This window comes from Albidovulum inexpectatum (assembly GCF_002927635.1).
GTDB classification, from domain to species: Bacteria; Pseudomonadota; Alphaproteobacteria; order Rhodobacterales; family Rhodobacteraceae; genus Albidovulum; species Albidovulum inexpectatum.
The window spans coordinates 56263-170061 of sequence record NZ_PRDS01000002.1; the positions used below are offsets into that span (position 1 = coordinate 56263).

The window sequence follows — 113799 nt, forward strand, 5'->3', positions numbered from 1 at the left end:
TGACCGATCAGCGATAGCCGACGGTCGTGATCTTGCCGTCCTTGAATTCGTATTCGCGATACGAACCTGCCGCCTCGCCCGGTCCGATCAGCTCGACCGCCGAGGCGCCGACATAGTCGATGTCCTGACCGGCGGCCAGAAGCTCCAGCGCCTTGCCCAGCTCGCCCGGATAGATCGGCTCGCCCGGAGCGTTGGCGACGTCCATCACCTTGTCCTTGAAGTCCTTCGATTCGGTCGAACCGGCGGCCTGCATGGCCAGCATGATCAGCGCGGCGGCGTCATAGCTCTCGGGCGCGTAAGAGGCGGTGCCGTCCAGGCCATTCGCCGCGGCGAGTTCCAGGAAGGTCGATCCGCCGGGGCTGTCGGTGCCCGGAACCGTGCCGAACGAGCCATCCAGCATCGAGCCGAACTTCTCTTCCAGCACGGTGCCATACATGCCGTCGGGCAGAACGAAGGTCGAGAAGGCGCCGGTGTCCAGCGCGGCCTGGATGATGCCCGAGCCACCCTGATCGACATAACCCGCAACGATCAGCGCGTCACCGCCGGCCGATGCCAGCGCGCCGATCTCGGCCGAATAGTCGGCCTTGCCGTCCTCGTGGGCGGCGGAAATCGTGACCGTCCCGCCCATGGCTTCGACAGCCGCGGCGATCGCGTCGGCCAGGCCCTTGCCGTAGTCGTTGTTGGTGTACGAGATCGCGACCGAGTTGATGCCACGATCCTTCAGCACCTCGGCGATGATTTCGCCCTGACGGGCATCCGAAGGCGCGGTGCGGAAGAACAGCCCGTCATCTTCGACCGTGGTCAGGCCCGGCGAAGTTGCCGAGGGCGAGATCATGACGATGCCGTTCGGCTTGGCGACGTTGGCAAGGATCGCCCCCGTCACGCCCGAGCAGTCGGCGCCCATGATCGCCTTGACGCCATCGGTCGTGATCAGCCGTTCGGCGGCAGCCTGCGCGGCGGCAGCGTCGATGCAGGTCGAGTCGGCGCGCACCGGCGTGACGGTCGATCCGCCCATGAACTTGCCGGAATCGTTGACTTCCTTGATGGCAAGTTCCGCGCCCGCGGCCATCGCCGGCGTGATGGATTCCAGCGGGCCGGTGAAGCCCAGGATGATGCCGATCTTCACGTCCTCGGCCATGCCGGCACCGGCGCTCAGCGCGATCAGCGCGGTTGCGGTCAGCAGCTTTTTCATTCGTTGTTCTCCCTTGTTGGAACAATTGCGGCTGGCACGTTAGAGCGCGGCCGCGGAAAAGAAAAGTGTCAAGCGCTGCACACGTGTCCTAGACCGAAAGGCGGGGGTTGGGGGTTCCCGAACCTTGCGTGCCACGTTCGCGATAGGGGGTCGTCTGGTAATGCGCCCGATAGCATTTCGAGAAATGCGAGGGCGAGGCAAAGCCGCAGGCCAATGCGACATTGATGACGCTCATGTCCGTCTGCATCAGCAGGTTGCGCGCCTTCTGCAGGCGAAGCTCCATGTAATATCGCTTCGGGCTGCGGTTCAGGTAGCGCCGAAACAGGCGTTCCAGCTGGCGAGTGGACATGCCCACGCGCTCGGCCAGATCGGCGGGGCTGATCGGGTCCTCGATATTCTGCTCCATCATCTTGATGACCTGGGCCAGCTTCGGGTGCCGCACCCCGATTCGGGTGGGAATCGACAGCCGCTGGGTGTCCTGGTCGGTCCGGATCGAGGAATAGATCAGCTGATCGGCAACGGTATTGGCGACATCTTCACCGTGATCGCGGGCGATGATCTTCAGCATCATGTCGATCGAGGCTGTCCCGCCGGCCGTTGTCATGCGGTTGCCATCGATCACGAAGACGGATTTCGACAAGATCACATCGGGAAATTCCTCGGCAAAGCTGTCCTGGTTTTCCCAATGGATCGTGGCGCGTTTGCCGTCCAGAAGCCCGGCTTTGGCAAGCGTGTAGCCGGCCGTGCAAAGACCGCCGATCGTGACACCCCGCCGCGCCTCGCGACGCAGCCAGTTCAGGACAGCCTTGGTCGTGGCGCGCTGAACATCGACCCCGCCGCATACCAGGACGGTGTCGTCGCGCTCAAGCTCGTCCAGCCCCATGTCCAGCCGGAATGCCGCGCCATTGGAGCATTTGACCTCTTCGCCCCCTTCGCCGGCGAGTTTCCAGACATATGCCTGCCGGCCCAGCACCCGGTTTGCCAGGCGCAGGGGTTCGATCGCGCAGGCAAATGACAGCATCGTGAATTGGTCGAGAAGAAGGAAGACGAAGCGCCGCGAACCCGCTTCGCGTTCGGTGCTTCGGTCGGTCGAGGACAAGCCGGCCATTGCCGTTCTACCCTGTGCAGCGTGTTATTCTTGCCGGCGCATCGCGGGAATGAACCGCGTGCAAGTGCCCGGTGCGACATTGTGACGTCGCCTACGGCACTCAACACGAAATCGATGCCCCCCGCAAGCGGCGGAAAATGCTGTCGATACGGTTTGCAACCATGCGCAAGGCTGGCTTATAACCGCGCCGTTAACGTTATCGGCGAAGGCAAGGAGATAGATATGCAGAAGGGCTGGACGAAATCCGGTTGGCGCGAGAAGCCTCGGGTGCAGATGCCCGACTATCCCGACCTCGACGCCGTGCGCGCGGTCGAGGCACGGCTGGCGCAGTTGCCGCCGCTGGTCTTTGCCGGTGAGACGCGCAAGCTCAAGCGCGCCCTGGGCGAGGTGGCCGAGGGTCGCGCCTTCCTGCTGCAGGGCGGGGATTGCGCCGAAAGCTTCTCGGAATTCTCGGCGGACAATATCCGCGACACCTTCAAGGTGCTTCTGCAGATGGCGGTCGTCCTGACCTGGGGTGCCAAGCTGCCGGTCGTCAAGATCGGCCGCATGGCCGGACAATTCGCCAAGCCGCGTTCGGCGCCGACCGAAGTGGTCAACGGCGTCGAGCTTCCCAGCTATCGCGGTGACATCATCAACGGGTTCGAGCCCACACCCGAAGCGCGCGTGCCCGATCCGAACAGGATGCTGCAGGCCTATACCCAGGCCGCTGCCACGCTGAACCTGCTGCGGGCATTTTCGACCGGCGGTTTCGCCGACATGCACCGGGTCCAGAGCTGGATCTCGGGCTTCACGGCGGAAGACGAGGCCAAACGCTATCGCGAGATCGCCGAGCGTATCGAGGATGCGCTGGACTTCATGGCGGCGGCCGGAGTGACCTCGGACACGGTCCATGCGCTTCAGACGGTCGATTTCTACACCAGCCACGAGGCCCTTCTGCTGGAATACGAAGAGGCGCTGTGCCGAATCGATTCGACCAGCGGTTTGCCCGTGGCGGGCTCGGGGCACATGATCTGGATCGGCGACCGGACCCGCCAGCCCGATGGCGCGCATGTCGAATTCTGCCGGGGCGTGCAGAACCCGATCGGCCTGAAATGCGGCCCCTCGCTGACCACCGATGACCTGAAGGTTCTGATCGAGAAACTGAACCCCGAGAACGAACCGGGTCGGCTGACGCTGATCGCGCGTTTTGGCGCGGGCAAGGTCGGCGATCACCTGCCGCGATTGATCCGCGCCGTGCAGGAGATGGGCGCCAAGGTCGTCTGGACCTGCGACCCGATGCACGGGAACACGATCAAATCGTCCAGCGGCTACAAGACCCGGCCATTCGAATCGGTCCTGCGCGAGGTGCGCGAGTTCTTCGACATCCACAAGGCCGAAGGCTCGATCCCCGGCGGCGTGCATTTCGAGATGACCGGCAAGGACGTGACCGAATGCACCGGCGGCGTGCGCGCCGTGACCGAGGAGGATCTCTCGGACCGGTATCACACCGCCTGCGACCCGCGCCTGAATGCCAGCCAGGCGCTGGAACTGGCCTTCCTTGTCGCCGAGGAGCTGCGGGACCGTCGGCAGATGCAAAAGGCGGCGGGCCTGTAAGGCACCGCCGCCGTCACTCGCTACCAACTACAACTCTGCGGGCGGCCACCTTGGCCGCCCGAATTCCTTTCAATCGCGCGACACGATCAGGCGCAGATGACCGCGCCGCCGGATGGATTGGTCGTGTTTCCTGCCTTCGAACGCCGCGGGCGGCTCGGCAAAACCCACCTGTCTTGGGGGTTCGGAAACTTCGGGCAAGTCATAGATCCCTTGCCGAGGCACCGCGGGAATTGCGCCGGAAATGGCGACCAGGTCCTGAGCCACGATCCCGAACCGACGCGGCGGACGGCCGATCGGTCCGTCCGTGACCAAGGCCCCCAGAACCCATTCGATCGTGCCCTGACTGCCGCGCAATGGCAGCAGGATCATTCGGGCCATCAATTCCGCAACAGAGGGTCCGCCTGGAGAGACAAGCCGCAACTCTGCCGTCGCGGGACCAGCCACGACAGCGCGCAGCACTGCGGCGCAATCATTGCGAAAGGCAGGATCGAAGATCGCATCGGCCTTCATGCCCCGCACGTCCATGCCCATCAGGTCGCGCACAAGACCGCCCGCGCGCCGGAAACGCGCCTGATCGACGGTCTTGCAATCCACGATGAACGCATGGTCCTGCGCCTGGCCCAGGCCGCGCGCTTCGATCGTGCTGCGCAGGGGCGCGGCGTGCCCGTCACGGCACGATTGCCACAGGTTGCGCAGCTCCTCCAGATTGGTGAATTCCGGTGTCACGATCGTCTCGATGCCTTGGCCATGCTTGCTTGGCCGGTGGGTCCGGATGTCTGGTCCAGCGCGATTGACGCCTTTCCGCGTCATCCTGAGCCCCGGTGCGTTGTTAAAGGTGCAACGGTTTGTTAACCCTGCCGGTCAGATCCTTACCGAAACGTTAATACAAGATCTCGCACTCGCGCAAAGGGATAATTAATTGATGGTTAATCAGCAGCAGGACGTTTTGTCGCGCAAGCCGGGCCTGCATTCCATGACGGGCTTTGCCACGCGCAGTGGCGCGGACCAGGGACATGAGTGGGTCTGGGAAATCCGGTCGGTGAATGGCAAGGCGCTGGACCTTCGCTTGCGGCTGCCCGATTGGATCGAGGGGCTCGAACCCGCCGCGCGCGCGATCGTGGCGCGGCGCGTGGCGCGTGGCTCGGTCACGCTCAGCCTGAAGATCGCCCGCCAGCCCGGCGCCGCGACCCTTCGGATCAATCCCGATGCGCTGAAGGCCGTGCTGGACGCGCTGCGCGTGGTTCGTGACGAGGCGCGCGCGGCAGGGGTGGAAACGGCGCCCGTCGACCCGGTTTCGGTCCTCTCGATGCGCGGTGTTGCCGAGGAATCCGCCGAAGACATCGACACGGCGCCGTTGCGCAATGCGTTGCTGGCCGATCTTGAACCCCTGCTGGAAGACTTCCTGCATGCCCGCGCGCAAGAGGGTTCACGGCTTCAGGAAGCCATCGCCTTGCGCCTGGACCAGATCGAGGCATTGATTGCCGAGGCCCGAATTGCCGTGGAAAATCGACGCGAGGATCAGGCACGATCGCTGGGAGACAATCTGGCGCGCGTGATGGCCGGCGCGGCCGATGCCGACCCGGGCCGCGTGGCGCAGGAACTGGCACTTCTGGTCGTCAAATCCGATGTCAGCGAAGAGCTGGACCGCCTGCAGGCGCATGTTGCCGCCGCGCGCGCCCTGTTGTCCGAAGACGGACCTGTGGGACGCAAGTTCGACTTTCTGATGCAGGAATTCATGCGCGAGGCGAACACGTTGTGTTCCAAGGCAGGGCATGCCGAGCTGACCCGGATCGGGCTTGACCTGAAGACCGTGATCGATCAGATGCGGGAGCAGGTTCAGAACGTGGAATGATCATGCAGCGTACGGGTTTGCTCATCATCCTGTCCTCGCCTTCGGGCGCGGGGAAATCCACGTTGGCAAGGCGGTTGATGGCGTGGGACCCGACGATGAAGTTCTCGGTCTCCGCAACCACGCGCCCGCCGCGTCCGGGTGAGGTGGACGGGCGGGAATACTTCTTCCGCTCGCGCGAGGAATTTCTCGCCATGGTCAGGGCCGGCGAGATGCTGGAACATGCCGAAGTCTTCGGCAATCTTTATGGAACACCCAAGGCGCCCGTCGAAGAGGCCATGCGCGAGGGTCGCGACACGCTGTTCGACATCGACTGGCAGGGCGGCCAGCAGATCCGCAACTCGGTACTGGGCAAGAATGTCGTTTCGATCTTCATCCTGCCGCCGTCGATCGCCGAGCTGGAACGGCGCTTGCGTACGCGCGGACAGGACCCCGAAGAGGTCATCCAGGCCCGGATGGCCAAGTCCGAGGCGGAAATCAGCCATTGGGCGGAATATGATTATGTCCTGATCAACGACGATCTGGACCGGACCGAGGACGACCTGAAAACCATCATCCGGGCCGAGAGGATGCGTCGCGAACGCCTTCCGGGGCTTTCGGAATTCGTGCGATCGCTGAACAAGGAGTTCGAAAGCCGATGATCTGGGAACTGGATGGAATCGCACCCGAAGTCGACGAAACGGTATGGATCGCCCACGACGCCAACGTGATCGGGCGCGTGGTCCTGAAGGCCGGGGCCAGCGTCTGGTTCGGTTCGACCCTGCGCGGCGACAATGAGCCCATCACGGTGGGTGAGGTCACCAACATCCAGGAAAACTGCGTTCTTCATACCGACATGGGATTCCCCCTGACGATCGGTCCCCGTTGCACGATCGGTCACAAGGCCATGCTGCATGGCTGCACGATTGGCGCGGGCAGCCTGATCGGCATGGGCGCCACCGTGCTGAACGGCGCGCGAATCGGCAACGGATGCCTGATCGGGGCGGGTGCCCTGATCACCGAAGGCAAGGAAATTCCCGATGGCAGCCTGGTCATGGGTGCCCCCGGACGCATCGTTCGCGAGCTGGACGAAGCCGCCCGCGCGGCCATCTTGCAATCGGCCGCGCATTATCGCGCCAATGCCGACCGCTTCCGCAAGGGCTTGCGGGCGATCTAGGCTGCCGCAAGGAGCGGCAGGGTCACAAGCTGAACCGTAAGCTCGGGCAGGGCAGTGGTCAGCTCTTCGCGGACGATTTCCGGGTTTGGCAGAGGAGGCGTCAGCACGGCCAGGGTGCCGCGATAGCCAATCTCGGCAAGGAACGCGCCCAGCTCGCAGATGTCAAGAACGGGTCCGAACAGGGGCGCGACAACCATGTCGGGGCGGGTATCGGCGATCGTTCGGGCGCTCAATTCCGCGGCATGCGCTTGCAGGACTTGCGTCCCGTTCTGGCGCCTGAGCCGCGCCAAGACGGATGGGGGCACGTCGCAGGCGATCACCCGGCTTTCGGTATCCGCGACGGTGTGATCCATCTTCGCGATCGCGCCCTGGGTCTGAATCTCTGCCATCCGTTGCCCCCTCGATTCATGCAAACGTCACGTCTAGACGCTTGGAATGGCGAAATGAAGGCAGCAATTGCAATCTGCCCATGGCGCGCCCAGTCTGCGCGCGCCGGGACCTGCTGGAGGGACGAATGCGGATCGAGGAAATTGGCCAGATCATGCATGCGGTGCCGACCGCGTTGCTGCTGATCGACCAGGAAGAGCGTGTGCGCGCGGCCAACGAAGCCGCCGATCGCCTGTTGGGAAATGTCAATGTCGGCCGGCGCGTTTCGGCCACGATCCGGCATCCCGAATTCCTGGGGGCCGTCGAATCCTGTCTTCGGGAAGGCACGCGCCAAACCCGGCGTATCGTCCGGACCGAAGGCTGGCACGACACGCATCTGGCCGTGACGATCACCGCGCTGGACCTGACGGGCGAGCGGCTGGCGATGGCGGCCTTCGAGGATGTCACGCCGCTGGAACAGGCGGGCGCGATGCGGCGCGATTTCGTGGCCAATGTCAGTCATGAATTGCGCACGCCATTGACGGCCCTGATCGGCTTCATCGAAACCCTGCGGGGACCCGCGCGCGACGATGCGGCCGCAAGGGACCGCTTTCTGGCGGTCATGGAACGCGAAGCGGGCCGGATGATCCGGCTGGTGGGCGATCTTCTGTCCCTCAGCCGGGTCGAGTCGATGGAACGCAGCCGTCCGTCCAGCCGTGTCGATCTGATTCCGATCCTTCGCACCGTCGTCTCTGCCCAGTCCGAACTGGCGCAATCGGCACAGGTGACGATCCGCGCAGATCTGCCCGACGGGTCCGTCTGGGTTGTCGGCGATGCCGACCAGCTGACGCAGGTGTTTCACAACCTGGTCGAGAATGCGGTCAAATATGGAGGCTCCGGCGGCGAGGTTCGCATCGAAATCGGGCGGATCGAACGCGATCCCATATTGCGCGGTCCGGCAATCTCGGTCAGCGTCAGCGACCGCGGCGAAGGGATCGACCCCATCCACATCCCAAGGCTGACCGAGCGATTCTATCGCGTGGATACCCATCGCAGCCGCGAGAAGGGCGGCACGGGGCTGGGTCTTGCGATCGTCAAGCATATCGTGAACCGCCACCGGGGACGCCTGCGGATCGACAGCGCCCCGGGCAAGGGAAGCCGTTTCACCGTGATCCTGCCCGAACAGATGGTCTGATCTGGCCGCCGGCCGCGATTTCGCGGCGTGGCAGCAGATGGGTGATGCCCGTTCCGCCCGCCCGCGCCAGTTCCGGATCCAGTGACATCGGCACGTATTCGCCGCGACGCCAAAGGACGCTCAGATCATCGTAATGTGGCGACAAAGGGTGCCCGGACTGGCCAGTCGAGATGATGAAAACCGATGAATCGGGGTCCGCGAAGTCATAAACGCCACGATAGCCGGCCCCGTTGACGTTCAGGAACGGGTCTGCGCCCATCCCGGCCGTGCGCCCCATGTTCAACGTAAAGTCGCCGCCGCTGGTCGATTGCCGGATATTGACGAACCAGCCCAGCACGGGGATGCGCCCAAGTACCAGGTGGTCGTGCGCGGCCTCGTGCACATCGCCCCAGCGCCAGCTTTCCAGGTTGCGCCCAAAGCGCTCGGTCAGCTGCAACAATGCCTCGTCCAGCGCCACGCGGGCAATTTCGGTGCAAGTCTCGACCCGGGAAGAGCGAATGACATCGCACCAATGCCCTGCGCCGTCGATGTCGCGATAGACGCGTTCTATGAACAGTGGCTCGACATGGGTAAAGGCCGAGGCGAGCGGGCCCAGCTCGTCCCGGATCAGCCGGTCCTGAAGAACCCGCATCCAGGCGGCATAGATCAGCGGCTCGGGAAGGTGCTCGTTCATCTCGCCATCCCATTCGGCCAGCAGCTCCAGCGCGCGTTGCCGCATCCGTTCGGGTGTGCCTTCGGGGGCGGGTTCACCCGTGAACCACAGATCGGCCGCAACCAGCGGCAAAAGCGTGCGCGCCGCGGGCGAAACGGTATCCAGCTGGGCCGCGATGAAGCTTTCACGGGTGTGGACCTCGCGTTCCTGAAGCAGGCGGGTCAGGCGCTGGATCCGCTGGCTGTCGCCCCAGGTGAAGCTGACGTGATTGGGAAAGGGGCGGTCGACGACCTTGTTGTTGGTATTGGCGACGATGCCGCCCGTCGGATCGACAAAGCGGGGGTTCGACGCGAACGGCAATACCCCGCGCCAGCGATTTTCCGGCATCCAGCCCAACGCGGGCAATCTGCCCTGGCCGCGCATCTGCGGGTTGCGATCGGGCAGAGCGCCGAACATGACCAGCGCGACCCGCTCTTGATCGGCCATGGTGACATTGACGATCGGGGCAACGTGATCCTTGCCGGCCGCGATTGCCTCGTCGATGCTGCCGGCCTGCATCAGCCGCATGGCGGCGCTCATCGACGGGTCATGCGGGGTCAGCGCGGTCCAGCTGAGGCTGGCGACATGATCCGGCGGCGTCACGGCGGCAAGCCCAAGAAGACTGCCCGGAAGGATGGGGCCATTGTCCGACCATTGCAGCGATAGGGTTACCGGCCGCGCATCCTTGATCTGCAGGATGGATTTGCGGGTTTCGAACGGTTTCCACCCCTCGGGCGAGCGGTAGCGGCCCGGGTCTGCGGGGTCGAGCTCTTCCAGCAGGATGTCCTGATCGTCCGCCCAGGCCGCACCGATGCCCCAGCCAAACCGGGAATTGCGCCCGGCAATGACGATCGGCATACCGGGAATCGTCGCCCCGATGACACCGCCGGACTCAAGCTCGATGCGGGCAAGGTAGAACAGCGAAGGCGCGGCAAAATCGACATGCGGGTCATTCGCCAGCAAGGCCCCGCCCGCAGCCGAGCGGGACGGGGCAGCGGCCCAGGCATTCGAGGCGCCCGCATTCCACGTTCCGGGCATAGGCGCCAGGGGATCCTCGTCCCCCGCGACCGCCGCATATGTCCGGGGGACGCCCGGCACCAGACTGGCATAGGGCGGCAGGCTGGCAACGCCGGGTCCGGGAATGTCGGGCATCAGATCGCGCGCCCAGTCCGGGGACAGCAACGACAGCCGCGCGCGCAGCACGTCGCTGCGCGCCTGTGCGGTGCTTCGGAAGGCGATGAGCTTCAGGATGGCCAGCGAGTCGGCCGGCTGCCAGAAAGCGATCTCGTTCGAGAACAGGAAGAACTCGGGCGCTCCGCGGCCGCGCGCCTCGGCATTCACGGTTTCGATCCACGCATTCACGCCGCGCGCATAGGCCCGCAATGCGGCCTTGGTCTTGTCGTCTTGCGCGTCAAGGGACTGCGCCGCAAGCCGGTACAGATCCAGCCTGCGCATCAGTTCGTCGCTTTCGACCGTTCGCTGGCCGAAGACCTCGCTGAGCCGTCCCTGGACGGTGCGGCGCAGCATCGTCATCTGCCACAGCCGATCCTGGGCATGGGCAAATCCCAGGCCAAAGAACACGTCCTCGTCGCTTTGGCCAAAGATATGCGGCACGTTCGCGGTGTCGCGCACGATCTCGACCGGGGCCGAGATACCATCGATCGTGATGGTTTCGTTGTAGTCTGGCAGCGAACGCGCGGCGAAATACCATGCAAGGGTCAACGCCGCCGCGCCGAGCACGACAATGCCAACGAAGATGCGCAAAAGCCAGCGAAAGACGGTCTGCATTGTCGGGCGCGGTGTCTCGGTCGGGCGTGGTCGGTTGTGCTGCCAGGCAGCTGGCGAAATGGCGGTCATGAATCTGGCGCATTGGGTTCGAACCACTGTCAGGTTGACCGTCTGCGCTGACAGGGTAACTAGGACAGATCGCGTGGCTTCGCAATGATCGAGGGAGGATACGATGGCGAAAGTGGCATTCCTGGGCCTGGGGGTCATGGGCTTTCCCATGGCTGGCCATCTGGCCGCCAAGGGGCATGATGTGACGGTCTATAACCGCACCGAGGCAAAGGCCCGCGCCTGGGTGGAGCGCCATGGCGGCGCATATGCCGCGACGCCGGCCGAAGCGGCCCGCGGGGCCGATTTCGTCATGGCCTGCGTGGGAAATGATTACGACCTGCGCGCCGTCTGCCTGGGCGATCATGGCGCGTTTTCGGGCATGGAGAAGGGCGCGATCTTTGTCGATCACACGACGGTTTCGGCCAGGGTCACGCGCGAGCTGGCCGAAATCGCGCATGCACGCGGTCTGGGCTATGTCGATGCGCCGGTGTCCGGCGGCCAGGCGGGGGCCGAAGGCGGGGTGCTATCGGTCATGTGCGGCGGCGACGAGCAAAGCTATGCGCGGGCAGAGCCGGTCATCGCCGCCTATGCCAGGATCTGCCGCCGGCTTGGGGATGTCGGATCGGGCCAGATGGCGAAGATGGTGAACCAGATCTGCATCGCCGGGCTTGTGCAGGCGCTGTCCGAAGGGCTGCATTTTGCCGAAAAGGCGGGGCTTGATATCGAACGGCTGGTCGAGGTCATCAGCCAGGGCGCGGCCGGATCATGGCAAATGGTCAACCGTCACAAGACCATGGCCGAAGGGAAGTTCGATTTCGGCTTTGCCGTGGACTGGATGCGCAAGGATCTGGACATCTGTCTGCGCACGGGGGACGAGCTGGGCGTAAGCCTGCCCGTGACGGCGCTGGTCGATCAATTCTACAAGGATGTCCAGTCGATGGGCGGCGGGCGCTGGGACACGTCCAGCCTGATCGCGCGGCTGCGCAAGTTCGATTGATGCAAGTCGGGCGGGGGATCCCCGCCCGCAGCATTGTCAGGGAATGATCCGGGTGTATTTCGTTCCGGTCAGGCGCGCGCCCGCGATGAAACCCGCCTGGCCATAGACCAGCGCGATGATCGGCGCCGAGGCCGTGGCCGTATCAAGCCCCAGCGAGCCGCCCTGATCGGGCAGGGCATAGGCGATGTTGGCACCAGCAACCCAACCCGGCGACGCGCGGAATTCCGCAAGCGCCTCGGGCGTCATGAAGAACAGGGCATGGGCGTATTGCTGCGCGCCAAGCTGAAGACCGACACTGGCCTGGGTTGCCGAATAATAGTCAACCGTGACGTCATTGATCCGCAGCGCGCCCTGGCCGTATCCGCCGCCAAAGGTCAGCAGACCGGCCTCGGTCACAAGCGGCATGTAGAGCACGCCCACGGCCTTTTCCATCAGTTCGCGCGTGCCCGGATAGGTATTCAGCAGATAGTCGCGCGCGGCGTCCACCCGTGCATCCAGTCGCGCAGCCCCCTGGCTGCCAAGGCCATTGGCGCAGGCAGACACTCCAAGAAGAGCCGCCCCACAGATCATCGCTTTGCGTCGGGAAATTCCGCTCATCTCACTGCTCCGTTTTTGCCGGTTCGGTTTCCGCCCGTACCGATCTTGCCCCTTACCAATATGGCACGGCGCCCATGCTGTCACCATCGCAGATCCGCAAGCGCGCCGTTCAGGCCCTTTCGGCCAGAATACGCGCAACGCGTGGCGCGAAATAGGTCAGGATGCCGTCGCACCCTGCGCGCCGGAAGGCCAGAAGGCTTTCCAGAATGACCTCATCGCGCAGCCAGCCATTCGCGATGGCGCCCGAAATCATCGCGTATTCGCCCGACACCTGGTAGGCGAATGTCGGAACGCCGAAGGCCTCTTTCACCGCGCGGCAGATATCCAGATACGGCATGCCCGGCTTGACCATGACCATGTCGGCGCCTTCGTCGATATCGCGCGCGACCAGGCGCAGGGCCTCGTCCCGATTGGCCGGGTCCATCTGATAGGTCTTCTTGTCGCCAACCAGCCGACCCGATGCGCCGACGGCATCGCGGAACGGACCATAGAAGGCGCTGGCATATTTGGCGGCATAGCTGAGGATCGCAACGTCCTGATGGCCGGCCGATTCAAGCGCGCGACGGATGGCCCCGATCCGTCCATCCATCATGTCGGACGGGCCAAGGATGTCGGCCCCTGACTCGGCTTGCGCCAAGGCCATGCGGACCAGCGCCTCGACCGTTTCGTCGTTCAGGATGACGCCGTCGCGCACCAACCCGTCGTGGCCGTTGGCATTATAGGGGTCAAGCGCGATATCCGTCATCACGGCGATATCGGGCACCTCGGCCTTGATCGCGCGGATCGTCCGGTTGATCAGGTTGTCGGGGTTCCAGGCCTCCTCGCAACCCTCGGTGCGCAGCGCCGGATCGGTATAGGGAAACAGGCACAGGGCAGGGATGCCCAGTTCGGCAGCTTCGGCCGCAGCGCGCACCGCGCCGTCGATCGTGACGCGCGTCACGCCGGGCATCGACGCCACCGGAGCGTCCGCGCCGGGCACATCCGTCACGAAGATCGGCCAGATCAGGTCGTTCACGCCAAGGCGCGTTTCCGCAATCAGATCGCGCAGCGCGGCGGTACGGCGGGTCCTGCGCGGTCGGGACAGCGGGAAGGGCGCATAGGCGCGGGGAATGCGAGTCATCTTCATGCTCCGTCCGTTCCTGCCCCGATCAAGCCACGGGGCCTGCAACGACGCGTTACATGGATCGGACGTCATCTCAAGGGTGGAATCGCCCTGCGCTCGCGGATAGCATCGCGCCAGATCGGAACGCACAAGGCAGGCGGAGCGCACGTGGACCTGAAAACGCAGATCTTCGATCTGATCGATCTTCGATCGTTTTCGAACCTTTGGTACTGGATCGCGCTGGCGGTGACATGGTCCACGACGTCGCACTGGATCCTTGGGGTTCCATTCGACATGGTCGTGCGCGCGCGGCGGCTGGGCGGGCAGGCCACCCAGGATCTCGAGACACTGGTTCGCATCCATATCGGGCGGATCACCTATATCGTGGATGAGGCCGGAACGCTGCTTTCGGCAATGATCGGCTTCATCCTCAGCGTGCTGGCCACCACGGGTTTCGTCTATGGGGCCGAGTTTTCCCAGGCCGTCTTCCTGATCGCGGCGCCGCTGACGATCGTTGCCGTCATCAGCGTGCGTGCCGCGCGCGCGATCCAGGCGCGGGGCTTGCGCGGCGAAGGCCTGATGCGACACCTTTCCGTCCTGCGGCTGGGCATCCAGATCATCGGCATGATCTCGATCTTCATCACGGCCTTCTGGGGCATGTTGCAGAACTACAATGTCTCGATCCTGCCCGGTTGACACCGCCGCAGGGCGCGCTAGGTCAGCCCGATGATCGCCAAGAACCATATTGTCCTGTCCGGCGCGCCCGAGGGCCTGGATGGCCGCCTTCTGGCGCGCGAGCTTGAACGCGGAGCACCCGTCATCCACGTGGCCCGCGATGACAAGCGCATGGAGGCGATGCGCGCCGCGCTGGCCTTCTTTGCGCCAGAAGCCGTCGTGCTGACCTTCCCGGCCTGGGATTGTCAGCCCTATGACCGCGTTTCCCCCGCGACCGAGATCTCGGCCGCGCGGATGGCGACGCTGGCAACGCTGGCGCGGGGGCTGAAGGGTCCCTTTGTCCTGCTGACCACGCTGAATGCCGCGGCCCAGCGCATTCCCGCGCGCGACGTCGTGGCGCAATCCAGTTTCGTCGCGCGCGTCGGAACCCGGATCGACGAGGCCGCGCTGCGCGATTTCCTGGTGCGCATGGGCTTCAGCCAGAGCCCGACCGTGACGGAACCGGGCGATTATGCGATCCGCGGCGGCATCATCGACATCTTTCCGCCGGGACAGGCCAATCCGGTGCGGCTGGACCTTTTCGGCGATGTCCTGGATGGGGCGCGGCGCTTCGATCCCGAAACACAGCGCACAACCGAACGGCTGGACCGGGTCGAACTTGCGCCCGTCTCCGAGGTCATCCTGGACGAGGCCGCGATCACGCGATTCCGCCAGAACTATCGCATCGAATTCGGCGCCGCGGGCAGCGACGACCCGATGTACGAGGCCGTCAGCGCGGGCCGCAAGCATCAGGGGATGGAACATTGGCTACCGTTCTTTCACGAACGGCTCGAGACGATCTTCGACTATGTGCCCGACGCCTCGATCATGCTGGATGACGAGGTCGAGGCCCGCCGGCTTGCGCGGTGGGAGACGATCGCCGATCAGTACGACGTCCGGCGCGAGGCCATGAGCCGTCGCGATCGGGTGGACAGCGTCTACAAGCCCTGTCCGCCCCAGCTTCTGTATCTGGACGATGCCGCGTGGACGCAGGCCCTGGCCCAACGCAGGACGATCCACCTTTCCGTCCTGCCGCGCCCCACGGGGCCGGGCGTTCTGGACGCGGGCGGGCGGATCGGGCGTGACTTTGCACCCGAGCGGCAGATGGAAAACGTCAACCTCTTCGCGGCGCTTGCGGGGCATGTGAAGGCAAGGCGGGCGCAGGGGCAGGTGGTCATCGCCTCGTGGTCCGAAGGCGCGCGCGAACGTCTGAAGGGGCTGCTGGAGGATGAGGGCGTCGTTGGCGCGACCCCTGTCGACGACATCCGCGCCGTGCCGCAGGGCAAGGGCGGGCTGTATCTGGCGGTCTGGCCGCTGGAACGGGGTTTCGAGACGGATGGGCTGACGGTCATCTCGGAACAGGATGTCCTGGGTGAACGCCTGGTGCGCCGGGGCCGCAAGCGCAAGCGGGCCGAGAATTTCCTGACCGAGGCCCAGTCCTTGTCCCCCGGCGACCTTGTCGTCCATGTCGAACATGGCGTCGGCCGGTATCTGGGGCTGGAAACCATCACGGCCGCCGGCGCTCCGCACGATTGTGTGGCGCTGGAATATGCCGGTGGCGACCGTCTGTATCTGCCGGTCGAGAATATCGAGCTGCTCAGCCGCTATGGCCACGAGGAAGGCTTGCTGGACAAGTTGGGCGGTGGCGCCTGGCAGGCCAGGAAGGCGCGGCTGAAGCAGCGGCTGCGCGAGGTCGCCGACCGGCTGATCCGCATCGCCGCCGAACGGTTGCTGCGCAAGGCGCCCGTGCTGGAGGTCCCGCACCACGAATATGACGCCTTTGCCGCGCGCTTTCCCTATGAGGAAACCGAGGACCAGCTGAACGCCATCGATGACGTTCTGAACGATCTGGCCGCCGGCAGGCCGATGGACCGTCTGGTCGTGGGCGATGTCGGCTTTGGCAAGACCGAGGTGGCGATGCGCGCGGCCTTTGTCGCGGCCAGCGCGGGGGTTCAGGTCGCGGTGATCGCGCCGACGACACTGCTGGCGCGCCAGCATTACAAGACCTTCGCAGAACGCTTCCGGGGAACGCCGATCACGGTCCGGCCGCTGTCGCGTTTTGTTTCCCAACGCGAGGCACAGGCGACGCGGCAGGGGCTGGCGGACGGGACGGTCGATATCGTCATCGGCACCCATGCCGTGCTGTCCAGACAGGTCAAGTTCCGCAATCTCGGCCTGCTGATCATCGACGAGGAACAGCATTTCGGTGTCGCTCACAAGGAACGGCTGAAGGAAATGCGCTCGGAGATCCATGTCCTGACCCTGACGGCAACGCCCATTCCACGGACGCTGCAATTGTCCCTGACGGGGGTCCGGGATCTGTCGATCATCGGAACGCCCCCGGTGGATCGCCTGGCAATCCGCACCTATGTCAGCGAGTTTGACGCCGTGACGATCCGCGAGGCCCTCTTGCGCGAGCGCTATCGCGGCGGGCAGTCCTTCTATGTCGTTCCGCGGGTGTCGGACCTGGCCGAGATCGAGGAATTCCTGCAGACCCATGTGCCCGAGGTCAGCTATGTCGTTGCGCATGGCCAGATGGCCGCGGGGGAACTCGACGACCGCATGAATGCCTTCTATGACGGCAAGTATGACGTGTTGCTGGCCACGACGATCGTCGAAAGCGGGCTGGATATTCCGACCGCGAACACGATGATCGTGCATAGGGCCGACATGTTCGGCCTTGCGCAGCTTTATCAGATCAGGGGGCGTGTCGGCCGGTCGAAGGTGCGGGCCTATTGCTATCTGACCACGCGCCCGCGCATACCGCTGACGCCCGGCGCGCAGAAGCGGCTGCGGGCCCTGGTTGCGCTGGACAGTCTGGGGGCGGGCTTCACGCTGGCCAGTCAGGATCTGGATCTCCGGGGCGCCGGCAACATCCTGGGCGAAGAGCAATCCGGCCATATCAACGAGGTGGGCTACGAGCTCTACCAGCAGATGCTGGAAGAGACGATCGCCCGGATCAGGGCGGGCGACATCGACGCGCCGATCGAGGATGACGGCCAATGGTCGCCGCAGATCAATCTTGGCGTGGCGGTGATGATTCCCGAAAGCTACGTCCCTGATCTGGATGTGCGGCTGGGTCTCTATCGCCGCCTGTCCGGCCTGACCGCGAAGGTCGAGCTGGAAGGCTTTGCCGCCGAGCTGATCGACCGTTTTGGCCCCTTGCCGAAAGAGGTCAACACGCTGCTTCTGGTCATGCGGATCAAGGCGATGTGCCGCAAGGCCCATATCCGGCGACTGGATGCCGGGCCCAAGGGCGCGACGATCCAGTTCCACATGGACCGCTTCCCGAACCCCGCCGGGCTGGTCGAGTTCCTTCAGGCGCAGAACGGCCTTGCGCGCATCAAGGACAATCGACTGATCGTGCGCCGCGACTGGAAGAAGGATTCCGACAAGATCAAGGGCGCCTATGCGATCGCGCGCGACCTTGCCGAAAAGGTCCGCGAAGCCGACCGCGCTCCGAAGAAGGCGGCCAAGACCACCTGACCGGCGACCGCCCCCGCGCTCAGGCGGGGCGGTCAGGGACGAACGCCATCAGGATTCGTGCAAGCGCCGTGCAGATGAACACGCCGGCCATCATGGGAACGGGCGTGCCATTGAAGGCCAGCCCGATCGGAATGGCCACCACGACCGACATCACCGTCGCCATGGCCGCGACCAGCGACGCCGCCATGCCCGCGATATGGCCCATCGGCTCCATCGCAAGGGCGTTCAGGTTGCCGATCGTCAGTCCGATCATGAAAAAGACGCTGACCGTCCAGTAAAGATACAGCCAGAAGGCAATGGACTGCGGCACAAGGCCCAGAGCGAAAAGCGCCATAACAAGCGCCGAGTTGACGGCCTGGAAAGCGAACATGCCCGAAGCCAGCCTGCGCATGCCCAGATGCGGCACAAGACGACCGTTCACGATGCTGCCGGTGCCTGCCAGAAGGGCGATCAGCGCGAACCACTTCGGAAAGGACTCGGCCCGGCCGAAGGTCTGGTCGAAGACCTGCTGGGTCGAGGACAGAGTCGCAAAGAGGCATCCGAAGGCCAGGGTCTGGGCCGCCGTGACCGTGACGACAAGCCTGTTCGTCAACACTTCGCGCGCCGCTTCCAGCAGGGGCGCGAGACGCAGCGACCGGCGGCGTTCGGGGGGAAGGGTCTCGGGCTGCCGGATCGTGAACCACGTCATGCTGATCACCGCGAACAGGATGAACGCGATGAAGATTGCCCGCCAGCCGGAATGTGAAATGATCCACGAGCCCGCCAGCGGGGCAACCGCGGGCACGAGCGAAAAGATGGTCATGACGAACGAGACAAGCCTTGCCATCTCGCGTCCGGAATAGAGATCGCGCACCAGCGCGATGCCTGCGATGCGCGGCCCCGCCACGCCTAGACCCTGCAGCAGTCGGGCGGCCAGCATCAGCTCCAGTGTCGGTGCCGTCCATGCCAGCGCCGCGCCAATGCAATACAGCCCCGCGCCGCCCAGGATCACGGTCCGTCGGCCAATGCTGTCGGACAAGGGGCCGGTCACGAAGGTTCCGATCCCCATGCCCAGTACGAAGAAGGTAATGATCAGCTGGGCGCGGTTCGGCGCATCGGGGCTCAGCTCGGCTGCGATGCTGGGCATTGCCGGCAGCATCGCGTCGATGGAAAAGGCCGTCAACGCGAAGATCATCGCAAGCATGGCGACAAATTCGGCGACGGGCAGTCGGGAGGGCCGGGGCTCTGCGGCGGATAGCGTCATTGCAGGTCTCCATCGCTGGCCGCGCCGGACCCGTCCGCGATCTGGCGGTTGATCTCTTCGATGATCTGACTCCAGGTTTCGGTCGGCTGCGCGCCCTGCAGGACATGGGTGTTGTCAATGATGAAGGTCGGAACGCCGCGAACCCCACGCGCCCGCGCATGGGCATCGCGGGCGCGGATCTCGGCGACGTCGGCATCGCTGTCGAGCAGCCGGCGGACGAGGTCGCGTTCCATGCCGATGCTTTCGGCGATGTCGCACAGCACCGCCCGGTCCCCGATGTCACGCCCCTCGTGCCACATCGCGCGGAAGAGCGACGAAACGGCGGCGGCCTGGCGGCCCTCGATCCCGGCCCAATGGATCAGCCGGTGGGCGTCAAGCGTATTGGGCTGCCGCTTGACGCGGTCGAGATTCAGTTCGACGCCGGCGGTTTCGGCGTACTGGATCAGCGGCATGTAGGCGCGCACCGCGCCTTCCTTGCCCCCGAACTTGGTTTCCAGATATTCGCGCCGATCCATGCCGCCCGCGGGCATGTCGGGGTTCAGCTGGAACGGATGCCATTCGATCGCGAAGGGATGGTCGGGATGGGCCTCGAGAGCCCGGTCAAGGAATACCTTGCCAAGATAGCACCAGGGACAGGCGACGTCGGAGATTATGTCAAGCTTGATCAAGGGACTGCCTTCCATTCTTCGCGCAAGGTTCGACGGCTGACCTTGCCATTCGGGGTGGTGGGTATCGTGTCGCGCCGGATCAGGATCCGGGGCTGCTTGAAGGGAGCGAGCATTTCCGCCGCATGGGCCTTCAGCGCGTCCTCGCTGGCCGATCCGCTGTAGAACAGGCCGATGACCGTAGTATCGTGCGCAACGGACAGTTCGACCGCGGCGCAGGCCGTGACCTCGGGGTCGGACGCGAAGGCGGCTTCGATCTCTTCGGGCGCGATGCGGAAGCCCCCCGCGGTGATCATGTCATCGGCGCGGCCAAGCACGGTGATTGCGCCATCCTCGGCCATGATCGCGGTGTCGCCGGTCGGGAACCAGTCCTGATCCACGGGATCAATGCCATCCGTGGTTGCGCGGCCAAGAAACAGCCCGGGGTCAGCGCGGTGCACGGCAAGAAGGCCCGGGACGCCGCGCGTGACAGGCGCACCGTCCTCGCCAAGGACCGCGACATGCCGCCCGTTCTGGGCATATCCGGTGGCTCCATCCGGGGCAGGGCGGGACGGAGAGGATGAAATGAAGGTCGAGCATTCTGAAAGCCCCATCGCCTCGTGCAATTCGGTGCCCGTCGTTAGCCGCCATGCCTGGCGCAGATCCGGGCTCAGCCGCTCTCCGGCCGACAGGGCATGCCGCAGACGCGGCAGGCGCAAATCGGGATTCAGTCTCAGCAATCGCCTGTAAACCCCCGGAACCGAAGCAAGGATCGTCGCGTCGAAACGGCGGGCAAGAAGCGCGAGGGTCTCGATCCCGACGCCGTGGGCCGGTATCAGGGCGCAGGCTCCCACGGTCCATGGATCGATCAGCCCGACACCCAGCGTGTAGGTCCAGTTCAGCGCGCCCGAATGCAGAACCCGATCGCCCGGCTGGATGTCATGCCATCCGCCAAACATGGTCTGGCGGGCCCAGACGGCGCGATGGGCATGCGCGACGGCCTGCGGTTGCCCCGACGTGCCGGAAGTGAAGACGATATAGGCCAACCGGTTCGGATCACCCATCTGCCAGTCTGCCGGGGGCAGCGTCTCGTAGCCAAGAACCCGGTCCGAGGGCAGGACGGGGCAGGGCAGGCTGTCGGGCATCGCAAGGGCCTTGTCCGCCACGATGAGCGCGGGGCCGATCGTGTCGATCAGGCGTTGGAATTCCGCCGCTGTCAGCGCCGCGGCCGTCGGAACGGGCACAAGACCCGCCGCGATCGCCCCAAGAAATGCCAAGGGGAACGCCACGCCGTTCCCAAGCCTGAGAACGACACGGTCACCCGGTCGAAGGCCGCATTGCAAAAGACCATGACCCACGCCGCGCACGGCTTGAACCAGACGGCCATAGCTCCATCGTTCCGCGCCGGTCGGGCGCAGGATTTGAAGCGCGATGCGGTCGGGCATTTCCGCCCCACGTTCCAGCACATGCCGCGCGAGATTGAAGCTGGCAGGTGGCGGTGGAAGGGGATGATGATCGGTCACCGAAAGCATGGCCATTCGCTACGCCTGTCTGCCGGGCGTTGCAAGCGCGGGCAGAATATCGTTTATGCAGGGTGCACTCTGCCGAGATGAACAGATGAGCGATATCGAGCAGGCCGGAATCATCAGTATCGCCCGCGCATCCGGCGCCGGAGCCGAGCGCGCAGAGCCATTGAACCTGGGCGAGCGCGTGCGACAGCTGCGCAAGGAGCGGGGCTGGACACTGGAACAGGCCGCGCGCGAGGCAGGGCTGGCGCGATCGACCCTGTCAAAGATCGAAAACGGCCAGATGTCGCCGACCTATGACGCGCTGAAGAAGCTGGCACAGGGATTGTCGATCAGCGTGCCGCAATTGTTCACGCCGCCGTCGAAGATGCAGGTATCGGGACGCATGGCCCTTACCCGCGCCAACGAAGGCCAGGCCCACGTCACCACGACCTATGAACATCGCCTGCTGGCCGGGGCGCTGAGATCAAAGCAGATGCTGCCCTACACGGCGCGTATCCGGGCCCGCAGCCTGGACGAATTCGATGGATGGGTTCGCCATGATGGCGAGGAATTCCTGTATGTCCTGACCGGCATCATCCGTCTGTATACGGAATTTTATGAACCCGTGGATTTACGTCGTGGCGACAGTGTCTATTACGACGCGACAATGGGACACAACGTGATCTCGCTTAGCCCCGAGGATGCGACAATCCTTTGGGTGACCAGCCTGATGTGATCTATCGCTCCGGCGCCAGGGTGTTGGAAGGACGGGAATACATGCGCATTACGACCAGACCGATCGAGGGCCAGAAACCGGGAACTTCGGGGCTGCGGAAGAAAACCCGGATATTCGAGCAAAGCCCGTATCTGGAGAATTTCGTTCAGGCGATCATCGATGCCAGCGGGGGCGCGGCAGGACGAAGCTATGTCGTGGGCGGCGATGGCAGATATTTCTGTGATCGCGCGGTGCAGGTGATCCTGAAGATGCTGGCCGCGAATGGCGCGCATCGCGTCATCGTCGGGCAGGGCGGTTTGCTGTCGACGCCGGCCGCCTCGCATCTGATCCGGCTGCATGGGGCGGACGGCGGCTTCATCCTTTCAGCGTCTCACAATCCCGGAGGGCCCGACGGTGATTTCGGCGTGAAGTTCAACATTGCGAACGGCGGACCGGCGCCGGAATCGCTGACCGCGAAAATCCACGACCGAACGCAAGAGATCGATTCCTATTGCATTGCCGATCTGCCGGACCTGGACCTGATGCGTCCGGGCAAGACGGGTCTGGGCGGAATGTCGGTCGATATCATCGACCCGGTCGCCGATTATGCAGACCTGATGCAGTGCCTGTTCGACTTCGATGCGATCCGGGCGATGTTTGCCTCTGGCATTCGCATGGCGTTCGACGCAATGCATGCGATCACCGGACCCTATGCGCGCGAGATATTCGAGAATCGTCTTGGCGCGGGGCCGGGCGTGGTGATGAATGCCCGACCCTTGCCCGATTTCGGCGGCGGTCACCCGGACCCGAACCCGGCCCATGCCAAGGACCTGATGGACAGGATGAGCGGACCGGATGCGCCCGATTTCGGCGCCGCATCCGACGGGGATGGCGACCGGAACATGATCCTTGGCCGCGGGATCTATGTGTCGCCTTCGGACAGCCTTGCCGTGCTTGCGGCAAATGCGCATCTGGTGCCGGCAATGGCGGGTGGGCTGCGCGGCGTGGCGCGATCCATGCCGACATCGCGCGCCGTCGATCATGTTGCCCGCGCATTGGGCATCGAATGCCACGAGACGCCCACGGGCTGGAAATTCTTCGGCAATCTTCTGGACGCGGGCCGCGTGCGTCTGTGCGGAGAGGAAAGTTTTGGCACCGGCGGCGACCATGTCCGGGAGAAGGACGGCCTGTGGGCGGTACTGTTCTGGCTGAACATCCTCGCCGCCCGACGCCAGAGCGTGACCGAGATCATGCGAGATCATTGGCAAAGGTTCGGCCGCACCTGGTATTCCCGGCATGATTACGAAGGTCTGGACGTCGATCTTGCCAACCGGATCATGGACCGATTGCGGTCACTGCTGCCACGCCTGGCAGGGCAGACCTTCGGCGCAATGACGGTCGTCGAGGCCGACGAGTTCGCCTATACCGACCCGGTCGACGGGTCGGTTTCGTCCGGCCAGGGAAACCGGATCACGTTGACCGGGGGCGCGCGCATCGTCCTGCGTCTTTCCGGCACAGGGACCGAAGGCGCAATCCTGCGCCTGTATCTCGAACGGCATGAGGATACACCCGAAAACCTGGACCAGCCGGTGCAAGAGGCATTGGCGAACGTGATCGCGGCGGCCGAGGACATCGCCCAGATCCGCGCGATATCGGGCCGATCGGCGCCCGATGTCGTGACCTGACCCATGCGACCGGTCCTGATCGGAATCGATGGCGGCGGCAGCGGATCGCGCGCGGCATGCCTTTTGCCCGACGGACATCGGACAGAGGTCACCGGAGGGCCGGCCAATGTCTCGCTGCGCGAAGAGGCGCTGAACAATATCAAGGCGCTTCTTGTCGCACTTTGCACCAAAGCGGGGCTGCAAAGGGAACAGCTTGCCGAGGCCAAATGTCATATCGGGCTCGCGGGCGTTCTGGAGGATCAGGGCGCCAAAGACATTGCCGTTGCTCTTGGTCTGCCCAAGGCGACGATGTCGGATGATCAGATCACGACGATCACGGGCGCGCTGGCAGACGGCGATGGGATCGTGGTCGCGATCGGCACAGGCTCATTCCTGGGTCGGAAACAGGGCGAACACATCCGGCGCATAGGTGGATGGGGGCTTGCCCTGGGGGATGAGGCCTCGGGTGCCTGGATGGGACGGCGCGCCCTGTCGCTGGCACTGAAGTCATGTGATGGACTCGCGCCCGTGACGGCCTTTGCGCGTCGCATTCTTGATCGGTTCGATGGTGCTGCTGGAGTAGTCAGGTTCTCGCTTCGCGCGGCGCCGTCCGATTACGCGGCGCTGGCGCCCGAAATCCTTCAGGCGGCCGGGCAGGGAGATGACATGGCGCTGTCGATCCTGCGCGACGGGGTCGGCTATTTGCAGGCGGGAATTGCAGTGCTCGACGATACGGGCACTTGTCCGGTCTGCCTTGCTGGCGGGTTGGGCCCGCATTACGCCGGTTTCCTGCCGCACGATCTGAAAGAACGTCTGATCCCGGCAGCCGGTACCGCCCTTGACGGCGCGCTGCTGATGGCCGCCCGAAATGCGGAATTTGATCCATGACGGCCGTCCTTTATACCGGAGCGCGCATTTTCGACGGCTGGCGGTTGTATCCCGCATCGGTTCTGGTCGACTCCGGGCGGATCGCTGCCATTGTCGGGCCCGACAAGAAGTTGCCGCACGCCACCCATGTGGATCTGGATGGCGGAATCCTTGCCCCAGGGCTGGTGGACCTGCAGGTCAACGGGGGCGGTGGAATATTGCTGAACGACGCCCCGAGCGTCGAAACCCTGCGTCGGATGGTTGCGGCCCACGAACGGCTTGGCGTCGCACAGATCCTGCCTACGCTGATCACGGACAGTGTTGAAAAGGCCTTTCAGGCCGTTGATTCTGTTGAACAATATCTGATTCAAGGCGGGCAGGGCATTCTGGGCCTGCACCTGGAAGGGCCGCATCTGAATCCCGTGCGCAAAGGCGCGCATGACGCCGGCCTTGTCCGGCCCATGACCGATGAGGATGAAGGCTTCCTGATCCGGTCCGCCGCGCGACTGCCATGCCTGATGGTGACGCTTGCGCCCGAAATCGTTCCGATCGAACGGATCGCGCGGCTGGCTTCCGCGGGCGTGATCGTGTCGCTGGGCCATTCCGACTGTGACCTGCGGACCGCACGCGATGCAATCGATGCAGGCGCGCGTGTCGTGACCCATCTTTTCAACGCAATGAGCCAGATGGGCGCGCGGTCACCGGGCCTGGTCGGGGCTGCGCTGACCGATGGCCGCGTCCATGCCGGCCTGATCGCGGATGGTGTTCATGTCGATCCCGCCACGATCCGCGTTGCGTTTTCAGCCAAGGCAGGCCCGGGCGGGCTCTTCCTTGTTTCGGATTCGATGGCCGTCGCGGGAACGGATCTGATGGCATTCAAGCTGAATGGCCGCGATATCCGGCGCGACAATGGCCGATTGACGCTTGCGGATGGCACTCTGGCGGGCGCGGATCTGGATTTGCCGCGCGCGATGCGCATCATGGTCAACCAGGTCGGCGTTCCCGTGCAGCATGCCTTGGCGATGGCAACAAGACTGCCCGCCGAGGTGATCGGCGCGCGCGCCGGATGCCTCATGGCAGGCCTGTCGGCCGACATCATCCATCTGTCGGATGATTTGCATCTGCGATGCGTCTTGCGCGCAGGGCAGCCCTTGCAGAGTATCAATCCAGATATCCGATAATCAGTATTATGTTAAATATACATGTACCACGGCTGGCCAAAAGAACGATCAACGGCTAGATGTGGCGCGAAACCCACCCATCCAAGGTAACACGCGCATGAGCTTCGACCGCAAGATCAAGATTGCCCCGTCCATCCTGTCGGCCGACTTTGCCGATTTCGGTCGCGAAATTCGTGCAATCGAGGCTCAGGGCGCCGACTGGGTACATGTGGACGTGATGGATGGTCACTTCGTTCCGAACCTGACCTTCGGGCCGGCGATGTGCAAGGCAATCCGCCCGCATATCCGCACGATCATGGACGTGCATCTGATGATTGCGCCCGTAGATCCCTGGATTGAGGCCTTCGCCGACGCCGGCGCGGATATCATCACGGCACATCTCGAGGCCGGTCCGCATGTCCACAGAACGCTGCAAGCCATCAAGGCAACGGGGAAAAAGGCCGGTCTGGCGTTGAACCCGGGAACGCCCGCCGAGGCCGCCGCCGAACTGCTGGACATGGTCGATCTTGTTTGCGTCATGACCGTCAATCCGGGCTTCGGCGGGCAGAAATTCATCCATTCGCAGATTGCCAAGATCGAGCGGCTGCGCGCGATGATCGGGGACCGACCGGTTCATATCGAGATCGATGGCGGCATCACAGCCGAGACGGCGCCCTTGGTCGCGCGTGCCGGAGCTGATGTTCTGGTCGCCGGGTCCGGTGTGTTTTCGGGCGGATCGGTGCAGAACCCCGAAATCTATGGCCGAAACATCGCTGCGATCCGCAAGGCGGCCGAGGCCGCACAACTTTCACCCGAAACTTGAGGATGGAGGTCTAAATGGCCGTTTCTACGCCAATTTGTGACTTTGGATGGAAGGCTGTCGATTTCGAGCTTCCCGGGACGGATGGCCGCATGTGGAGATTGGCGGACATTCGCGGCCCCAAGGGCACGTTGATCATGTTCATCTGCAACCATTGCCCCTATGTGCAGGCGGTCATGGGCCGCATCCTGCGGGACGCACGGGAATTGCAGGAACTGGGGATCGGCGTCGCGGCGATTTCGTCAAACGATGCGACCACCTATCCGCAGGACAGTTTCGAGGAGATGAAGAAGGAAGCCGAACGGCATGGCTTCACCTTCCCCTATCTTTACGACGAAAGCCAGGACGTTGCCCGCGCCTATGGGGCTGTTTGTACGCCTGATTTCTTTGGCTTCAACGCCGATCTGGAGCTGCAATATCGTGGGCGGCTCGATGCGTCCGGACGCCAACCGGCGGGCCCGGATGTGCGCCGCGAATTGTTCGAGGCGATGAAGCAGATTGCCGAAACCGGCAAGGGGCCGCAGGATCAGATTCCGTCGATGGGCTGCTCGATCAAGTGGAAGCAGGGGTAATCCCCCTGCCCCCTATGGTCGCAGTTCAGACGATTGCCTTTTCGGCAAAGGGCGTGTTCGACAAAATGCGCTCGGGACTCAGGGGGGACAGATCGATGCTTTGATAGGCGCCCGTCGTGATCAGCTCGGCCAACGCGCGTCCGACTGCGGGAGCCTGCTGCAAGCCATGGCCCGAATAGCCCGTGGCGAGATAGAAGTTCCTCAGGTCCGGCCATCGACCCACGATCGCGTTCTGGTCCAGCCGGTTATAATCGTAATGCCCGGCCCATGCGCGTTTTACCTTGACCGCATCGAAACGCTCGGACCGCTGATACAATCTGGGCCACAGAAGGGTCTCGAACAAATGAAGGTCGGGGTCCCAGTCATCAGGCGCGCAGGGGCCGTCATCCTCGGGCACGATCGCCGCGATCCAGTGGTCGCCCTCGGGGCGCAGATAAAAGCCCAGATGATCCACGATCAACGGCGCGTCGGGATAGCGCGCCCTGGGAGCATCAATCACGAAAACCGTCCGCTTGCGGTGTTCGACAGGAATGCTGACGCCCGCGCTTGCGCAAAGCGCGGGCGAACCTGTCCCTGCCGCGCAAATTACCGTGCCGCACGCGATCTGTCCGGAAGAATTCGTGGTGACGGCGATGATCCGGTCGCCCTTTCGCACGAATCCAGTCGCCTGATCCTGCAAGAACGCGACGCCCAAAGCCCGTGCTGCCCGGCGCAGCCCCCAGAGCAGACCCATATTGTCGAACCATCCTTCGTCCCGTGCGCCATGGCTGCCCGCGGTGACGTCTTCAAGGTTCATCCACGGATATCGTTCGGCAAGTTCAACGCGAGAGAGAACGCGCGTATCTGCCCCCTGCCCGTTCTGTACCGCCGCCAAGTCGCGCATGGCGCGCGCCATGTGATCGCTGCCCGCCAGGAAAAGATAGCCGTTTTCACGAAAGCCAAGGTCAGAGACCCCGGATTCCACCCCGACATGGTTCGCGAAGTTGCGAATGAAATCGACGCCGAAGCGAGAAATCTGGACATTGACCGGATTGGAAAACTGGCTGCGGATCGACGCAACGGACAGCGCCGTGGCCGCGCGCGCGAAGGAATGATCACGGTCGATGACCAGGATGTCGAGCTTCGGACAAAGCCGCTTGAGCCACCAGGCTGCCGAAGCGCCGCTGGCAGCCCCGCCGACAATGACGATGTCCCAGTTCTTCATGGCCGGCCTGCCCCCTGTTGCCGTTTCGAATTGATAGCAACCCTGACGCGAAATGTAAGTGCGGGCTCGACACAGGGGCGTAGACATGGCATTTCGTAATTGGGGATTGATTTATGTTTATATCCGGCCATCAGGCCCATCGCTGATCCTCGATCGGCTAGATGCGGCAGGGTCTGGTGACGCGCGGGAATGGTGGATTTCCAGGCGAAGGACATGGCGGAGCATACGGATCTTGTTGGCCACCTCGAGGCAGTGTTCGAAGCGGACTCGATAGAAGAGATCTGGGGGCTTCATGTCCGCAAGATGGCCGAATATGGCTTTGATCGGCTGCTCTACGGCTTTACCAAGTTCCGGACGGCGAACTCCTTCGGCAGTGAAGACGACCTGCTGATGCTGTCGAACCATGATCCGACATATATCGACGAATTCGTGCGCAGCGGGCTGTATCTGCATGCGCCGATGGTCCGTTGGGCTGTCGAGAATGTCGGGCCGGGCTCATGGCGGATGATCCACGAGATCGTGAAGTCCGGGATGATGACGTCCACCGAACAGAAGATCCTGGAGCTGAACCAGCGTTACGGGGTCGTCGCTGGCTACTCCATCAGCTTCAGGGATCTGTCGTTGCGCGCAAAGGGCGCAATCGGGCTGTGCGCCCGCCCCGGCATGACGCAAGAGGATGTCGAGGTGGTCTGGGCCCGGCACGGCCGTGAGATCACGATCATCAACGACGTGACCCATCTGCGAATCGCCTCGATGCCGTTTGCTTCATCGCGCCGGGCACTCACGCCACGTCAGCGCGAGGTTCTGGAATGGGTTGCCGATGGCAAGACGATGCAGGACATCGCCCAGATAATGGGGCTGACCCCTGCAACCGTGGAAAAGCATCTGCGCCTGGCGCGGGAAGCCCTGGATGTCGAGACAACCGCACAGGCGGTGCTGAAGGCATCCTTCCAGAACCAGATTTTCATCATTCCGCACTGAACCGCCACGACAGGCGATTCGAGACCGGTTTGAGCGCCAATTGCGAAATCCCCAACCGATTTAGGCCTTATTGTTTACGAAAATGGCATCAATCCCTGTCGAGACCTATACTTTTCGTCAGGTCAGGAAATCCTGACTTCCTTTACGTTACGTAAATAAGCAATACTGTAATCGTTCCGTGAGTGGTGGCATTAGCCAGGAACACCCCTCCTCGACCAACCCGCGATTTCGGGGGGACGGGAGGGCCGGGAAACCGGACGCTGGGACAGTCGGTTGTATTTTTCCAACCGACTGGCTTGGCAGAAAACGCGCCCTGTCCTCATCCCCAACAGGTGCTGGCGCGATTTCAGGCGGTGCAGTTTCAAACGAACTGCACCGCCTTCTTTGTTCTTCCAAAAGAAAGACCGGGTCAGCAAATGACCCGGTCTGCCGTTGTCGATTTCAACCCGCCTCAGGCGCCCAGGGTCTTGGCGACCTCGGCGGCGAAGTCCTCTTCCTTCTTCTCGATGCCTTCGCCGACCATCATGCGGACATATCCGGTGATCTCGACGCCGGCTTCCTTCGCGGCCTGCTCGACGGTGACGTCCGGGTTCACCACGAATTGCTGACCCAGCAGCGTGTTTTCCGCGATGAACTTTCGCATCCGGCCGGGGATGATGTTGTTGTGGATCACCGCATCCGGCTTGGGCTTGGCCGCATTGGCGTTTTCTTCCAGCGCTTTCTGGGTCTGAACGGTGCGCTCACGCTCCAGCAGCTCGGGGTCCAGATCCGCCTCGGACAAGGCAAGCGGAGCGGTTGCCGCGATGTGCATGGCGATCTGCTTGCCGATAGAGTCGGCCTTGTCCTTGTCGCCTTTCAGCGCGACCAGAACGCCGATCTTGCCGATTCCGTCGGCAACGGCATTGTGGACATAGGAAATGATGGTTTCGCCTTCCAGCTGGGCGACACGGCGCAGGGTCATGTTCTCGCCGATGCGCGCGATCGCATCGGTCAGGATCTCGGCCACCGTCTTGCCGCCAAGCGGGGCGGTCTTGAGGGAGTCAACCGATTCGCCATGGTCCAGTGCCACATCGGTGATGTCGCGAACCATCTGCTGGAAGTCCGCGTTCTTGGCGACGAAGTCGGTTTCCGAGTTGATCTCGATCGCGACGCCGCGACCATCGCGAACGGCAACGCCGACCAGGCCTTCGGCCGCGACGCGGTCGGCCTTCTTGGCAGCCTTGGCAAGCCCCTTGGTACGCAGCCAGTCGATGGCGGCTTCCATGTCGCCATTGGTTTCGGTCAGCGCCTTCTTGGCGTCCATCATGCCTGCGCCGGTCTTTTCGCGCAGTTCTTTCACCATTTGTGCGGTGATGGCCATGTCTGGCTCTCCTTCGAAGATTTCAACGGATCAGGCGGGGTCCTGCCCCGCCCGAAGACAATTCTGTAACGCAAGCGGCCGGCAGCCGATCTGCGGGCTGCCGACCCTGACGGTCAGGCCTGAGCGGCTTCTTCGTTGGCGGCTTCCTCGGCCGGCGCTTCTTCCAGGGCGCCAAGGTCGATGCCCGCAGCACCCAGCTGCGCCTGCATGCCGTCCAGCGCGGCCCGCGCCACGAGGTCGCAATACAACTGGATCGCGCGCGACGCGTCGTCGTTGCCGGGGATCACATAGTCGATACCCTCAGGCGAGCAGTTCGTGTCAACCACGGCAACAACCGGAATGCCCAGCTTGTTGGCTTCGGCCACGGCCAGGTCTTCCTTGTTCACGTCGATGACGAACAGCAAGTCCGGCAGACCGCCCATGTCGCGGATGCCGCCAAGGCTGGCCTGCAGCTTGGCCTGCTCACGCTCCATCTGAAGACGTTCTTTCTTGGTCAGGCCTTCGGCGCCGCCGGCCAGGATCTCGTCGATCTGCTTCAGGCGGCCGATCGATTGCGAAACGGTCTTCCAGTTGGTCAGCGTGCCGCCCAGCCAGCGATGGTTCATGTAATACTGGGCGCATTTCTCGGCAGCCTCGGCGATGGGCTTTTGCGCCTGGCGCTTGGTGCCGACGAACAGCACGCGGCCGCCCTTGGCCACGACGTCACGAACCGCCTGCAGCGCGGCGTCCAGCATGGGAACCGTCTGCGTCAGGTCGATGATGTGGATACCGTTGCGTTCCCCATAGATGTACGGGGCCATGCGCGGGTTCCAGCGCTGGGTCTGGTGGCCATAGTGAACGCCAGCTTCCAGAAGCTGACGCAGAGTGAATTCCGGGAGCGCCATATGTCGTTTCCTTTCCGGTTTCTACCTTGGCGGAGCGTTTCAGGGACCCTGTCCCAACCGGCGGACCGCAGGGGATGTCTCACCCCTTGGCCCAGACTCCGCCTGTGAAGTGGCGCCGCTTTACGTCGGAACCGCCAAAAAGGCAAGTCCCCTTGATCCGCCCTCTTGCGCGGCCGCCCGTTTATGGGCACAGGGGCGCAATGACGAACAAACCCGACATTCTTTGCATAGGTTCTGTCCTGTGGGACATCATCGGGCGCACGCCGGCCCATATGGGCGCGGGCGCCGATGTGCCGGGACGGATCAGCCGCCTGCCCGGTGGTGTCGCGATGAACATCGCGATGACCCTGGTTCGTTTCGGTCTGCGGCCTGCCCTGTTGACGGCCATCGGCCGCGATCCCGAAGGCGATGAGCTGATCCATGCCTGCGAGCGAATGGGGATGGACACCGCTCATGTCTATCGCTCGGATGATCTGCCGACCGATCGCTACATGGCGATCGAGGGCGGAAATGGTCTTGTCGCGGCAATCGCCGATGCGCATTCGCTGGAAGCCGCGGGTGACAAGATTCTGCGCCCTCTTGGCAATGGGGCACTGGGCGATCCGGCCAGACCATGGCGCGGACTGATCGCGCTTGACGGCAATCTGACTACGGCACTTCTGTCCGATATCGCGCGATCGCCGCTTTTCGCGATGGCCGACCTTCGTATCGCCCCCGCCTCGCCGGGCAAGGCAGAGAGGTTGCTGCCATTGCTGCCGCTGAAGAACGCGACGATCTATGTCAATCTGGAAGAGGCCGGAATTCTTTGTCACCGCCGGTTCGACACCGCCCCCGAGGCGGCCGAGGCGCTGGTCGCGGCCGGCGCCGCCCGGGTTCTGGTGACGAATGGCGGACGCACGACGGCCGAGGCCACCGCCGATGGCGTGATTGCGGCCGATCCCCGTCCCGTCCTTGTAACCCGCGTGACTGGTGCGGGGGATACCTTCATGGCCGCGCATATCGCGGCCGAGCATCGCGGCCGCAATCGTGAGCAGGCTTTGCGCGACGCGCTGGACGCGGCTGCGACCTACGTATCAGGAGACATCACCACATGACCGACCTGCCCCTGACATTTTCGCCCGAGGTCGATCAGGCGATGCGCAATGGCGCGCCCGTCGTGGCGCTGGAATCCACCATCATCACCCATGGCATGCCCTGGCCGCAGAACATGGAAACCGCGCTGAAGGTCGAATCCGAGATCCGGTCTCACGGCGCGACGCCGGCGACCATCGCCGTGATGGGCGGTCGCATCCATATCGGCCTGACCGAATCCGAGCTGCAGACCCTGGCCCAGGCTCAGGGCGTGCGCAAACTGTCGCGCGCGGACCTTGCCGCCTGTCTGGCAAGCGGCGAGGTTGGCGCCACCACCGTTGCCGCGACGATGATCGCCGCGCACCTGGCCGGGATCGAGGTCTTCGCGACCGGCGGCATCGGCGGTGTCCACCGTGGTGCCGAACACAGCTTCGACATCTCGGCCGACCTGCATGAGCTGGCGCGCACCCCGGTCAGCGTTGTCGCGGCAGGCGCCAAGGCAATACTGGACCTTCCGAAGACGCTGGAGGTCCTGGAAACCCTGGGCGTTCCGGTCATCGCATTCGGTCAGGACGCGTTCCCGGCCTTCTGGTCGCGCAGCTCCGGGCTGAACGCACCCCTGCGCATGGATGACCCCGCCCGGATCGCGGCTGCGCATCGGATGCGCAAGACGCTGGGCCTGGGCGGCGGCCAGCTGATCGCCAATCCGATCCCGCCCGAGGATGAAATCCCGCGCGAAGAAATCGTGCCGGTGATCGAAACCGCACTGACCGAAGCCGAGGCCGCCGGCATCTCGGCCAAGGATGTGACGCCGTTCCTGCTTGGGCGGATCTTCGATCTGACCGATGGTCGTTCACTGGACGCCAATATTGCCCTGGTCCTGAACAACGCGCGGCTGGGCGCGGCCATCGCGCGTTGTCTGGCGGACGGACAAGCCCGTCTGCCCATTGATGAAACCTGTCCGAATTCATAGATTGCGTTCGGCATCGGGGAGGGCCGGATGACGTCCAATCAGGACCACGACGAAAACAGCACGCCGCATCCCCTGCGTCGGCGGGGGCTTGTTGCGCGACTGCGGGCCAATTTCTTCACGGGTCTGGTCGTCGTTGCGCCGATCGGGCTGACCTTGTGGCTGATCTGGACCGTGACCGGCTGGATCGACAGCTGGGTGTTGCCGCTTATTCCGGCGCCCTACAAACCCGATCAGATCCTGCGAACACTTTTCGGCATCGATTACGCGGTCAACCTGCGCGGGCTTGGTGTGGTCGTCTTTCTGGCCTTCACCGTCTTCGTGGGCTGGATCGCAAAGGGGATCATGGGGCGGTCCCTGATTTCCCTTGGCGAAAGCATCGTGGATCGGATGCCGATCGTCCGGTCGATCTACAATGGCGTCAAGCAGGTCGCCGAAACCGTTCTTTCCCAGACCGAGGCCAAGTTCGACAAGGCCTGTCTGATCGAATACCCGCGCAAGGGGATCTGGGCGGTCGGCTTCGTCTCGACGCGGGCCAAGGGTGAAATCCTTGCCCGCCTGCCGGATGACGAGGTCATGACGGTCTTCCTTCCCACAACGCCCAACCCGACATCGGGATTTCTGCTTTACGTGCCAAAGCAGGACGTAATTTTCCTCGACATGTCAGTCGAGGATGCGGCCAAGCTGGTGATCTCGGCCGGGCTTGTCTATCCGAATGGCAAGCCCCGTTCCGCCCCGGCGGCCAGCGACGAGGCGTAACTGCGCCCGTGGTTGCACATTGATTTCACAGATTTACCCGATTTGAGGTGCAGTCTGATCGCGTATTTTGCGGGGTGCAGCATGTTCCAGTGGCGCGACGACAGGCAGATCAGCGCATTCGACCGGTCGATTGTCTTTCTTGTTCAGGCTCTGACGGGGCTGGCCTTTCTGGGCCTTTCCATGCGTTATTTCGCTGGCCTGTTTCCTTGGCGCGCGGTCGACTCATGGGCCCCGCGGGACTGGGCCTTGGCACAATCGGGCATCCTGGCGTTTGGCGCGGCGCTTCTGTTCCTCTTGCCCGCCTTGTTTGATCGGCTGCTCTACCTCTGTCGTGGCGGTCGCTTGCGTCTCTTGATCGCGATCGGTTTTGTCCTGCTCTTGCCCTTCCTGGCCGAGTTCGCGCTATGGCTTGGCATGGGCCCTGAATCTCCGATTGGCGGGCAGATGCGTCCCGAAACGCTGCTGTGGGCATTCGCCGCCTATGCGCCGGCATATGTTTATGCCTTTGTCGTTCCCGGGCGTGCGTTCGACCGCGTGCGCCCAATCGTTCCCGAACATGTCTTCATTGTCCCGGGCAAGCCCGCACGGCTGCGGCGCGACTACGGCGCAATGGATCTTGCGCGGGCTGGCATGCTTGGGCTGATCATCCTGTTCTGGGCCGTGGGAATCGCGGGGTTGTATTTCCTGAACTGGCTGCCCGAGCCCGAACTTGTATCCACCACGGAACGATACTGGTTCGTCAGCGCATCTGTGGCGTTGCTTGCGTCGCTGTTTGCCTTCAGCGGTCCGCTGGCGGGCTCTGACGAAAGCACCTTTCGAACGATTGCACGACGGGGTCTTCTGGTTCTGACAGCCGCGATCATGACCTATTCGCTGGCCGCGCCGACACTGACGCGCGGTCTGCCGTGGCTGCATTCCCAATTGCCCGCGGCGGGCGCCGAAGCGTCGCGCATCGAGGTGACGGTGATGGGCCGCAAGGGCACGGGCCGCGGGCGGGCCTGCGATCGCGCGGCAATCGTCACCGTCGCGGGAGCTGGCGAGCGCCCGGTCGTCCTGTGTTCCTTGCCGGGCAATATCTGGCAGGGCTTGCAGCCCGGCGACAAGCTTCTGCTGTCGGGGGTGCGCACGCCGTGGGGCATGCGCTTCGACTCCATTCAGGACCTCTAGCGTTCAGAGCGCCGTCCAGCCGCCATCAACCGAAATCGTCGTGCCCGTGATCTGGTTTGCCGCGGGCGAGCACAGGAAGACCGTCGTCCCGCCGATTTCTTCCACGGTTGCAAACTGGCGCGAGGGCTGACGCAGCAACATGACCTCGCGGATGACGGTTTCGCGGTCCATGTTGTGCACCTTCATCTGGTTGGGAATCTGGGATTCGACCAGGGGCGTCAGCACATAGCCGGGGCAGATCGCGTTGCAGGTGATCCCCTGCCCGGCCGTCTCCAGCGCAACGGTCTTGGTCAGTCCGACGATCCCGTGCTTGGCCGAAACATAGGCCGACTTGAAGGGCGAAGCCGTCAGGCCATGTGCCGAGGATATGTTGACGATCCGTCCCCAACCCTTCTCGCGCATGCCCGGCAGGGCCGCCGCGATCGTGTGGAAGGCCGAGGTCAGGTTGATCGCGATGATCCGATCCCATTTTTCGGTCGGAAATTCCTCGATCGGGGCGACATGCTGGATACCGGCATTGTTGACCAGGATATCGCAGCCTCCCGCCTGTTCGATCAGGGCGCGACATTCTTCGCCATTGGCCATGTCCGCCTTGATATAGCGCGCGTTGACACCGAATTCGCGCCCGATATCGGATGCCAGCGCGTGATCTTCTTCCCTGTCGGTGAACGAATTCAACACAACGTCCGCGCCCGCGCGGGCCAGTTCCCGGGCGATTCCCAGCCCGATGCCCGAGTTCGACCCGGTTACGATGGCGCGCTTGCCCTTCAGATTCATGCCAGTCTTCCCGTCTTCATGAATTGCTCCGCGGCAAGACTACATGCCGCACGCGCGAAATACACAGGAAAATCGGGGCCGGGTTTCCAGTCACGCACTTCGCCCCATGCGATTCGCGTGGCGATTCCGTCACCTCCCAGGCCACGTCTGCAAGCAGCTTGAAAGATGCCGCATTGCCAATAAAAAAACGCCCGCGCAAGGCGGGCGTCAAGTTATTGAGGCAGGTTTCATACAGGCAAGAAACCTATCGAGCAGTAAGCTCTTTATACTGCAAAGACTTGCCGATGGCCAAGCTAAAAGTTTGAAATGGCGGCAAAGCCCGTCTAGCGTCGGGTCGAACCGTGAATGACATCCAAACAGGGGCAGCCGAATGACATCCGGGATCAGGAAGACCCTTCTGAAATGCGCCATGGCGCTTGCGCTTTGCGGGGCGATGACGGGCGTGCAGGCCGAACCGCAGCATGGCATAGCCATGTACGGAAAGCCCGCCCTGCCCCCCGATTTTGTGTCCCTGCCCTATGCGAACCCGGATGCGCCCAAGGGTGGACGGATCATCTTTGGCGAACCCGGCGGCTTCGATTCGCTCAATCCCTATATTCTCAAAGGCAACGCGCCCTGGGGGCTGGGCCTGCACACGGTCGAGACGCTGATGGCCCGTTCGATCGACGAACCCTTCACGCTGTACGGCCTGCTGGCCGAGACGGTTGAAACCGATGATTCGCGCTCCTGGGTCGAATTCACCCTGCGGCCCGAGGCTCGGTTTTCGGATGGCAGCCCTGTCACGATCGAAGACGTGATGTGGAGCTATGAAACGCTGGGAACAAAGGGACATCCGCGTTATCGCACGGCCTGGCTGAAGGTCGCCAGGATGGAACAGACCGGTCCGCGCTCGGTTCGCTTTACCTTCACCGAACCCGACCGTGAGCTTGCGCTGCTGATGGGGATGCGCCCCATCCTGAAAAAGGCCCAGTGGGAGGGCAAGGTTTTCGAGGATGCAGCCCTGGAAGTTCCGATCGGATCGGGCCCCTATGTCGTGGACAGTTTCGAGCCCGGCCGATACATCACCTTCCGCCGCAATCCCGACTATTGGGGCCAGGATCTGCCGATCAACCGTGGCCGCAACAATTTCGACGAAATCCGCTATGACTATTTCGGCGATGGCGATGTCGTCTTCCAGGCCTTCACGGCGGGCGAGACGACAACCTATCGCGAAACGAACGCCCAGAAATGGGCCACCCAGTACGACTTCGCCGCCATCCGCACCGGCGAGGTCGTCAAATCCGAGATCCCGCATCACCGTCCTTCGGGCATCGCCGGACTGGTGATGAACACGCGCAACCCCATCTTTGCCGACTGGCGCGTGCGCGAGGCAATGATCCTTGCCTTCAATTTCGAGTTCATCAACACAACGCTGAACGGCGGAACCGAACCCCGCATCACGTCCTATTTCTCGAACTCGGTTCTGGGCATGGATCATGGCCCGGCACAGGGCAAGGTGCTGGAGCTACTGGCCCCCTTTGCCGACCAGCTGCCGCCCGGCACGATCGAAGGCTACAACCTGCCGGTCGGAAAACCGGACCGCGCCATAGATCGGGGCAACCTGCGCAAAGCTGCCCGCTTGTTGCAAGAGGCAGGTTGGCAGGTTCAGGGCGGTCGTCTGGTGAATGACAAGGGCGAACCGTTCACCTTTGAAATCCTGCTGACCTCGGGTGCGACCGAAACCCATTCGATCGTGGACATCTACCTGAAGTCGCTGGAATCGCTTGGCATCTTCCCGCAGGTCACGATCGTCGACAGTGCCCAGTACAAGGAGCGCACGAACGAATACCAGTTCGACATGACATGGTACACCCGTGCGCTGTCCCTTAGCCCCGGCAACGAACAGTTCCTGTACTGGGGATCGAAGGGTGTCACGGAACCCGGCAGCCGCAACTGGATGGGCATGAATTCGCCCGCGGCCGAAGCGATGATCCGGACGATGCTGGAAAGCCGCAGCCAGGAGGATTTCATCGCCGCCACGAAGGCTCTGGATCGGATCCTGACGGCTGGACGCTATGTCATACCGGTCTGGTTCTCGAATGTCTCGCGCATCGCGCATTCGTCGCGGCTTCACTATCCTGATCGCATTCCGCTATACGGCGACTGGCCGGGTTTCCAGCCCGAGGTCTGGTGGTATGAGGAATGACATGATGCGGATCATTGTCTTGATCGCGGCCCTGCTTGGCCTGTCGGCCTGCAACACCGTTGCGGGTATCGGCGACGACGTGTCAGGGGCCGCACGTCGGGTCCAAAGCTGGATCTAGGCGTCCGCCCCCGATTTTGCCTTTCGTCCCGGCACGATCGGGGGCAAACTGAAAGCCGCACAGGAACAAGTGAGGCACGCCATGAAATGGCAGCATGTTCAGGAAAACTGGCCCGCCTTCTTCGAGGCGATCATCGACCGTTGGCCGGCCGCGGATGAGGCCGATCTGGAAGAGATCGACGGCGACCAGCGTGCTTTCATCCGCTATATCGCCAAGCTGACCGAACAGGACCCCGCCGATGCGCGCGACGAGATTCGCGAATGGCTGACGGGTGAGTTGCCCTCGGACGTTGTCATGGATCCGATCCACGACAATCACTCGATCCACCTGTCCGGCAAGTTCCTGCCCGAGGGCGAGGACGAGCTGGACGACGACTCCCGCTATGGCGACGGCGATTGAACAGCGGCCCTACAGCCTTTCGAATTCGGCCTTTTGCCGCGGCGTCCATCGGATGGTGATGCGATAGCCCGACCGTGTCTGATCTTCGCCGAGGATCGAGACATGTTCATGCAACCATGCACGGCGGCGCCCATCCGCAAAGGGCAGTTCCAGCACCGTCTCCTCGCGCCCTCGCTCCAGCTCGTCGGCGATGGCGGACAGCAAGGGATCCATGCCCGCCCCCGTGAGTGCCGAGACGGCAAAGACGCCGGGTTTGCGGCCGTCCTGTCCGGCAAGCGCCTCGCGCAAGGGCGGGGCCAGAAGGTCGATCTTGTTCCAGACCTCGATCACCGGCACGTCGGCCCCGACCCCCAGCGAATCCAGGATGTCGCGCACGTCCTGTGCCTGCTCTTCGGTTTCGGGGTGGGCGATGTCGCGCACATGCAGGATCAGATCGGCCTCCAGCACCTCCTCCAGAGTGGCCCGGAAAGCGGCGACAAGCTGCGGTGGAAGGTCGGAAATGAAACCCACGGTATCGGACAGGATGACCCGATGCCCGGTCGGCAGTTCAACCCCCCGCATCGTCGGGTCCAGCGTTGCAAACAGCATGTCGCGGGCCAGAACCTCGGCCCCGGTCAGGCGATTGAACAGCGTGGACTTGCCGGCATTCGTATAGCCGACCAAAGCGACCACCGGGAACGGCACCTTGCGGCGCGCCGCGCGATGCAACTCGCGCGTCTTGACGACCTTTTCCAGCTGCCGACGGATCTTGACGACTTCCTCGTCGATGGCGCGGCGGTCGGCTTCCTTCTGCGTCTCGCCCGGTCCGCCCACGAAACCCAGGCCGCCTCGCTGACGCTCGAGATGAGTCCATGCACGCACCAGCCGGGTGCGCTGATAGCTTAGCGCGGCCAGTTCCACCTGCAGCACACCCTCTCGGGTGCGCGCGCGATCCGCGAAGATTTCGAGGATCAAACCGGTGCGATCCAGGATCTTCAGCCCCCATTCCCGCTCGAGATTGCGCTGCTGGATCGGGCTCAACGGGCCATCCACCAGGACGAGCTCGATCCCGTCGCGCTGGAAGATCGTCTTCAGCTCGGCGATCCGGCCCGAGCCGAACAGCGTACCTGGCTGCACCTTGGAAATCCGCACGACTTCGGAACCGACGACCGTCAGATGCGGCAAGGCTGCGGCCAGCGCGACGGCCTCTTCCAGCGCGAGTTCGGGCGCGCGCCGGGGCCTGTGGCTGTTGCGGATATCGGGATGCAGAACATAGGCGCGCGTCCTGGCCTCGCGCGTCGCGTGTTCCTTTCTGTGATCGGTCGAAATCAGTCTTCGCCCTCGTAAAGCGAGATCGGCTGTCCGGGCATCACGGTCGAAATCGCGTGCTTGTAGACAAGCTGCGACTGGCCGTCACGGCGCAGAAGCACGCAAAAGTTGTCGAACCAGGTGATGACACCCTGCAGCTTGACGCCGTTGATCAGGAAAATGGTCACGGGAACCTTGCCCTTGCGGACATGGTTCAGAAAGGCATCTTGCAAATTTTGTCGGTCGGCAGCCATGTTTGTGTTCGCCTTTATCTTTGCATTGTTATGCGATTTCGTGCGCGCAACACGCACCGCCCCTCGGCGCTGCACCGGGAACTTGCGACGAGTATGCGAAGAAACCCGACAGTTTCCAGTGCAAAAATGATCACGAACGCGAATTTGCATCCTCTAGTTGCGCCAGAAATCCGGGTTCAGCAAGGCGACGATGGCCAGAGTCTCCAGCCGTCCCAGCACCATTGCGGCTGCCAGGATCGTGCGCGCGGGACCATCGAGCGCGGCCCAGGACAAAGGCTCGGCGGCCGTGACGCCGGCCAGTGGCCCTGTCGTGGACAGCGCGGCGACGGCAAATGTCGTGGACTGGACAAAGTTCAGACCGGCAAGCGACAGCGCCAGCATCGTCACCGCGATCGACAGGGCAAACAGCATGAAGAAGATCCAGGCCATCCGCGCGCCTTGCCGCCGCAAGCGGCGTGCCAGAACGCCCCCGCCCCCGATCGAGTTGGGATGGATCAGCCGCTCGACCTCGCGTTCGCCGTGCAGAAAGATCGCATATACGCGCAACAGCTTGACCCCGCCCGCGGTCGTGGCAACGCCGCCCCCGATCACCGCAAGACCAGCCAGCACAAGCCCCGGCGTCTCAAGCCCCGACCAGTTGCGCGCGGTCATCCAATGCGCCGATTCAAATCCGGTGGTGGTCAGAAAGGACAGAACGGTGAACAGCGTTCCCCACAACGCGCCGAACGCCGCGCGGATGTCGCCGACATCGTCCACAGAAAGCGCCCCGAACCAGTGCCGAAGAAACAGCAGCGCCGGCACGGCCGTACATAGCAGGATCGCCATGCGCATCTCGGGGTCTTCGCGCAGCGAGCCGGGGGCGACATGCCGGTGTCCCGTCGGGATCAGGCGGCGCGAAACGGCCAGGGCCATGAAGGCCAGGATCAGTGCCTCGCCCAGGACACCGGATCGCGCCTCGTCAAGGCCACCCAGCGGCGTTATTCCGGATGTCGACAAGACAGACATCGCATGGCAGGCGGCAACCAGGGCCGTCTCGCCCGCCATTACCAGACCGATCATCAATGCAAGAGTCAGCCCCAGATAGGCGGGCAGCAGGTCCGCCGCATGCGCGACCAGCTGCTCGCTTGCCGTCTTTTGCCGGGCCCAGTGATCGCTGCCCGCTTCGCTGAAGCGGGGCCGCACATCCCGCAACACTTCGAACCCGCCAAGATTCATGGGCGCCAGAATGGCGACAGCCGTGACAAGGACGAAGAAGCCCCCCATCCAGCCGACCATGGCGCGCCACAAATGCAGGCTGGGTTCCAGCCGGTCAGGCGCATAAAGCGAGGCGCCCGTCGTCGTGAGGGACGAAATCATCTCCCACCAGGCCGAGGTGAAATGCGTGTCGGGGATGGCTTCGGAAAACGGCACGGCCAGAATCAGGGGCAACCCGGCATAGGCGCCCAGCAGGGTCAGAAGCTGATCGCGCGCCGGTTGCCTGGGCCGGTTCCCGACCGAGGCAATCGCGATCATCGCGGTCAGGATCAGGAAGATCAGGGCCGAATACAGGAACGCCCGAGACACCGAATAGTCGCGCAGAAGAAAGGCATGGATGGCCGGCACCAGCATCGCCAATGCGCTGCCACCCATCAGGATGATCATGACCGGAATACGTGACAGCCGTATCATCGATCAGAAGAAGTCGATCGAGACCTGCAGAAGCCGTTCGACCTCTGGCACGTCGCTGGCCATGGAGAACAGCGCGACCACGTCGCCCTCCTCGATACGCAGGTGGCCGTGAGGTTTCAGGACCTTGTCGCCCTTCATCACGGCACCGACCAGCACACCTTCCGGAAACTCGATGTCCCGGACAAGCTTGCCCGAAATCGGCGAGGTTCCCATCACCTGCGCCTCGATCATCTCGGCCTCGGCATCGCCGATGGAATAGATCGCGCGGACACGGCCATGACGCACATGACGAAGGATCGAGGACACCGTGGTGGCGCGGGGATTGATATAGGCATCGATGTTCAACGCCGGCATCAGCGGGGCCAAAGTCGGGTCGTTGATCAACGCGATGCCCAGCTTGCATCCCGCCTGCTTGGCCCGAACCGTGGCCAGGATATTCGTCTTGTCATCATCCGTCACCGCCAGAACGGCATCCGCGCGGTCGATATTGGCTTCGGTCAGAAGGTCCATGTCCATGCCGTCGCCGTTCAGCACGATCGTGCGTTCCAGGGCGTCAGCCGCCTGCTCGGCCCGCTCTCTGTTGCGCTCGATCATCTTGACGCGCACCCGTTCCGTCCGGGCCTCCAGCGCGCGCGCAACGGCAAGGCCGACATTGCCGCCGCCGATGATGACGACCCTCTCCTGCTTGCGCGTCGTCTTGCCAAAGATTTCAAGCGTGCGGGGAACGTCCTCGGTATGGGTGAAGACATAGATCTGGTCGCCCGCGAACAGCTGGTCGCCCGGCTCGGGCGCGAACAGCCGCCCTTCGCGGCGGACGCCGACGACGATTGCGCGCAATGTCGAAAACAGGTCGGTCAGCTGACGCAAGGGCGTATTCAGGACCGGACAGTTTTCGTCAAGCGCGATCCCCAGCAATTGGGCCTTGCCGCCGAAAAAGCTTTCGGTGTCGAAGGTGGAAGGCGCAGCCAGGCGTTGCAACGCGGCCTCGGCCACTTCGCGTTCCGGGCTGATGACGACATCGATCGGCAGGTGGTCACGACGGTAAAGATCGGAATAGATGGCATCGGTATAGGACTGCGCGCGAAGGCGCGCGATCTTGCGCGTGATGCCGAATATCGAATGGGCCACCTGGCAGGTGACCATGTTCACCTCGTCCGAATAGGTGGCCGCGATGATCATGTCGGCATCCCGCGCGCCGGCCTTTTCCAGAACGTCGGGATAGGATGCAAAGCCCGCCACGCCCTGAACGTCCAGAGACTCGGTCGCGCGGCGTACCAGCTCGGGGTTGTTGTCGACCACGGTGACGTCGTTGCGTTCGCCCGACAGATGGCGCGCGATCTGCCAGCCAACCTGGCCCGCGCCGCAGATGATGACCTTCATGGGTCGCTCCTGACTGTCCCTTGGCCTTGGTGTAGGCCCAGCAGGGCCCGGGGTCAACGTGGCGCGAAACCCGACCCACGGCATGGCGGCGATTGCGCCCCGCGCGGCGATCGTCATACTGGCCTCGACCCGTGCAACCAAGGCAGAACCGCATGACCGACACGACTTCGACCGCAAGGATCGAGATCCCATTCGTGGGACAGATCACCGACTATCTTCAGAATGGCGCGCCGCCAGAGATCGCCCGCGCCATCCGGTCGGCCGACAGGGACGACATCATCTCGCCGGGCTATCCCTATTCGCGGCGCATGAAGCGCAAGGATTATGACCGGCGGATAGAGGCCTTGCAGATCGAACTGGTCAAGATGCTGCGTGACCTGCGTGAGACGGGCAAGCGGCTGTGCGTTCTGTTCGAGGGCCGCGATGCCGCCGGCAAGGGCGGCACGATCGGGCGGATGCGGCAGAACCTGAACCCGCGTTCGGCCTATGTCGTCGCCCTGCCCAAGCCCACGGAAAAGGAAGTCGGCCAATGGTATTTCCAACGCTATGTGGACTGGCTGCCCGGCGCGGGTGAAATCGCCCTCTTTGACCGATCGTGGTACAACAGGGGCGTCGTTGAACATGTCTTCGGCTTTTGCACACCGGCACAGCGCGAGCTGTTCTTTGCCCAGGTTCCCGATTTCGAACGGATGCTGGTCGATGATGGAATCATCCTGGTCAAGCTCTGGCTGTCAGTCGGCCGGGCCGAACAGCTGCGCCGGTTCCTGGACCGCGAGCGCGATCCGCTGAAGCAGTGGAAGCTCAGCTGGATCGATGTCGAAGGGCTGAAGAAGTGGGACGCATACACGGCAGCGATTGCCGAAACCATCGAGCGCAGCCACACCGATCATGCCCCCTGGACGATCATACGCGCCGACGACAAGCGGCGTGCCCGGCTGGCGGCGATCCAGACCGTGCTTGGCCAGATCGACTATATCGGCAAGGATCGTCAGGCGATCGGCAAGATCGACGGCAAGATCTGTGGCGGGCCGGACCTTCTGGATGTCTAAGAAGGGATATCACCACGGCAACCTGCGCAGCGCATTGGTGGATGCCACCCTTGCCCTGATCGAAAGACAGGGGCCGCAGGGCTTTTCCCTGTCGGATGCCGCGCGTTCGGTCGGCGTGACGCCGGCCGCTGTCTATCGGCACTTTGCCGGCCGGGACGATCTGATCGCCGAATGCGCGCGCCAGGGATTCGATCTGTTCGCCGAGGAGATGCGCCGCGCCTGGAATGACGGGCGCCCCAATCCCCTGCGCGCGTTCGAGGCCGTGGCGCTTGCCTATCTGGACTTTGCCCGCGACCATCCGGGCCATTACATGGCCATGTTCGAAAGCGGAATCAGCCTGTCGCTCAATCCCGATCTTGCCCGCGCGCATGAACGCGCCCTTGCGGTCTTTGCGCGCGCCGCCGAGCCGCTGATCGAGCGACTGCCCGGCGACCGGCGCCCGCCGGCCGCGATGTTCGCCGCCCATGTCTGGGCCCTGTCGCACGGCATCGTCGAGCTTTTCGCGCGCCCCGGACCGGGCAGCCGCGCGCCCTTTCCGCCCGATGCGCTGCTGGAGGCCGGAATCGGCATCTATCTGCGTGGCCTGGGCCTTGTTCCCGGCGACCCGGACTAGACGCGACACAACGCCCCTTGCCTTGGCACCGGGCGCGCATTAGCCCTTCGGCAAATCGATGACAGGTGAACGAATGACCGCCACGACCACGGCATCCGATGACCGTCGCGCCAGACGCAATGTCGTGGTGCTTATCCTGGCCCAGGCACTGCTGGGCGCGCAGATGCCGATGATCTTCACGGTCGGGGGGCTGGCGGGACAGATGCTTGCCCCCAATCCCTGCCTTGCCACCCTGCCGATCTCGATGACCGTGATGGGCTCGATGCTGTCCGCCGCGCCGATGTCGTCCTTCATGGCGCGCCACGGGCGCCGGGCGGGATTCTGGCTGGGCGCGCTGGGCGGCGCTGCGGGCGGGGCCATTGCCGCCGCGGGGCTCTACCGGGGGTCCTTTGCCCTGTTCCTCGTCGGGTCGCTCATGACAGGGATCTACATGTCGGCCCAGGGCTTCTATCGCTTTGCCGCGGCCGATACGGCGTCCGAGTCGTTTCGCCCCAAGGCAATCTCGTGGGTGATGGCCGGGGGGCTGGTGTCCGCCATCATCGGGCCGCAGCTTGTCAAGGTGACGGGTTCGGCCCTGCCCGCGGCCTTCCTTGGAACCTATCTGGCGGTGGTGGTGCTGAACCTTGTCGGCATGGGGCTGTTCCTGTTCCTGGACATCCCCCGCCCTGGGGCAATGGGCACGCAGTCCAGCCCTGCCCGATCGCGGATCGAGATGCTGCGCGATCCCGCCATTTCGGTTGCGATCATCTGCGCGATGGTTTCCTACGCGCTGATGAACCTTGTGATGACCTCGACCCCGCTTGCGGTCGTCGGCTGCGGGTATTCGCAGAACGATGCGGCGGATATCGTGTCGGCCCATGTGCTTGCCATGTTCGTGCCCTCGTTCTTCACGGGGCATCTGATCGCGCGGTTCGGCGCGCCGCTGATCACGGGGACGGGCCTTGCCCTGCTGGCCGGGGCGGGCGCCGTGGCATTGACCGGGGTCGAGCTGGAGCAGTTCTTTGCCGCCCTGGTCCTTCTTGGCCTTGGCTGGAATTTCGGGTTCATCGGCGCAACCAGCATGCTGGCCGGGGCCCATCGGCCCGAGGAGCGCGGAGCCATCCAGGGGCTGAACGACCTCATCGTCTTTGGCGGTGTCACGGTCGCCTCGCTGGCCTCGGGCGGATTGATGAACTGCGCCGGGACCAGTGTCCTGGCCGGTTGGCAGGCCGTGAACCTTGCGATGATACCGTTTTTGGTGCTTGCGGGCGGCGCGCTGATCTGGCTGGTCCTGCGCCCGCGCGAGGAAAAAGCCTAGACACGCCCGCGCAGGACGCGCCACAACAGCGCCAGACGGCGGGCGAATTCCGACGTTTCCGCCCGTCCCTGCCCGACCCGCGCGGGGTCCCTGACGATGCCCTTCAGCACTTGCCGTGCCGGCGATACGGTCCAAAGCGCTGGCCTGACTTCCGTCGGAAACCTGACGCGACGCGCCTTCTCCAGCCGGGTCAAACCCTCGGCCGCGAGTCCGGCGATGGCGCTTGCGCTGTCATCCGGCAGCGGCTGACGACCGCGCGCGACCAGATGCGGAACCGCCCGCAGATAGGCGGCGATCGCCCCGCCCATGGCGGCGTCACGGATCGCGGGCTCCAACCGTTCCTCTGCGCCAAGAGCCAGTGCCGCCGCCCACATCAGGTTGCCGGCCGTTGCATCCAGATAGGCCAGAAGATCGTCCCTGCCCTCGAACGGGTCGGGCCAGCAGTCGCGCCGACGTGCTTCGGCCAGATCGATCATCGCGCGGGAAACACGCGGATCGCGCGCAAGGACAGGGCCGACCGCCATGACCACCGGCGGGCCAGAGACATTCCGCCCCTCGGCCAATGCGGAAACGGTATCGATCCACCACTGAAGCCGCATTTCGGCGACCATCGGCTCGGCCGAACTCCACGGCGCGCGTGCGATTTCGAGGTTCAGCGCATATAGCGGGAACAGGATGTCCCGCGCCGCTGGGGGCGCGGCCATCGTCGCGGCATGCCGATCGGGGTCGCCCCTTTGAACGATTTCAGCACAGTCGGTCACGCTCATGCCGGGGCAACCCCGTCCCGGACAAGCTTCCACAGGATCGCCTCGACGAGCGCCTCGAAGCTTGCGTCAACGATGTTCGCGCTGACGCCCACCGTGGACCAGCGCTGGCCCGCGCCATCCTCGCTGTCGATGATGACGCGCGTGACGGCCTCGGTCCCGCCCTGGGTGATGCGCACCTTGAAGTCCACCAGCTTCATGTCGTCGATCGAGGCCTGATAGGGCCCCAGATCCTTGGCCAGGGCCTTGGCCAGCGCGTTGACCGGACCGCGGTCAGAGCCGGTTTCGTCCAGGGATTCCGAAACCGACAGCATCTTTTCGTCGCCGATCTTCACGACGACGACGGCCTCGGACAACGTGACCATCTGATTGTACTTGTTCTTGCGCCGCTCGACGGTCACGCGATAGCGCTTGACCTCGAAATAGTCGGGCAACAGCCCAAGCGCGCGCCGGGCCAGCAGCTCGAACGAGGCCTGCGCGCCGTCATAGGCATAGCCCTGATCTTCACGCTCCTTGATCTGTCGCAGGATCTGGCCCAGGCGCGGATCGTCTGGCGCAACTTCGATCCCGGCGGCGGCAAGGCGTGCGCGCAGGTTGGACAGGCCCGCCTGGTTCGACATGGGAATCAGACGCTGGTTGCCGACAAGGGCCGGATCGACATGTTCGTAAGTCGAAGGGTCTTTCAGAATCGCGCTGGCATGCAGGCCCGCCTTGTGCACGAAGGCCGAGGCCCCGACATAGGGCGCGCTGCGCAGCGGTACGCGGTTCAGGATGTCGTCAAGCATCCGGCTGGCGCGGGTCAGACCGCGCAGGGCATCATGCGTAACGCCCGTTTCGAACCGGCTGGCATAGGGTTCCTTCAAAAGAAGCGTCGGAATCAGGGTCGTGAGATTGGCATTGCCACAGCGTTCCCCAAGGCCATTCAACGTGCCCTGGATCTGGCGCGCGCCCGCATCCACCGCCGCAAGCGTACCCGCCACGGCATTGCCCGTGTCGTCATGGCAATGAATGCCCAGCCGGTCACCGGGAATGCCCGCCGCGATCACCTCGGCAGTGATGCGGCCGATCTCGGCCGGCAGCGTGCCGCCATTGGTGTCACACAGAACGATCCAGCGCGCGCCAGCGTCGAACGCAGCCCGCAAACAGGACAGCGCATAGTCCGGATTTGCCTTCCATCCGTCGAAGAAATGCTCGGCATCGAACAGCGCCTCGCGTCCACGGGACACGGCATGGGCGACCGAGCTGCGGATCGCTTCCAGGTTTTCCTCAAGGCTCTGCCCCAAGGCGGTGGTGACATGGAAATCATGCGCCTTCCCGACCAGGCACACGGCCGGTGTCTGGGCGTTCAGAACCGCGGCCAGCACGTCATCGTTTTCGGCCGATCGTCCGGCCCGGCGCGTCATGCCAAAGGCCGTGAAGGTCGCCCGCGTTTGTGGACGTGCATCGAAGAAATCGCTGTCTGTCGGGTTCGCGCCCGGCCAGCCGCCTTCGATGTAATCGATGCCCAGATCGTCCAGCGTACGCGCAATCTGGATCTTTTCGGCAACCGAGAACTGAACGCCCTGTGTCTGCTGGCCGTCTCTCAGGGTCGTATCATAAAGGTAGAGCCGTTCCTTCATCCCACGCACTTTCTCAGGCCAGATCCTGCAGCTTCCCGGCGTCGAAATCCGGCCCCGGAACCAATTCGACCCCCGCGCGCGACATGCGCACCTCGACGCCGGCCGCCACAAGGGCGGACTTCATCCTGTCAACTTCCGAGAAATCTTTTGTCTCCATCGCCTTGCGACGCATTTCTGCCAATCGTTGTGCAAGCGGTGCAAGATCCACCTTCGGAGCCAGCCAGTCAGGCCGATCCTGCGTCAGCAGCCCCATCAACCGGGCAGAGGATTTCAGCAGCGCCGCCTGACCGGCATTGGCCAGCGCGTGCAGCTCGGCGATCGCGCCGGCGGTGTTCAGATCGTCCGCCAGTGCCGCGACGACTTCCGGCGCGGGTTCGGGTGCGGGCTCGATGTCATCGACCAGCGAATGCCAGCGTCGCAGGACGGCTTCCGCCGCGCGGGCCTTTTCGGCCGTCCAGTCCATGGGGCGGGAATAATGCGTCTGCAGGAAGACAAGGCGGATCACTTCGCCCGGCACGCCCTGATCCAGCAGGTCACGTACGGTAAAGAAGTTGCCAAGGCTCTTGGACATCTTCCTGCCTTCGACCTGCAGCATTTCATTGTGCATCCAGTACCGGGCGAAACCGCCTTCGGGATGGGCGCAGCGGCTTTGCGCGATTTCGTTTTCGTGATGCGGGAATTGCAGGTCGATGCCCCCGCCGTGGATGTCGAAACTGTCGCCCAGCAATTCATGCGCCATGGCCGAGCATTCGATATGCCATCCGGGCCGGCCCCTGCCCCAGGGGCTGTTCCATCCCGGCAGATCGTCGCTCGACGGTTTCCACAGCACGAAATCCAGCGGATCTTCCTTGAACGGCGCGATCTCGACCCGTGCGCCCGCGATCATGTCATCGACAGAACGCCCCGAAAGGCGTCCATATTCCCTGTAGCTTCGCACGCGGAACAGGACATGGCCGTCGCGCTCATAGGCATGTCCGCCGGCGACCAGCTGTTCGATCATCGCGATCATGGCGCCGATCCACTCGGTCGCGCGCGGCTCCTGTGTCGGGCGCAGGGCGCCGAGCGCGTCCATGTCGGCATGATACCATTCGATCGTGCAGTCGGTCAGATCGCGGATGATCTCTTCCAGCGGGCGCGCGTCTCCGGCTGCACGCAGTTCGGCCGCGCGCGCGTTGATCTTGTCATCCACGTCGGTGAAGTTGCGGACATAGGTGACGTGATCCGCCCCGAAGACGTGGCGCAGCAGACGAAACAGCGTGTCGAACACGATCACGGGCCGCGCATTGCCCAGATGCGCGCGGTCATAGACGGTCGGTCCGCAGACATACATTCGGACGTTGGAAGCGTCCAAAGGCTCGAACAGTTCCTTGCTGCGGGTTCTGGTATTGGTCAGCCGGATCGAGGTCATGCCATCTGTCCCTTCGCGCCCCATCGCGCCTGCGGGCTTGCTGTCTCGCATCAATCGGGAAACAGGAACGGCCCGCCTGACGTTCGTCAGCCGCCAATGCACGGAATGAGGATGCGGATCGTTTCCATGCCGCCTTGGTTAGCGGCAAATCCCATGATGCGCAAAGGGAAAAGTGCCACCTTTGGCGTCGCAGTCCCGATGCATGCCGGGCGCGCCGGATCGCCGCCCCAGACACCAAGGGGCGGCCATCTCGCCGCCCCTTGAGCCACGTTTCGTTTGTGAGCCTTTTCGGCCGGGTCAGCCGCCCAGGCTGCTGAACGTCTCGCGCGCATCGGCGCCGATGCCGAAGATCGCCCTGATCGTCTTTTCGACATGCTCGGTGATCTGGCTCTTCTGAGTCTGGCCTTGGGCGCGCGCCTGCGCCATGCGTGCCCCGGTCAGAGCCGGGAACGACGCCTCGACATATTCGGGCCCAAAGAGGATCTCGCCACTTTTGGCATCGCGCACGGCCAGCGTGAATTCGATGTCATGCACACCCGAAGGCGCGCGCGTTTCTGCGATGAAGGTCAGCGCGTGGAAACGTGCCATCGTCACTTCGACCACCACCTCGCGGTCGCCATTCAGATCGGCAACACCTTTGCTAATTGCGTCGCGCATGATCTTGGCGACCTGCTCATACCGGTCGCCAGGCGGATCTTCGCGCCAAACGATATCCGCCCTTGGGAAAAAGATCTCTTCTTCGGAAACGACAAGCGTACGCGGCACATCAACCTTCACGTCGACGACCTTCCATTCGGACGTGACCTCGGGCGGTGCCGACACGAGATAGGCCGTCCGATGAATGCCGCCACTGCATCCGGCAAGCGCCGCCACGACCATCAGGCCGGCCAGCAGCCTCTTGAAACCATACGCAAACATCTACCACCACTCCTTTCCTTGTAACGGATCCGGGCGCTTCCGAATCCATGCGCCAAACTTCATACCCAAGAATGTGGCGCCAATTCGTTCACAAATCGTCGTCGCCGCCACGTCACTTGACAATGTCGACCGCCGCGAAAGGGCGGATGTTTCGCGCTATGTAGCAACAAATCCCATTTCAAACAACGCCCGGGGCGAAACGATATTGCCGCGGGCGGGGGCTTGCGGATCGGTTGCTTCGCGGCGCGGTTTGCCCCAAGCTTGACGCCCATCACAGTTGCAGGAGTTTTCGTGATTCAACGCCTGTTTGGCATCCTTGCCGCCCTGTTCGCATTGCTTGTCTTCGGCCCGGCCGTCGGGGCGCCGTATCCGCAGCCCGTGGATACCTACATGAACGATTTCGCAGGCCTCATCGAGCCTGACGCGGCGCAAGCCCTTCGCGGGTCGCTTGCCGCGCTCGAGCGCGAAACGGGCATCCAGATGGCAGTTCTGACGATACGGGCAAGGTCCGATTATGACCCTTCGACCTCGATCGCCGACTTTGCGCAGCGCGTTTTCAATGGATGGGGCATAGGAGATCCCCAGACAAACGACGGCATTCTTCTTCTGGTTTCCAGTCAGGACCGCGAAATCCGTATTCATCTGGGCGCAGCCTATGATCAGGCCTATGACGTCATCGCCCAGGACATAGTCAGCAACGTGATCGCACCGCGATTCCGCGAAGAGCAATTTTCCGAAGGCATCGAGGATGGCATCATGCAGACCATCGACCGGATCGCCTTGCGCCTGGTCAGCGAAAGCCCCCATGACGGCACGGGCGGCGGCTTTCTTGATCGCATAGATCACTGGATCTTCGGTGCAATCGCGGGAATCGTCGGCTATGGCCTGTTCGGCCGGAAGATCCGGAACGCCGCCGCGCGGCTTCGGCGCTGCCCCGGCTGCGGAACGCGCGGATTGCGGCGGGTGACGGTACGTCTGCCCGAAGGCGGGCGCAGGCTGCGCACCTATTGCAGGAATTGCGACTATCGCGACGATCGGATGCTGCGCGAAAAAAGGGACGAACATGTCCGCCACCGGCGCAGGACGAACAGCTCGGGCGGCTTTGGCGGTGGCAGATCCTCGGGGGGCGGTGCGTCGGGCAAGTGGTGACATGCGGCGCATCGGCGCCGCATGTCGGTGTTGCTGAACGATCAGAAGCGGAAGCTGGCGCGAATCGTCGCGGTCGTCGCATCGATATCCACGCCCGAGCCGTCGAAATTGTCGAACTGATGGGTCAGGACTTCGCCGCCGACCGTCCAGCTGTCGGTCAGGCGGTAATCGGCCCCGATGCCCACGAACCAGCCATCGTCCGACAGGTTCGATCCGCCGACATCCGCCCGAGCGTATGCGGCACCGGCGGTACCGTAAAGCAGCGTCTGACCCAGATCGGCACCTGCGCGCAGCTTCAGCCGGGTGACCGAATCCAGCGATCCCGCGCCATTGCCCAGGTCGATATCGGCGATATCGTGGTCGATTCCCGCGCCGACGACCCAGTTGCCGAAATCCCAGTCATAGCCGGCATGAACACCGCCCAGAATGCCATCGCCATCCAGACCGGTCGCAGAGATGTCGCCATATCCCAGCTGTCCACCGACATAGGCTCCGGTCCAGTCCGATCCGGTCGAGACCGGCTCGACCGGCATCACGACGGGCGCGGGCTCTTCGGTCGGGGCGCTCAAACCACCTGCCATCGCAGGCGCGGCCACCACCGAGGCCAGGGCGATACCGCCGGCAATCTTGATCACCTTCTTCATGACTGTCTTCCTTGTTCCAAGATTCACGTTTCATCCAGAGCGATCGCCCACCGCATCCGCTTTCGGTTCAGCGGGTCGCGGCGAAAGCATCCGTCGCTCGCTGGCTCAATTGTGCATCGCGACGAAGGTTCCAACCCCGCCTCACGAAATGCTGAGCGGGGGCTGCCGGGCATGGCGGATTTTTTCCTGCGATATCGGCCGGCATGGCGAGGATTGGCCGATCATCTGGCCGCACGCGATCGTGAACGACGGAAGTGGCACATGTGCGCGTCTGACAAGGTTGGTCTTTGCCCGCGACCGTGGCACGCTGATCTTGACCCAGCGCAAGGACACCCCTCCGTGCCGAATCGCCCGAACTACTCCTGCCTGCTTGATGCCGAGATTCGCGCCTTCGTCGCGCGATGCGGGCGCAGCCGGGCGGTCCCCGACGGCGGCATCGCGGCCGAGCGCGCAGCCTATCGTGCCCTGGCGCGGGATCTCGACCCAGGACGCCCCAAGGGGCTGGCTTCATCGGATCGCAGCTTTGGCGGCGTTTCCTGTCGGCTGTACAATCCCGCGCGGATCCGGGAGACGCCAATCATTCTGTACCTGCATGGCGGAGGCTTCGTCGTCGGCGATCTGGATACCCACGATTCGATCTGTGCCGAGCTGTCGCATCGGGCCGGGGCAAGGCTGGTCGCGGTCGATTACCGCCTGGCGCCAGAGCACCCCCACCCGGCGCAACTTGTCGATACCATCGCGGCGGCCAGGGCAGTTTGCCGCGAACTGGCTGCGCCGATCATCCCCTGCGGTGACAGCGCCGGGGGGACGCTGGCCGCGGCGCTGACGCATGCGACGCGCGGATCCGGGCTGCGGGTTCCGGGGCAGGTTCTGATCTACCCCGCCCTGGGCCGTCAGACCGACCGTGACAGCCATATCAGACATTCCGACGCGCCGATGCTGACCCGCGCGGACATGGCGCGATATATCGCGCTCAGGTTTTCGGGTCGGCCCTCACCTGTGCCCGACCCGACGGCCTGGCCTCTCGAAGATCCCGACTGCACAGCCCTTCCCCCGACCCATGTCTTTTCGGCGGAATGCGACCCGCTGGCCAGCGATGCGCGGGACTACGCGGCGCGCTTGCGACGGCACGGCAGCCCAGTCCGACTGGTCGAGGAGCGCGGGCTGGTGCATGGTTATCTGCGTGCCCGGAATGTCTCGCGTCGCGCCGGGGCCGCCTTTGATCGCATCGTCGCGGCACTGGTCACCGTCGCGCGGTCCGCCGGAACATGATCTTCCTTGTCGCAAAGCGGCGATGGCCGTCGGTTCCCGGCAAACCGAGGGCCGCGGTCCGACAGAACCTGCAGCGGGCAAATCGCAACACGCATGGGGGAATGCATGTCATCACGTCCGAATATCCTGATCATCATGGTCGATCAGTTGAACGGAACGCTGTTCCCCGACGGCCCGGCGGATTGGCTGCATGTGCCGACGCTGAAAGCCCTGGCAGAACGTTCGGTGCGATTTGCGAATACCTACACGGCTTCGCCCCTGTGCGCGCCGGGGCGGGCATCCTTCATGACCGGGCAATTGCCCTCACGAACCGGGGTCTATGACAATGCCGCCGAGTTCTGCTCGGCCATTCCGACATTCGCCCACCATCTGCGGCGCGCGGGCTGGCACACCTGCCTGTCGGGCAAGATGCATTTCGTCGGCCCCGACCAGCTGCACGGCTTCGAAGAGCGCCTGACGACCGACATCTACCCGGCGGATTTCGGCTGGACGCCCGATTACCGCAAGCCCGGCCAGCGGATCGACTGGTGGTACCACAACATGGGCAGCGTCACGAATGCCGGCGTGGCCGAGATCACGAACCAGATGGAATATGACGACGAGGTCGCCTTTCACGCGATGCAGAAGATCTATGATATTGCGCGCGGGGGCGACGCGCGCCCGTGGTGCCTGACGGTCAGCTTCACGCATCCCCACGACCCCTATGTCGCGCGCCGCCGGTTCTGGGATCTCTACGAAGACTGCGACCACCTGCTGCCCGAGGTTCCGGCAATGCCCTACGAGGCGCATGACCCCCATGCGCAGCGCATCTTCGACGCGAATGACTGGCGCAATTACGACGTGACCGAAGAGCATGTACGGCGCGCCCGCAGGGCCTATTTCGCGAACATTTCCTATCTGGACGACAAGATCGCCCAGATCATGGACGTCCTGCGCGCCACCCGGCAGGACGCGATCGTGGTCTTTGTCTCGGACCACGGCGACATGCTGGGCGAACGTGAGCTGTGGTACAAGATGAACTTCTACGAAGGGTCGGCCCGGGTGCCGTTGATGATCGCCGCGCCGGGGATTGCACCGGGGCGGATCGCAACGCCGGTCTCGACGATCGACGTCGCGCCGACGCTGTGCGATCTTGTCGGCGTCAGCATGGATGAGGTTCTGCCATGGACGGATGGCGAAAGCCTGTTGCCGCTGATGCAGGGCGCGACCCGCGAAAGCCCGGTCTTCATGGAATACGCGGCCGAGGCTTCCTATGCGCCGCTTGTCTCGATCCGTCACGGACGCTGGAAGTACAACCGCTGTGCGCTCGACCCCGACCAGCTCTTCGATCTCGCGGCCGATCCGCATGAGTTGAACAACCTGGCCGACGATCCCGCCCATGCCGAAACGCTGGCGCATCTGCGCGCGATGTCCGAAGCACGCTGGGTTCTCGACCGCTTCGATGCCGAGGTGCGCGAAAGCCAGGCGCGCCGGCTGATCGTCTATGAGGCACTTCGCAACGGCGCCTATTTCCCCTGGGATTACCAGCCGCTGCAGAAGGCGTCGGAACGCTACATGCGCAATCACATGGACCTGAACGTTCTGGAGGAAAGCAAGCGCTTCCCCCGGGGCGAATAGGCCGTTCAGCCGCTGCGTTGGCCGACGTGGCGGCCAACGCCTTCGGGTCGCGGAAGGCTTGCATGGGCCTGCGCAATCGGCATCAGCCGATCCAGTATCGCGGCGGCGGCCGGACAGGAGCGGCCCGCCTTCATGTCGACATGCAGCAGCATCTGCTCCAGCGTGGCGAGGACATCCTCGCCCCGCGAGATGCGAATGAAGACATGCAGCCGCTTTTCGTCGGCATGCAGAACCTGAAGACTGCCCGTCAACCGGTCGCCAAGCTTGCCTTCGCCCAGGTGCATGATGTGCGTCTCGACCGTGTAATAGCTATGGCCGCCAGCGACATAATCCATGTCGGCCCCGATGAACCGAAGGAATGCGTCGGTCGTTTCCGATGCCGCGAACAGATAGCGGCTTTCGGTCATGTGGCTGTTATAGTCGATCCAGCCCGGCAGAACCTGCATTCGCGCCATGACAAGCGGTTGGTCGAGATCGCCCACCATCGCATCCAAAACACCGGACCTGCGCCTTTCGTCATGATCGCGCAGCACCTTGCCCGCCCCCCAGTTGCGGTCCTTCAAGGCCCGCAGGATGCCGACCAGGTTCGAGTCGCGAATGCGCTCAAGCTCGCGGATCGAATGATGGCCCGATTGCCGGTCGGACTGGCCCGCGATCAGATCGACCAATGCGTCATCGAAGTCCGGCACCTCCGTCAGCCGCGTCCATGGCCATTTCAGCGCCGGCCCGAACTGTGCCAGGAAATGGCGCATCCCCGCCTCGCCCCCCGCGATGCGGTAGGTCTCGAACAACCCCATCTGGGCCCAACGCAGGCCAAACGCCATGCGGATCGCATCGTCGATTTCGGCGGTCGTGGCGATGCCGTCGCGCACCAGCCACAGCGCCTCGCGCCAGACGGCCTCGAGCAGCCTGTCGGCGATATGCGCGTCGATCTCCTTCCGGATATGCAACGGATACATCCCCACGTCGCGCAGGGTTTCCTGAACGCGATTTACAAGCTCCGGTTCATTGGCCGGGCTGGTCACGATCTCGACAAGCGGAAGCAGATAGACGGGGTTGAAGGGATGCGCGACGAACACGGCGCCCGGGTTGATCGCACCTTCCTGCAATTGTGACGGACGAAAGCCCGAGGTCGAGGAGCCCACGGGCACATTCGGCGCGACAGCCTGGATACGGGCCAGCACATCGCGCTTGAATTCCAATCGCTCGGGGACCGATTCCTGAATGTAGTCAGCGTCTTGAACGGCATCCTCGATGCTGGATGCAAATGTCAGGCGGCCCTCTTCGGGTATCGGCAGGTCCGACAGGGCCGGAAGGCTGCGCCGCGCATTGTCCAGGACCGCGTGGATCTTGCGTTCGGACTCGGGGTCGGGATCAAGCACCGCGACGTCCCAGCCGTTCAGCAGAAAGCGCGCGGCCCAGCCCCCGCCGATCACGCCACCGCCGATGATTGCCGCCTTGCGTGCCATGATGCCCTCTTCCTATGCAGCCATCGGAGGACGTTTGACCAGCTGCAGGCGCTCGCGCACCTCGGCCGGGCCGATCACGCGCGCGCCCATCCGTTCGATGATGCCAATGGCGCGATCGACAAGCTGGGCATTCGTCGCCAGAACGCCCTTGTCCAGAAACAGGTTGTCCTCCAGCCCCACGCGGACATTGCCCCCCGCCAGCACCGCGGCGGCGACATAGGGCATCTGATGACGGCCAAGGGAAAAGGCCGAGAAATGCCATCCTTGCGGGACGTTGTTCACCATGGCCATGAAGGTGTTCAGGTCGTCCGGCGCGCCCCACGGCACCCCCATGCACAATTGCACCAATACAGGTTCCGGAATCACGCCTTCGCGCACCAGTTCACGCGCCATCCACAGATGGCCGGTATCGAAGGCTTCGATCTCGATCCGCACGCCGGCCTCGGTCATGCGGCGCGCCATGTCGCGCAGCATTCCGGGCGTGTTGACCATCACGTAATCGGCCTCGGCAAAGTTCATCGTGCCGCAATCGAGCGTGCAGATCTCGGGTCGGCATTCGACGACATGGGCGACACGTTCGGCGGCCCCGGCCATGTCGGATCGTTCCGACATCCGGTCCATGGCCTCGGTCCCGTCAAAGAACAGATCGCCCCCCATCCCCGCGGTCAGGTTCAGCACGACGTCAACGTCGGCATCCCGGATGCGTTCGGTCACTTCGCGATACAGCTCGCGCCGGCGCGACGGTGCGCCGGTATCGGGGTCGCGCACATGGCAGTGAACGATGGCGGCCCCTGCCCGCGCCGCCTCGATCGCCGAGTCCGCGATTTCCCGTGGCGAGCGTGGCACATGCGGGCTGCGATCCTGGGTTCCGCCGGAACCGGTGACGGCACAGGTCACAAAGACTTCACGATTCATCCGAAGCGGCATCGATACCTCCCTGTTGTCGGCAGGCTAGCCCGGCCAAACTGCAGTCGTCAGCAGAAAACCGAAGCCTTTCGCATCGTTTTCGTCCATCAATCCGCGCGGGATCTCGCCCCACCACAACCCAAGGGTGCAATTCCACCCCGGAACCCGGTTTTTGCACCATTTCATGGCCTTCGGCGCTACAATTGCGGCATTGCGACTCGGAATTTGCCCGGCCCCGTTTTCAAGATTTCAGGACCTTTTTGCCATGAAGAAGATCTCGATCGTTTCGCCCTGTTTCAACGAAGAGGACAATGTCGAAACATGCTACCGCACGGTGCGGGAAATATTCGAACGCGACCTGCCCGGCTACGAGCGCGAGCATATCTTTGTCGACAATGCCTCGACCGATCGGACGGTTGAAATCCTGCGCCGGATCGCGGCCGAGGATCCTTGCGTCAAGGTCATCGTGAACTCCCGAAATTTCGGCGTCTATCGGTCCACCTTCAACGGATTGCGCCATGCGACGGGTGACGCGACGCTTTGCATGCTGCCCGTGGATCTGCAGGACCCGCCCGAGCTGTTGCCCGAATTCGTCAAGCTTTGGGAAAGCGGTTACGACGTTGTCGCCGGCGCGCGATCGACGCGCGAGGAAGGCTTTTTCCTGCGGACCGCGCGCAAGGCCTTTTACCGCATCGTCAATGCACTGTCGGATTTCGAACTGTCGCCCGACGTCGGTGAATTCCAGCTGATCGACCGAAAGGTGCTGGACGCCGTCCTGGCCCATGACGACAATTATCCCTATATAAGGGGGATCATCGCCTCGGTCGGATTTCGCAAGGTCATCATTCCCTATACCTGGCGTGCGCGAAAACGCGGCATGTCCAAGCACAGCATGATGATGCTGACCGACCAGGCTCTGAACGCGATCTTTGCCTTTACCCGTGCACCGCTGCGATTCTGCAGCCTTGCCGGATTCGGGATTGCGATATTTTCCATCCTGTTTTCCATCGTCTCGGTCGTCCTGTGGTTCCTGGGCGTGGGCGACGCTCCGCGAGGAACGACGACCATCATCGTGGCGCTGTTCTTCCTGTCCGGCGTGCAGCTGTTGTTCATAGGTTTGATGGGCGAATACATCACCGCGATCCACAATCAGGTTCGCGGCGGCCCCTGCGTGATCGAGAAGGAACTGATCAACATCCCCAAACTTGCCAGCGTCGGACCCGAACGCGGCAGGGTCACGAAATTCCCCGGAAGAAAAACCTGACGACATGGCATCGGGGCGAACCAGGTCGCGTCCAGGCGGAATTCTTGCCATGCTGGCGGGGTGCGCCATCGTGGCCCTTGCCGTCGCAGCTCCCGTATCCGTTCCCGCCGCCGATCGCTGGGCGCTGTCGGTCCTGGGCGTTGCGCTGCTGTGCCTTGGATTTTGCGTCAGACATGAGGCTGCGGCCTTCGGTGCGATCGGCGCCGCGCTTGTCCTGGGGTGGGGCGCGCAGCTTTACCTGACCGAACCGCTTTGGTTCCCGGCCCTGCGACTGCGCCCGCTGGACGCACGTGACATCGGGATGATGGCAATCCTTTCGCTCGAGACAGCCCTTGCCATAACGCTGTTCCTGCGGCTGGGGCTTGCATCGGCGTTTCGTCATGCCGCTCAGCGTCTGGGCTGGCGCCGAATGGCTGTCGCTGCCGCCGTGATTTTTCTCTCCTCTGCCCCCGTCATAGGGTATCTCGACCGCGATGCGCAGGGCGCGTGGATTGCGCATCTGATCGTCACGTCCGGCCTGATGGCCGTGCATGGCATACTTTTCACAGCCCTCTTCCACGTCGCGCCACCGCTGAGCGGCAGTCACAGGTTGCGTCCCATCGGCCTTGCCGCTTGCGCGTCGATCAGCGCATTGCTGTTGTCGGCCCTGGCGTTCCAGACCATTCCCCATGTCGAGGACGAGGTCGCCTATCTGTTTCAGGCGCGCACATTTTCACAGGGGGCCTTGTGGGCGCCGGTGCCGCCCGAGCCGGCCCGCGCGGGTCTGGACTATTATCTTCTCGAGATCGGCGGGGACCGGTGGTATTCGACAACCCTGCCCGGCTGGCCTGCGGCCCTGGCACTGGGCCTGCTTCTGGGTGTCGAGTGGCTGCTCAATCCGCTGCTGATCGGGGCCAGTGTCTTGCTTGGTCACGCGGTCGTGCGGCGGATGTCCAATACCGAAACCGCGGACCGCACGGCAATTCTGATGGCCCTTTCACCATGGATGCTTGCCGCCGGCGCCAGCCTGATGCCACATGCGCTTGCGCTTGCCCTTTCGCTGCTGTCATGGTGGCTGATCCTGCGCGCGGATGAACGACCTGGCAAAAGCCTGCCCCTGCTGCTGCTTGCAGGCGGCTCCATGGGGTGGATCTTTTCCACGCGTCCCCTGGATGGGGTGATACTTGGTGGATCGACCGGGCTTTGGCTGTTGCTGACAGCCAGGCGCGATCAGGGGATCAGGCGCGCCCTCGCCTATGGCGCAGGCTGCGTTGCCATCGGAAGCCTCTTGCTGCTCTACAATGCCGCAATGACGGGGTCGCCCCTGACGCTGCCGCTGTCCGCCTATCTCGATCGACATTGGAGCCCGGGTGCAAACGCGTTCGGGTTCGGAGCGGATATCGGGCCGCCCGGGAAATGGGGGGCGCTGGATCTGTGGCGCGGGCATGGCCCGGTCGAGGCCGCGATCAACACGCTGAACCTGATCTTCAGCCTTCAGTTCGAACTATTCGGCTGGCCCATTGGCTCGCTGTTGCCAATCCTGGGTTTCCTGCTCTGGGCAGACCGTCGCAGCGGTTTCGACCGGGCCATGATGGTGCTTCTTGCCGCGGTCATCGGCGTCATGTCGCTCTATTGGTTTGCCGAAAGCTATTACTTCGGCCCCAGGTACTGGTTCCCGGCCGCTCTTCCCGTCCTGTATCTGTCCGCGCGGGGGATCGGCACCTTGCTCGACCGTCTCGATGTGAACCAGGACGGGCGCGTCTCGTCCGGCTTGTGGTTTCTGTGCGCCACGGGACTTCTGGTATTCCTGCCCTGGCGCGCGGTCATGAAATACCACGAATATGGCGATTTCCACACGGCCTATCGTGACGCCCAAGAAGCTGGCCTGTTCGGCGACGCCGTGGTCGTCTTCGAGAAGGCGGGAAATGAAGGATCGGCCATCATGCTGAACGATCCCTTTCTGCGCGACGGTCCGATCCTGATCATGGCTGGGCCAGAGACCGACGACGCGGCCTTGTCACGGGCCTTTCCCGGCCGCGAGATCGTCCATTTCAGCCCCGATTGGCAAAGCACCGACCCATCGGGAAGAAACCGGCCGCGCTATGTCAGTCGCAACGCCAATCGGTGACCGTGAAATAGGACGGATCGAAGCTCTCGGCATCGTGGAGCCATGTCACGCGATCGTCGTCATGGCGGTTCACGTATTCCCAGACGATACGGCCGGACGAATCCACCTGAAATGCCCGGCCCTCTTGTGCCGCGGTGATCAGGATACCACCATCGGGCAGCATCTGATGGGTCGAGCGTTCCGGTGAAAAGAATCTCTGGCCGTCCCGGCCACCGTAAAGCAATTCGGCACCGCCCGTTTCCGGATCCAGCCGCCAGATCCGGCTTCCCCCACCGCGCGAGCCGTCAGGCGTATCGTCGCTGTGGTTGTCGAACACCGTAATGGTGCCGCCTGGTTGAAAATCCGGGTCATGCTGACGAATGAACGGACCGATGCGGAACCACTTGATCGTGCGGACGTCCGGGTCGGTCACCACGATCATGTTGCGGTTGCGCAGGGAGAGCATCAGATCTCCGGCCTCGAACATCGGGAAGTCCGGCGCAAGCTCTGAACTCAGCTCCTCGACCTCGTTCATGTGAAACTCACCGCCGGTCCGCGTGCGGAAGAACCCGGTCGAGGTGATCAGCGCCTCCATGTCGTTTTCGATGAACAGCTCGGTCAGCGCGCGCTCGAACACCTTGTTCCCGGCAGCGTCATACTTGAAGACCAGATCCTCCCAATAGGGACCGGCAAACGGCCAGGGAATTTCGGCATTCGGCCTGTCGATGTATCGCCCCCCCGAAATGACGATGCCGCCATCCATCAGCCAGTTCGGCGAGTGGTGGTTGACGATTCCGGGCGTCGTCCAGACCGTTTTGCCGCACCGATCCAGCCGTGCCATCCCGCCGCTTTCGAAACTGAACACGATATCGCCGTCGGGCGTGATGATCGTGCCATGCGTAATCGCGTTCCAATCCGTCGCGGGGGGATCACGAAAGAACGACAGGTCGGGGAACAGGGCATGGGCGCTCAACTCCCAATCGGTCAGCACGGTGCCGTCGCGCCGGATCAGCCTTGCGCGATTGTTGCCGTCAAGGAACCCGGACAGCAGGATCAGGTCTTCCCGATCTGCCGAAGGTTCATTCACGGTGACGCCACTGCCCGGCCTTGTTGCCGGTCGCAGGAAGTGAACCGGCTCTTGCCCCAGAAGATTCGGCAATTCCTCGACGACCGTTCGGCCCTGATCAAGAATACCCCAGACGGCGCGGTGCAGGCGGGTTTCCTTGACTGCCGAATACTGCCCCGCGACGAACGCGCCAGCCACGACAAGCGCCGCGCCCGCCACGATCGAGATTGCCTTGCCGCGTTCCATCACGCCCCTTTCAAATGCCCAGAATCCGGCGCGCCAGATGGATCAGGTCATGAACCCGCCTGTCCCCGCTCAGGCGCCGACCGTGACCGTAGATGATGCTGCGCGGCGTTTCGTAGATTGCAGCGCCCGTATCCACCGGCGGCGGGTTCGCGGCGGTCTGGCGCCATGCCTTTGGGTTCAGAACGAACATGCCATAGCCCAGATGGGTCGCGATCGGTTCTCCGTCCGCGGGCGTTGCGCGCTCCAGAGGCTTGAGAACATAGTTGATCTGCTGGCCTTCGGGTTTCGGAAACTCGGAATAGAACCACCACACCAAGGGTGCGCCATAGAAGCGCTGGGCCGGATCATCCTCGCCATAGGTGATCGGAAAAAGCTCTGCCAGAAGCACATGGGCAACGTCCACGGCCTGTATCGAAAAGCCCCGGAAACGTTCGCCGTCCGCGCGTTGCGCTGTTTCGAAGATCGGTCCTTCGGTCACGATCTGCTGGCCGATGTCGCGTTCGAAGCCGTGCAGGCGCATTTCCTTTGGCCACGACAGATACAGCGACAGCAACAGCCCCGCGAACACCAGGACGCGCAGGGGCGCCGCCCAGCCCTTGCGCGCGAACAGATCGGACCGCCACATGACGATCAGTGGCGGGATCATGGCCGGAATGAAATGGTGCAGCAGCACCCGCCACGCCTGAAAATAGAAGAACAGGAAGAACGCGACGGAAACCAGCGTCAGGCTGCGCGCAAGCCTGTCCTGCCATGGCCACAGCAGAAGGAACAAGGCTGGCACGATCCCGACCGGGACGATCCAGAATCCGATCTTCCAGAAGTCGAACGCCGTGAAGAAGCGCAGGCGGTCGATGATGTTCGACGCGCCAAATTCATCACCAGGAAACGGCAGACCCAGCGCGGCGATCAGCCGCGGTGCAAGAACCGAAATGGCGGCCGCCAAGGCCAGCGTGCCAAGCGCCGTGCCAAGCCGTTGCCAGGGCACGGGCCGCCAGGTCAGCATTGCCGCGACCGGCCACAGCACCAGCCAAAGCCCTCCGGTGGGGATGACCAGATGCGTCATGATGCCCGTTGCCACCATCAGGCCGGGCCGGTTTTCGACAAAGGCCAGCACATAGCCCAGGAACACGACCACAGCCAGGGTTTCACGCGCTGCCGGCATGGGCGAGTCGCCGAAATAGACGTGGTAGCCCCCCGAATAGACGACCGAAAGCGTGTAGATCAGCAATGCCGCGACAAGTGCCACATGGTCGATGGCCGGCAGCCCGGTTTCCCGGCCGGAACGGATCAAACGGCACAGCACCGGGTAGAGCAGCGCCAGATACATCAGCAGAGGCGCGCGCACGGAATATTCCCATTCCCCCCACAGCCTGACGAACCAGCTTTCGGGAAAGACGAACAGGACCATGGTCAGGCCGGGCGCGTTGCGGATGGGGCCGGCCTCGGGCGGCCAGAACGGCCACAGCCTGGCAATGTGAAGCCGCGCGAACTGCAACGAGCCCGATCCGTCGCCGGTGAAGTTTTCCCAATAGAACTTGGGCGCGAACAGGCAGATGCACAGCCAGAACAGGACCAGAGCGCCGATCAGGTCGCCGCGATCGGTTTCGTCGAAACGCAGCTTGAACTCGGCGCCCGCACCAAGCCACAAGGCGCCGGCCACAAGGCAAGAGACGTTCAGGAATGCCATCAGAAGGGCGAAGTCCTGCCCCCGGACAACATGCCCAGTTGCCAGTTGAAACAGGCTGATCCCGGTCACGTTCAGGACGATCGCCCAACCCAGAGCGCTGAGCAGCCACGTGGCCAAGGTCTTGTCACGTCCCCAGACCGCGGCAACGATCAAGCCGGGTCCCAGAAGAAAGACGCAGGCCGCAAGCGTTGCAAGCGGAGTCAGTAGATACAGCTGCAGCGCATGTGCCGGCAGGAAATACGGGTTGTTCCCCAATCCCAGCGGCCAGTTCCAAAGCGTTTCACGCACGATCGCGATACCCGGAAAGGTCACGAGTCCGGCGATCAGGATCACCAGGCCGAGCGGCCACAATCCGGGGCGATCCCCTTGGCTGCCGGATGTATCAAGAAAACTCATCGCGCCCTCGGCGTGTCACGAAAGGCAGCCGTCCCGTCAATGCAAACGACACCAGAAGATAGGCCAGGACCGCTATGGGCAGCACAAGAACCGCCTGAGCCGCAATCGGGTGCAGACCCAGTGCCAACAATGCACTCAGGCATCCCGCGTTGACGACATATATTGCGCCATAGCTGGCCACATAGAACGGAAGCCGGTCCAGACCGGTCGTGTCGAAAACCAGCCGCGCATGGGTGCCGAAATTCCACAGCACTCCCAGGCACCACGACAGGGCCAGGGCAAGCTGAGGCGCAAGCGCCAGCCAGATCAATAGCGCATAGACGCCAAATCCGAACGCAGTATTCACAACGCCAACAAGGAGAAACCGAACAAGGCGGCCAAGATCCGATCTGCCTGAAAGCCCGCTCATGCAAGTCCTTCCTCTCTCAGAGCTGCCGCAAGGCCGGATTCCAGGTCGTATCGCGGCTCGAAGCCCGTCGCATCACGCAGGCGGGCAATGTCGGCCTCGATCACGTCCGGGTCTCCGGGTGGGCGCGGTCTTTCACCAAGATGCACCAGATGGTCGCATCCCGCCAGCCGCGCCGCGGTCAGGACCAGTTCGCGAACCTCGATCGCCCTGCCCGAGCCGATATTCACCGCGCCCTCGACGGAAGATTGCAGAAGCTGTGTCAGAGCCAGCGCCAGATCATCGACATGCAGGTAATCCCGGCGCTGCCGACCGTCGCTGCAGGCAATCGTTGCGCCCGCGCGAAAGCCCCGGACAAGATCCCCCAACAAACGCCCCTCGGCTTCCCCGGCTCCATAGACGAAGAAGGGACGTGCCCAGGCAAGCGATACCCCCAGCGCATCCGCAGCCCCCATCGCCGCAAGTCCCGTCGCGGCCTTTGCCGCCCCATAGACCGAGGCTGGTCTCAGGGGTGAATCTTCGGAAAACCTTCCGCCCAATGCCCAATCGTATTCTGCGCAGCTGCCGACAAGCACCGCCCGCTTGCCGCCGTTCGCCGCAAAAGCCTGCAACAGGCGCAGCGTCGCAATGACCCAGTTCAGGTTTGCAACATCGTTCATCCGATGCGGCCCATCGGCCCACGCCAGATGCAGAAGTGTATCGGCCTGCGCCATTTCGGCCGCGGCCTCGGGATCGCGCAGAAGATGGCCACGCAACGCCGTGTCCCCGCTGCGCGACAATCCGACCACGTCATAACCCAGCCGCTGCAGCGGCCGCATCACGGCCCGACCGATCAGGCCGGACGCGCCCGTGACAAGTATGCGCCGCGAGGTCATGTCCAGACCCGAATTTCAGGGATCGCGGTCACGATCCTCATCCCGCCTGCACGCAGATCGGATAGCTGATCCATGATCTCTTCGCGCAGGTTCCACGGCAGGATCAGAAGATCGTCGGGCGGGTCGGCCCGAAGATGCTCGACGCCGTGCACCGGGATCTGGCTGCCTGGCAACAAGGTGTTCTGCTTGGCCGGGTTTCGATCGACGCAATAGGCAATGTCCCGACGGTCAACCCGGCAGAAGTTCAGCAACGTGTTTCCCTTCGCTGCCGCTCCATAGGCCGCGACACGCCGCCCTTCGGACCTTGCCTGGTCCAGATAGGCGCGCAGGCCTTCTCGCACCGCATGGGCGCGGTCGGCAAAACCGCGATAGCCTTCGGGCGTATCAAGCCGCGCTGCCTGTTCCTGGGCCCGGACCGCGGAAACGCCCGGCATTTCCGGGAAGGAGGCCTCACCGCGGCAGGCGAATACGCGCAGGCTGCCGCCATGGGTGGAAAGTTCCTGCACGTCGAAAACACGCAGGCCGTGGGCAGAGAAAATCCGCTCGACCGCAAGCAGAGACAGGTAGGAATAATGTTCGTGATAGATCGTATCGAACTGCACCTCTTGCAGCATGCGCAACAGATGGGGGAACTCGACGGTATAGACCGCATCGCCCCGTAGCAGCGTCGCGATGCCGGATACGAAGTCGTTGATGTCGGGTACATGCGCCAGCACGTTCGCCGAACAGATCAGGTCCGGGCGCAAGCCATCCCGATGCAGTCGTTGCGCCAGTTTCTGTCCGAAGAATTCCACGATCGTCGGAACGCCGTTTTCTTTCGCCGCGCGCGCCACCGAGGCCGACGGTTCGATCCCCAGGACCGGCATTCCGGCACGCACGAAATTGCGCAGCAGATACCCGTCATTCGAGGCAATCTCGATCACCAGGCTGTCGGGTCCAAGGCCAAGCCTGTCGATCATGCTTTCGGCATAATGCCGTGCATGTTCCAGCCAGCTTGATGAGAAAGACGAGAAATAGGCATAGTTTTCGTTGAAGATTTCCCCGGGCGGCACATCGCGATCGACCTGCACCAGCCAGCAGCTTTCGCAAACCCTGACATGCAGGGGATACCGCGGTTCGGGCTCATCGGCGCGGTCAAGCGGAACATAGGAATTCGCGACCGCCGACATGCCAAGATCGACAAGGCTCAGTGACAGTGGCGCCCCGCAATGACGGCAGGGATGCGTGACTTCGGGCTGCGGTGCATTCATCGACCCGGCCCCCTACCAGATTTTCCACGGAGCATTGCCGCTTTGCCACAGCGCCTCGAGCTGCTGCTTCTCTCGCAACGTGTCCATCGGCTGCCAGAAGCCGCGATGCTCCCACGCCATCAGCTCACCTTCGCGGGCAAGCTGCATCAGGGGTGCGCGTTCCCAGATCGTTGAATCGTCCTCAAGGTACTTCTCGACCCCGGGCGAAAGCACGAAGAACCCGCCATTGATGACCCCTCCGTCTCCCTTCGGCTTTTCCGAGAATTCGGTGACATGCCCTTCATCGAGTTCCAGCCGCCCGAAGCGCGCAGCGGGCGGGACGGCCGTGACCGTCGCCAACTTGCCATGCGCGCGGTGAAACGCGATCAGCGAGGCAATGTCCACATCTCCCAGCCCATCGCCATAGGTCATGCAGAAGGCTTCCTCGTCACGCAGCAAAGGCATGACGCGCCGCAGGCGGCCGCCCGTCATGCTGTCCTGTCCCGTGTCGATAAGGGTCACGCGCCAGGGCTCGGATCCGTTCTGAAGCACTTCGGCCTTGCCGCTGCGCAGGTCGAACGTGATGTCCGCGCCGTACATGTGGTAATTGGCGAAGTATTCCTTGATGACATTGCCCTTGTAGCCGCAGCAGACGATGAAGTCATTGATACCGTGGGCGGAATAGATCTTCATGATGTGCCAGATGATCGGTCGCCCGCCGATTTCGACCATCGGCTTTGGAACACGCACGGTTTCTTCGGCCAGACGCGTGCCAAGACCGCCCGCCAGAATGACACATTTCATCAATGCATCTCCTTTCAAAAATACGGGACCTGAACGACCGAAAATGCGGCCTGTCCCTGCACCGATCACCCTGCCAGGGCCAAAACGGCCGCCGACAAAATACCACCCTAGATACCGAGGTAGCACAAAGCCGCCGATCGCGCTACTTCTATGCAAAGGGCCGCGCCCAAGGGGGGATCTTCATGCGCATTCTGATCATCGGGCACAGGGGCTATGTCGGTCCCGTCGCGGCGCGGCATCTGGCCGGGGCGATACCGGGTGCCGAACTTCACGGGCTGGATGCCGAATGGTTCGTCGGCGCCGAAAGCGGGCAGATTCCCGATGATGTCTTCGTCAGTCAGCGGCGCGGCGATATCCGCGATCTGCATGCGCGCGATCTGGAGGGCTTCGATGCGGTCGTTGCCCTGGCCGCCGTCTCGAATGACCCGATCGGCAAGGAATTCGAGGCCGCAACCGAGGCGATCAATGCCAACGGGGTGCTGAATGCGGCGCGCGCGGCGCGTCAGGCCCGCGTGCGCCATTTCGTCTTTGCCAGCTCCTGCTCGATGTATGGGGCCGGATCGGACAGCTTTCGCCGCGAGGACGACCAGCTGAATCCCTTAACCGCCTATGCCCGATCGAAAGTCGCCGCCGAGCAAGGCTTGCAGGACCTCGCAACCGAGGATTTCCGTGTGACCGCCCTGCGCTTTGCGACGGCCTGCGGCGCAAGCCCGATGCTGCGCCTTGACCTCGTGCTGAACGACTTTGTCGCGACGGCGATCACAACCGGCCGGATCGAGGTCCTCTCGGACGGCAGCCCATGGCGCCCGCTGATCCATGTCGATGACATGGCGCGCGCGATCGAATGGGCGCTGGTGCGCGATGGCGAACCCCATGTAGCGGTCAATGTCGGCTCGCAGAGCTGGACGTGGCAGATTGGCCAGCTTGCGCGGGACGTGGGCGCGGCCCTGGGCGGTGTGGCTGTCGACATCAATCGCGACGCCGCGCCGGACAACCGTTCCTATCGGGTCGATTTCACGCGCTTTTCAGAACTTGCCCCGGACCATCAGCCGCAAAAGGACTTTGGCGAGGCCGTCGCGGAGCTGGCCAGCCAGGTTCGGGCACTGTCGCTTTCCGATACGGGGGTGCGGGGGTCGCGGTTCATACGACTGAATGTCTTGCGCGACCATGTGCAAGCCGGAAGGCTTGACAAGGACTTGCGCTGGGCCGGCTAGGATGCATGTTCCATCGTTAGGAAATTCGCCACGATCATGGTATTGGTTCCAGATTGTTGAACGAATTTCCGGGCGACGCATTGGATGCACAGATTCCTGTTCCGCCAGATCCCGCTGTGGGTCATTCTCTTGCTGTTGCCCGCATTGGTTCCGGCCGCGGTCGTGTTCGGCGCAATGGTTCTTGATGGCGCAGACGACGGTCATCGCTTTGGCAAGGCGTCGGGCATTGCGCTGACCCTGGCCGAGGTTCCCGATACGATGCGCGCGCTGATGCGCGGCGACGACCCGATGGAGGCCTTTGTCTCCGACAGATTTGGCGACAAGCCCCCGGGATGGAGCCTGGACAAGGCCGTGCAGCTGCCCGGATTCGTGCTCTTGTCGCGCCATGACGGCGACCTTGGCCGCCACGTGATCGAACTTGTTTCCCTGGGCGACGGCAAGGTCCGCCACCGCTGGGTTCCCGATGCCGAGACATTTCTGCGCGATGCACCGCGCAGCTCGCGCATTGCGGAATACACGAACTGGACCAACCACCGGTACCGCGCGATCCATCCCATTCTGACCGACGACGCCCTGTTGGTGATCAAGGACCACCAGTCCTTCATGGTCGCGCTGGATGCCTGTTCACGCCCGGTCTGGGTGCAATTCAATGAGCTTGTTCACCACTCGACCGAAACCGATGGCCAGGGCGGCTTCTGGGTTCCGGGCTATGTGGAGCCTTCCGAAATCAAAGGCGCTCCCGCCGATTTCGTGGAAGATGCCATTCTTCACCTGGGGCCGGGCGGCGAGGTTCTGGACAAGCGATCTCTTGCAAGGATCCTGATGCGCAATGTACTGGAACATGCCCTCTTCACGGCCGGCAGGTACCAGAAGGATCCGATACACCTGAATGACATCCAGCCCGTGCTGGCGGATGGCCCCCATTGGCGCAAGGGCGATCTGTTCCTCAGTGCGCGCCATCTGTCGATGGTGATGCTGTATCGTCCGTCAGAGGACAGGATTATCTGGATGCAACAGGGGCCGTGGCTGGCACAGCATGACGTCGATATCCTGGATGACCATCGCATCGCCATCTTCAACAATCGGGCCTATGATCGCGGAACAGGCGCGCGCGTGCACGGGACCAACCAGATTACCGTCCACGATTTCGACTCGGGCGAAACCTACAACCCATGGGCCCAGGCAATGGAACGCCCGGATATCAAGACCTTGTTCGAAGGTCTTTTCACGGTCCTTCTCAATGACATGCTCATGGTCGAAGAGGAAAATTCCGGCCGCGTGCTGATCGTGACGCGCCAGGGCGACATCGTCGCCGAATACGTCAACAAGAACTCCGACGGCAGGATCTACCGTCTGGGCTGGAGCCGCTATCTCGACCCCGAACAGGGCAAGGCCTTTCTGGACAAGATCGCACACACGGATTGCGCCACGCCGCTTGCTTCAGCCCAACCGCGCTAGCGCCGGAAAGGTCTCGAGCAGCCAATACGAGAACTGGCTGAACCCACCCGTCAACATCAACAGACCGATCGTCCACAGAAGCAACCCCATGATCCGCTCGATCCGGTCCATATGCCGCTTGAAGAAGGCCATGACACCCGACATTGACGGGAAGAATGCGGCGACCAGAAGGAACGGAATGCCAAGCCCCAGGGCATAGACCGCCAGTAAGGCGGTGCCGCGTGTCATCGAGTCCGACTGGGCGGCAAGCGACAGGATCATCCCCAGCTGCGGCCCGATGCATGGGGTCCAGCCAAAGGCAAAGGCAAGGCCCAGGATATAAGCACCGATTGCCGATCCGCCGCGGTCGCCGGCATCCATGCGCGCCTCGCGGTCCAGAAACGGGATGCGGATCACGCCAAGAAAATGCGCGCCAAAGACCATGACGACCAGCCCCGCGCCGAGGTTGAACCAGTCCTGGTTCTGCAGGAAGAATCGACCGAATGCCGAAGCCGCGAAACCAAGAAACAGGAAGACCGTCGAAAGGCCCAGAACGAAGAATGCCGCAATCAGCATGCTGCGGCCGCGCGCCGAACGCCGGGCCGCCATTTCGGATATGCTGATCCCGCTCATATAGGCCAGGTATGGCGGCACGATCGGCAGGACACAGGGGCTGAGGAACGACAACAGCCCCGCGACCAGCGCAATCAGCGCCGCGATCAGGAAGCCGCCGTCTGCAATGGCTGTTTCGAACATGTCGCCGGATTAGCGCAACTTTTCGCGCCCGTCACGCGGTCTTTCGTCGCGGCAGATGACAAGCGCGCGAGCGTCAGATGCCCGGCTCGATCGCGCGGGGGGATCCAAAGGCGCCCGTTGCACTGATCGTACGCAGGCGTTCGAGATTGACGATCGTGGACAGCATGATCCGGTCTTCGCTCCACGCGCCGGGCTTCTGGATCGCCAGCGCGACGACCAGCGTCAGGATCGCCAGGGGTGCAGACAGCAGGGCGAAGGCCAGTCTTGGATGACGTTCCGCCCTGCCCTCCATGACCCGAAGGATACGCCGGCGCAGCAGAATGGCCGCCCGACAGGCAAGGCGACCGCGCAGCGGGCGAACCAGAGCAACGGCGGGAAGTTCCACCGCCATGATCCCGCGCGGGCGCAGTCCGTCATTGCAGACACGCAGCAGACAATCGCAATAATCGGCAACCGCATAGCCGCGGCGGGACAGCAGGGCGCGATCGCAAGCTGCTTCGCGCAGCTCCTCGACGTGGCGCTTCCACAGGTGAAACGCGGGATTCCAGAACAGGAACGGCTGCACCAGGCTGATCGCCAGTTCCCATTCGACATCGCCCTGGCGCAGGTGCTGCAGCTCGTGGCTCAATGCCATGCGAAGATCCCCGTCCCGCCCCAGCATTGCCGTAGGCAACACGATCACCCGCCTGCGCAGCGTCCTGGCTGAAAACGGCACGCGGATCGTGTCGGACAGCCGCAGATCCACGGCACCAAAGCTGCGCCAGCAGTAGCTGCCCTTCAGGACGGTGTGCAGGCGCGAAACCGCACAAAAAAGCCGCGCACACATCAGCGCCATGCCCGCAACAAGGGCCGCGCCAAGCATCTGCCCGACCGGACCGGAAAGCGTTTGCGCCAATCCGTCGTGGAAACCGACCACACGCTCCATCGCCGAAGGCTGCATCCTGATATTGCCCTGCAGGTACTGCGCCAGCATGAAATCCGACAGGTTCAGCGAGCGGATGTCGGCGATCCCCCTGCGGCCCAGGGCATGCAAGCCAGAGGCGAGCGCGGGTGCCGCCACGGCCAGCAGGAACAGCAGGCGCGACAAATGCAGCCGCGCCGTCAGAACGTGCCCAAGCCCAATGGCGTCCATCACGCGCGACAGTGACAACCAGGCCAGGCAGACCACAAGGAACACGACATTCAGTTCCAGATAGGCGCCGATGATTCCGCTAGCGTCCGTCATCGCTCAACCTCTTGTCTAGAAGGGCGCGGATTTCGTCCAATGCCTCTTCGGACAGGTCATATGTATCGACCAGCCGCGCCACGAGCGCCGCGGGGGAACGGTCGAACAGCTTTTCGGACAGGTCGCGCAGGGAACGTGCCTGGTAATTGTCCTTGGACAGAAGTGGCCGATAGACCAGGCTCTTGCCCTGGCGGCTGCTTTCGACAAATCCCTTCTGCTCGAGGATACGAAGGATTGTCGCGGCCGAGGTATATGCAAGCTTGCGTTCAGGCGCGAGCGCCTGCTGGACATCGCGCACGGTGCCCTCGCCCAGCTCCCAAAGACGGGTCATGAATTCCAGCTCGACCTCGGTCAGCAGTCGCGTCTTTTGGTTCGTCATGCTTGTCACTTCCCGGAACCGCCCGATCCTTGCCCACGCATGCTACTGCGCAAGGCTCCCTGGGCCAAACAAAACCGTCACACCTTCCAGAAGCAGAACACCCCCCAGGCGATCGAAAGCGCCAGCGGCCACCACAGCGGCATGCCCACCAGCCACAGCCAGCCCATGAAGATATAGACGGTTCCCAGAAGGGTCAGGAACAGCCTGTCTCCGCGCGTCGTGACAAGACCCAGCGCGCCAAGGCGCTCGCCACCGCCGGGACGCAGGATCTCGATCACCGTCAGAACCCCCATGGCCGAGAAGATGCCAATGAACACGGCCAGGGTCGCCGGCGTCCAGGCCATCCAGAACCCCGGCCACAGGGGCGCCGTCCACGAAAATCCCTGGTCCTGGGGTTGCGCGACCTGACCCCAGCCCTGGGTCTGGGCCATCGCGACGGCAGGCAGGAATGCGGCCAGCAGAATCAGCTTTCGCATGGGTCAGACCCTCCCCAGGGCAAAGCCCTTGGCAATGTAGTTTCGCACGAACCAGATCACGATCGCGCCCGGAATGATGGTCAGCGTGCCGGCGGCGGCCAGAAGACCCAGCTCGTACCCCGCGGACGAGGCCGTCCGCGTCATCGTCGCCGCGATCGGCTTGGCATAGACCGCGGTCAGGGTCTTGGCCAGAAGCAGCTCGACCCAGCTGAACATGAAGCAGAAGAAGGCCGCCACGCCCACCCCCGACTTGATGGTGGGCAGGAAGATCCGCGCAAAGAAGCGCGGGAAGGAATAGCCATCGACGAAGGCGGTCTCATCCAGTTCCTTCGGCACGCCACGCATGAAGCCTTCCAGGATCCACACGGCCAGCGGAATGTTGAACAGGCAATGCGCCAATGCCACCGCAAGATGGGTGTCGAACAGCCCGATCGCCGAATAGAGCTGGAAGAACGGCAGCGCAAAGACCGCCGCGGGCGCCATCCGGTTGGTCAGCAGCCAGAAGAACAGGTGCTTGTCGCCCAGAAAGCGCCAGCGCGAGAAGGCATAGGCCGCCGGTAGCGCCACCGTGACGGAAATCACCGTGTTCAGAGTGACATAGATGATCGAATTGATGTATCCCCAGTACCAGGTCGGATCGGTCAGGATGGTCCGGTAGGACGCAAGTGTCCATCTTTGCGGGAACAGCGAAAAGCCGCCCAGGATCTCTTGCGTCGTCTTGAAGCTCATCGCGACCAGCCAGTAGACCGGCAGCATCAGGAAGATGATGTAGAGTATCGGAATGATGGCGCGTTTTTTCATCGCGGGCTCCCTCAATGCGTGTCGTGGCGTGTCATCAGGGTGTAGAACAGCCAGGACACCAGCAGAGTGATCGAGAAGTAGATCAGGCTCATCGCGGCTGCCGGACCAAGATCGAACTGGCCAAGCGCCATCTTCACCAGATCGATGGAGAGAAGCGTCGTGGAATTGCCCGGACCGCCGCCCGTCAGGACAAAGGGTTCGGTGTAGATGTTGAAGCTGTCCATGAAGCGCAGAAGAACCGCGATCGTCAGCACATGCTTCATCTTCGGCAGCTGGATATGCCGGAAGACGGCCCAGTTCGACGCGCCATCGATGCGCGCCGCCTGGTAATAGGCATCGGGGATCGAAACCAGCCCCGCATAGCACAGCAGCACCACCAGCGAGGTCCAGTGCCAGACATCCATCACGATGATGGTGATCCACGCGGCGACCGGATCTCGGGTCATGTTATAGTCGATGCCCAGGACGTGATTCAGGAAGTATCCCAGCAGGCCGATATCGGGCAGCGCAAAGATGTTCCACATCGCGCCCACCACGTTCCACGGGATCAGCATCGGCAGCGCCATCGTGACAAGGCAGACCGGTACCCAGAACCCCTTGCGGGGCATGGCCAGCGCGATCGCGATGCCCAAGGGAACCTCGATCAGCAGGATGGTCACGGTGAACAGGACCTGCCGCCCCAACGCCGCGTGGAACCGCTCGGACCGCAGGATGTCCTGGAACCAGCCCAGCCCGTGCCAGAAGAACTGGTTGTTGCCAAAGGTTTCCTGGACCGAGTAGTTGACCACGGTCATCATCGGCACCAATGCGTTGAAGGCGACCAGGATGACCACGGGCAGCACGAACAGCCAGCCCTTCTGATTGACCTTGCGCATCAGGCATTCCCCCCTTGGCGTGTGGTTGCGATCCGTCCGTCGCGGTAAAGTCGGGTCTGATCGGGCCGGAATGCCAGATGGACCGCATCGCCCACGGCGGTTGGGTCGCTCTGAACCATGGCCGCGACCCTTGTCTTGTCCGACCCTTCCACGATTGCCTCGACGATCCAGTATCTGCCCATGTCCATGACCTTGCGCACGCGGCCCGGCAGCCCCGCTTCGGCCAGCGAGACATGTTCGGGTCGAATGCCGATCTCGTGCCTGCCTTCGCCGGGCGTGATGGGCCCTTCAAGTTCGATCCTGTGCCCCGCGAACCATGCGGCGCCATCGCGCAATTCGGCGGGCAGGACATTCATCCCCGGCGAGCCGATGAAATGCCCGACAAATGTATGGGCCGGACGCTCGAACAGCTCGACCGGCGTGCCGATCTGGACGACCTCTCCTTCCTGCATGACCACGACCTGGTCGGCAAAGGTCAGCGCCTCGGTCTGGTCATGCGTGACATAGATCATCGTCACGCCGACCTTCTGATGCAGCTCCTTCAGCTTGGATCTCAGCTTCCATTTCAGATGCGGATCGATGACGGTCAGGGGTTCGTCGAACATGATGACATTGACGTCCTCGCGTACCAGTCCCCGCCCCATCGAGATCTTCTGCTTGTTGTCGGGCGACAGGTTCGCCGCACGCATCTTCAGCATGGATGTCAGTTCCAGCATCTCGGCGATCTCGTGCACCCGCGACGTGACCCGGGATTCCTCGATGCCGCGATTGCGCAGTGGAAAGGCCAGGTTGTCGAACACGCTCATCGTGTCATAGATGACCGGGAACTGGAAAACCTGCGCGATATTGCGCCGGTCCGGCGGCAGTGCGGTGACATCCCTGCCGTCGAACAGCACCCGCCCCTGCGAAGGCACCAGAAGCCCCGAGATGATGTTCAGCAGCGTGGACTTGCCGCACCCAGACGGCCCCAGCAGCGCATATGCGCCGCCATCCTGCCATTCGACATCCAGAGACTTCAGCGCATAGTCCTGCGGCCCCTTCGGATCGGGCATGTAGCTGTGCCGCAACCCATCCAGTGTGATCTTGGCCATCTTTCCCCCTTCAGGCCACGAACGCGCCATCGGGCGCGAAATAGAAGCAATGCGTCGGATCCATGTGGAATGTGTGATCCTCGCCGACGCGATAGGGATGGACGCCGGGCGAAAGCGACACCCAGACATCTTCCCCCATCTGGAAATGCGCGGTGGATTCCGAGCCCGACAGCTCGGTGATCTGTACGGTTCCGGTTAGCGCGACGTCATCATCGCCGATCGGCATGGGGCTGACATGGTGCGGCCGGATCGCGACGATGTAATCGCCGTCGCGCAGCGCGGCCGCCGCCCCGGTTGCCGGCCAAGACGGCCCGTGCGACAGATGCATCCGGTCGCCCCGCTTGCTGACCCGCGCGGTGTTGATCGGCGGGTCCGAAAACACCCGGGCCGAGATCAGTGAATTGGGCTTGCGGTAGATTTCGCCTGTCGGGCCGAATTGCGTCACATGGCCGTCATGCATCAGGGCGGTGGCCCCGCCCAGCATCAGCGCCTCGGCCGGTTCGGACGTGGCATAGACGACCACGGCGCCGCGGCCGGCGAACAGTTCCGGCAGCTGGTCGCGCAATTCCTCGCGCAGCTTGTAGTCCAGGTTGGCAAGCGGTTCGTCCAGGAACACGGCCTCGGCGTCCTTGGCGATGGCCCGCGCCAGAGCCGTTCGCTGCTGCTGTCCGCCGGACAGTTCGTGCGGACGACGATTCAGCATCGGCCGCAGTTGCAGCAGGTCGGCCGCCTCTTCGACCCGGGCCGCGATCTCGGCCTTGGGCAATCCCGCCACCCGCAGGGGCGAGGCGATGTTTTCGAAAACGGTCATGTGCGGGTAGTTGACGAAGAACTGGTGCACCAGGCTGATATTGCGCCTTTGCGGGCTCATGCCGGTGACATCCTTGCCGTCCATCAGGATCTGCCCCGAAGACACGGCGTCCAGCCCTGCCATCAGCTTGATCAGAGAGCTCTTGCCGGACCCCGTCTCGCCCAGCAGGACGTTGAACCGCCCGCGTTCCAGCTTCAGAGTCGTTTCCTTGATATGCGTCACCTGCCCGACACGCTTGGTGACCGCCCTGAGTTCGAGCGCCATTGCTCCTCCACCCCTGTGGCTGCTTGCGGCTTCGTTTCTGTTGCCCGGTTGGATTGCCCGGCCGCCATGCGCCTGGGCGAGCTGTCCGGGCCTGAGCGGCCCGGACGATTGGTTTCAGGCTCAGTTCTGGTTCCAGCGCGCGACGATCTCTTCGTACGGGATCGTTTCGCCCTGGGGCTTTTCGTTTTCCAGCTTGGCCTTCGGCGCGCCCGGACGTGCCAGCCATTCGGCCGGGTCGATCTCGGGGTTCAGGCGCGGACCGCAACCGCCATAGACACCCGCGCTTTCGTCGGCCGCCTGCATCCGGGCCATGGTGTCATCCATTTCCTGGGCAAGCGCGTCCATCGCCTCTTGCGGGGTCGCGGTTCCGGCGGTCACGTTTCCGATCTGCTGCCACCAGATCTGGGCCAGCTTCGGATAATCGGGCACGTTGATCCCGGTCGGCGACCACCGCACACGGTCGGGCGAACGATAGAACTCGATCAGACCGCCAAGCTTGGGCGCACGTTCGGTGAAGCTTTCATGCCGAACGGTCGAGTCGCGGATGAAGGTCAGCCCCACATGCGACTTCTTGGTGTCCACGGTCTTCGAGGTCACGAACTGGGCATAAAGCCACGCGGCCTTGGCGCGGTCCATCGGGGTGGATTTCAGGAACGTCCACGAACCTGCGTCCTGATAGCCGATTTTCTGCCCTTCCTCCCAGTACGGGCCATGAGGGCTTGGCGCCATGCGCCACAGCGGCATGCCGTTTTCATCGACCGTGTTGTTGCCTTCCGAACGCGGCTTGACCATGTCGGCGGTAAAGGCCGTGTACCAGAAGATCTGCTGGGCGACATTGCCCTGGGCCAATGCGGGCAGCGACTGATAGAAATCCAGGTTCGCCGCACCCGGAGGCGCATAGTTGCGCAGCCATTCATCCCACTTGCGGATGGCATAAACCGCTGCCGGACCGTTTGCAGCACCGCCGCGGCTGGTCTTCGACCCCACGGGGTTGCAGGTGCCGGCCTCCATGCGGATGCCCCATTCGTCGACGGGAACGCCGTTCGGTTCGCCCTTGTCGCCCGCGCCGGCCATCGACAGCCACGCATCGGTCATCCGCCAGCCAAGGTCGGGCGCACGCTTGCCGTAGTCCATGTGGCCATAGACACGAACGCCGTCGATTTCCTTCACGTGGTTGGTGAAGAAGTCGGCGATGTCCTCATAGGCCGACCAGTTGACCGGCACGCCCAGATCATAGCCATAGATTTCCTTGAACTTGGCCTGCAGATCCTCGCGATCGAACCAATCCTTGCGGAACCAGTAGAGGTTCGCGAATTGCTGGTCCGGCAGCTGATAGAGCTTGCCATCGGGGCCGGTGGTGAAGCTGATCCCGATGAAGTCTTCCAGATCCAGCCCTGGATTGGTGACATCGGCCCATTCGCCCGCCATCATGTCGGTCAGGTTGTAGGCCTGCTGCAGGCGCGCATGCGTACCGATGAGGTCCGAGTCGTTGACATAGCCGTCATACAGGTTCCGGTTCGTCTGCATCTGCGTCTGAACGGCCTGAACGACCTCGCCTTCGCCCAGCAGCTGGTGATTGACCTTGATGCCGGTGATTTCGAAGAACGCCTTGGTCAGAACCTCGGATTCATAGGCATGGGTCGGAATGGTTTCCGACAAGACATTGATTTCCATGCCCTTGAACGGCTCTGCCGCCTTGATGAACCATTCCATCTCGGCCAGCTGCTCTTCCTTGGACAGGACGGACGGCTGGAATTCCGTCTCGATCCATCGTTGCGCGGCCGCAAGATCGGCCCATGCCGACCCGGCCCCCGCAATGACCGCAGACGCGGCCACCGCGGAGAGAAGATACCTCCGCATCCTTTTCTCCTCCCTGAGTTTTTTGACCGGATCTACCGGCCATACCGATATTCCGCCCAACTTGGCCGAGTTGTCAAACTAAAACTTTAGTAGTTAAAGAACGACCATTAAAATCTTGATTTGACAAATTATTATAATCCACCCGCGCATACCTGATGGCCACGCTTGCCACCCCTGCAAGGGGCGAACAGCCAGCCGGAAACCGGCCGTTTCGGCGAAAATCTGCCTGTCAGATTCTTGCCCGAATCTCTCCGCATTAACGTCCCGGAAATGCCCGCGCCGCATGGTCTTGTGCCGATACGGGATGACAGGGACAGGGCACCAACCATGCTGCGCACGACGCTGACGGCTTTTGCAGCCGCACTTGCACTGGGCATCGGCTTGACGGCTCAGGCCGCACCGAAACCGCGCGCCGTTTACCTTGAGCCTCGCAAGGCCATACCCGCGCCCGCAGGCGCCGTCCGCCTGTGCCAACAGCTGTCCTGGGCGTGCCAGAAGGATGCAACCGGACCGGCGCGCAACGAATCGATCATGACACTGGCCCGGCAGATCAACCGCAAGATTAACCGCCGCGTCCGTGCCATCGAAGATTCCCGCCAATATGGCCAGGAGGAAGTCTGGGCCCTGCCAACAGCCCGCGGCGGCGATTGCGAGGATTTCGCGCTGCTCAAGAAGCGCGAACTGATCAAGGCAGGTGTGCGCGCGCAGGACTTGCTGATCGCCACCGCCCTTGACCGCCAGCGCGGCTCTCATGCAGTGCTGATCCTGAGAACCGCGCAGGGTGACATGGTTCTGGACAACCTGACAGACCGCATCCTGCGCTGGGATCAGACGGGCTACAGCTTCATCGCCATGCAGAACCCCGACCGCCCCTCGACCTGGGTTGCCGTTCTGGCCGGCGGCATCTTCAGCTGACCCGGCCCGCGCGAACGCTCTTGGCAATCGCCGCACCGGCACGCGCCGACAAGGCCATGATCGTCAGTCCGGGATTCTGGAACGGGTTGGTCGGAAACGAAGCCGAGTCCGTGACCCAGACGTTCGGCGCGTCATACAACCTGTTGTCGGGATCGGTCACATGCCGGGCGGGATCCTGCCCCATGCAGGCTCCGCCGGTTTCATGGACCGACGAACCGGGAACCAACGCGCCATCCGGCGTAAAGACGAAACGCCCCGCCAGCCGATAGGTCAGCCGCGCCACCAGACCCTCCTGCCCCATCAGATCGTCGGGCAAACCGAAGGTTTGCGCCAGATCGCGCAACGTGCGGATCATGTCGCGGATCATGGCCCGTTCGTTTTCGGAATGTCGCAGGGTCACGCGGGCAACGGGAATTCCCCATGCGTCGCGGCGGCCTGGATCAAGTTCGACACGGTTGTCGGCATTCGGCAGGACCTCTCCGATCGCCATGAAGAACCAGCCGGGCGGGATCCGCCCCACCGAACCCAACAGCGAATAGCCGCGCAGGAAGCCGCAATTGTCGACGCGCCCCACATTTCTGAACGACGGCATGTAAATGCCGGATTGAGCGCCAAAATCATAAGGATCATGGTCTGGCCCAAGGCCTTCGATATCCGGCCATGTTCCGGCGCGAAAGACCAGCAGATGATCCGACAGATACCTGCCCAGATTGCCCGAGGAATTGCCCAGTCCTTGCGGGTGTCGCTCTCCGGCCGAATTCAGAAGGATCCGAACCGACTCGACCGTCGAGGCGGCGACCGCCACATGCCGTGCAGCCACGAAATGGCGGCTGCGGTCCGTTGCATCGACGAATGTCACGCCAGTGGCCAGGCCGGTGGCGGGGTCGGTCTCGATCCGTTCGACAACCGCATCGGACCGCAGGGAAAAACGTCCGGTAGCCGTGGCCGCCTTCAGCGTTGGCGGTATGCGGTCAGGCATGTGATGGATCACGCGGCACGTCGTGACCGGGCGATCGGGCCAGATTTCGCGGATTCGGGCCACCAGTTCGGTCTCGGACCGGGTCAGCCGGTGGGGGCCGGAATAATGCCCGTCGGGCAGATTGGGAATGCCGGCACGTTCGCCGGTCACGCCCAGGAACTCCTCGACCCGCGAATACCATGGGTCAAGATCGGCATGGCGGATGGGCCAGCAGTCGCCGAAACCGTCAATCTCGGCGGCCTTCAGGTCCAGATCGGACATGCGCAGCGCGTTGCGCCCCCACAGATGCAACCTGCCGCCGACCTGTCTTGCTCGGAACCAGTTGAATGCCGCGCCACGGGCTGTCGAATACGGGTTCCTTCGGTCATTCACGAACAGATGCGCCGTCAGGGGCGTGAACGACATGCAGCGCGCCTGAACATATTGGCCGCGAAGCGCCGCCAGAACGCGCACCAGGGGCGAGACGCGCCCCCCATCGGGCTTGTCCGGCATCGGGAAATCGCGCTTTGCATCCAGCTGCCGCCCGGCCTCCAGCATCAGCACGCGCGCGCCGCGTTCGGCGGCCTCCTTGGCCACCCAGCCGCCCGAAGCGCCCGAACCGATCACGATCAGATCCCAGGGGTCTTTGTTCATGGCCGCCTCGTGACATAGCCGCAGACCTCGCCCAGCGTCCACGCGGTCGTCAGCGCCACCACATGCGGCAGCGCCCGCAAATAGCGCCAGCCCCGGCCCTTGCGCGCCTGGGTCATCCCATGCCGCAGCCACAGCAGCGGCGGTATCAGAGGCGATCCAAGTATCAGCCGCCAGCGCTCGCCCCCTCCGATCGTCATGGTGCGGATATGACCGAACAGCCTGCCCCAATGAAACCGTTCGGCCAGAAGATAGCCCAGGCTGACCGGCGGGCGGCCGTGATCGACGACCATCTCGGCCGAAAGCCACAGGCGTTCGCCCTTCTTGCGCAGGTATCCGTGCAGGATCGGCTCGTGATAGCGCTCGGTCCACAATGGGCGCATTTCCTTGAGCGCGGCACGGGAATAGCTGACATTGACATCGGAAACCCACTCGGCCGGGCCGCTTTCAAAGGGCAGGCCATAGCGCCCGAAATCGGTAACATAGAAGGCCCAGTTCAAAAGACTTGCAGGCTCGCGGCATTCGATCGCCCCCCCCACGACCGGACAGCCCGTCTCGGCATGCAGCCGAACGATCTGGCGCGCCCAATCCGGCCGGGGCCGCCCGCGATCCTCGAGGATTGCAATGATCCGACCGCGCGCGGCCGCAAGCCCCCGCGCGCGGCGACGATCGTAAAGCTCATGCAGCCCGGCCTCGGTCGATACCGGATGGATGGTGTCGATCCGCCCAAGGTCGAGAAAGTTCACATCGGGGAATTCCTGTTCTAACGCGGGGACTTCCGGGCGCGTGGCATCATACGGAACGATGATCTCCAGACTGGGCGGGTCCTCGAACCGCATCAAGGATTGCAGAAAGGCGCGCAGTTCCTCGCCGCCATCAATGATCGTGGCTACGATCGACAGTTCCGGAGCCTCTGCCATCATTGCCCCCCAAGCGCGGGCAGCTTCACGGGCGCGCCGGTCCTGTGGCTTTCAGGGATCGCGGCTGCGACTTCGACCGCCCGAAGCGCAGCATCGCCATCGGCGATGCGCAAACCTTCGCGCCGACCGTCGATCAGGTCGAGAAACTCGCCAAGCTCGCGGGCAAAGGAATCCTGCGCCGTGACCTTCCAGGACCAGATCCTTTCGCGGATCTGCGTCCCGCGAAATCGGTTGCGGCGCATCCGCGGGCGACCACCCGGCCGGTCCATCGTCAGCAACAGCGTTTCCATCGGGGCATAGGCGGCCCGCGCCATGCCGCGACTGCCATGGATTTCGACCACGCTGCGATAGCCACGCCATTCGATCCATGTCGCTTGGTAGATGGCCGCCAGCCCGCCGGGCGCGCGCAAGATGGCCATTGCGTTGTCCTCCGATCCTTCGACCTGCCAGACCCTGTTGGTCGCCACGCCATAGACTTCGGTGATGTCGCCCATCAGGTGCCGGGCCATGTCGGTCATGTGGATACCCACGTCCCAAAGGGCACCGCCGCCTGACTTGTCGGCCCGGTATTCCCAGTCATGCGCGAATTTCGGCAGCCCTTCATGCCCGCCGAATACACGCAGGTGGTCGGGTTCGCCGATGGTCCCGTCCCGCAAGACATCGTGCAGGAAGGCAAAGGCCGGATAATACCGCATGTTGAAGCCGCCCCCCAGTTGCAACCCCTTTTCCCGGGCGGCCTGGTGGATGCGCCGCGCGCCCTCGACCGTGTTATGAAGCGGCTTCTCGGACAGAACGTGAAGTCCACGCGCGAAGGCCGCCATGCACAGCGGCTCGCGGACATGGGCGGGCGTCGAGATCACGACCGCATCCATCGACACATCCAGAAACCTATCCAGATCCGAAAATGCGGGCGCACCCTGGGCCCGGGCCGTGGCTCCATCGACATCCAGATCCATCACCGCGGCAAGTTCGGCGCGTGGCTCATCCAGGATCGATTTCACCCGCATGGCGCCGATCTTGCCGGCCGCGCCGATGACCCCAAGGCGCACCCTGCCCACCATGTTACCCCTTTCGCCCCTGATGCGGGCCAAATTTGCGAACCAATGGCGGCAGGGTGCATCGAATTCCGGCGCCTCGCAACCGATCCCGTTTGTTTCGTGTCCCCGGCGCGACTATCCTGCCCGAATTGATGGAGGAAAGGCCGCATGAATTCACACCTGGCCGGGAAAAGGGTCGTCGTTACCGGAGCCAGCGGCTTCATCGGAAGGCGGCTGGTTCAGCGTCTCGTCCAGGACGGCGCCGAGGTCACCGCATTGGTGCGCAGCCCCTCGGCCGCGGCCAGCGTGCCAGATGGCGCCCGGTCTGGACTGGTGTCGCTGCTGGATACGGCCAGCCTGGCGCGCGCGATGGACCGCGCGGACGTGCTCTTCCATCTGGCCTATGACGTGCGCGCATCGGCGGATGAAAACCTTCGGGCGTTTGATGCGACCATCGATGCCGCAATCCGGGCCGGAATCGGCCGCATCGTCCACACCTCTTCGATCGTCGTCCAGGACGACTGGCCCGAACGCGACTGTACGGAAAGCGGGACCACGTCAACAAGGGGCGGCAGCCCCTATCGACAGGCAAAGATCGCAATGGAGGAACGGCTGGCGCAGGTCCCCCTGCCAGCAGCGATCCTGCGACCGACGATTGTCTGGGGCCCGGGGTCAGCCCTGTGGACCGACGGCTTTGCCCGGGCCCTGCTTGGCGGCGGTGTGGTGCTGCCCGACCCGATCGGCCTGTGCAACGGCGTCTTCGTCGATGACCTCGTCCAGGCCTTTCTGCTGGCCGCCGGATTGCCCGATCTGACGCACGAGACATTCATCATATCGGGGCCCCAGCCGTTTTCCTGGGCCGTTCTCGTCGATGGCTATGCGCGCATTCTTGAAACGCCGCCGGCCATCCGTGTCCCGGCTGACGAGATCGCGCGCACTCTGGGCCCCGAACCCGACGAAAGCGACACGCGGCCATCGGCGGCCGCGCGCATCAGCGCGCTGGGCAGACGGGTCCTTGGCCATCGCAGGTTCGAGACGATGGTCGCGGCCATTCGTGATCGCGTCGGCAGGCAGCGAGCGCTTTATCCCAACCACCACCTGTTTCGCGAATACATGGGGCACGGCACCTGCCATATCGACCACGCGCGCAACCGTCTGGGATACAGGCCGGAATACGACCTGGCACGCGGCCTGACGGCCTGCGAGCCGCATCTGCGCGCGTTAAAACGTCGCGTCACGCCTGCGGGGCAATCTCGATCAGCGTGATCTCGGGCACAACCCCAAGACGTACGGGCAGGATCGAGCAGCCGATACCACCGGAAACGATGAGATCGCGCACGCCCTCGCGCACATGGCCATAGGCATATCTGTTGCCAAAGCGCGAGGGAACGACGGGCGAATACCCGAACAGGCGTACCTGGCCACCATGGGTATGCCCGGACAAGGTCAGGCAAAAGCGGTCGGGAACATCCGGAAAGATGTCGGGTTCATGCGCAAGCAGGATCGCAGGCGCGTCATCGGTGATCTGGGCCAGCGTCCCCGGCATGTCATGCAGGCCGCGAAATTCCATGTCGCCAATACCGATCGCCAACTGGTCTTCAAGCCCCGCCAGCCAGAACGCGCCGGATGCAGAACCCGCGCCCAAGCGGACGGCCCGGTTCTGCAACACGGGAATTCCGGCCGCGCGCAGGGTTTCGGCGATTGCGGATGGACCGCCCCCGCGCGCCTGTGCAGCACGGTCATGCCACCAGTCATGGTTTCCAAGGATGGCATGCACCCCCATCGGGGCCTGCAATCGCGCCAGAACCTGCGCGGTTTGCTCGAATGGCGGCCGACGCGTCACCATCGGGTGCCAAGCCTCGAAATCGCCAAGGATCACGATCGCATCCGCACCCAGTGCGTTCGTGCGCGACACGATCCGGCGCAGACGCCGCAGCGAGACATGGGGTTCCCCGACATGCAGATCGGCCAGTGCCGCGATCCGCAGCGGCCCGCCGGACCAGCCGGGCGGCGCAATCCTGTGGCGCTTGACGCGCAGACGCAGGGCGGGCTCGATCACGAAGCCGTAGGTCGCACCAATCAGCACGGCCAGGGCCGTTCCGGCCAGCCCCTTGAGGACGCCTCGCCGTGTGATCATGCCCGCATTCCCCTGCCCTTGCCCGCACAGAGTGCCGACAGGCGCGATGCGCGTCAATGTCGCGGGCGCAACAAGAAGGGCGGCCCGATGCCGGACCGCCCCGATGGTTTGGCGCTGCCTGGTGCTTACAGCCGGGCCGCGACCGCTTCCCAGTTCACCAGCTTGTCCAGGAAGTTCTGCAGATAGGCAGGACGGCGGTTGCGATAGTCGATGTAGTAGCTGTGCTCCCACACGTCGCAGCCCAGAAGAGCGGTCTGACCAAAGCACAGCGGGTTCACGCCGTTTTCGGTCTTGGTGACCTTCAGGCTGCCGTCCTTGTCCTTGACCAGCCAGCACCAGCCCGAGCCGAACTGCGCCGCGCCGGCCGCCGAGAATTCTTCCTTGAACTTCTCGACGCTGCCAAAGGATTCCTTCAGCGCCTTTTCCAGCTCGCCAGGCATCTTCTTGTTCTCGCCGGGCGCCATCCACTGCCAGAACTGGGTGTGGTTCCAGTGCTGGCTGACATTGTTGAAGATGCCGTTCTGGGCGACCGCGCCGGGCTGATAGTTTCCGACGATGATCTCTTCGATGCTTTTCGATTCCCACTCGGTGCCGGCGACCAGCTTGTTGCCGTTGTCGACATAGGCCTTGTGGTGCAGATCGTGGTGGTATTCCAGCGTCTCCTTCGACATGCCCAGGCTTTCAAGGGCGTCATGCGGATAGGGAAGATCGGGAAGTGTAAAGGCCATCGTCTTTCTCCTTGTTCGCGGCAAGAGTGAACTGAACACTTATAAGAGGTTTGCGGTTCCCAAGGTCAAGGGCAGCCGTGGGAGAAACCCGCCGATTTGCGGGCGTGACGCACAAGCCCGGGAATGATAATCAGGCAAAATGCTGCGTCTGTGCCTGATGATCGTTCTTCTGGTGTGTGCCACACCCACGCTTGCCGGTGCGTCGCCGCTTGCTGGCACCCACGGGTGGCAGTGTGCGCAACACCGGCAAACGCATGGGGCCTGCGCCCCGGCACCCTGCGGACCGGGCCAGACCTGTCCATCGATGGCGCAGTGTGCCAATGCCGTCTTGCCCGCGCTGCCCCTTGGCCTGCCCGAACGGATGACCGGCGTGACCCTGAGGTTAGGCGCGCCGACCGATCTGCGCCCGTTGGCCGGACCCGAAACCGACAAACCACCCCCGCGATCCTGATCCTCTGCCCATTCGCCCAGAAGCCGGACGACGGTGCCGGACACGTCTTGACGACTGAAGAGGATCAAATGAAACGAACCCAGATCATGGCCATCGCCGGTGCCGTAGCGGCGATCGGCATCATTGCCCTGTATGCGACCACGACACGTGTCGATACGGCAAAAGACAACGTCGCGAAGGCCTCTCCGGCCATGCCCGGAGAGGCGCTGGTCCGCGTGACCGTACCAAACCTGACCGAGGATGAGAGGATCGGCGAGGCCGCCTTCAACGCCCGCTGCGCGCAGTGTCACGGACCGAATGCCGCCGGACGTAACGGCGTTGCGCCGCCGCTCGTGCACAAGATCTATGAGCCCGGCCACCACGCCGACATGGCGTTCTTCATGGCGGCGCAGAACGGTGTGCGCGCGCATCACTGGCCGTTTGGCGACATGCCGCCCGTGCCCGGCATCACCCGCGCCGAGATTGCCAGCATCGTCGCCTATGTCCGGGCGCTGCAACGCGCCAATGGAATCGAATGAAACCGGGGGCCATACGGCCCCCGCACCGCATCACTCGAACAGTTCCGACCCGGGACGCGACGAAACCTCGAGAAGCCCCATCACATAGGCCGCGACCGACCGGAAGGAAACCAGCGTGAATTCCTCGGGCCCCGACTTCCAGAAGGCGGCTGCGACCTGTGCTGCACGGGTGCGCCGGATCTCCCCCTCTTCGAAACGCTCCATGTCCACGGGGCAAAGCTTCATCAGGACCTGATGTGCCTTTTCTCCACGGATCGTGAAGACCGCACGCGCGTCCGAGACATCGGCGACAAGATGGTGTTCGCCCGCAAGCGCCTGTTGCAGCGCCTCGACGGTCGCCGGAGCGTCGCCATAGGGCACCATCAACAACAACTCGTCCGGCGACATCCAGGCAACAGCCTTGCCGTCCGCGATCTCGATCCGCCGCTGCGCGGGAACGGGAAGGCCCGTCACGGCTTTCACGGCCTTTTTGACCTTCGACGCGCCCAGATCGCCGCGCAGCGTGACCATCCCGCGCAGGCCGGCTTCGGCCACCTCGACAAAGCCCGCATGCTTCTCGCCCTGCAGGGCGCTGACCGCCTTAGACATTCTGCCGCTCTCCTTCCTTGTCGTAGAAGACCGGATCGACGATCCGCGCCTTGATCACGCGACCACCATCGACGGGGAATTCCAGCACCTCGCCCATCCGTTCGGGCCCGCGACGCACCAGCCCCAACGCGATGCCACGATCCAGCGTCGGCGAGTAATAGCTGGAGGTCACGCGCCCCTGCATGTTGCGCTGGCCATTGGCATTGTAGCCTTCATCCACCGCATAGGCCCCGTCGGGCAGGACCGAACCGTCCAGCGTTTCAAGGCCCACAAGACGCCAGCGCTCGGGCGACACCATGTAGGGGCGCTGCTGCGCGCGCTTGCCCAGATAGTCTTCCTTCTTCTTCGAGATCGCCCAGTCCAGACCCAGATCCTGCGGGATCACGGTGCCGTCGGTTTCGTCCCCGATCATGATGAAGCCCTTTTCGGCCCGCAGGACATGCATCGCCTCGGTACCATAGGGGGCCACGCCCAGATCCTCGCCAGCCTCAAGCAGAGCCTGCCACAGGGCAAGTCCTTCGGATGCGGGCACGGCGATTTCATAGGACAATTCACCCGAGAACGAGATACGATAGACCCGCGCCCGGAAACCGCCCAGGGTCCCTTCGCGCCATGTCATGAACGGGAATGCCTCTTTCGACACATCCATGCCGCCCAGACGCTCCAGCAGGGCACGGGCATTGGGTCCGGCGACGGCGATCTGCGCATATTGCTCGGTCAGGTTGGCGGTATAGACCTTCCAGTCCCACCACTCGCATTGCAGCCAGTCTTCCATCCACGCATGGATGCGATCCGCGCCCCCGGTCGTGGTGTGGCACAGCCAGCTGTCCTCGGACAGGCGCACGACCACGCCGTCATCCATCAGGAAGCCGTTTTCGTTGCACATCAGGCCATAGCGGCATTTGCCGACGGGCAACGTGGACATCATGTTGGTATACATCTTGTCCAGGAAGCGGCCCGCATCCGGCCCCTTGACCAGGATCTTGCCAAGCGTCGAGGCGTCGAGAAGCCCGACCGCGTTGCGCACATTGCGGATCTCGCGGTTCACGGCATCCTGGATGCCCTCACCCGTCCGCAGGTAGCAATAGGGCCGCCGCCACTGCCCGACGGGTTCGAAATGCGCGCCATGGGTTTCGTGCCAGCCGTGCATCGGTGTGCGACGCATGGGCTGGAAGATCTCGCCCCGGGCCTCGCCCGCGATCGCGCCCATCGAGATCGGCGTGTAAGGCGGCCGGAAGGTCGTCGTTCCGGTTTCGGGGATCGGTCGGTTCAATGCCTGGGAAAGAACGGCCAGACCGTTGATATTGCTGACCTTGCCCTGGTCGGTCGCCATGCCCAGCGTGGTATAGCGCTTGGTATGCTCGACGCTTTCATACCCCTCGCGCGCGGCCAGTTCCACGTCCGAGACCTTCACGTCATTCTGCGGATCAAGCCACATCTTGGCGCGCAGCTCGGGCCCCGCGCCCTGCGGCATGATCCAGACCGGCAGGATCCTTTCTTCGGCCGCGCAGAAGCCTCCCGGCGCTGCGCCGGTGCCACCGGCGGCGCTGTGCGCATCCTCCAGGACTTCCTGGACCAGCAGCATGCCATTTGCCGCACCGGCCGCCGTGACCATGGCCTGTCCGTCCGCGCCTGTCGGCGGGCGGTTAGGGTCGGGGCGGAACATCGCCCGCTCCTCGTCCCAGATCAGCTTGCCACCGCAATGCGACCACAGATGCACGACCGGCGACCAGCCGCCAGACATCGCGACCACGTCACAGGGGATGAATTCGATCTCGGCGCCTTCGCCGGCGTGGTTGCAGACCGAAACGCCGGTGACACGCTTGCCGCCCTTGACCTGCGCCACGCCCTTGCCGTCAAGCACGCGCACGCCGCGCTCGCGCACGGCCTGGGCCAGCTCTCCGCCGCCGCCGGGGCGCGCATCGATCACGGCCGGAACCGAAAGACCCGCATCCAGCAGGACAAGGGCCGTGCGATAGGCATCGTCGTTGTTCGTCACGATCACGGTACGATCGCCGGGGCTGACGGCCCAGTTCACGACATAGTCGCGCACGGCCGAAGCCAGCATGACGCCCGGAATGTCGTTGCCCGCAAAGGCCAGCGGACGCTCGATCGCCCCTGTCGCGGTGATGACGTGACCCGCACGCATCCGCCACAGGCGATGCCGCGGCCGCCCGTCGCCCGGCGTATGGTCGGCCACGCGTTCGTACAGCAGGACGTAGCCATGGTCGTAAAGACCCGCCGCCATGGTGCGTTCGCGCAGGGTGACATTCGGCATCGCCCGCAGCGTCTGAAGCGCCTGACGAACCCACGCATCGGCCTCCATCCCGTCGATCTGCGCCCCATCGACAACGGCGCGACCGCCCCAATGCGGCGTCTGTTCGACCAGCCAGACACGCTTGCCCTGCCGACCGGCGGCCAGGGCCGCGGTCAGGCCGGCGATACCCCCGCCCACGACCAGGAGGTCGCAGAAGGCATAGGCATGTTCATAGCGGTCCTCGTCGCGATGCCGTGGCGCCTTGCCCAGCCCGGCCGATCGGCGGATGACCGGCTCGAAGACGTGTTTCCAGGCAAAGCGGGGAAACATGAAGGTCTTGTAGTAGAAACCCGCCGGGAACAGGCGCGCGAGCCGATTGTTGATCGCGCCGATGTCGAATTCCAGGCTGGGCCAGTGGTTCTGGCTTTCCAGCACGGCGCCATCGAACAGCTCGGTCGTCGTGGTGCGCTGATTGGGCTCGAAGCGGCCGCCTTCGCCCAGACCGACCAGGGCGTTCGGCTCTTCGGCACCCGAGGCCATGATCCCGCGCGGCCGGTGATACTTGAACGACCGCCCGACAAGCATCTGCCCCGCCCCCAGCAGCGCCGAGGCCAGCGTGTCACCGGCATATCCCGACATGCGGCGACCGTTGAAGGTGAACTGCAGCGGCTTGCTCCGGTCGATCAGCCGCCCGCCCTTTTGCAGCCTCGTGCTCATGCCCAGCCCTCCCAGTCGGGTCTTTTCGCCCGTATCCTGTCCTGAATGTCCTTCGGCGGCTCGGTGGTTTGCGCCGGATAGGTGCCAAAGACCTCGAGCGTCGCGGTGCAGCGCGCGGCGTGGAACCACTTGCCGCAGCCATGGCTGTGGCGCCAGCGTTCGAAATGAACGCCCTTGGGATTCTTGCGCATGAACAGATAGGCCTCGAATTCGTCATCGCTCGAACCGGGGCCCGCGCGCTTAAGATGCGCCTCGCCTCCCGGCGTCAGTTCGGTCTCTTCGGCCTTCACGCCGCAATAGGGGCATTCCAGGATCAGCATTAATTATTCACTCCCAAGACGAATTTGGCGGCGATATCGCCGTAGCCCGTCTGTAGAGTTCCGATGCAAATTGCCCACAGTTCAATCCTAGTGACGTATGCGATAGACTTCGAATTTTGTGATTTGAACGCACCCGATTCCTCGATGTTCTGGACTGTCTTTGTAACGTCGCAGTCCTCGTCCCCTCCTTTGGCTTGCTGTGTCCCCAGAGTGAGTGCATGCTGTAGTTCATCGAGCGCTTCACGAAAGCTAGCCAAGGCGACCACACCGGTCGCGATCAACAGGCTTCCGGCCCGCTGGACTTGAGTGAAATCTTGGACCACTACTGCGAGAAGTGTAACAGACAGCCAGCCCAGCCCACCCAGCACAAGGACACATATACTCAACGACTGTCGTGACATATCTTTCCTCCTGTTCTTCAATGCGCCACCCCCGCGGCGACGCTTTCGTCGATGAACTTGCCTTCGCGGAAGCGGAACATCGTGAATTCCTCGGTCAGCGGTGAATGGCCCCGTGCCATCAGTTCCGCCATCGCCCAGCCAGAGCCGGGGATCGCCTTGAACCCGCCCGTGCCCCAGCCGCAATTGACGAAGATGCCCTCGACCGGCGTCTTCGACAGGATCGGCGACCGGTCGCCGGTCATGTCCACGATCCCGCCCCATTGCCGCAGCATCTTCAGCCGCGAGATGATGGGGAAGGTCTCGATCAGGGCGCGCACGGTTTCCTCGATATGGTGGAAGCTGCCGCGCTGGGTGTAGTTGTTGAATCCGTCGGTGCCGCCGCCGATCACCATCTCGCCCTTGTCGGACTGGCTCATGTAGCCATGCACGGTATTGGCCATCACGACCACGTCCATGCAGGGCTTGATCGGCTCGGAGACCAGCGCCTGCAGCGCGACGCTCTCGATCGGCAGACGGAAACCCGCCATTTCCGCCAGGACCGAGGAATGCCCCGCCGCGACCAGCGCCAGCTTGTCGCAGTCGATCGGCCCGCGCGTCGTATCGACCCCCTTCACGCGGCCGCCTTCGGTGCGGATGCCCGTGACCTCGCATTGCTGGATGATGTCCATGCCCATATCCGAGCACGCCCGGGCATAGCCCCAGGCCACCGCATCGTGCCGCGCCGTTCCGCCCCGGGCCTGATACAGCGCGCCCAGGACGGGGTAACGCGGACCTTCAAGATTGATGATCGGAACCAGTTCCTTGACCCGCTGCGGGCCGATCCATTCGGTATCCACGCCCTGCAGACGGTTCGCATGCACCGTGCGCTTGTAGCCGCGCACCTCGTGTTCGGTCTGGGCCAGCATCAGCAGACCGCGCGGGCTGAACATGACGTTGTAGTTCAGGTCCTGGCTCATCGTCTCGTAAAGGGAACGGGCCTTTTCATAGATCGCGGCCGACGGGTCCTGCAGATAGTTCGACCGGATGATCGTCGTGTTGCGCCCGGTATTGCCGCCGCCCAGCCAGCCCTTTTCCAGGACCGCGACATTGGTGATGCCGAAATTCCGGCCCAGGTAATAGGCCGTCGCCAGCCCGTGGCCACCCGCGCCAACGATGATGACATCGTATTTCCGCTTCGGCTCGGGACTTCTCCAGGCGCGCTCCCAGCCCTGATGGTACTGCATCGCCTGACGCGCGATGGCAAAGATCGAATATTTCTGGCCCATGCGAATCCCCCTGCGGTGCGGTGACGCCGCCTGAAGGCTTGATGGAACGGCGCGCCGGATGCAACACGCGCAGGCGCGGCGCATTTCGTCAAAATGCGACATTCGGCTGCCCATGCGGCAAGCTGACCCACCGTTCCGGGCACTTCACCCTTTTCGCGGAGCCACGCAGCGCTTAGATGAAGGCGAACCTGGAGGAAGAATGACGTTCTGGATTGTCTCGATCGCTGTCGCAGCCGCCTGTTCGGCGCTGATCCTGCGCGCGGCCCTGCGCGCCCGCGCCGCCGGGGCCGAGGAAAATGCCGATCTGCAAGTCTATCGCGACCAGCTGGCCGAGGTCGAACGCGATGCCGAACGGGGCGTGATCGATGACGCCGAGGCCGAGCGACTGCGTATCGAGATCTCGCGCCGCATTCTGGAGGCTGACAGAAAGGGGCGCGCGACGGCTTCGGGTTCCGGCGGCCTGGCTGTCCCCCTGGTCGCCGTGCTGACGGCGAGCGTCGGGGCCTTCGCGCTGTACATGTGGGTCGGCGCGCCGGGATATCCCGATCTGCCGATTGCCGAACGCATTTCCCGCGCGGAGGAGATTCGCGCCTCGCGCCCCTCGCAGGCCGAGGCGATGGCGCAGATTCCACCCGCTCCGGCGCCCGAGGCCGACCCGGCCTATGTCACCCTGGTCGAGCGCCTGCGCGCCGCCGTCGCCGCGAACCCCGACGATCCGCAGGGCCAAAGACTGTTGGCCCGCAACGAGGCCGCGCTTGGCAATTATGACGCCGCGATCGCCGCGCAACGTCGGCTGATCGAGCTTCTTGGCGACAAGGCCACCGCGACGGACTACGCCACGCTGGCCGACATCTATGTTCTGGCCGCCGGAGGATACGTTTCGCCCGAAGCCGAAAATGCGCTCGCGCAGGCCCTGCAACTGGACCCGAAGAATGGCATGGCGCGGTTCTACATGGGTCTGATGTGGGCGCAGACCGGGCGGCCGGACCTGGCCTTCCGGTTCTGGAAGCCGCTTCTGGACGAAGGCCCCGAGGATGCGCCCTGGATTCCCCCGATCCGCTCGCAGATCGAACTCGTCGCCCGCGCCGCCGGAGTCGATTACACGCCCATGCCCCCCGCGGGGACGCGCGGACCGGATGCCGCCGCGATGGCCGCGGCGGCCGACATGACGCCCGAAGAACGCCAGGCAATGATCCGCAACATGGTCGAAGGCCTTTCCGAGCGCCTTGCGACCGAGGGGGGACCGGCCGAGGATTGGGCGCGGTTGATCACGTCGTTGTCGGTTCTTGGGGAAACCGAGCGCGCACGCGCGATCCTGGCCGAGGCGCAGTCGCGTTTCGCCGGACACCCGCAGGATCTGGAGAAACTCAACGCCGCGGCACAACGCGCGGGGCTTGCCGAATGATATTTGAAACGCTTGAGAAATTCGCCGCCGCGCTGCCCGCCAGCCGCCCCGTTGCGGGCCTTGACCTGGGTACCAAGACCATCGGCGTTGCGATTTCCGATCCCCGGCTGTCGGTCGCAACGCCCCTGCGGACGATCCGGCGAACGAAGTTTACCGCCGATGCACAGGAACTTCTTGGCCTGTGCGAGGAACGCCAGATCGCCGGGCTGATCCTTGGACTTCCGCGCAACATGGATGGCAGCGAAGGCCCGCGCTGTCAGTCCACGCGCGCCTTTGCGCGCAACCTGTCGCGGCTGACCGAACTGCCGATCACCTTCTGGGACGAACGTCTGTCCACCGTTGCCGCGGAACGGGCATTGCTCGAGGCGGATACGTCCCGAAAACGTCGCGCCGAGGTGATCGACCACGTCGCCGCGGGCTTTATCCTGCAAGGAGCGATCGACCGGATCGCCTTTCTGAGGCGCAGCGCATGAACGACGAGATCTGGAAGCGTGACGAGATCGATTCTCCCTGCGTGAAGATCTGCACGATCCATCCCGCGGAACGTCTGTGCGTGGGATGCCTTCGAACGATCGACGAAATCGCGGGCTGGAGCCGCATGTCGGCCGACGAACGCCGCCGCATCATGGCCGAACTGCCGACCCGCGCGCCGCGCCTGCAACGGCGCCGCGGCGGGCGCGGCGCGCGGCTTGGCTGACATCAGACGCGGCCGAATTCGTCCTCGATCCTGACGATGTCGTCTTCCTCCAGATAGGTGCCGGTCTGCACCTCGATGATCTCGACCGGAATCCGGCCGGGATTGGCAAGGCGATGAACCGCACCGATCGGCATGTAGATGCTTTCATTCTCGTGCAGGATCAGCACCTCGTCATTGCGGGTGACCTCGGCCGTGCCGCGCACCACGATCCAATGTTCGGCCCGGTGGTAATGCTTCTGCAGCGATAGCCGCGCGCCGGGCTTCACCACGATCCGCTTGACGCGAAAACGGTCCCCCAGATCCATCGTCTGGTACCAGCCCCAAGGGCGGTGATTGCGGATATGCTCGACCGCTTCGGGCCGCCCTGCCCCGCTGAGCGCGCCGACAAGATCCTTGACCTCCTGCGCGCGCGCCCTTGGCGCGACCATGACCGCATCGGGCGTTTCGATGATGGCCAGATCCTGCACACCCACGGCGCAGACCAGCCGATGTTCCGAATGGACCAGCGTGTTCCGGGCCTCATGCACGAAGCCATCGCCACGGACGGCATTTCCCGCCGCGTCCTTGTCCGACTCGGCCCATACCGCATCCCAGTCCCCGACATCCGACCAATGAAACGCCCCACGCGCCACGCGGGCCGCATCCGTGTGCTCCATGAAGCCGTGATCGAAAGAAATCTTGCGTGCCTTGCCGAATTCTGGTCCGGGCCGGAACATTTCCAGGTCCTCGACCATGCCGCGCACCGATGCCTCGACGGCCGCGACGGTATCGGGCTCATATGCACGCGCGGCGTCCAGAAGCCAGCCGGCGCGAAAACAGAAAATCCCGGCATTCCACAGGCAGCCTTCAGCGATCAGGCCCGCGGCGCGGTCGCTGTCGGGTTTTTCGACGAATTGTCGGACGGGCGCGGTTCCGTCGGGGTCGAAAGCGCCGGGCCGTATGTATCCATAGGCGCTGGATGGCCCCGTTGGCTGAACCCCGATGACGGCAATGCCGCTTTCCGAAACCGAACGGGCCGCCGTCGCGACGGCATCGCGCAGCGCCACCGCATCGCGGATCAGGTGATCCGAGGGCATCACCGCTACCAGCTGATCGGGGTCCTCGGACGCGGCGATCGCCGCTGCCAGCAGCACCGCGGCCAGGGTGTCACGCCGCTCGGGCTCGATCACGACGCGCGCGTCCGGGTTCACGGCCTGAACCTGTTCGCGGATCGTGAAGCGCACGGGATCCGAACCAATGACGACCGGCGCGCGAAATCCGGGGCCTTCAAGACGCCTGAGCGTCATCTGCAGCATGGTTTCGTCCCCGACGATGGGCAACAGCTGCTTGGCCATCCCCTCGCGCGATACGGGCCACAGGCGAGTCCCGCTGCCGCCGCAAAGAACCACTGGCAGGATGTCTTTCGTCATTGGTTCGCTTTCGCCTTTCCGTCCGTTCCGCAGATTGCCACATCGATCATCGTATCGCCGGGATGAAACTCGGCATAGGGAACGATCGCGTTATACCTGTCGTCGATCAGGTTGTTGTATTCGCGCACGATCGTGCCATCTGGCGCGGCCTCGATCACCCGGCCCTCCATCGTTGACACGATCAGCCAGTTGCCATTCGGCAACAGCTGATGCTTGCCCATGATGTAGCTGCTGAACCTGATGCCCGTTCCGTGAAACTGATCGCGCGCCTTGCCGGTCGCGGGGTCGATCACCATGATCGAGGACCGGAACCGGTCGGTATTGTTCGAAAAGACCCCGATCGTTCCATCCGGCAGGAAATCCGCGTCGTGCTGGCGATGCCATGGGCCGTAGTCGCCCCACTTCACGCGTCCGTCCCGCCGCCCGATCACCGCGACCTGGTCGATATTCCGGTTCGAGATCAACAGATCTCCGGCCTCGAACATCGGAAAGGCCGGGGCCATTTCAGGCAGAAGTTCCTCGAGATCGTTCGGGTGAAAGATGTCGGCGCGATCGCCAAAATGGGTGGATCTGTCAAAGGCGAAGTCCTCGGGCACCTTCAGCGCCAGGGCGTTTTCGGGCGACCGCAGGATCACGTCGTCGATCAGGTCCAGTTCCTCCAGAATCTCGCCCGTCTGGGGATCGAAGCGGATCATCTGCTGGTCCTCGCCACCGTTCCAGATGGCCGAAGCCCAGGTCCAGTAACCATTCATACCGCGTTCGATCGAATGGTGATAGATCCGGTCCGTGCGGGTCCAGACCGGATTGCCACAGGCGTCCAGCCGCGCCATGCCCGGGGCATCGTCCCACACCACAAGGACCGAACCATCCGGCAACAGGGTCGCAACATGGACGAATTCCTCCGGCCGGCCATGATCCAGAACGCGTGAATGGTCGATGGGGAACGTGTTGAGCAGTTCGCCCTCGGGGCTCCACAGCTCGAACATGTGCATGCCGGTCTGCGCATCCAGTCGGTTTACGGCCCAATACCCCCGCGCCGCGCGTTGCGGGTCGTGAATGACATGGCGCGCATTGGGGGCGTCCGGTCGCCTGACGGCATAGCTGTCTTCGGGCAAGAACAGGCCCGTACGTCGGTACGATTTCCATGCGGCACGGATTTCGTCCAGCTTTTGCCAGGGCCACCACGCCTTGTAGGTTGTCCACATGCCGGCAAGAAAACTGCCCACCCCCACCAGAAATATCAGCGCCGCGAACGACGCAAGGCGCGCCTTCATGATGCCACCCGGATCATTCGGTCGGCCAGATTGCGCAATGGGAACGATGATGGGGACATGGCACGAAATCCAGGGAAACGGTCATTGAAGAAACGAACAAAAATCTATCCAATCAGGAAGAAGTGTAGGTCACGCCAGACCAACGGGCAATGACACAAAGAACTGGCAAGAAAATCATGGCACCCAGATTCGGCACATCGGGATTGCGCGGATTGGTGGAAGAGCTCACCGACGGGCTGGTCGCCGACCATGTGCGGGCCTTTCTGTCCGTCACACGCCATTCAGGCGAGCTGCTGATCGGACGGGATCTGCGCCCGTCCTCGGCCCGGATCGCAGAGGCCGTCATATCAGCCGCCGCGGAATGCGGTCTCCGAACCTTCGACTGCGGCGTCTTGCCCACGCCCGCGCTTGCCATGGCGGCCATGCAACGCGATGCCCCGGCAATCATGGTAACCGGCAGCCATATTCCTGCGGATCGCAACGGACTGAAATTCTACACGCCCGAAGGCGAGATTACCAAGCAACAGGAAAAGGCGATCGTCGCCGCGCTTTCGGGCCCGACCCCCGCGCCCCGCGCCTGCGCAACCCCGATGCCCGCGGCCGCGCGGGCCTATATCGATCGCCACGTGGATTTCCTGCCGGATCAGGCCCTCGCCGGGCTGACGATCGGCGTCTGGCAGCACAGTTCGGTGGCGCGCGATCTGTTGCCCGAATTGTTGAGGCGCCTTGGTGCGCGCGTCATCGAATTGGACAGATCCCAGGAATTCGTGCCCGTCGATACCGAGGCCGTCGATACCGACACCCGAAGGCGGCTGCAGGACTGGGTGCGCGATCTGGATCTGGACGCCATCGTGTCAACGGATGGAGATGCCGACCGCCCGCTGGTTGCAAATGAAACGGGCCGGGTGGTTCCCGGCGACATCCTGGGACTTCTGACCGCCGCGGAACTTGGCGCCGATACGGTGGTCACACCGGTTTCGTCGAACACCGCGATCGAACGGTGCGGGCTGTTCGCGCGGGTGATACGCACGCGGATCGGCTCGCCCCATGTGATTGCGGGCATGAAACAGGCAATGGCGGACCCGGCCGCCCGGGTCGCGGGTTTCGAGGCCAATGGCGGCTTTCTTCTGGGCTTTTCGGCCAAGGGGCGCGTGCCGCTTTCGCCGCTGCTGACGCGCGATGCCATGCTGCCGATCCTTGCGATCCTTGCGCGTGCCGCGCGGCATGGGACCGACCTGTCGGATTTGCTGGCTGGCCTTCCCGGCCGGCGCACTGCCGCCGACCGGCTGCAGGAAATCCCGACCGAGCAGTCTGCTTCCCTGGTCGCGGCGCTCGATTCCGGATCTGATCTGCGCGCCAGACTTCTGGCCGGGCTTGGGGCCGAGGACCGGATCGACCGGACGGATGGCTTGCGTATCAGCCTGACCGATGGGGCCATCGTCCACCTGCGCCCGTCGGGCAATGCGCCGGAACTTCGCGTCTATGTCGAAGCCGATGATCAGCAGCAGGCAGACGAACTGCTTGCGCTGATGCTGAACCGCGTTCGCAACCTCCTGTAGGAGCAAATCACATGAGCCGCCTTGACACCGTGATCGCCGCGATTGATGCAGCCAATGATGCCGATCCAGACCGGTCGGAAGGCGCGCCCGCCGCACGGCTTTATGGCGAACGCATGAGCGCCGAGCTGCAGCGCCTGTTTCCCGGCGCGTCCGAGGAATTGCAGATCGCCGCGCGTGGCCAGCATATCGAACGCTGGATCCTGCCGCGCGAGTCCTACCCACGGGACAGGCAGGGCTATCTGGCGTGGCGCCGCGCCCTGGCCGAGCACCACGCGCAAAGGGTCGGCCAGATCATGCGTGAGGCGGGTTATCCCGAGGACTCGATCTCTCATGTGCAGAAGATGCTGCGCAAGGAAGGGATCAAGCGCGATCCCGATGTGCAGGCCCTGGAGGACGTGATCTGCTTCGTCTTCCTGCGCTGGTATTTCGAACCCTTCGCGAAGGACAAGGATCCCGAGGCGCTGCAGCGGATCGTTTCGCGCACGGCCCGCAAGATGTCGGCCGAGGCGCGCGCGCGTGTCCTGCGCGAATTCGATCTGCCAGCGGATCTGGCCGCCTGTTTTCGGGACTGAAACGAGCTCCCCGTCCTTCCGCCCGCTCACGAAACATTGCCCGCCTTAAACAAAAACGCCGCAAGGCAGGCTTTTCGTTACCAATCTGCCTCTATTCCGGGCGTCGTCCATATCGACGCTTGGCACATGGACGTCGAGAGCGCAGAATCACCTTGCCGAACTGTGCGCGCCATTATGGCTCGCATCGGCATGGTGGCCCCGCCCGGGGCGGAGTGAGAGGTGGCGCCGGAAGTGGCGTCTGGTTTTGCCGGAAACGGCGCAAGGGAAGGAGCGGATGATGAACATTCACCGCCACGGAAGCGAACGGGACCCAAGCGATCCCGAGACCAAGGTTCGCGGCAGGCAACAACACGGCGGGTCTTCCGATAGCGCGCAAACGGACACCGCCGAAACGCCGGAAGAGCAGATGCGCCCACGGGACTTCTGCGGGTTCCTTGGCGACTGGGCCGCAATCTGAGGTCGTGAGTTTGCGGCAATGACCTGCCACGCTGTTGACCGCCGCGCGCTAAGCGTGCAGTGCCGACGGCAGGTGCCAACAGCACCAGCACAGCGCGCAGGGTGCCCATGGCAAGGATTGCGCAGACATGACCGATGAAGCCCCCAAGGGGCAGTCGCGCCCCGCACCCGTCGATGCCGATGCGCCGGTCTCCTCGATACGCAATCTGGGTCCGGCTGCCGAGGCGGCCTTTGCGCGAGCCGGCATCCATTCCGCGGGCCAGTTACGCCGTCTTGGCGCGGATGAGGCCTATCGGAGATTGCTGGAATCCGGCGCACGGCCGCATTTCATTGGCTATTACGTGCTGGTGATGGGCCTGCAGGGCCGCCCATGGAACGATTGCTCGGCCCAGGAAAAACGCGACCTGCGTCGGCGCTTTGATCAGATCAAGGCCGGGCTGTCGCCAGACCCCGAAAAGCGGAATGAAAAGGACCGCCTCCGGTTGGAGACGGTCCTGAACCAGATCGGACTGATCCCGAAAGCCTAGATCAGCCGACGATCTCGAGGTCCGAGAAGAAGAACGCGATTTCCTTGGCCGCGTTTTCGGCCGAATCCGAACCGTGGACCGAGTTTTCGCCGACCGACAGGGCGAACTCCTTGCGGATCGTACCCTCGGCAGCGTCGGCAGGGTTCGTCGCGCCCATCACTTCGCGGTTCTTCGCAACGGCGTTTTCGCCTTCCAGAACCTGAACGACAACGGGACCCGAGGCCATGAACTCGCACAGTTCGTCATAGAACGGGCGTTCCTTGTGGACTTCATAGAACTTGCCGGCCTGTTCCTTGGTCAGGCGGATGCGCTTCTGGGCAACGATGCGCAGGCCCGCTTCCTCGAACTTGGCGTTGATCTTGCCGGTCAGGTTGCGCTTGGTCGCGTCGGGCTTGATGATGGACAGCGTGCGTTCGATCGCCATGATTGCCTCTGTTTTCTGTGGCGCGAAGCGATGCCCGCGCCGGGTTGCGGATTGCGCGCCTGCTAGCATGGGCAAACGGGAATGAAAAGACACGCGCGCGTCCTGTGCCCGCTTTCACCCGGGCTTTGGCCTGTGCTATGGCCCGGCTCATGCTGCGCATATCCGATATCTCGTATTCCGTCGAAGGCCGCCCGCTGTTCCAGGGCGCATCGGCCACGATTCCCGTGGGACACAAGGTGGGCCTTGTCGGTCCGAACGGAGCGGGCAAGACGACCCTGTTCCGGCTGATCCGGGGCGAACTTGCGCTGGAAGGCGGCGAGATCCACCTGCCCCCGCGTGCCCGCATCGGTGGCGTGGCCCAGGAAGCGCCGGCCAGCCCGGTGTCGTTGCTCGACACCGTTCTTGGCGCGGATCAAGAGCGCGCGCGCCTGCTGGCCGAAGCCGAAACCGCGACCGACCCCAACCGTATCGCCGAGATCCAGGCACGCCTTGCCGATATCGACGCCTGGTCGGCCGAGGCCCGCGCCAGCGCCATCCTCAAGGGGCTTGGCTTTGACGACGCGGCCCAGCGCAGGCCCTGTTCGGACTTCTCGGGCGGATGGCGGATGCGGGTCGCGTTGGCCGGCGTCCTGTTTTCCGCGCCAGACCTGTTGCTGCTCGACGAGCCGACGAACTATCTCGACCTCGAAGGCGCGCTGTGGCTGGAAGGCTATCTTGCGCGCTATCCCTATACCGTAATCGTGATCAGCCATGATCGCGGGCTGCTGAACCGCGCCGTCGGGTCGATCCTGCACTTGGAAAACTGCAAGCTGACGCTTTATTCGGGCAATTACGACACCTTTGCCCGCACGCGCGCCGAACAGCGCGCCGTGGCCGAGGCCGAGGCGCGCAAGCAGGCCCAGCAGCGCGTGCATCTGCAAAGTTTCGTGGACCGGTTCCGCTACAAGGCGTCCAAGGCCCGCCAGGCGCAGGCCAGGCTGAAGATGCTGGAAAAGATGGAGCCCATCGCCACGCCCGAGGCCGCGCACCGTGTCGCCTTTACCTTCCCCGAGCCCGAGCAGCTTTCCGCACCGATCATCGCGCTTGAAGGCGTGTCGGTCGGCTATGACGGCAAACCGGTGCTGCGCAACCTGTCGCTGCGCATCGACCAGGACGACCGCATCGCGCTTCTGGGCCGCAATGGCGAGGGCAAGTCGACCCTGTCAAAACTGCTGGCAGGCCGGCTGGAGCCGATGGCGGGCCGGATCACGCGTTCGCCGAAACTGCGCATCGGCTATTTCGCGCAGCACCAGGTGGATGAATTGCGGCTGGAGGAAACGCCGCTTGATCATGTGCGGCGCGCGCGCCCCGACGAGGCCCCGTCCCGCCTGCGCGCGCGGCTGGCCGGCTTCGGTCTGGGCGCCGATCAGGCCGAAACACCCGTCGCGCGTCTGTCGGGTGGGCAGAAGGCGCGGCTGTCGCTGCTGCTGGCCACGCTGGACGCTCCCCATCTGCTGATCCTGGACGAGCCGACCAACCATCTGGACATCGAAAGCCGCGAGGCGCTGGTCACGGCGCTGAACGCCTATTCGGGTGCCGTGATACTGGTCAGCCACGACATGCACCTTTTGAACCTTGTCGCAGACCGTCTCTGGCTGGTCCGGTCCGGCGCGGTTTCGCCCTATGAGGCCGATCTGGACAGTTACCGCAAAGAGCTGCTTTCTTCCGACGAACCCGCCAAGTCACGGCCCGCGCCAGAGCGCCCCAGAACCTCGGCCCGGCCGTCGCGGGAAAAGATCCTGGCGCTTCGCGCCGAGGTCCGCCGCTGCGAGGAAAGGATCGCCAAGCTGGCCGAGATGCGCAGCAAGCTGTCCGAAAGGCTGGCCGATCCGGCGCTGTACGAGGATTCGCGGCGCCACGAGCTGGAAAGATGGAACCGCAAGTTCGCCGAGCTGGAGGAGGCCGAGCGGCGCGCCGAGGATCTGTGGCTTGCCGCACAAGAGGCACTGGAGAACGCCGAGAGCGCCTGACCACCGACCAGACCCCTTGCCCATCCCCCGACACCGCCCTAATCACGGACCATGGATAGCGCCTTTCTGATCACCGCCTTTGTCACGCTGTTCGTGGTCATGGACCCGATCGGCCTGACGCCTGTCTTCATCGCCCTGACACAGGGCATGGGCGCAAGCTATCGCCGCCAGATGGCGGTGCGTGCCTGCCTGATCGCGCTGGCGCTGCTGGCGCTCTTCACCGTGTTTGGCGAATCCCTTCTGGGCTTCATCGGCATTTCCATGCCGGCCTTCCGGATCGCGGGGGGTATCCTGTTGCTGCTGACCGCCCTGGACATGCTGTTCGAACGCCGCAGCCAGCGCCGCGAGGGCCAGAGCATCGAGCCTCATCACGACCCTTCGGTTTTCCCCCTTGCGACACCGCTGATCGCCGGGCCGGGCGCGATTGCAACGGTGATCCTGCTGAAGGGACAGACCGGGGGCGGATGGGCCGGCATCGGCACGGTCATGGGCCTTGTCGTTGCGGTCCTGCTGCTGACCTTTGCCCTGTTCCTGGTTGCGACGCCGCTCGAGCGGCTCCTGGGGCGGACCGGCACCAATGTGATCACCCGCCTCCTGGGGATGCTGCTGGCCGCGTTGTCGGTGCAATTCGTCATCGACGGTCTCAAGGGCAGCGGGCTGTTCTGATGAGCGGTGACGACATCGCGCGCCTGCTGTATCTTGCGCTGCTGGGCGCGGCCATCGCCGGAGCACTGCTGGTCGGCACGCGGCAATCATTGGGACGCATCGCGCAACAGGCCGCGATCTGGGGGCTGATCTTTCTGGGGGCAATCGCGGTCATCGGATTGTGGCAGGACATTCGCCGGGCCGCCGCGCCGGTCCCCGTGACGATCACGGCCGACACGATCATCGTGCCCGTGGCGCCGGATGGCCATTTCTACATTCCGGCCGAGGTCAATGGCGCCGATATTCTCTTCATGGTCGATACGGGGGCCAGCGACATCGTCCTGACCCGCGAGGATGCCTGGCAGGCCGGCCTTGCGCCCGATGCGCTGGACTACAGTCTGTTTGCCAGCACGGCCAACGGAACGGTTCGGATCGCCCCCGTTCGCCTGCACAGCCTGACCGTGGGAGAGGTGACCGACATCAACGTTCCCGCGATGGTCAATGGCGGCGAGCTCGAGACATCGCTGCTTGGCATGTCGTGGCTTGGCCGGTTCGAGATGACCTTGACACCCGACCGTCTGGTCCTGAAGCGATAGGCGCGATATGCATCCGCGGCACACAAGCAAGGGGACGCCCCCGAATGGCCCAGAGCACATCTGATAGTGACAACGCCCGCGGACTGGCGCGCCTGATCGGCACCAACCTGTTCCGCCGCCTGATCGCTGACGGCATTCGCTCGCAGGCGGGCACCTATGGAATTGCAATTGCCGCGATGGTGGTCGTCGCGCTGACCTCTGCCGCGACCGCCTGGGTCATGGAAGGCATCGTTGACGCCATGACCGATACCGGCAATCGCGCGCGGGTCTGGGGCGTGGCCGGGCTGGTCGCCGTGATCTTCACGATCAAGGGCGTGGCCTCCTACGTCCAGGCGGTGGCAATGAAGCGCGCCGGCAACCGCATCGTGGCCCGCCAACAATTGCGACTTTACCTCAAGATGCTTCGGCAAGGCGTTGCATTCTTTGATGGAACCGAATCATCCAACCTGTTGATGCGGGTCACGAACAGCGCCCAGGCCGCGCGCGAGATGATCAACCTGTTCGTCACGACGGGTGTCAAGGACGTGTTGACGCTGATCGGCCTGGTCGCGGTCATGGTCTACCAGCAGCCGCTTCTGTCATTCGTGGCGCTGATCATTGGGCCGATCGCGATGCTGATCCTGCGTCGACTTCTGGGCAAGGTGCGGGCCATGGCGCGGGCCGAGACGACCTCTCTGGCCGAGATCATCCGCATAATCCAGGAAACTTCGGGCGGGATCCGGGTCATCAAGGTCTTTGGCCTGGAAGACCGCATGATCGACGAGATGCGCCGCGCCGTCGCCCAGGTCGAACGGCGGGCCAATTCCATTGCCCGGCTCGAGGCCATTCCAAGCCCTCTGATGGAGATGCTGTCGGGATTTGCGATCGCGGCCGTGGTCCTGATCAGTTCGGTCGATCTGGGCGGCGAACCCACCAGCGCCGGACAGCTGATGTCCTTCGTCACCGCGCTTCTGATGGCCTATGAGCCGGCCAAGCGGCTGTCCCGCATCCGTATCCAGGCCGAAAACCTGATGACGCGGGTGCAGCTGATGTTCGACATCCTTGATCAGCCGGACACGATGCTGGAAGCCCCCGACGCGGTCGAACTGCAGCCCGGACCCGGTGAGGTCAGGCTTGACCACGTTCGTTTCGGCTATCGCGACGGGCGCCCCGTCATCCCGGACCTGACACTGACATTCGAGCCGGGCAAGACAACGGCGCTGGTCGGTCCATCGGGCAGCGGCAAATCGACTGTCTTCAACCTTGTCATGCGGCTGTACGACCCCGATGCGGGCGCGGTTCTGATCGACGGTCAGGACCTGCGGCGCGTGACATTTGCCTCGTTGCGCAGGCGGATTTCATTCGTCGGTCAGGACACGTTCCTGTTTTCGACCACGATCATGGAAAATATCCGCTGCGCCCGGCCCGAGGCCACGGATGACGAGGTGATCGCCGCCGCCCGGGCCGCGCATGCGCATGATTTCATCATGGCATTGCCCGACGGCTATCAGACCCAGGTCGGAGAGCGCGGCAACTTCCTGTCGGGCGGTCAGCGCCAGCGCATCTCGATCGCACGCACCATCCTGCGGGATGCCGAAATCCTGCTGCTGGACGAGGCCACCAGCGCGCTCGACGCCAGCTCCGAGGCGGCAATCCGCGATACCTTGCAGGAAATCACGCAGGGGCGCACGACCATCGTGATTGCCCATCGGCTGTCCACGATCCTGCAGGCGGACCGAATCGTCGTGCTGAACGACGGCCAGATCGTCGAATACGGCACCGCGGCCGAGCTTCTGGAACGTGGCGGGCTGTTCCGTCAGCTTTACGATCAGCAGTTCGGCGGCATGATCCTGCCCGATTCAGGCGCGGGCGACGACCTCTAGCCGCGTGCCGGACGCTCGGCCTTCTTCTGCCAGCGCCCGTCCTCTTCGCTCCAGTATTGCGCGCCTATTCCCGCGCCGGTCAGCGTCTTCCACTGGGCCCTCGCGCGGTCCAGCGCGGCCGGGTCGTTTCCGTCGAAGAGGATGCAGACGCGCGCCAGTTGCGCGCATTCGTCCGACGTGACCTCGGCCCCGTCCATGGCCATCAGGCATTCCGCCCCGTTTGGCCTGTCCTTCGACGTTGTCAAGAGAATGGGCTGGGCCGCGTCATGCGGCCCGCCCGCGATCCCATGGGGCAGAAAGCGCTCTTCATCGCCCAGCCACAGCTTCTGGTCCAGCCAGTCCAGCCGCGCCGCATCGGTACCGCGCACCACCACGTGCCAGCCCGCCTGCAGTGCCTTTGGCAGCAGCATCAGCAGAGCGGCATCCACGGGCGAGCGCGTCAGATGGTAGAAGAGCGCATCGCCCATCAGGCCTCCATCATGTCACGCACCAGCCGATCCAGCGTCATGACGCCCCAGCCCGTGGCGCCCTTGGGCGCCAGCGGCGTGGCCTTTGGCGGCAACGTGACGCCCGCAATGTCGATATGGCACCAGGGCAGATCGTCGCGCACGAAGCGGCGCAGGAAACGCGCGGCCGTGATCGACCCGGCCGGGCGACCGCCGACGTTCTTCACATCCGCAAGGCGCGACTTGAGCTGTTCGTCGTAATCGGTGTCCATTGGCATCAGCCACGCGCCTTCGCCCTCGGCACGCGCGGCCTTCAGCAGCGTCTGGGCGAAAGATTCATCATTGGTAAAGACGCCGGCATTCTGATGCCCAAGGGCGATGATGATGGCGCCGGTCAGCGTGGCCAGATCGACGATGGCGCGCGGCTTGAAACGGTCCTGCGCGTACCACAGCACATCGGCCAGGACCAGCCGCCCTTCGGCATCGGTGTTGATGACCTCGATCGTGTCGCCCTTCATCGAGCGCACGATGTCGCCCGGCCTTTGGGCGCGCCCATCGGGCATGTTCTCGACCAGGCCGATCAGGCCCACGACATTGGCGCGCGCCTTGCGCCGCGCCAGCGCGCGCATCGTGCCCGCGACGACGCCCGCGCCGCCCATGTCCATGGTCATCTCTTCCATGCCCTGCGCCGGCTTGATCGAGATGCCGCCGGTGTCGAACACGACCCCCTTGCCGACCAGCGCAAGCGGCGCCTCGTCGGGGTTGCCGCCACGCCATTGCATGACGGCAACCTTCGAGGGGCTTTCCGATCCCTGCCCCACCGCCAGAAGCGCGCGCATACCCAGCCGCTCGAGCTCGTCCTCTTCCAGGATCTCGACCTCGAGACCAAGATCGGTCATCTCCTGCACGCGACGGGCGAATTCCGTCGTGGTCAGTACGTTGGCCGGCTCGTTGACCAGGTCGCGGGTAAAGCAGACGCCTTCGGCCACGGCGGCCAGAGGCACAAAGGCTTCACGCGCTTCCTCGACCTTTTCGCACATCACACATGCAGCACCTTGCGGCTTGGACTCGCTGCGATAGGCATCGAAGCGATAGCCACCCAGCATCACGCCCATCGCCAGGTCGGCCACCCGGCCGAATTTCGGCGCCAACACGGTGACGCCCTTTTCCCCGATCGCCTTCCCGATCGTGGCGCCCGCCTTGCGCGCCTCGGCCGGTGCGGCGCGGCGGGACAGCTTGACGATCTGAACGGCCTCGGCCGCGACGCCCGCGGGGAAGGCGATCTCGATGGCCTCGCCTTCCTTCAGCTTTTCCCAGCGCGACGAAGAAACCGCGCGCCCGATCGCGCCGCGCAGTCGCCGGTCCAGCCTGCGGGTCAGCGAATCCAGCGTACCTTCCGGCGCGGCCAGAACCGCGATACGGCCTTCGGTTTCGGACAGCGGCTCGAGTTCGGGGGCAGTGAAAGTGACGGATACGGACATGCCGTGCGACTCCTGTGTTCCTTGGTCTGGCCGGACCCTAGCGCCGGGTCGGGCGATTTGCCAGATACCAGTTTTCCCCGCCCGTCCGATCGGCTAGGGAATAGGCAGGTCCAGGGACGATTGAGGCATGATCCGCAGATTCGACCGATATTTCCTGTCGCGGCTGATGATGCTGTTCGGCTTTTTCGCGCTGATTCTGGTCGCGGTCTATTGGGTCAATCGCGCGGTGCTGCTGTTTGATGAGCTGATCGCCGATGGCCAGTCGGCCTGGGTCTTCTTCGAATTCACGGCCCTTACGCTGCCCAATGTCGTGCGGCTGGTTCTGCCCGTCGCCGCTTTCGTGGCGGCGGTCTACACGACCAACAGGCTGTGGGCGGAAAGCGAACTTGTCGTGGCCCAGGCTGCCGGCATGTCGCCATGGCGCATGGCCCGGCCGGTCGCCCTGTTCGGGCTGATCGTTGCGCTGATGATGGCGGTGCTCGTGCATGCTCTGGTGCCCGCAAGCCGCAGCGCCCTGAATGCCAAGCGGGCCGAGATCACCGCGGACACGACGGCCGGCCTGTTGAAGGAAGGCACCTTTCTGCACCCGGCCAAGGGCCTGACCGTCTACATCCGTCAGATTGATGACACCGGGGCCCTGCGCGACATCTTTGTCTGGGATGATCGCGCCGAAGGCGAGCAAATCACCCATACCGCGCGGCGCGCCTTCCTTCTGTCGGACAACGAGGGCGTACGGCTGGTCATGTTCGACGGCATGGCCCAATCGCTTGATCGCGATAGCCGGCGGCTTGCCGTCACCCGGTTTTCGGAATTCTCGCTCGACCTTGCCGCGCTGGGAACGCAGATCGGGGATCGGCGGCTTGATCCCGACGAAGTATCGACAATTTCGCTTTTGCGGGCCGATCCGCAGGTGCAGGAACGCTTGCGCATCTCGCCGGACATGATGCGCTATGCCGGGCATGAACGCTTTGCCCAATCGCTTGTCGCTCTAGCCGTGCCGCTGATCGGGTTCGGCGCGCTGATGACAGCAGGGTTCAGCCGCTTCGGCCTGTGGCGCCAGATCGTCCTGGCCACGAGCCTGCTGGTCGCGGTTCAGTTCCTGGTGAACGGCGTGGCAAGCCAGATCTCGGATCGCCCCGAATTGTGGCCCGCGGTCTATCTTCCGCCCCTGGTCGCGCTGGCAGCTGCATGGGGACTTCTGTTTGTCGCCGGGCGACCTTGGCGCAGGCGTGCAGGTTCGGCCATGGCGGTGCCGTCATGATCCTGTCGCGCTATCTCGCCCGCCGTTTCGCGGCAACCTTCGCGCTGGTTCTCACGGGCTTTTTCGCGGTCCTTTACCTGATCGAACTGGTCGAGCAGATCCGCCGCTTTGCCGGCCATGACATCGGCCTGGGGGGCGCGGCGCGGCTGGCTGCCCTGAAGGCGCCCGAGACGGTGTATCGCATCTTGCCAATGGTCACGATCCTTGCGGCAATCGCGCTCTTCGTCGCGCTGGCGCGATCATCGGAGCTGGTCGCCATCCGCGCGGCCGGGCGATCGGCGCTGCGGATGCTGGTTTCGCCGCTGCTGACGGCCCTTGCGATCGGCGCGGTCGCGGTTGCGGTCCTGAACCCGGTCGTGGCCGGTCTGTCGAAACGCTATGAAAGCCTTGCCGACCGCTATCGCAGCGGCGAGGAGCGCGTGGTTTCCGTCTCCTCGGAAGGTCTGTGGCTGCGCCAGGGCGGCGAGCAGGGCCAGACCGTGATCCACGCCGCACGCGCCAGCGCCGAGGGAACGACCCTGACGGACGTGACCTTCATCACCTTCGGCCCGCTAGGCCCGGTCGAGCGTCTTGACGCGGCCCAGGCCGAGCTGACGCCCGGCGCATGGGTCCTGAGCGATGCGAAGCGTTGGCGTTTCGTCGCCGGGGCCAATCCCGAGGCCGATGCGGTTCTGCACCCCAGCTACCGGCTGGCGACGGATCTGACGGCCGAGCGGATACGCGACAGCCTTGGCGATCCGTCGGCCATCGCGATCTGGGATCTGCCTGATTTCATCCGCGCGCTGGAACAGGCGGGCTTTTCCGCACGCAAGCACCTGGTCTGGTTGCAGATGGAGCTGGCATTGCCGCTGCTTTTGGTCACGATGGTATTGGTCGGCGCGGGATTCACGATGCGCCACGCGCGGTCGGGCCGGACCGGCATTTCCGTATTGCTGGCAATTCTTTCGGGCTTTGCGATCTTTCTGCTGCGAAACTTCGCACAGGTCCTGGGCGAAAACGGCCAGATCCCCGTAGCCCTGGCCGCATGGACACCGCCCGTGGCCGCCGCCCTGCTGTCGCTCTCGCTGATCCTGCATCTGGAGGACGGGTGATGCCGCAGATTCGCCTCTTCGGCCGGTTCTGGCGCGCGGCCTGGTTCTGGGCATGGGCGGCCTTTCTCGTCTCGGCCTTGCCGGTCGCGGCGCAGGACCTGGCCACACTTCTGGCCGATCGTGTGGCGATCGACCGTGACGATCGGTTGGTCGCGGAAGGGTCGGTCGAGGTCCTCTATCGTGGCGCGCGCCTGACCGCGCGGCGTATCGTCTATGACGCAAGGACCGACCGCCTGACGATCGAGGGGCCGATCTGGCTGAGCGACCCGTCGGGTGCGGTTCTGATTGCGGACGCCGCGGATCTGTCACGCGATCTGAGCGATGGCATCCTTCAAGGCGCACGCATGGTCCTGCAGGACAGGTTGCAGATCGCTGCCGAACGCATTTCACGCCAGGAAGGGCGCTATACCATTCTCGACCGGGCCGTCGCCTCGTCGTGCGAGGTCTGCCCCTCGAACCCTGTCCCGCTTTGGGAGGTCCGCGCCCGCCGCATCACGCATGACCAGACCGAACGCCAGATCTACTATGAAGGCGCACAGCTGCGGGTGGCGGGGCTGCCGGTCTTCTGGTGGCCCTGGCTGCGGACGCCCGACCCGACGCTGGATCGCGCGACCGGATTTCTTTCGCCGTCGATCCGCACCACCACGGAACTGGGTATCGGCATTCGCGTCCCCTATTTCATCACGCTTGGAGACAGCCGCGATCTGACCGTGACGCCCTATGTCTCTTCCTCGCGGACGCGAACGCTGGGCCTGCGCTGGCGCGAGGCACGGCGAACCGGCAGCTATACGCTGGAAGGCGCGATCAGCCGCGACGCCCTGGTGCCCGACGAGACGCGGTATTACCTGTTCGGCGATGGCACATTCGCCCTGCCGCGCGATTTCACGCTTGATTTCCAGATCCAGACGGCAAGCGACGATGCCTATCTTCTGGATTATGGCCTCAGTGACACCGACCTGCTTGACAGCGGCATGACCGTTGCGCGGACCCGGCGCGACAGCCATGTCGAGGCGCGGTTGTTCAGGTTCTGGTCGCTGCGCGACGGTGACGACAACCGGACATTGCCCAGCATCGTTGCCGATGCCGAGTTCATGCGCCGTTTCCGGCCCGCCCTGATCGGCGGCGAAGGCCAGCTGACGCTGGAGTCGCACCTCCACCGCAGATCGTCCCAGACGGCCACCGACGCGGATGGCGACGGGGAAATCGACGGCCGCGACGTCGCGCGCCTGAGCATCCAGACCGATTGGCGCCGCAACTGGCTGTTGTCGAACGGAATGATCCTTACCGGCGGCGCGCAGGCGCGGGCGGATTTCTATTCGATAGCGCAGGATGTGACTTATCCCGCCACCGTCACGCGGCTGACTTCACGCGCCATGGTCGAGCTGCGCTGGCCCTGGGTCCGGGCCGGCGGTACGGGCGCGACCGACGTGCTCGAGCCCGTGGCGCAACTGGTCTGGGCGCCGAATGATGTTGACGACGTGCCGAACGAGGACGGCAGCCATGCCACTTTCGACGAAGGCAATCTTTTCGAATATGACCGCTTTTCGGGAACCGACGTGCTGGAGCTGGGGACGCGCGCCAATCTTGGGCTGAGCTGGACCCGTTACCATCCGGATGGCTGGGCCATGGGTACGGTCGTCGGACGTGTCTTCCGGGCGAAGGATCTGGGTCAGTTCACTGCGTCTTCGGGACTTTCGGGCCAGTCCTCCGACTGGCTGGTCTCTGCCCGGATCGACAGGGGTTCCGATCTGTCCGTGCTGGGCCGCGCCCTGATCGACGACAGCCTGGACATTGCGCGCGCGGAACTGCGCCTGATGCGCCAGAAGGGCAGCTATGATCTCTCGGCCGGCTATCTGTGGCTGACGGCCGACACCGGCGAAGATCGCCCCACCGATACGTCGGAATTGTGGCTGGATGCGGGATGGGACGTCTCGGACGGCTGGCGCGCCTCGGTCTCGGGCCGATATGACTTCATCGCCAACCGCGCGGCGCGGGCCGGGTTCGGTTTGCAGTATCGGACCGATTGCATCCTGGTGGACCTTTCGCTGTCGCGTCGCTACACCTCGTCGGCAAGCGTGACGGCAGACACCAGCATCAATCTGGGCGTCGAGCTGACGGGGCTTGGGTCATCAGGGGCAAGCGCAAAACGCCGGGCTTGCGCGCGATGACGTGGCAGGACAGTCTGTGGCAAGAGCAGAAGCAAAGAATACCGGCAGGGCACAAGACGGAACGAATGACATGATCAGACAGCTCATCCTTGGCACGCTGGCCTCGATTGCCTTCATGACGGGCACGACCGCGCAGGCCGGCCCGTTCTCGCCCGCGATCACGGTCAACGACTCGGTCATCACCGAATACGAGCTGGACCAGCGCGTTCGTTTCCTGACCCTGCTGGGCGCGCCGGGCGACGTGCGCGAATTGGCGGAACGCGATCTGATCAACGACCGGCTTCGGCTTCAGGCCGCGCGTGATCTGGGCATCACGCTGAGCGAACAGCAGATCCGCGCCGGAATGGAGGAATTCGCATCCCGCGTGAACCTGACGCCCGAGCAATTCATCCAGGCCATTGGCCAGGGCGGCGTCGCGCCCGAAACCTTCCGCGACTTCGTTCAGGCGGGCCTTGTCTGGCGCGATGTCGTCAGGGCAAGGTTCCTGCCCCGTGTATCGATCTCGGAAACCGAGATCGACCGGGCGTTGTCGTTGCCCGCGC

At 63.7% G+C, this 113799-nt stretch carries 104 protein-coding genes (1 of these 104 only partly in view); 49 read left to right on the forward strand and 55 right to left on the reverse strand.

Annotated elements, in window-relative coordinates; all coding sequences use genetic code 11:
• Positions 1–7: 7 nt before the first annotated feature.
• Both LV82_RS03605 and LV82_RS03610 read right to left on the reverse strand, forming a co-directional pair.
• Positions 8–1192 (reverse strand): ABC transporter substrate-binding protein, encoded by a 1185-nt coding sequence (locus tag LV82_RS03605; RefSeq protein ID WP_104069368.1) that lies wholly within the window; start codon positions 1190–1192, stop codon positions 8–10.
• An 88-nt stretch (positions 1193–1280) separates the two neighbouring features.
• Entirely contained in the window at positions 1281–2300 is a 1020-nt protein-coding gene (locus LV82_RS03610; protein ID WP_104069369.1) for a GlxA family transcriptional regulator, read from the reverse strand.
• Between the two features lie 222 nt (positions 2301–2522).
• On the opposite strand from LV82_RS03610, the gene LV82_RS03615 reads away from it, so the two are divergent.
• Positions 2523–3893 carry a class II 3-deoxy-7-phosphoheptulonate synthase gene (locus LV82_RS03615; RefSeq protein WP_104069370.1) on the forward strand — a complete coding sequence of 457 codons (1371 nt, stop codon included), beginning with the start codon at positions 2523–2525 and terminating at the stop codon, positions 3891–3893.
• A gap of 69 nt (positions 3894–3962) precedes the next feature.
• On the opposite strand, the gene LV82_RS03620 is transcribed toward LV82_RS03615, so the two are convergent.
• On the reverse strand, positions 3963–4703 hold the full coding sequence (locus tag LV82_RS03620) for a PAS domain-containing protein (protein WP_104069371.1): 741 nt from the start codon (positions 4701–4703) through the stop codon (positions 3963–3965).
• Between the two features lie 112 nt (positions 4704–4815).
• On the opposite strand from LV82_RS03620, the gene LV82_RS03625 reads away from it, so the two are divergent.
• The 3 genes from LV82_RS03625 to LV82_RS03635 are packed head-to-tail and all read left to right on the forward strand — an operon-like array spanning position 4816 to position 6898.
• On the forward strand, positions 4816–5745 hold the full coding sequence (locus LV82_RS03625; RefSeq protein ID WP_245873061.1) for a YicC/YloC family endoribonuclease: 930 nt from the start codon (positions 4816–4818) through the stop codon (positions 5743–5745).
• A gap of 2 nt (positions 5746–5747) precedes the next feature.
• Entirely contained in the window at positions 5748–6383 is a 636-nt protein-coding gene (gene gmk, locus LV82_RS03630) for a guanylate kinase (protein WP_104069742.1), read from the forward strand.
• Complete coding sequence (locus LV82_RS03635) at positions 6380–6898, forward strand: gamma carbonic anhydrase family protein (protein WP_104069372.1); 519 nt, start codon at positions 6380–6382, stop codon at positions 6896–6898. Before gmk ends, LV82_RS03635 begins: the two co-directional genes overlap by 4 nt.
• Here LV82_RS03635 and LV82_RS03640 read toward each other — a convergent pair.
• The gene (locus LV82_RS03640) at positions 6895–7287 is read right to left on the reverse strand and encodes a hypothetical protein (protein WP_104069373.1); all 393 of its coding nucleotides are present in this window, start codon (positions 7285–7287) and stop codon (positions 6895–6897) included. The two genes, LV82_RS03635 and LV82_RS03640, sit on opposite strands and share 4 nt — an antisense overlap.
• A gap of 125 nt (positions 7288–7412) precedes the next feature.
• Between LV82_RS03640 and LV82_RS03645 the strand changes: the two genes are divergently transcribed.
• The gene (locus LV82_RS03645) at positions 7413–8459 is read left to right on the forward strand and encodes an ATP-binding protein (protein ID WP_104069743.1); all 1047 of its coding nucleotides are present in this window, start codon (positions 7413–7415) and stop codon (positions 8457–8459) included.
• On the opposite strand, the gene LV82_RS03650 is transcribed toward LV82_RS03645, so the two are convergent.
• Positions 8428–10938 carry a penicillin acylase family protein gene (locus LV82_RS03650; protein WP_104069374.1) on the reverse strand — a complete coding sequence of 837 codons (2511 nt, stop codon included), beginning with the start codon at positions 10936–10938 and terminating at the stop codon, positions 8428–8430. The two genes, LV82_RS03645 and LV82_RS03650, sit on opposite strands and share 32 nt — an antisense overlap.
• A gap of 172 nt (positions 10939–11110) precedes the next feature.
• Between LV82_RS03650 and LV82_RS03655 the strand changes: the two genes are divergently transcribed.
• A complete protein-coding gene (locus LV82_RS03655) occupies positions 11111–11983 on the forward strand; it encodes an NAD(P)-dependent oxidoreductase (RefSeq protein ID WP_104069375.1) in 873 nt (290 codons plus the stop codon).
• Positions 11984–12019: 36 nt separating this feature from the next.
• On the opposite strand, the gene LV82_RS03660 is transcribed toward LV82_RS03655, so the two are convergent.
• Both LV82_RS03660 and hemB read right to left on the reverse strand, forming a co-directional pair.
• Positions 12020–12580, reverse strand: coding sequence for a lipid-binding SYLF domain-containing protein (locus tag LV82_RS03660; RefSeq protein ID WP_104069376.1), 561 nt, complete (start codon positions 12578–12580; stop codon positions 12020–12022).
• 109 nt (positions 12581–12689) lie between these two features.
• Complete coding sequence (hemB, locus tag LV82_RS03665; protein ID WP_104069745.1) at positions 12690–13700, reverse strand: porphobilinogen synthase; 1011 nt, start codon at positions 13698–13700, stop codon at positions 12690–12692.
• Positions 13701–13850: 150 nt separating this feature from the next.
• On the opposite strand from hemB, the gene LV82_RS03670 reads away from it, so the two are divergent.
• Both LV82_RS03670 and mfd read left to right on the forward strand, forming a co-directional pair.
• Positions 13851–14378: a component of SufBCD complex gene (locus LV82_RS03670; RefSeq protein WP_104069377.1), complete on the forward strand. Its 528-nt coding sequence runs from the start codon at positions 13851–13853 to the stop codon at positions 14376–14378.
• A 30-nt stretch (positions 14379–14408) separates the two neighbouring features.
• On the forward strand, positions 14409–17882 hold the full coding sequence (gene mfd / locus LV82_RS03675; RefSeq protein WP_104069378.1) for a transcription-repair coupling factor: 3474 nt from the start codon (positions 14409–14411) through the stop codon (positions 17880–17882).
• A gap of 19 nt (positions 17883–17901) precedes the next feature.
• On the opposite strand, the gene LV82_RS03680 is transcribed toward mfd, so the two are convergent.
• From LV82_RS03680 to LV82_RS03690, 3 genes are read right to left on the reverse strand one after another with little or no spacing between them, the layout of a single operon-like run.
• Complete coding sequence (locus tag LV82_RS03680; protein WP_104069379.1) at positions 17902–19125, reverse strand: multidrug effflux MFS transporter; 1224 nt, start codon at positions 19123–19125, stop codon at positions 17902–17904.
• Positions 19122–19808, reverse strand: coding sequence for a DsbA family oxidoreductase (locus tag LV82_RS03685; RefSeq protein ID WP_104069380.1), 687 nt, complete (start codon positions 19806–19808; stop codon positions 19122–19124). Before LV82_RS03685 ends, LV82_RS03680 begins: the two co-directional genes overlap by 4 nt.
• Positions 19790–21307 (reverse strand): class I adenylate-forming enzyme family protein, encoded by a 1518-nt coding sequence (locus LV82_RS03690; RefSeq protein WP_342750171.1) that lies wholly within the window; start codon positions 21305–21307, stop codon positions 19790–19792. Before LV82_RS03690 ends, LV82_RS03685 begins: the two co-directional genes overlap by 19 nt.
• Positions 21308–21386: 79 nt before the next feature.
• On the opposite strand from LV82_RS03690, the gene LV82_RS03695 reads away from it, so the two are divergent.
• The 6 genes from LV82_RS03695 to LV82_RS03720 all read left to right on the forward strand — a co-directional run bounded on the left by LV82_RS03695 (position 21387) and on the right by LV82_RS03720 (position 27075).
• Entirely contained in the window at positions 21387–22013 is a 627-nt protein-coding gene (locus LV82_RS03695) for a helix-turn-helix domain-containing protein (protein WP_104069382.1), read from the forward strand.
• A gap of 41 nt (positions 22014–22054) precedes the next feature.
• Positions 22055–23677, forward strand: a complete 1623-nt coding sequence (locus LV82_RS03700; protein WP_104069746.1) for an alpha-D-glucose phosphate-specific phosphoglucomutase — start codon at positions 22055–22057, stop codon at positions 23675–23677.
• 3 nt (positions 23678–23680) lie between these two features.
• A complete protein-coding gene (locus LV82_RS03705; RefSeq protein ID WP_104069383.1) occupies positions 23681–24544 on the forward strand; it encodes a glucosamine kinase nucleotide-binding domain-containing protein in 864 nt (287 codons plus the stop codon).
• Complete coding sequence (nagA, locus tag LV82_RS03710) at positions 24541–25704, forward strand: N-acetylglucosamine-6-phosphate deacetylase (RefSeq protein WP_104069384.1); 1164 nt, start codon at positions 24541–24543, stop codon at positions 25702–25704. The genes LV82_RS03705 and nagA overlap by 4 nt, the downstream gene beginning before the upstream one ends.
• A gap of 97 nt (positions 25705–25801) precedes the next feature.
• Positions 25802–26506: a ribulose-phosphate 3-epimerase gene (gene rpe, locus LV82_RS03715; protein ID WP_104069385.1), complete on the forward strand. Its 705-nt coding sequence runs from the start codon at positions 25802–25804 to the stop codon at positions 26504–26506.
• A gap of 14 nt (positions 26507–26520) precedes the next feature.
• Positions 26521–27075 (forward strand): thioredoxin family protein, encoded by a 555-nt coding sequence (locus tag LV82_RS03720; protein WP_104069386.1) that lies wholly within the window; start codon positions 26521–26523, stop codon positions 27073–27075.
• A gap of 25 nt (positions 27076–27100) precedes the next feature.
• Here the strand turns inward: LV82_RS03720 and LV82_RS03725 are convergent, their stop codons facing one another.
• Positions 27101–28279, reverse strand: a complete 1179-nt coding sequence (locus LV82_RS03725; RefSeq protein ID WP_104069387.1) for an NAD(P)/FAD-dependent oxidoreductase — start codon at positions 28277–28279, stop codon at positions 27101–27103.
• A gap of 213 nt (positions 28280–28492) precedes the next feature.
• Between LV82_RS03725 and LV82_RS03730 the strand changes: the two genes are divergently transcribed.
• On the forward strand, positions 28493–29260 hold the full coding sequence (locus LV82_RS03730; RefSeq protein ID WP_104069748.1) for a helix-turn-helix transcriptional regulator: 768 nt from the start codon (positions 28493–28495) through the stop codon (positions 29258–29260).
• Between the two features lie 451 nt (positions 29261–29711).
• Here LV82_RS03730 and tsf read toward each other — a convergent pair whose 3' ends face one another.
• Positions 29712–30620: a translation elongation factor Ts gene (tsf, locus tag LV82_RS03735; RefSeq protein ID WP_104069388.1), complete on the reverse strand. Its 909-nt coding sequence runs from the start codon at positions 30618–30620 to the stop codon at positions 29712–29714.
• Positions 30621–30733: 113 nt separating this feature from the next.
• Positions 30734–31504 (reverse strand): 30S ribosomal protein S2, encoded by a 771-nt coding sequence (gene rpsB / locus LV82_RS03740; protein WP_104069389.1) that lies wholly within the window; start codon positions 31502–31504, stop codon positions 30734–30736.
• A 200-nt stretch (positions 31505–31704) separates the two neighbouring features.
• Here rpsB and LV82_RS03745 point away from each other — a divergent pair, with 200 nt between their 5' ends.
• The 4 genes from LV82_RS03745 (at position 31705) to LV82_RS03760 (ending at position 35471) form a co-directional block, all read left to right on the forward strand.
• On the forward strand, positions 31705–32598 hold the full coding sequence (locus tag LV82_RS03745) for a PfkB family carbohydrate kinase (protein WP_104069390.1): 894 nt from the start codon (positions 31705–31707) through the stop codon (positions 32596–32598).
• Positions 32595–33548, forward strand: a complete 954-nt coding sequence (locus LV82_RS03750) for a pseudouridine-5'-phosphate glycosidase (RefSeq protein WP_104069391.1) — start codon at positions 32595–32597, stop codon at positions 33546–33548. Before LV82_RS03745 ends, LV82_RS03750 begins: the two co-directional genes overlap by 4 nt.
• A gap of 27 nt (positions 33549–33575) precedes the next feature.
• Complete coding sequence (locus tag LV82_RS03755; protein WP_104069392.1) at positions 33576–34304, forward strand: DUF502 domain-containing protein; 729 nt, start codon at positions 33576–33578, stop codon at positions 34302–34304.
• A gap of 81 nt (positions 34305–34385) precedes the next feature.
• On the forward strand, positions 34386–35471 hold the full coding sequence (locus LV82_RS03760) for a hypothetical protein (protein ID WP_104069393.1): 1086 nt from the start codon (positions 34386–34388) through the stop codon (positions 35469–35471).
• Positions 35472–35474: 3 nt separating this feature from the next.
• On the opposite strand, the gene LV82_RS03765 is transcribed toward LV82_RS03760, so the two are convergent.
• A complete protein-coding gene (locus LV82_RS03765) occupies positions 35475–36248 on the reverse strand; it encodes a 3-hydroxybutyrate dehydrogenase (protein ID WP_104069394.1) in 774 nt (257 codons plus the stop codon).
• 370 nt (positions 36249–36618) lie between these two features.
• On the opposite strand from LV82_RS03765, the gene LV82_RS03770 reads away from it, so the two are divergent.
• From LV82_RS03770 to LV82_RS03780, 3 genes are all read left to right on the forward strand, one after another.
• A complete protein-coding gene (locus LV82_RS03770; protein ID WP_104069395.1) occupies positions 36619–38433 on the forward strand; it encodes an extracellular solute-binding protein in 1815 nt (604 codons plus the stop codon).
• A 1-nt stretch (position 38434) separates the two neighbouring features.
• Entirely contained in the window at positions 38435–38551 is a 117-nt protein-coding gene (locus LV82_RS03775; RefSeq protein WP_170063346.1) for an entericidin EcnA/B family protein, read from the forward strand.
• An 81-nt stretch (positions 38552–38632) separates the two neighbouring features.
• Positions 38633–38950, forward strand: a complete 318-nt coding sequence (locus tag LV82_RS03780) for a hypothetical protein (RefSeq protein ID WP_104069396.1) — start codon at positions 38633–38635, stop codon at positions 38948–38950.
• A gap of 9 nt (positions 38951–38959) precedes the next feature.
• Here LV82_RS03780 and hflX read toward each other — a convergent pair whose 3' ends face one another.
• The 4 genes from hflX to trkA all read right to left on the reverse strand — a co-directional run bounded on the left by hflX (position 38960) and on the right by trkA (position 43539).
• Entirely contained in the window at positions 38960–40258 is a 1299-nt protein-coding gene (gene hflX, locus LV82_RS03785; protein ID WP_104069397.1) for a GTPase HflX, read from the reverse strand.
• Positions 40258–40491 (reverse strand): RNA chaperone Hfq, encoded by a 234-nt coding sequence (hfq, locus tag LV82_RS03790; RefSeq protein ID WP_104069398.1) that lies wholly within the window; start codon positions 40489–40491, stop codon positions 40258–40260. Before hfq ends, hflX begins: the two co-directional genes overlap by 1 nt.
• Before the next feature lie 153 nt (positions 40492–40644).
• On the reverse strand, positions 40645–42159 hold the full coding sequence (locus tag LV82_RS03795) for a TrkH family potassium uptake protein (RefSeq protein WP_104069399.1): 1515 nt from the start codon (positions 42157–42159) through the stop codon (positions 40645–40647).
• 3 nt (positions 42160–42162) lie between these two features.
• Positions 42163–43539 (reverse strand): Trk system potassium transporter TrkA, encoded by a 1377-nt coding sequence (gene trkA, locus LV82_RS03800; RefSeq protein ID WP_104069400.1) that lies wholly within the window; start codon positions 43537–43539, stop codon positions 42163–42165.
• Positions 43540–43691: 152 nt separating this feature from the next.
• On the opposite strand from trkA, the gene ppk2 reads away from it, so the two are divergent.
• From ppk2 to LV82_RS03815, 3 genes are all read left to right on the forward strand, one after another.
• Positions 43692–44588 (forward strand): polyphosphate kinase 2, encoded by an 897-nt coding sequence (gene ppk2, locus LV82_RS03805; protein WP_104069401.1) that lies wholly within the window; start codon positions 43692–43694, stop codon positions 44586–44588.
• Positions 44581–45201 (forward strand): TetR/AcrR family transcriptional regulator, encoded by a 621-nt coding sequence (locus LV82_RS03810; protein WP_104069751.1) that lies wholly within the window; start codon positions 44581–44583, stop codon positions 45199–45201. The genes ppk2 and LV82_RS03810 overlap by 8 nt, the downstream gene beginning before the upstream one ends.
• 73 nt (positions 45202–45274) lie before the next feature.
• Positions 45275–46498 (forward strand): MFS transporter, encoded by a 1224-nt coding sequence (locus LV82_RS03815; protein ID WP_104069402.1) that lies wholly within the window; start codon positions 45275–45277, stop codon positions 46496–46498.
• On the opposite strand, the gene LV82_RS03820 is transcribed toward LV82_RS03815, so the two are convergent.
• The 4 genes from LV82_RS03820 to LV82_RS03835 all read right to left on the reverse strand — a co-directional run bounded on the left by LV82_RS03820 (position 46495) and on the right by LV82_RS03835 (position 51207).
• The gene (locus LV82_RS03820; protein ID WP_104069403.1) at positions 46495–47265 is read right to left on the reverse strand and encodes a squalene/phytoene synthase family protein; all 771 of its coding nucleotides are present in this window, start codon (positions 47263–47265) and stop codon (positions 46495–46497) included. The two genes, LV82_RS03815 and LV82_RS03820, sit on opposite strands and share 4 nt — an antisense overlap.
• Complete coding sequence (gene cimA, locus LV82_RS03825; protein ID WP_104069404.1) at positions 47262–48881, reverse strand: citramalate synthase; 1620 nt, start codon at positions 48879–48881, stop codon at positions 47262–47264. The genes LV82_RS03820 and cimA overlap by 4 nt, the downstream gene beginning before the upstream one ends.
• Positions 48882–48894: 13 nt before the next feature.
• Positions 48895–50289, reverse strand: coding sequence for a cysteine--tRNA ligase (gene cysS / locus LV82_RS03830; protein ID WP_104069752.1), 1395 nt, complete (start codon positions 50287–50289; stop codon positions 48895–48897).
• Between the two features lie 297 nt (positions 50290–50586).
• On the reverse strand, positions 50587–51207 hold the full coding sequence (locus tag LV82_RS03835) for a DUF6778 family protein (protein ID WP_104069405.1): 621 nt from the start codon (positions 51205–51207) through the stop codon (positions 50587–50589).
• A 291-nt stretch (positions 51208–51498) separates the two neighbouring features.
• Here LV82_RS03835 and LV82_RS03840 point away from each other — a divergent pair, with 291 nt between their 5' ends.
• Complete coding sequence (locus LV82_RS03840; protein WP_104069406.1) at positions 51499–52356, forward strand: TPM domain-containing protein; 858 nt, start codon at positions 51499–51501, stop codon at positions 52354–52356.
• A 41-nt stretch (positions 52357–52397) separates the two neighbouring features.
• On the opposite strand, the gene LV82_RS03845 is transcribed toward LV82_RS03840, so the two are convergent.
• The gene (locus LV82_RS03845) at positions 52398–53000 is read right to left on the reverse strand and encodes an outer membrane protein (protein WP_104069407.1); all 603 of its coding nucleotides are present in this window, start codon (positions 52998–53000) and stop codon (positions 52398–52400) included.
• Between the two features lie 339 nt (positions 53001–53339).
• On the opposite strand from LV82_RS03845, the gene LV82_RS03850 reads away from it, so the two are divergent.
• The gene (locus LV82_RS03850) at positions 53340–54272 is read left to right on the forward strand and encodes an alpha/beta hydrolase (RefSeq protein ID WP_104069408.1); all 933 of its coding nucleotides are present in this window, start codon (positions 53340–53342) and stop codon (positions 54270–54272) included.
• A 105-nt stretch (positions 54273–54377) separates the two neighbouring features.
• Positions 54378–55889, forward strand: a complete 1512-nt coding sequence (betC, locus tag LV82_RS03855) for a choline-sulfatase (RefSeq protein ID WP_104069753.1) — start codon at positions 54378–54380, stop codon at positions 55887–55889.
• Positions 55890–55894: 5 nt separating this feature from the next.
• Here the strand turns inward: betC and LV82_RS03860 are convergent, their stop codons facing one another.
• The gene (locus tag LV82_RS03860) at positions 55895–57358 is read right to left on the reverse strand and encodes a carnitine 3-dehydrogenase (RefSeq protein ID WP_104069409.1); all 1464 of its coding nucleotides are present in this window, start codon (positions 57356–57358) and stop codon (positions 55895–55897) included.
• 12 nt (positions 57359–57370) lie between these two features.
• Positions 57371–58285: a 3-dehydrocarnitine:acetyl-CoA trimethylamine transferase BcoG gene (gene bcoG / locus LV82_RS03865; RefSeq protein WP_104069410.1), complete on the reverse strand. Its 915-nt coding sequence runs from the start codon at positions 58283–58285 to the stop codon at positions 57371–57373.
• Positions 58286–58529: 244 nt separating this feature from the next.
• Here bcoG and LV82_RS03870 point away from each other — a divergent pair, with 244 nt between their 5' ends.
• Together LV82_RS03870 and LV82_RS03875 are read left to right on the forward strand one after the other, a co-directional pair.
• Positions 58530–59528, forward strand: a complete 999-nt coding sequence (locus LV82_RS03870; protein WP_104069411.1) for a glycosyltransferase family 2 protein — start codon at positions 58530–58532, stop codon at positions 59526–59528.
• A gap of 49 nt (positions 59529–59577) precedes the next feature.
• Positions 59578–61635, forward strand: coding sequence for a hypothetical protein (locus LV82_RS03875; protein ID WP_104069412.1), 2058 nt, complete (start codon positions 59578–59580; stop codon positions 61633–61635).
• Here LV82_RS03875 and LV82_RS03880 read toward each other — a convergent pair.
• From LV82_RS03880 to rfbF, 6 genes are read right to left on the reverse strand one after another with little or no spacing between them, the layout of a single operon-like run.
• On the reverse strand, positions 61613–62926 hold the full coding sequence (locus LV82_RS03880) for an arylsulfotransferase family protein (protein ID WP_104069413.1): 1314 nt from the start codon (positions 62924–62926) through the stop codon (positions 61613–61615). The two genes, LV82_RS03875 and LV82_RS03880, sit on opposite strands and share 23 nt — an antisense overlap.
• Positions 62927–62936: 10 nt before the next feature.
• The gene (locus tag LV82_RS03885; RefSeq protein ID WP_146065118.1) at positions 62937–65009 is read right to left on the reverse strand and encodes a hypothetical protein; all 2073 of its coding nucleotides are present in this window, start codon (positions 65007–65009) and stop codon (positions 62937–62939) included.
• A complete protein-coding gene (locus LV82_RS03890; RefSeq protein WP_104069415.1) occupies positions 64996–65418 on the reverse strand; it encodes a GtrA family protein in 423 nt (140 codons plus the stop codon). The genes LV82_RS03885 and LV82_RS03890 overlap by 14 nt, the downstream gene beginning before the upstream one ends.
• On the reverse strand, positions 65415–66290 hold the full coding sequence (locus LV82_RS03895) for an NAD-dependent epimerase/dehydratase family protein (protein WP_104069416.1): 876 nt from the start codon (positions 66288–66290) through the stop codon (positions 65415–65417). Before LV82_RS03895 ends, LV82_RS03890 begins: the two co-directional genes overlap by 4 nt.
• The gene (locus tag LV82_RS03900; protein WP_104069417.1) at positions 66287–67540 is read right to left on the reverse strand and encodes a class I SAM-dependent methyltransferase; all 1254 of its coding nucleotides are present in this window, start codon (positions 67538–67540) and stop codon (positions 66287–66289) included. The genes LV82_RS03895 and LV82_RS03900 overlap by 4 nt, the downstream gene beginning before the upstream one ends.
• Positions 67541–67552: 12 nt before the next feature.
• Positions 67553–68323 carry a glucose-1-phosphate cytidylyltransferase gene (gene rfbF / locus LV82_RS03905; protein WP_104069418.1) on the reverse strand — a complete coding sequence of 257 codons (771 nt, stop codon included), beginning with the start codon at positions 68321–68323 and terminating at the stop codon, positions 67553–67555.
• 182 nt (positions 68324–68505) lie between these two features.
• Between rfbF and LV82_RS03910 the strand changes: the two genes are divergently transcribed.
• Positions 68506–69537, forward strand: coding sequence for an NAD-dependent epimerase/dehydratase family protein (locus tag LV82_RS03910; RefSeq protein ID WP_104069419.1), 1032 nt, complete (start codon positions 68506–68508; stop codon positions 69535–69537).
• A gap of 84 nt (positions 69538–69621) precedes the next feature.
• On the forward strand, positions 69622–70995 hold the full coding sequence (locus LV82_RS03915; protein ID WP_104069420.1) for an arylsulfotransferase family protein: 1374 nt from the start codon (positions 69622–69624) through the stop codon (positions 70993–70995).
• Here LV82_RS03915 and LV82_RS03920 read toward each other — a convergent pair.
• The 9 genes from LV82_RS03920 to LV82_RS03960 all read right to left on the reverse strand — a co-directional run bounded on the left by LV82_RS03920 (position 70978) and on the right by LV82_RS03960 (position 79512).
• Positions 70978–71730 (reverse strand): cytochrome c biogenesis CcdA family protein, encoded by a 753-nt coding sequence (locus LV82_RS03920; protein ID WP_104069421.1) that lies wholly within the window; start codon positions 71728–71730, stop codon positions 70978–70980. The genes LV82_RS03915 and LV82_RS03920 overlap by 18 nt on opposite strands.
• 73 nt (positions 71731–71803) lie before the next feature.
• Entirely contained in the window at positions 71804–72955 is a 1152-nt protein-coding gene (locus LV82_RS03925; protein ID WP_104069422.1) for a M56 family metallopeptidase, read from the reverse strand.
• Positions 72942–73334, reverse strand: coding sequence for a BlaI/MecI/CopY family transcriptional regulator (locus LV82_RS03930; protein ID WP_104069423.1), 393 nt, complete (start codon positions 73332–73334; stop codon positions 72942–72944). The genes LV82_RS03925 and LV82_RS03930 overlap by 14 nt, the downstream gene beginning before the upstream one ends.
• Before the next feature lie 77 nt (positions 73335–73411).
• Entirely contained in the window at positions 73412–73810 is a 399-nt protein-coding gene (locus LV82_RS03935; RefSeq protein WP_104069424.1) for a DUF2160 domain-containing protein, read from the reverse strand.
• Between the two features lie 3 nt (positions 73811–73813).
• On the reverse strand, positions 73814–74611 hold the full coding sequence (locus LV82_RS03940; RefSeq protein WP_104069425.1) for a carbohydrate ABC transporter permease: 798 nt from the start codon (positions 74609–74611) through the stop codon (positions 73814–73816).
• A gap of 11 nt (positions 74612–74622) precedes the next feature.
• Positions 74623–75486, reverse strand: coding sequence for a carbohydrate ABC transporter permease (locus LV82_RS03945; protein WP_104069426.1), 864 nt, complete (start codon positions 75484–75486; stop codon positions 74623–74625).
• A complete protein-coding gene (locus LV82_RS03950) occupies positions 75486–76577 on the reverse strand; it encodes an ABC transporter ATP-binding protein (RefSeq protein WP_104069755.1) in 1092 nt (363 codons plus the stop codon). Before LV82_RS03950 ends, LV82_RS03945 begins: the two co-directional genes overlap by 1 nt.
• Before the next feature lie 10 nt (positions 76578–76587).
• On the reverse strand, positions 76588–77652 hold the full coding sequence (locus LV82_RS03955) for an ABC transporter ATP-binding protein (protein ID WP_104069427.1): 1065 nt from the start codon (positions 77650–77652) through the stop codon (positions 76588–76590).
• A gap of 120 nt (positions 77653–77772) precedes the next feature.
• Positions 77773–79512 (reverse strand): ABC transporter substrate-binding protein, encoded by a 1740-nt coding sequence (locus LV82_RS03960; RefSeq protein ID WP_104069428.1) that lies wholly within the window; start codon positions 79510–79512, stop codon positions 77773–77775.
• A 327-nt stretch (positions 79513–79839) separates the two neighbouring features.
• Between LV82_RS03960 and LV82_RS03965 the strand changes: the two genes are divergently transcribed.
• On the forward strand, positions 79840–80427 hold the full coding sequence (locus LV82_RS03965; protein ID WP_104069429.1) for a transglutaminase-like cysteine peptidase: 588 nt from the start codon (positions 79840–79842) through the stop codon (positions 80425–80427).
• On the opposite strand, the gene LV82_RS03970 is transcribed toward LV82_RS03965, so the two are convergent.
• Genes LV82_RS03970 through LV82_RS03980 form a run of 3 tightly spaced genes read right to left on the reverse strand, consistent with a single transcriptional unit; the run spans position 80420 to position 84017 of the window.
• The gene (locus LV82_RS03970) at positions 80420–82039 is read right to left on the reverse strand and encodes a GMC oxidoreductase (RefSeq protein WP_104069430.1); all 1620 of its coding nucleotides are present in this window, start codon (positions 82037–82039) and stop codon (positions 80420–80422) included. The genes LV82_RS03965 and LV82_RS03970 overlap by 8 nt on opposite strands.
• Complete coding sequence (locus LV82_RS03975; protein ID WP_146065119.1) at positions 82036–82956, reverse strand: glycosyltransferase family protein; 921 nt, start codon at positions 82954–82956, stop codon at positions 82036–82038. The genes LV82_RS03970 and LV82_RS03975 overlap by 4 nt, the downstream gene beginning before the upstream one ends.
• On the reverse strand, positions 82956–84017 hold the full coding sequence (locus LV82_RS03980; RefSeq protein WP_104069432.1) for a Gfo/Idh/MocA family protein: 1062 nt from the start codon (positions 84015–84017) through the stop codon (positions 82956–82958). The genes LV82_RS03975 and LV82_RS03980 overlap by 1 nt, the downstream gene beginning before the upstream one ends.
• A gap of 144 nt (positions 84018–84161) precedes the next feature.
• Here LV82_RS03980 and LV82_RS03985 point away from each other — a divergent pair, with 144 nt between their 5' ends.
• Positions 84162–85259, forward strand: coding sequence for an NAD-dependent epimerase/dehydratase family protein (locus LV82_RS03985; RefSeq protein ID WP_104069433.1), 1098 nt, complete (start codon positions 84162–84164; stop codon positions 85257–85259).
• Here LV82_RS03985 and LV82_RS03990 read toward each other — a convergent pair.
• Positions 85228–86130 (reverse strand): metallophosphoesterase, encoded by a 903-nt coding sequence (locus LV82_RS03990; protein ID WP_104069434.1) that lies wholly within the window; start codon positions 86128–86130, stop codon positions 85228–85230. The genes LV82_RS03985 and LV82_RS03990 overlap by 32 nt on opposite strands.
• Before the next feature lie 125 nt (positions 86131–86255).
• Positions 86256–86858, reverse strand: coding sequence for a superoxide dismutase (locus LV82_RS03995; RefSeq protein ID WP_104069435.1), 603 nt, complete (start codon positions 86856–86858; stop codon positions 86256–86258).
• A 519-nt stretch (positions 86859–87377) separates the two neighbouring features.
• On the opposite strand from LV82_RS03995, the gene LV82_RS04000 reads away from it, so the two are divergent.
• Positions 87378–87827 carry a c-type cytochrome gene (locus LV82_RS04000; protein WP_104069436.1) on the forward strand — a complete coding sequence of 150 codons (450 nt, stop codon included), beginning with the start codon at positions 87378–87380 and terminating at the stop codon, positions 87825–87827.
• 30 nt (positions 87828–87857) lie between these two features.
• Here the strand turns inward: LV82_RS04000 and LV82_RS04005 are convergent, their stop codons facing one another.
• The 5 genes from LV82_RS04005 to LV82_RS04025 are packed head-to-tail and all read right to left on the reverse strand — an operon-like array spanning position 87858 to position 93375.
• Positions 87858–88415 carry a sarcosine oxidase subunit gamma gene (locus LV82_RS04005; RefSeq protein ID WP_104069437.1) on the reverse strand — a complete coding sequence of 186 codons (558 nt, stop codon included), beginning with the start codon at positions 88413–88415 and terminating at the stop codon, positions 87858–87860.
• Positions 88408–91389: a sarcosine oxidase subunit alpha family protein gene (locus tag LV82_RS04010; protein WP_104069438.1), complete on the reverse strand. Its 2982-nt coding sequence runs from the start codon at positions 91387–91389 to the stop codon at positions 88408–88410. The genes LV82_RS04005 and LV82_RS04010 overlap by 8 nt, the downstream gene beginning before the upstream one ends.
• Complete coding sequence (locus LV82_RS04015; RefSeq protein WP_104069439.1) at positions 91386–91709, reverse strand: sarcosine oxidase subunit delta; 324 nt, start codon at positions 91707–91709, stop codon at positions 91386–91388. The genes LV82_RS04010 and LV82_RS04015 overlap by 4 nt, the downstream gene beginning before the upstream one ends.
• The gene (locus LV82_RS04020) at positions 91709–92110 is read right to left on the reverse strand and encodes a hypothetical protein (RefSeq protein ID WP_104069440.1); all 402 of its coding nucleotides are present in this window, start codon (positions 92108–92110) and stop codon (positions 91709–91711) included. The genes LV82_RS04015 and LV82_RS04020 overlap by 1 nt, the downstream gene beginning before the upstream one ends.
• A 17-nt stretch (positions 92111–92127) precedes the next feature.
• Positions 92128–93375, reverse strand: a complete 1248-nt coding sequence (locus LV82_RS04025; protein WP_104069441.1) for a sarcosine oxidase subunit beta family protein — start codon at positions 93373–93375, stop codon at positions 92128–92130.
• A 199-nt stretch (positions 93376–93574) separates the two neighbouring features.
• On the opposite strand from LV82_RS04025, the gene ccmI reads away from it, so the two are divergent.
• The 3 genes from ccmI to LV82_RS04040 are packed head-to-tail and all read left to right on the forward strand — an operon-like array spanning position 93575 to position 95477.
• Positions 93575–94780 (forward strand): c-type cytochrome biogenesis protein CcmI, encoded by a 1206-nt coding sequence (gene ccmI, locus LV82_RS04030; RefSeq protein ID WP_104069442.1) that lies wholly within the window; start codon positions 93575–93577, stop codon positions 94778–94780.
• The gene (gene ruvX / locus LV82_RS04035; protein ID WP_104069443.1) at positions 94777–95253 is read left to right on the forward strand and encodes a Holliday junction resolvase RuvX; all 477 of its coding nucleotides are present in this window, start codon (positions 94777–94779) and stop codon (positions 95251–95253) included. Before ccmI ends, ruvX begins: the two co-directional genes overlap by 4 nt.
• Complete coding sequence (locus LV82_RS04040) at positions 95250–95477, forward strand: DUF1289 domain-containing protein (protein ID WP_104069444.1); 228 nt, start codon at positions 95250–95252, stop codon at positions 95475–95477. The genes ruvX and LV82_RS04040 overlap by 4 nt, the downstream gene beginning before the upstream one ends.
• A 2-nt stretch (positions 95478–95479) precedes the next feature.
• Here the strand turns inward: LV82_RS04040 and LV82_RS04045 are convergent, their stop codons facing one another.
• Together LV82_RS04045 and LV82_RS04050 are read right to left on the reverse strand one after the other, a co-directional pair.
• The gene (locus LV82_RS04045) at positions 95480–96886 is read right to left on the reverse strand and encodes a mannose-1-phosphate guanylyltransferase/mannose-6-phosphate isomerase (RefSeq protein ID WP_104069445.1); all 1407 of its coding nucleotides are present in this window, start codon (positions 96884–96886) and stop codon (positions 95480–95482) included.
• Positions 96883–98160: an arylsulfotransferase family protein gene (locus tag LV82_RS04050; RefSeq protein ID WP_104069446.1), complete on the reverse strand. Its 1278-nt coding sequence runs from the start codon at positions 98158–98160 to the stop codon at positions 96883–96885. The genes LV82_RS04045 and LV82_RS04050 overlap by 4 nt, the downstream gene beginning before the upstream one ends.
• A gap of 176 nt (positions 98161–98336) precedes the next feature.
• Here LV82_RS04050 and LV82_RS04055 point away from each other — a divergent pair, with 176 nt between their 5' ends.
• From LV82_RS04055 to LV82_RS04070, 3 genes are all read left to right on the forward strand, one after another.
• Positions 98337–99719: a phosphomannomutase gene (locus LV82_RS04055; protein ID WP_104069447.1), complete on the forward strand. Its 1383-nt coding sequence runs from the start codon at positions 98337–98339 to the stop codon at positions 99717–99719.
• A gap of 11 nt (positions 99720–99730) precedes the next feature.
• Complete coding sequence (locus tag LV82_RS04060) at positions 99731–100291, forward strand: DUF4202 domain-containing protein (protein ID WP_104069448.1); 561 nt, start codon at positions 99731–99733, stop codon at positions 100289–100291.
• A gap of 584 nt (positions 100292–100875) precedes the next feature.
• The gene (locus LV82_RS04070; protein ID WP_104069450.1) at positions 100876–101274 is read left to right on the forward strand and encodes a TfoX/Sxy family DNA transformation protein; all 399 of its coding nucleotides are present in this window, start codon (positions 100876–100878) and stop codon (positions 101272–101274) included.
• Between the two features lies 1 nt (position 101275).
• On the opposite strand, the gene ndk is transcribed toward LV82_RS04070, so the two are convergent.
• Entirely contained in the window at positions 101276–101698 is a 423-nt protein-coding gene (gene ndk, locus LV82_RS04075) for a nucleoside-diphosphate kinase (RefSeq protein ID WP_104069451.1), read from the reverse strand.
• A gap of 149 nt (positions 101699–101847) precedes the next feature.
• Between ndk and LV82_RS04080 the strand changes: the two genes are divergently transcribed.
• From LV82_RS04080 to LV82_RS04095, 4 genes are read left to right on the forward strand one after another with little or no spacing between them, the layout of a single operon-like run.
• Positions 101848–103707 carry an ABC-F family ATP-binding cassette domain-containing protein gene (locus tag LV82_RS04080; protein ID WP_104069452.1) on the forward strand — a complete coding sequence of 620 codons (1860 nt, stop codon included), beginning with the start codon at positions 101848–101850 and terminating at the stop codon, positions 103705–103707.
• 51 nt (positions 103708–103758) lie between these two features.
• Positions 103759–104373, forward strand: a complete 615-nt coding sequence (locus LV82_RS04085; RefSeq protein ID WP_104069453.1) for a MarC family protein — start codon at positions 103759–103761, stop codon at positions 104371–104373.
• Entirely contained in the window at positions 104373–104948 is a 576-nt protein-coding gene (locus LV82_RS04090) for a retropepsin-like aspartic protease family protein (RefSeq protein ID WP_104069454.1), read from the forward strand. The genes LV82_RS04085 and LV82_RS04090 overlap by 1 nt, the downstream gene beginning before the upstream one ends.
• Positions 104949–104992: 44 nt before the next feature.
• Positions 104993–106810: an ABC transporter ATP-binding protein gene (locus LV82_RS04095; RefSeq protein WP_104069455.1), complete on the forward strand. Its 1818-nt coding sequence runs from the start codon at positions 104993–104995 to the stop codon at positions 106808–106810.
• On the opposite strand, the gene LV82_RS04100 is transcribed toward LV82_RS04095, so the two are convergent.
• Together LV82_RS04100 and LV82_RS04105 are read right to left on the reverse strand one after the other, a co-directional pair.
• Positions 106807–107277, reverse strand: a complete 471-nt coding sequence (locus LV82_RS04100; protein ID WP_104069456.1) for a DNA polymerase III subunit chi — start codon at positions 107275–107277, stop codon at positions 106807–106809. The two genes, LV82_RS04095 and LV82_RS04100, sit on opposite strands and share 4 nt — an antisense overlap.
• Complete coding sequence (locus tag LV82_RS04105; protein ID WP_104069457.1) at positions 107277–108737, reverse strand: leucyl aminopeptidase; 1461 nt, start codon at positions 108735–108737, stop codon at positions 107277–107279. The genes LV82_RS04100 and LV82_RS04105 overlap by 1 nt, the downstream gene beginning before the upstream one ends.
• A 127-nt stretch (positions 108738–108864) precedes the next feature.
• On the opposite strand from LV82_RS04105, the gene lptF reads away from it, so the two are divergent.
• From lptF to LV82_RS04125, 4 genes are all read left to right on the forward strand, one after another.
• Positions 108865–109998, forward strand: a complete 1134-nt coding sequence (gene lptF, locus LV82_RS04110) for an LPS export ABC transporter permease LptF (protein WP_245873062.1) — start codon at positions 108865–108867, stop codon at positions 109996–109998.
• Positions 109995–111089: an LPS export ABC transporter permease LptG gene (lptG, locus tag LV82_RS04115; protein WP_104069458.1), complete on the forward strand. Its 1095-nt coding sequence runs from the start codon at positions 109995–109997 to the stop codon at positions 111087–111089. Before lptF ends, lptG begins: the two co-directional genes overlap by 4 nt.
• Entirely contained in the window at positions 111089–113257 is a 2169-nt protein-coding gene (locus tag LV82_RS04120; protein WP_104069459.1) for an LPS-assembly protein LptD, read from the forward strand. The genes lptG and LV82_RS04120 overlap by 1 nt, the downstream gene beginning before the upstream one ends.
• Before the next feature lie 70 nt (positions 113258–113327).
• Positions 113328–113799: the beginning of a peptidylprolyl isomerase gene (locus tag LV82_RS04125; protein ID WP_104069460.1), read on the forward strand. The gene runs 791 nt beyond the window's last position; only the first 472 of its 1263 coding nucleotides appear in the window; the start codon lies at positions 113328–113330; its stop codon lies beyond the right edge, outside the window.

Bases quoted from the DNA above. Each gene is read 5' to 3' on its own strand.
- LV82_RS03605 (WP_104069368.1), bottom strand. From the start codon at position 1,192: ATGAAAAAGCTGCTGACCGCAACCGCGCTGATCGCGCTGAGCGCCGGT.
- LV82_RS03610 (WP_104069369.1), bottom strand. From the start codon at position 2,300: ATGGCCGGCTTGTCCTCGACCGACCGAAGCACCGAACGCGAAGCGGGT.
- LV82_RS03615 (WP_104069370.1), top strand. From the start codon at position 2,523: ATGCAGAAGGGCTGGACGAAATCCGGTTGGCGCGAGAAGCCTCGGGTG.
- LV82_RS03620 (WP_104069371.1), bottom strand. From the start codon at position 4,703: ATGACGCGGAAAGGCGTCAATCGCGCTGGACCAGACATCCGGACCCAC.
- LV82_RS03625 (WP_245873061.1), top strand. From the start codon at position 4,816: ATGGTTAATCAGCAGCAGGACGTTTTGTCGCGCAAGCCGGGCCTGCAT.
- gmk (WP_104069742.1), top strand. From the start codon at position 5,748: ATGCAGCGTACGGGTTTGCTCATCATCCTGTCCTCGCCTTCGGGCGCG.
- LV82_RS03635 (WP_104069372.1), top strand. From the start codon at position 6,380: ATGATCTGGGAACTGGATGGAATCGCACCCGAAGTCGACGAAACGGTA.
- LV82_RS03640 (WP_104069373.1), bottom strand. From the start codon at position 7,287: ATGGCAGAGATTCAGACCCAGGGCGCGATCGCGAAGATGGATCACACC.
- LV82_RS03645 (WP_104069743.1), top strand. From the start codon at position 7,413: ATGCGGATCGAGGAAATTGGCCAGATCATGCATGCGGTGCCGACCGCG.
- LV82_RS03650 (WP_104069374.1), bottom strand. From the start codon at position 10,938: ATGCAGACCGTCTTTCGCTGGCTTTTGCGCATCTTCGTTGGCATTGTC.
- LV82_RS03655 (WP_104069375.1), top strand. From the start codon at position 11,111: ATGGCGAAAGTGGCATTCCTGGGCCTGGGGGTCATGGGCTTTCCCATG.
- LV82_RS03660 (WP_104069376.1), bottom strand. From the start codon at position 12,580: ATGAGCGGAATTTCCCGACGCAAAGCGATGATCTGTGGGGCGGCTCTT.
- hemB (WP_104069745.1), bottom strand. From the start codon at position 13,700: ATGACTCGCATTCCCCGCGCCTATGCGCCCTTCCCGCTGTCCCGACCG.
- mfd (WP_104069378.1), top strand. From the start codon at position 14,409: ATGATCGCCAAGAACCATATTGTCCTGTCCGGCGCGCCCGAGGGCCTG.
- LV82_RS03680 (WP_104069379.1), bottom strand. From the start codon at position 19,125: ATGACGCTATCCGCCGCAGAGCCCCGGCCCTCCCGACTGCCCGTCGCC.
- LV82_RS03685 (WP_104069380.1), bottom strand. From the start codon at position 19,808: ATGGAAGGCAGTCCCTTGATCAAGCTTGACATAATCTCCGACGTCGCC.
- LV82_RS03690 (WP_342750171.1), bottom strand. From the start codon at position 21,307: ATGGCCATGCTTTCGGTGACCGATCATCATCCCCTTCCACCGCCACCT.
- LV82_RS03695 (WP_104069382.1), top strand. From the start codon at position 21,387: ATGAGCGATATCGAGCAGGCCGGAATCATCAGTATCGCCCGCGCATCC.
- LV82_RS03700 (WP_104069746.1), top strand. From the start codon at position 22,055: ATGCGCATTACGACCAGACCGATCGAGGGCCAGAAACCGGGAACTTCG.
- LV82_RS03705 (WP_104069383.1), top strand. From the start codon at position 23,681: ATGCGACCGGTCCTGATCGGAATCGATGGCGGCGGCAGCGGATCGCGC.
- nagA (WP_104069384.1), top strand. From the start codon at position 24,541: ATGACGGCCGTCCTTTATACCGGAGCGCGCATTTTCGACGGCTGGCGG.
- rpe (WP_104069385.1), top strand. From the start codon at position 25,802: ATGAGCTTCGACCGCAAGATCAAGATTGCCCCGTCCATCCTGTCGGCC.
- LV82_RS03720 (WP_104069386.1), top strand. From the start codon at position 26,521: ATGGCCGTTTCTACGCCAATTTGTGACTTTGGATGGAAGGCTGTCGAT.
- LV82_RS03725 (WP_104069387.1), bottom strand. From the start codon at position 28,279: ATGAAGAACTGGGACATCGTCATTGTCGGCGGGGCTGCCAGCGGCGCT.
- LV82_RS03730 (WP_104069748.1), top strand. From the start codon at position 28,493: ATGGCGGAGCATACGGATCTTGTTGGCCACCTCGAGGCAGTGTTCGAA.
- tsf (WP_104069388.1), bottom strand. From the start codon at position 30,620: ATGGCCATCACCGCACAAATGGTGAAAGAACTGCGCGAAAAGACCGGC.
- rpsB (WP_104069389.1), bottom strand. From the start codon at position 31,504: ATGGCGCTCCCGGAATTCACTCTGCGTCAGCTTCTGGAAGCTGGCGTT.
- LV82_RS03745 (WP_104069390.1), top strand. From the start codon at position 31,705: ATGACGAACAAACCCGACATTCTTTGCATAGGTTCTGTCCTGTGGGAC.
- LV82_RS03750 (WP_104069391.1), top strand. From the start codon at position 32,595: ATGACCGACCTGCCCCTGACATTTTCGCCCGAGGTCGATCAGGCGATG.
- LV82_RS03755 (WP_104069392.1), top strand. From the start codon at position 33,576: ATGACGTCCAATCAGGACCACGACGAAAACAGCACGCCGCATCCCCTG.
- LV82_RS03760 (WP_104069393.1), top strand. From the start codon at position 34,386: ATGTTCCAGTGGCGCGACGACAGGCAGATCAGCGCATTCGACCGGTCG.
- LV82_RS03765 (WP_104069394.1), bottom strand. From the start codon at position 36,248: ATGAATCTGAAGGGCAAGCGCGCCATCGTAACCGGGTCGAACTCGGGC.
- LV82_RS03770 (WP_104069395.1), top strand. From the start codon at position 36,619: ATGACATCCGGGATCAGGAAGACCCTTCTGAAATGCGCCATGGCGCTT.
- LV82_RS03775 (WP_170063346.1), top strand. From the start codon at position 38,435: ATGATGCGGATCATTGTCTTGATCGCGGCCCTGCTTGGCCTGTCGGCC.
- LV82_RS03780 (WP_104069396.1), top strand. From the start codon at position 38,633: ATGAAATGGCAGCATGTTCAGGAAAACTGGCCCGCCTTCTTCGAGGCG.
- hfq (WP_104069398.1), bottom strand. From the start codon at position 40,491: ATGGCTGCCGACCGACAAAATTTGCAAGATGCCTTTCTGAACCATGTC.
- LV82_RS03795 (WP_104069399.1), bottom strand. From the start codon at position 42,159: ATGATACGGCTGTCACGTATTCCGGTCATGATCATCCTGATGGGTGGC.
- trkA (WP_104069400.1), bottom strand. From the start codon at position 43,539: ATGAAGGTCATCATCTGCGGCGCGGGCCAGGTTGGCTGGCAGATCGCG.
- ppk2 (WP_104069401.1), top strand. From the start codon at position 43,692: ATGACCGACACGACTTCGACCGCAAGGATCGAGATCCCATTCGTGGGA.
- LV82_RS03810 (WP_104069751.1), top strand. From the start codon at position 44,581: ATGTCTAAGAAGGGATATCACCACGGCAACCTGCGCAGCGCATTGGTG.
- LV82_RS03815 (WP_104069402.1), top strand. From the start codon at position 45,275: ATGACCGCCACGACCACGGCATCCGATGACCGTCGCGCCAGACGCAAT.
- LV82_RS03820 (WP_104069403.1), bottom strand. From the start codon at position 47,265: ATGAGCGTGACCGACTGTGCTGAAATCGTTCAAAGGGGCGACCCCGAT.
- cimA (WP_104069404.1), bottom strand. From the start codon at position 48,881: ATGAAGGAACGGCTCTACCTTTATGATACGACCCTGAGAGACGGCCAG.
- cysS (WP_104069752.1), bottom strand. From the start codon at position 50,289: ATGACCTCGATCCGGCTGACCAATACCAGAACCCGCAGCAAGGAACTG.
- LV82_RS03835 (WP_104069405.1), bottom strand. From the start codon at position 51,207: ATGTTTGCGTATGGTTTCAAGAGGCTGCTGGCCGGCCTGATGGTCGTG.
- LV82_RS03845 (WP_104069407.1), bottom strand. From the start codon at position 53,000: ATGAAGAAGGTGATCAAGATTGCCGGCGGTATCGCCCTGGCCTCGGTG.
- betC (WP_104069753.1), top strand. From the start codon at position 54,378: ATGTCATCACGTCCGAATATCCTGATCATCATGGTCGATCAGTTGAAC.
- LV82_RS03860 (WP_104069409.1), bottom strand. From the start codon at position 57,358: ATGGCACGCAAGGCGGCAATCATCGGCGGTGGCGTGATCGGCGGGGGC.
- bcoG (WP_104069410.1), bottom strand. From the start codon at position 58,285: ATGCCGCTTCGGATGAATCGTGAAGTCTTTGTGACCTGTGCCGTCACC.
- LV82_RS03870 (WP_104069411.1), top strand. From the start codon at position 58,530: ATGAAGAAGATCTCGATCGTTTCGCCCTGTTTCAACGAAGAGGACAAT.
- LV82_RS03875 (WP_104069412.1), top strand. From the start codon at position 59,578: ATGCTGGCGGGGTGCGCCATCGTGGCCCTTGCCGTCGCAGCTCCCGTA.
- LV82_RS03880 (WP_104069413.1), bottom strand. From the start codon at position 62,926: ATGGAACGCGGCAAGGCAATCTCGATCGTGGCGGGCGCGGCGCTTGTC.
- LV82_RS03885 (WP_146065118.1), bottom strand. From the start codon at position 65,009: ATGAGTTTTCTTGATACATCCGGCAGCCAAGGGGATCGCCCCGGATTG.
- LV82_RS03890 (WP_104069415.1), bottom strand. From the start codon at position 65,418: ATGAGCGGGCTTTCAGGCAGATCGGATCTTGGCCGCCTTGTTCGGTTT.
- LV82_RS03895 (WP_104069416.1), bottom strand. From the start codon at position 66,290: ATGACCTCGCGGCGCATACTTGTCACGGGCGCGTCCGGCCTGATCGGT.
- LV82_RS03900 (WP_104069417.1), bottom strand. From the start codon at position 67,540: ATGAATGCACCGCAGCCCGAAGTCACGCATCCCTGCCGTCATTGCGGG.
- rfbF (WP_104069418.1), bottom strand. From the start codon at position 68,323: ATGAAATGTGTCATTCTGGCGGGCGGTCTTGGCACGCGTCTGGCCGAA.
- LV82_RS03910 (WP_104069419.1), top strand. From the start codon at position 68,506: ATGCGCATTCTGATCATCGGGCACAGGGGCTATGTCGGTCCCGTCGCG.
- LV82_RS03915 (WP_104069420.1), top strand. From the start codon at position 69,622: ATGCACAGATTCCTGTTCCGCCAGATCCCGCTGTGGGTCATTCTCTTG.
- LV82_RS03920 (WP_104069421.1), bottom strand. From the start codon at position 71,730: ATGTTCGAAACAGCCATTGCAGACGGCGGCTTCCTGATCGCGGCGCTG.
- LV82_RS03925 (WP_104069422.1), bottom strand. From the start codon at position 72,955: ATGACGGACGCTAGCGGAATCATCGGCGCCTATCTGGAACTGAATGTC.
- LV82_RS03930 (WP_104069423.1), bottom strand. From the start codon at position 73,334: ATGACGAACCAAAAGACGCGACTGCTGACCGAGGTCGAGCTGGAATTC.
- LV82_RS03935 (WP_104069424.1), bottom strand. From the start codon at position 73,810: ATGCGAAAGCTGATTCTGCTGGCCGCATTCCTGCCTGCCGTCGCGATG.
- LV82_RS03940 (WP_104069425.1), bottom strand. From the start codon at position 74,611: ATGAAAAAACGCGCCATCATTCCGATACTCTACATCATCTTCCTGATG.
- LV82_RS03945 (WP_104069426.1), bottom strand. From the start codon at position 75,486: ATGCGCAAGGTCAATCAGAAGGGCTGGCTGTTCGTGCTGCCCGTGGTC.
- LV82_RS03950 (WP_104069755.1), bottom strand. From the start codon at position 76,577: ATGGCCAAGATCACACTGGATGGGTTGCGGCACAGCTACATGCCCGAT.
- LV82_RS03955 (WP_104069427.1), bottom strand. From the start codon at position 77,652: ATGGCGCTCGAACTCAGGGCGGTCACCAAGCGTGTCGGGCAGGTGACG.
- LV82_RS03960 (WP_104069428.1), bottom strand. From the start codon at position 79,512: ATGCGGAGGTATCTTCTCTCCGCGGTGGCCGCGTCTGCGGTCATTGCG.
- LV82_RS03965 (WP_104069429.1), top strand. From the start codon at position 79,840: ATGCTGCGCACGACGCTGACGGCTTTTGCAGCCGCACTTGCACTGGGC.
- LV82_RS03970 (WP_104069430.1), bottom strand. From the start codon at position 82,039: ATGAACAAAGACCCCTGGGATCTGATCGTGATCGGTTCGGGCGCTTCG.
- LV82_RS03975 (WP_146065119.1), bottom strand. From the start codon at position 82,956: ATGGCAGAGGCTCCGGAACTGTCGATCGTAGCCACGATCATTGATGGC.
- LV82_RS03980 (WP_104069432.1), bottom strand. From the start codon at position 84,017: ATGGTGGGCAGGGTGCGCCTTGGGGTCATCGGCGCGGCCGGCAAGATC.
- LV82_RS03985 (WP_104069433.1), top strand. From the start codon at position 84,162: ATGAATTCACACCTGGCCGGGAAAAGGGTCGTCGTTACCGGAGCCAGC.
- LV82_RS03990 (WP_104069434.1), bottom strand. From the start codon at position 86,130: ATGATCACACGGCGAGGCGTCCTCAAGGGGCTGGCCGGAACGGCCCTG.
- LV82_RS03995 (WP_104069435.1), bottom strand. From the start codon at position 86,858: ATGGCCTTTACACTTCCCGATCTTCCCTATCCGCATGACGCCCTTGAA.
- LV82_RS04000 (WP_104069436.1), top strand. From the start codon at position 87,378: ATGAAACGAACCCAGATCATGGCCATCGCCGGTGCCGTAGCGGCGATC.
- LV82_RS04005 (WP_104069437.1), bottom strand. From the start codon at position 88,415: ATGTCTAAGGCGGTCAGCGCCCTGCAGGGCGAGAAGCATGCGGGCTTT.
- LV82_RS04010 (WP_104069438.1), bottom strand. From the start codon at position 91,389: ATGAGCACGAGGCTGCAAAAGGGCGGGCGGCTGATCGACCGGAGCAAG.
- LV82_RS04015 (WP_104069439.1), bottom strand. From the start codon at position 91,709: ATGCTGATCCTGGAATGCCCCTATTGCGGCGTGAAGGCCGAAGAGACC.
- LV82_RS04020 (WP_104069440.1), bottom strand. From the start codon at position 92,110: ATGTCACGACAGTCGTTGAGTATATGTGTCCTTGTGCTGGGTGGGCTG.
- LV82_RS04025 (WP_104069441.1), bottom strand. From the start codon at position 93,375: ATGGGCCAGAAATATTCGATCTTTGCCATCGCGCGTCAGGCGATGCAG.
- ccmI (WP_104069442.1), top strand. From the start codon at position 93,575: ATGACGTTCTGGATTGTCTCGATCGCTGTCGCAGCCGCCTGTTCGGCG.
- ruvX (WP_104069443.1), top strand. From the start codon at position 94,777: ATGATATTTGAAACGCTTGAGAAATTCGCCGCCGCGCTGCCCGCCAGC.
- LV82_RS04040 (WP_104069444.1), top strand. From the start codon at position 95,250: ATGAACGACGAGATCTGGAAGCGTGACGAGATCGATTCTCCCTGCGTG.
- LV82_RS04045 (WP_104069445.1), bottom strand. From the start codon at position 96,886: ATGACGAAAGACATCCTGCCAGTGGTTCTTTGCGGCGGCAGCGGGACT.
- LV82_RS04050 (WP_104069446.1), bottom strand. From the start codon at position 98,160: ATGAAGGCGCGCCTTGCGTCGTTCGCGGCGCTGATATTTCTGGTGGGG.
- LV82_RS04055 (WP_104069447.1), top strand. From the start codon at position 98,337: ATGGCACCCAGATTCGGCACATCGGGATTGCGCGGATTGGTGGAAGAG.
- LV82_RS04060 (WP_104069448.1), top strand. From the start codon at position 99,731: ATGAGCCGCCTTGACACCGTGATCGCCGCGATTGATGCAGCCAATGAT.
- LV82_RS04070 (WP_104069450.1), top strand. From the start codon at position 100,876: ATGACCGATGAAGCCCCCAAGGGGCAGTCGCGCCCCGCACCCGTCGAT.
- ndk (WP_104069451.1), bottom strand. From the start codon at position 101,698: ATGGCGATCGAACGCACGCTGTCCATCATCAAGCCCGACGCGACCAAG.
- LV82_RS04080 (WP_104069452.1), top strand. From the start codon at position 101,848: ATGCTGCGCATATCCGATATCTCGTATTCCGTCGAAGGCCGCCCGCTG.
- LV82_RS04085 (WP_104069453.1), top strand. From the start codon at position 103,759: ATGGATAGCGCCTTTCTGATCACCGCCTTTGTCACGCTGTTCGTGGTC.
- LV82_RS04090 (WP_104069454.1), top strand. From the start codon at position 104,373: ATGAGCGGTGACGACATCGCGCGCCTGCTGTATCTTGCGCTGCTGGGC.
- LV82_RS04095 (WP_104069455.1), top strand. From the start codon at position 104,993: ATGGCCCAGAGCACATCTGATAGTGACAACGCCCGCGGACTGGCGCGC.
- LV82_RS04100 (WP_104069456.1), bottom strand. From the start codon at position 107,277: ATGGGCGATGCGCTCTTCTACCATCTGACGCGCTCGCCCGTGGATGCC.
- LV82_RS04105 (WP_104069457.1), bottom strand. From the start codon at position 108,737: ATGTCCGTATCCGTCACTTTCACTGCCCCCGAACTCGAGCCGCTGTCC.
- lptF (WP_245873062.1), top strand. From the start codon at position 108,865: ATGATCCGCAGATTCGACCGATATTTCCTGTCGCGGCTGATGATGCTG.
- lptG (WP_104069458.1), top strand. From the start codon at position 109,995: ATGATCCTGTCGCGCTATCTCGCCCGCCGTTTCGCGGCAACCTTCGCG.
- LV82_RS04120 (WP_104069459.1), top strand. From the start codon at position 111,089: ATGCCGCAGATTCGCCTCTTCGGCCGGTTCTGGCGCGCGGCCTGGTTC.